This window comes from Arthrobacter sp. RT-1, from assembly GCF_003367205.1.
GTDB lineage: Bacteria > Actinomycetota > Actinomycetes > Actinomycetales > Micrococcaceae > Arthrobacter.
Genome location: NZ_QRGQ01000024.1, coordinates 207803 through 288899 on the forward strand (window position 1 = coordinate 207803; position 81097 = coordinate 288899).

Here is an 81097-nt window from a genome sequence, read left to right on the forward strand (position 1 = left end):
GACCTGCTGGTCGGAGGTGTCTTTCAGGCCCCGGTTGTGCAGGTACCGGTTGGACTGGGCCTGGTAGATCGCGTTCATCGGACCGATGCCCATGGACACGGTGGGGAATTCCCAGAACGCGGGCATCAGCCTCGGGTGCGGGTAGGAGGACAGGGCGTGGCCCTCACGGGATTTTTCCTGCCGGAACCCGTCCAGGTCCTCCTCGGAGAGCCGGCCTTCCATGAACGCCCGGGCGTACATGCCCGGGGACGCGTGGCCCTGGAAGAACACCTGGTCCCCGCCGCCGGGGTGGTCCTTGCCGCGGAAGAAGTGGTTGAAGCCCACCTCGTACAGGGTCGCAGCGCCTGCGTAGGTGGAGATGTGCCCGCCGACGCCGATGTTGGGCCGCTGCGCCCGGTGCACCATGACCGCGGCGTTCCACCGCATGTACGCCCGGTAGCGGCGTTCGTATTCCTCGTTGCCCGGGAACGGTGCTTCCTGGTCCACCGGGATGGTGTTCACGTAATCGGTGGTGGTCACCATCGGCACCCCGACACTCTGCGCGCCGGCGCGCTGCAGCAGGCTCCGCATGATGTATTGGGCACGCTCGGTGCCCTGTTCCCTGATCAGCGCATCCAGGGACTCAACCCACTCGGCAGTCTCTTCCGGATCACGATCAGGCAGCTGGTTAGTCAACCCGCTGAGGATATGGGAGGTATCTTCTCCTGCAGCCACGTCCAACCTCTCTTTGCGCGCATGAATCGGCGCACTCAGGCCAGGCAGGGTGACTGCCCGGCGTACATACGCCGTGTGCGACGTATCGGTTACAACAGCCCGGGCATGTGTGCCGGGCAGGGTCCTAGCGCTCCTATGTCTGCACGAAGTTACAAGGTTGTTGTCCCGCAGGCATAGTTGTCATCAGCCACTCTAGCCCTCCCACCAAGGCGATGCGTAGCTGCACCTTTGGCACCTCTGTTGTATTTCGCCGTCATACTGGTTGTGTGACGAAAAGCCGCTGCAAGGCGGGCTGACCACACCCGATGTGACGCAGAATATGCCGTTCCACGGGGGCGGCAGCTTGAAGCGCAGGCACAAAGGGTGTTGGCTTGGGAGTAATGGAAATCACTATGCGCACCGCATATATGAGGCATTGGAGGAACACGTGAGCGAGGCCGACGCCGCCACTTCGGTAAATGTGGCGGAAAAATTGGGTTTCAAAAACGGGGATCTGATTCAGGAGTTCGGTTACGACGACGATGTCGATTTCGACTTGCGTGACGATATAGAGGACCTCACCGGTTCAGAGCTGCTGGATGAGGACGACCACGAAGTTGCGGACGCCGTGATCTTTTGGTGGCGCGACGGTGACGGCGACCTTGTTGACAGCCTGATGGATTCGCTGACCACCCTCAGCGAAAACGGCGTTGTCTGGGTCCTTACCCCGAAGTCCGGAAGGGATGGCTACGTCTCCCCGGCGGACATCCAGGAGGCCGCCCCCACCGCCGGCCTGCACGTCACCACATCAGCCGGCGTATCCAAGGACTGGAGCGCTGCCCGGCTGGTGAGCAGGAAGAACAAGTGACGGCAGCGCTTGCCGCTGCCTCCGCTGCTGTACCCGCGGTCGGCGGGACAGCTCCTGACTTTGAACTCCCCAACCAGTTTGGCGAGCCGGTCCGGCTGTCGTCATTCCGCGGGCAGAACGTGGTCCTGGTGTTCTACCCGTTTGCGTTCTCGGGGATCTGCACCGGGGAACTCTGCGAAATACGGGACAACCTCGCTGTCTTCGAGAATGCCCATGCCACGGTCCTGGCCATATCGGTGGACAGCAAGTTCAGCCTCCGTGCCTACGCGGCCCAGGAAGGCTACGGTTTCGACCTGCTCTCGGACTTTTGGCCCCACGGCGCCGCAGCCAGCGCGTACGGTGTTTTCGATGCGGACACCGGAATGGCCAGGCGCGGCACGTTCATCATCGACGCCGCCGGACGCATCCGGTACACAGTGGTGAACCCGCGTGGCCAGGCCCGTGACTTTGGCGAGTACCGCGCAGCACTGGCCGGCCTGGACCAGGGCTGACGGGCCATGGACGCGCGGCGGCATGGGGTAGGCCTGACCGGCTTTGCCAGCATGCCGCCGTCGCCTCCCGCCCGGGCTTCTGCCGCTGACCTTGAGATCCTGGTCCGTATCCGGGACATCCTGGCCGGCACCCGTTTCGCGCTGCTGACAGGCGCGGGACTCAGCACCGATTCGGGCATCCCCGATTACCGCGGCCCTGGTTCGCCACCCAGGACGCCCATGACGTACCAGGAGTTCGTCCGGGATGCCGCAAACCGGCAGCGGTACTGGGCGCGAAACCACATCGGCTGGTCGCACCTCCGCCACGCCGATCCAAATCCGGGACATTACGCAGCGGCGGAGCTTGAACGCCGTGGCTACCTCACCGGGCTGATCACCCAGAACGTGGACCGCCTGCATGAGGATGCCGGAAGCGTGAACGTCATCGATCTCCACGGCCGGTTTGACCAGGTGGTCTGCCTGGACTGCGGCAGGACCTACTCGCGCCGGCTCCTCGCGGGAATGCTGGAGGAGCTGAATCCGGAGTTCCTTGAACGGGCGAAAAAAACGGGGCTGGTGGAAATGGCGCCCGATGCTGACGCCACCGTGGAGGACCAGGCCCTGATCAGCAGCTTTGTTGTGGCCGCCTGTCCGGCCTGCGGCGGCACGCTGAAACCCGACTTTGTGTACTTCGGTGAAAACGTGCCAAAGGACCGGGTGGAGAAGTCCTACGCCATGGTCGATGAAGCCGCCGCTTTGGTGGTGGCCGGTTCTTCGCTGACAGTCATGAGCGGACTACGGTTTGTCCGGCACGCCGCGAAGGACGGCAAGCCGGTAGTCATCATCAACAGGGGAGAGACCCGCGGGGACGACAAAGCCACCATCAAACTTGAGGCCGGGGTCTCAGAATCACTCAGTTGGCTTGCAGCCGAACTGCCGCCGCTGTGATGTGCATGGGGGTCCACCCGGCCGGACTTCCCGTCCGATTCGCGTTCGAGGGCCAGGGTCGGGTAGAGTCTATGTTCGTTGGTTGCGGCGGAAACGCCGGATTCAGCGGCTTGGGTCTTTAGCTCAGCTGGTAGAGCGCCACGTTTACACCGTGGATGTCATCGGTTCGATCCCGGTAGGACCCACCAGCAAAACCCCGTAGTTTTCGCCCGTAACGGTGAAAAGTGCGGGGTTTTTTGTGTCTTCCGCCGGCGGCGCCGATTGTCGGACCCCTGCCATAGCTTTCCAGGTATGGAACACGTGATAGTCCGCACTGGCCAAAACGGAATGCCGACGACGGTGGTCAGCCGCGGGAGGGAATGGTCAGTGGGTGCCGAACCTGTCAGATGGTTCGAGCGGATCAACTGGTGGGAGACCCGCCGGAGGATGCCGAAGGGCAACAGCAGGGTGGATGTGGAAGTCCTGCAGGTCCAGGTCAGGCTGGGTAGCAACAAGAGTTCTGCCCTGACCACCATGATCCTTGAGCGCGACGGTCTGGGCGGGGGCTGGCGCCTTCGGGAATCAGTTGCCGACGCGGCGTGATGCGGGCGCCGGGCTGCTGACCCGGCAGTATCCGGGCATTGGAAAACCCTCCACCGCGACTATTGGGGGATGCCGCGGTGGAGGGCCTGGAATGAATATACCGTGAACTCCCGGAAACAAAAAGTAGCCGCGAGTCTGTGACGCGGCCGGGCTACGGACTCTAACGGCGCACGGGGATAAACACGCGCGGCTGCTCCGTCCAGGTATCCGACATCCGGGACATGGTCCTTCGCATGATCCGGTCCGAGGTTTCCCTGGCGGAGGCTGCGTCACCCCTGGCGATGGCTTCGGCCAGGTCCACGTGCCACTGCAAGGCAGCCTCATGCGGATGGTCGGGCATCAGGCCGTGCACGGTGCGGCCGGTCAGCGTCTCGGCCACCTGGCCCATAAGGTTGGCGAACATCTCGTTGCCCGAGCCCGAAAGCAGCAGGGAGTGGAACTGGATGTCCAGCTCCAGGAAGCGCGGCACTTCACCGTTGTGCCCGGCGTCGCGCATTGCATAGGCGACGTCCACCAGCTCCAGCCGCAGCGGGGCGGGCGCATTCTGGGCCGCAAGCTCGGCGGCGGCCGGCTCCACGGCTGCACGCAGCTCGGCGAGGGACCGCAGCTGGGCGCCGCGCGCATCGCTGGCGAGCCGCCACCGGATCACCTGCGGGTCGAAGGGGTTCCAGCGGCTCGCCGGCAGCACACGGATCCCCACCCGCTTGGTGGTTTCCACCAAACCCAGCGACTGCAGTACCCGGACTGCTTCGCGGATTACCGAACGGGAAACCTTAAGTTCGTCCTCAAGATGCTCGGCGAGCATAACGTGGCCAGCAGGCAGCTCACCGGAGATGATGCGGGTGCCAAGGTTCTCAATGGCACGGTGGTGCAGGCTGCTGGTCATGCAGCTAAGCCTAGTGCGATGAGGTCTGCCGGCCGGCCTGGTCCGGCCAGGAGGCGAAACAAAACGTTCGCTGGATGGGCGGCACTTCCCCCGAGGCCCCCGAATATATATGCTTTATTCCGACCCCTGAAAAATGTCACGGTGTTTCCGGCATGGGAAACGCCCCTGCGCATCCGTCGCACAGAAACGAATTGGAGTTTTGATGTCTGCACACATCGGTGTCACCGGCCTCGCGGTGATGGGCGCCAACCTGGCCCGCAACCTGGCGCGGAACGGCTTCACTGTCGCGCTGCACAACAGGTCCGTGGAGAAGACGGACGCGCTGCTTGAGCGGTACGGCTCGGAAGGCGACTTTGTCCGCACCGAAACCCTGCAGGAACTGGTGGACTCATTGGAGAAGCCCCGCCGCGTCCTCATCATGGTCAAGGCCGGCAAGCCGGTTGACTCCGTGATCGAGCAGCTCGAGCCGCTCCTGGAAGCCGGCGACATCATCATCGACGCCGGAAACTCCCACTACGAGGACACCCGCCGGCGCGAAGCGGCGCTGGCCAAGAAGGACCTCCACTTTGTGGGCGTCGGCGTATCCGGCGGCGAGGAGGGCGCCCTGAACGGCCCCTCCATCATGCCCGGCGGTTCCAAGGAGTCCTACAAGGCACTTGGCCCGCTGCTGGAAAAGATTTCCGCCAAGGTGGACGGCGAGCCGTGCTGCGCCTGGGTGGGAACCGACGGCGCAGGACACTTCGTCAAGATGGTCCACAACGGCATCGAGTACGCCGACATGCAGGTCATCGGCGAGGCCTTCGACCTGCTCCGCTCAGGCGCCGGCATCGAACCCGCCGAACAGTCCAAGATCTTCTCCGAGTGGAACAAGGGCGAGCTGTCCTCCTTCCTGATCGAAATCTCCGCAGAGGTCCTGGGCCACGTAGACGGCAAGACCGGCAAGCCGTTTGTCGACGTCGTGGTCGATGCCGCCGGCCAGAAGGGCACCGGACGCTGGACGGTCATCTCGGCCCTGGAACTGGGTTCCCCGGTTTCCGGCATCGCCGAATCCGTCTTCGCTCGTGCCCTGTCCTCGCAGGCCGGGCAGCGCAAGCTGGGCCAGGAACTGCTGCCGGGCAACGAAGCTTCGGTGGAAATCCCGGAGACCTTCGTCGAGGACGTGCGCCAGGCCCTCTACGCCTCCAAGCTCGTCTCCTACGCGCAGGGCCTGGACATGCTGACGTCGGCAGCCAAGGAATACGGCTGGGACCTGAAGCTGGACGAGATCGCATCCCTGTGGCGTGCCGGCTGCATCATCCGCGCCGAGCTCCTCAAGGACATCACCATGGCTTACGCCGCGGACGAGAAGCCGGCCAACCTGCTGTTCGCACCAGCGTTCACCAAGGCCATCGGCGATGCCCTCCCTGCGTGGCGCCGCGTGGTTGCCACCGCCGTGCAGCTTGGCATCCCGGTACCGGTGTTCTCCTCCTCGCTGGCGTACTACGACGGCCTGCGGCGCAAGCGCGTCGCAGCCGCCCTGATCCAGGGCCAGCGCGATCTCTTCGGTGCGCACACGTACGGCCGCGTCGACGCTGAAGGCACGTTCCACACCCTCTGGGGCGAGGACAAGTCTGAAATCGCAGCTGTTGACACGCACTAACAGCCGGTAGAACCCTGCTCCGGCCGGCAGTTCCCCCTTAGGGTGGGAACTGCCGGCCGTTGCTGTTTCCGGCGTCCGGCGCTTTCTTCCAAAGCAGTTTGTTCCAGGGGAGCCCAGCATGGTCGAGCCAGTAGCAATCGTTACCGGGGCATCCGCCGGGATCGGTTTTGAGGCGGCAAGGAAACTGGCCGGCAACGGATTCGCCGTCTACGCCGGTGCCCGGCGGGTGGACCGGATGGACCCGCTGAAGCCGCTCGGGGTCACGGTCCTGCCGCTTGACGTGACGGACGACGCAGCGATGCGCGCCGCCGTCGGACGCGTCCGGGCGGAAAGGGGACGGATCGAGGTGCTGGTTAGCACGGGAAATGGCGGGGGCGCTTGCCTCCACCAACAGGGCCAGGACATCCACCCGGCCTGAGGTCATTGCCGAAGCCGTGCTGCATGCCGCCTGTTCCGGCCGGCCCAGGACCCGCTACCCGGTGGGCAGCCGAGCCAATGCTATCCTGGCGCTGCGCCGGATCCTGCCGGACCGGCTCTACGACGCCGCAGTGAAGGTGGTGCTGAAACGCGTCGCAGCCGCCGGAGGGTCAGAGATGGTATTCAATCTCGTATTCAGCCGGGTCCACGGCGGGCTTGGTCTCCCGCTGGGCATCGCGGTGGCGCCACTTGGCGGGAACGCCGGTGACGATGGATTCAGGCGGGGCGTCCTTGACCACAACGGCGTTGGCGCCCACGGCACTGTCCTCGCCGATGGTGATCGGACCGAGTATCTTGGCCCCGGCCCCGATGGTCACGCGGTCGCCGATGGTGGGGTGGCGTTTGATCCGTGCCAGTGAGCGTCCGCCAAGGGTCACGCCGTGATACATCATGACGTCCTCGCCGATCTCGGCAGTCTCTCCGATGACCACACCCATGCCGTGGTCGATGAAGAAGCGGCGGCCGATCGTGGCACCTGGATGGATCTCGATGCCGGTCACGAACCTGCCCAGCTGGGAGAGCAGCCGCGCCGGGAAGCGCAGGCCGGGATTCTGCCAGAGGCGGTGCGTCAGCCGGTGGATCCAGATGGCATGCAGGCCGGAGTAAGCGAAAAAGTTCTCGAAAGAACCCCGGGCCGCCGGGTCGTGGGACCGGGCGGCCTCGAGGTCTTCCTTTAGTCTTGCGAAAAAGCCCACAAAGTTCTTTCTACAGGAAACGGGGCGACAGGCGGCTTAATCAGCCGCGGATGTCGTCATAGAGCACGGTGGAGATGTAACGCTCACCAAAGTCGCAGACGACGGCGACGATCAGCTTGCCCGCATTCTCGGGGCGCTTTGCCAGCTCCAGTGCGCCCCAGACGATGGCGCCCGAGGAGATGCCGCCCAGGATGCCTTCCTTGACGCCGAGCTCGCGTGCCACCCGCACGGAGTCTTCCAGGGTGGCGTCCAGGACTTCGTCGTACACGTTGGTGTCCAGGATCTCCGGCACGAAGTTGGCGCCGATGCCCTGGATCTTGTGCGGGCCGGGGGCGCCGCCATTGAGGATCGCGGAGTCCTTGGGTTCGATGGCGACGATCTGGACGCCGGGCTTGCGCTCCTTGAGGACCTGTCCGACGCCGGTGACGGTTCCGCCGGTGCCAACGCCGGCGACGAAGATGTCCACCTTGCCGTCGGTGTCAGTCCAGATTTCCTCGGCCGTGGTGTTGCGGTGGATCTCGGGGTTGGCCTCGTTGGCGAACTGCTGCGCCCAGATGGAGTTCTCCGTGTTGGCCACGATCTCCTGGGCCTTCTCCACGGCACCGCGCATGCCCTCGGAGCCCGGCGTCAGGACGATCTCGGCACCGAAAGCGCGCAGCATGACCCGGCGCTCGGTGGACATGGTCTCGGGCATGGTCAGGATGACCTTGTAGCCGCGGGCAGCACCCACCATGGCCAGGGCGATGCCCGTGTTGCCGGAAGTGCCTTCAACGATGGTGCCGCCCGGCTTCAGGGCGCCGGACTTTTCGGCGGCGTCGACGATGGCCACGCCGATGCGGTCCTTGACGCTGTTGGCCGGGTTGTAGAACTCAAGCTTCACGGCAACGGTGGCGTCCAGCCCCTCGCTGAGCCGGTTGAGCTTGACCAGCGGGGTACCGCCGACCAGCTGCGTTACATCGTCATAGATCCGTGCCATGTACATACGCCTATCTCTGAGGGGTGAATACTGAGGTCAGCCTAACGAGGCGGCGTAACCGTGGCTAAGCGTTAAGCCATGCAGAGTAATATTTCCTTGCCTTCGCGAGCTTGGGGTTGATGATCACCTGGCAGTACCCCTGCTCGGGATGCTTGGCGTAGTAGTTCTGGTGGAACTCCTCCGCGACATAAAAGCGCGGCAGCCGGCTGACCTCGGTGACGATTGGATGGGCCCACAGCGCCTGGTTCCGCTCGATGGCTTCCTCGAACAGGATCTTTTCTTCGGTGGTCTCGTAGAACATGGATGAGCGGTACTGGGTGCCCACGTCGTACCCCTGGCGGTTCAGCGTGGTGGGGTCGTGCAGGGCAAAGAACATGTCCAGAATGACGTCCGCCGGAACAATGTCCTCGTCGAAGGTCACCGCCACAACCTCGGCATGCCCGGTGGTGCCGTTGCATACCGAGTAGTAGTCCGGGTTCGGGTCGTGCCCGCCGGTGTAGCCGGACACCACGGAGGTGACGCCCCTGGTCTTCTGGTAGACGGCGTCGAGGCACCAGAAGCAGCCTCCGCCAAGAACAAAAGTTTTCATGACCTCTTCAATGGTTGGCGGCCCCGGATGATTCCCTGGCAGCCGTGGCGCCGCGCAGGTATGCCGGCCGGTACCGGGCTATGGGGTAAAACTAAGACTATGGAACCTGTGGACACCGACGTTACCGGCCCTAAGAATCCCGACGGCGACGCTCCCGCCGGCGAGCCGGCCGCGGCCGGCCCCGCGGATGCTCCCACGCTGGGTGAGCTGCTCCTGGCCGTCGAGGAACTGTGGCCGGAATCCCTGGCGGAAAACTGGGACGAGGTGGGCCTGGTGGCCGGACACCCCTCGGCTCCGGTGACCAAGGTGATGTTCGCGGTGGATCCCACGCTCGAAGTCATCGAGGAAGCCGTGGAATGGGGGGCTGAACTCCTCATCACGCATCACCCGCTGCTGCTCAAGGGTGTTACGTCCGTCGCTGCCACTACCGCGAAGGGCCGCGCCGTGCACCGCCTCATCGAGTCGGGGACGGCTCTCCTCACCGTGCACACCAACGGTGATTCCGCCGTCGGGGGTGTATCCGACGTCCTGGCGGATGCACTGGGGCTGCAGGACGTCGCCCCGCTCACGGTGGCCGCCAACGGACTGCCGGAAGAGGGCATCGGCCGTGTCGGGGACCTCGCCGATGCCATGAGCCTGGGGGATTTTGCCGCCCGGGTCTTCGGAATCCTGCCGTCTGTTGCGGGGGGAGTGCGCGTTTCCGGTGACAAGGACGGCCTGGTCCGGCGCATCGCGGTCTGCGGCGGCGCGGGGGACTCATTGTTTAACGAGGTCCGGGCCAGCAATGCGGACGTTTACGTCACGGCCGATCTCCGCCACCATCCCGCGTCCGAGGCCAGGGAGGCGGCAGTAAACGGCCGGCCCTACCTGGTGGACGTATCCCACTTTGCCAGCGAATGGCTGTGGCTGCCCGCCGCGGCGGCCGCCCTGGGCAACGTCCTCGCCGACCAGGGCCACGACGTCGAAATCCAGGTCAGCGCCACCAACAGCGATCCGTGGGACTTCATACTCACTCCGGGGTAAGCGCTAGAGTCTAGGAAGCGCCGTTCAGGTGCCCGGTTCCGGCCGGCAGGGATCAAGCGGAGGTAACAGTGGCGAAGGCAGCACCGGCGGAACAGTTGAAGTTGCTCGAACTGCAGGGGCTGGATGCCAAACTGAAGTCGCTCGCCAACCGCCGCCGCTCGTTGGAGAACGATCCCCGGATCAAGGACCTGGAGGCCGCGCTTTCGGTTGCCAGCGGTGAGCTGGGGGCAGCCAAAGTTGCAGTCCACGATGCCGAGGCCGAGCTGAAGCGTGCGGAAGCGGATGTGGAACAGGTTGCCTCGCGCATCGAGCGGGATGAGGCGCGGCTCAACAGCGGCACGGGCCTGTCCAAGGACCTCGTTGCCCTCCAGAAGGACATTGCCTCGCTGAACAAGCGCCGCTCGGACCTGGAAGACGTGGAGCTGGAGGTCCTGGAGCGGCTGGACACCCTCCGTGCCCGGCAGGCGGCCCAGCAGCTGATCGTGGACGATATCCAGGGGTCCTTCGGAAACATCCGCGCGGAACTTGATGAGGCCCTGGCCGCGGTGGACGCCGAAGCCGGTGAGGTCCGGGCGAAACGGACGGAGTTTGCGCAGGGGCTGGACGCCGGGCTGCTTGCTGTTTACGAGAAGACGCTGGCCAAGCGCGGCGTAGGTGCGGCGCGGCTGTTCCACGGGACGTCCGAAGCCTCGGGCATGAAGCTCAGCCCCGGCGACCTCGCCGAGATCAAGTCAGCCTCCGCCGACGACGTCGTCTTCTGCCCGGACTCGGGCGCCATCCTGGTCCGCTCGGAGGAGTGGGCCTGACCCAACTGGGTAGCGCTAAGTGTCGTTCTGAGGGTTCAAAACGCCACTTGGCGCGACTTAGTTGGGCAGGATGATGTTCAGGGCGTGCGGCTTACGGGCTGAACCCTCAACCAACTCCGCCTCCCAATTCTCCCGGGCGGCCTTGAGCAGTTGCTCCGGCGTGCCGGGGGCCTTCCCGCGGCGTACCAGCAGGTGCCGTGCCAGCTCACCCCGGGTGTGCTTGGCGAAGTGGCTGACCACCTTGCGCACCCCGCCGGTTTCCGTGAACACATTGACAGCGACGGTCCGGCCCGACGGCGGGGCCCACGCGGCGGCATAGGTGCTGGACCGGCAGTCCACCAGCAGGTGCCCCTCAGCTACTGCGCCAAGGGCCTCTGCCAGGAGCGGCTTCCAGAACGGGGCGAGACGTCCGACGTCGGGCAGTGCCGTTCCCATCGACAGGCGGTAGGCGGGCACGCTGTCGCCAAAGCGGATGGCGCCCCAGAGTGCCGATATCACCAGCACGGATTCCTCCGCCTTCCGGCGCTGGGCAGGGGTGAGGCTCTGGTAGCCCAGCGCGTCATAGAGGACGCCGGAATAGATCCGGTGCGCCGGAGCCGCCGGCTCCGCGTGGAGCCGGGTGTTGCGCTCGACGTCGTCCCGCAGCGACGTGCCCACGCCCAGCAGCGCGAGTGCGTCCTCGTGGGCGCTGACCGTGCCCAGTGATTCCAGGACTTTTGCCCGGTACGGGTTGAGTTCCGGAAAGCCCAAAGAATGCCAGTCGACGGCCGAACCACGGACCGCGGGTGTCTTGCCTTCGGAGGGGGGAAGCAGAATCAGCACCGTCCGATACTACCGGCGCCATGATGGTGGGCCCGCGCCGGTAGACTGGAGACGGATGGGACAGCCAGGCGGCCGCGCGTCACGCAAGTGGCTCGAGGAACGTCCGGGCTCCGCAGGGCAGGGTGGTGGGTAACGCCCACTCGGGGTAACCCGCAGGCAAGTGCCACAGAGAACAGACCGCCTGGGTCGCGCCGGTTTGAAAGCGGCACGAAGCAGGTAAGGGTGAAACGGTGGTGTAAGAGACCACCAGCTTCCCGGGTGACCGGGAAGGCTAGGTAAACCCCACCCGGAGCAAGGCCAGACAGGACACGTTTGAGGGCTGCCCGCCCGAGTGTCCGGGTAGGCCGCTGGAGGGTGCCGGCAACGGTACTCGTAGATGGATGGCCGTCGCTCCCTTTCCGGCAACGGAAGGGGAGGCACAGAACCCGGCGTATCGGCTGTCCCATCCATATAAGACGTTTGACCTTGGAAGCTCTGTTGGGGATCCTGAACCGTGCCCGCAAATAATGATCCGCAACCGCCCTCGGGCACTCCGCCTGTGCTGGCTCCCGGCCGCGGCCGGCAGGCACTGGCCCTGCTGGGCTTCCTGGCCCTGTCGCTCGCCGCCTGGGCCCTTGCCTCGATCCCCATCATCCTGAACTCGAACGGCTGGTTCGCCGGCTCGGTCAAGGCGCCGTGGATGCCGCCGGGATGGATGTTCCGATGCATGTGGATGATGCTTTATGCCGGTGTTGCCGTCGCCGCCTGGCTGGTCTGGCGGAAGGGGGCGCTGCACGGCGGCACCTTGGCCGGCTATGTGGTCCAACTGGTGCTCAACGCAGGGTGGCCGTTGACGTTTTTTGGCCTGTTTCCCATTTTCGGTACGGCTGCGTTGTGGGGGGCCCTGGCGGTGATCAGCGGACTGGCGTTGTCCCTGGTGTTCCTGATCCTGCGGTTCGGCCCGGTCAGCGCACCGGCGGGCCTGCTGGTGCTGCCGTACTTCTCCTGGGTGGTGTTTTCCTCAAGCCTCAATTTCTACTCAGCCCTCCACAACTGACGCACGTGTGAGTGATTTCACGCGGCCCGTGCCTGTTCATGGCAGTCAGCCAACTTAGAATGGATACCGGACGTAGGGGTTCTACCGCCGAAAGTTGCGTTCGCAGCCGGCGGTTTTTCTTTGCACACGATCCACGCGCCTGGGGGCCGAACCCTGCAGGCGTGGGTGCCCCTGGACATCATCAGGTGGCCGACATTCGCGTACGAAGACGTATGCGGCTGAACCGAGGAAGGTATTTCTGTGAGCCAGACGTCAGATTCTTGTCTTGATACGTGGATGGGCCGGGAGGCCCTCGCCGAGGCCATGATTCCGGTGATCGGCCGGCTGTACCGCGAGAACAACGTGGTGACCAGCATCCATGGCCGGAGCCTGATCAACAAGTCCACCATGAACATCCTCAAGGCGCACCGCTTTGCGCGCCGGATGAGCAAGGACGAACTGCTCCTGGAGGAGACCGCCCCGCTGCTGAACACCCTGGCGCAGCTGGAACTGGGGGCCGCCGCGATCGACATCGCCCGGCTGAACCAGAAGTTCAAGGAAGAGGGCGACGGCCTCACACTGGAGGAATTCCTGCGTGCCGAGCTCGCCGACATCGTGGGCAAGCGCGGCGGCGACGACCGCACCAGCACCGATGTGGTGCTGTACGGCTTCGGTCGGATCGGCCGGCTCCTGGCCCGCCTCCTCATCGAAAAGGCCGGTGGCGGCCACGGCCTGCGCCTGCGCGCCATCGTTGTCCGCCGCGGGTCGGACAACGACCTTTCAAAGCGCGCCAGCCTCCTGCGCCGCGACTCAGTCCACGGCTCGTTCGAAGGCACCATCCGCATCGACGAGGAAGCCAACACCATCACCGCCAACGGTGTCCAGGTGCAGGTCATCTACTCGAACGACCCCGCCACCATCGACTACACCGTCTATGGCATCAACAACGCCCTCGTGGTGGACAACACCGGCCGCTGGCGCGACGCCGAAGGCCTGTCCCAGCACCTGCAGAGCAAAGGTGTTGCACGGGTCCTGCTGACCGCTCCGGGCAAGGGCGAGCTGAAGAACATCGTCCACGGCATCAACCACCGCACCATTGAGGACACCGACCAGATCGTGTCCGCGGCGTCCTGCACCACCAACGCCATCACCCCCGTGCTGAAGGCCATCAATGACAAGTTCGGCGTGATCCACGGCCACGTGGAGACCGTCCACTCGTTCACCAACGACCAGAACCTGATCGACAACTTCCACAAGGGCGACCGCCGCGGCCGCTCCGCCGCGCTGAACATGGTGATCACCGAAACCGGTGCCGCCAAGGCCGTGGCCAAGGCGCTGCCCGAGCTGCTCGGCAAGCTCACCGGCAGCTCCATCCGCGTCCCCACCCCGGATGTTTCGCTGGCCATCCTGAACCTGACCCTGGAAAACGGAACCACCAAGGACGAGGTCAACAACTACCTGCGCGAGATGTCGCTGCACTCGGACCTGCGCAAGCAGATCGACTACATCGACTCGCCCGAAGTGGTTTCCACAGACTTCGTCGGTTCCCGCCGTGCCGGCATCGTGGACGGCCTCGCCACGGTGTCCACGGACAAGAACCTGGTCCTCTACGTCTGGTACGACAACGAATTCGGCTACAGCTGCCAGGTTGTCCGCGTTATGGAAGAGATGGCAGGCGTCAACCCGCCGTCGTTCCCCGCGAAGGAAACCGCGGCGGCCCTGGCGGCAATCGCCGTCTAGTCCCGCCCCGGTCCCACATTTCCCGGCTGGTTCTCTGGAATCAGCCGGGAAACGGGACCACACTTGTGCCATGGATAAAGAATCGACGCTCCAGCACGAGACCACCCTTGAGCACGCCCTCGACGTCGCCAAAGCCAACCACAAGGAAGCCATCCGGTTGCTTGAGGGCGCCCGCGCCGGACACGCGGCGGGAGACGTAGGCGAGGACCGCGTCCGCCAGCTTGAAGGACTCCTGGCAATAGCGGAGGAAGACCTCCGAAGAGTGATGCGGGAGCAGTGACTGCCCCCGGCTGAACCCCCACCTCCCCTCCACACTGTGGAAAACAGGGGGCGGCCGTGCAGTTGTCCTAGGCTCTTGTGGTGCGTGATGTTGACCCAGGGGCAGGAGCCCCGTGACCGTGAGCTGGTCCGCCTACCGGCAGGCCCGCCGCCGTTCGCGCCAGGCGTGGATGCTGCTGGCACTTGCCGCCGTTTCCACGGTGGCGGGCCTGTTCTGGTTCTTCACGGCCGGCCAGTTTGCGGTTGCAGAACCGGCCGTGGCCGGTCCCGCCGAGGCGCCCGTCTTCGATCCTGCCTGGATGAAGCCCGTGGTGCCTGTCAACCGGATCCCGGAAGGCCACGCCCTGGACGCGCTGGAGGGCCTCGCCGTTAAGGGACGTGCGGGCAAGGACAACTATGACCGGGAGGCTTTTGGCCAAGCCTGGCTGGACGTTGACCGGAACGGCTGTGATACCCGCAACGACATCCTGCGCCGCGACCTGGCCGACGTTATCTTCGCGAAGGATTCCTCCTGCAGTGTGGCGGCCGGACGTTTCCACGAGCCCTACACGGCCCGGTTTGTCGACTTCCGCCGCGGCTCCGAAAGCAGCCGGGCAGTGCAGATCGACCACGTCGTGGCCCTTGCCGACGCCTGGCAGAAGGGCGCCCAGCGTCTTACTCCCGGCCAGCGCCAAAGCCTCGCCAACGATCCCCTGAACCTGGTCGCGGCCGATGGGCCCGCCAACCAGCAAAAAGGCGCCGGCGACGCCGCCACCTGGCTTCCAAAGAACAAGTCAATCAGGTGCCACTACGTCGCGCGCCAGATTTCCGTCAAGGCCGCCTACAGCCTGTGGGTAACAGAGGCGGAAAAGGATGCCATGAAGCGGGTGCTGGGATCCTGCCGCGGCCAGCAGACCATCACGGCGGACTGACCGGCGCCGGCCGCAGCAGTCAGTGCCCGAAGGGGTCCGGATCCACCCCGGGCATCCAGGTCAGCCCCGGCACGCCCCAGCCGTTCTTCTTGGCCTGCTTCATCGCCTTGCGGGCGTAGCGGTCCATCAGCCGGTTGACGTACAGCTTGCCGTCAAGGTGGTCGAACTCGTGCTGGATGACCCGGGCGAACCAGCCCGTGGCCTCGAACTTCACCGGCTGCCCGAACCCGTCAAAGCCTTCCACCCGCGCCCATTCGGCGCGTTTCAGGGGATACACTTCCCCGGGAAAAGACAGGCATCCCTCTTCTTCTTCGTCCGGATCAGGAACCGCACCGGAGATCTTGGAGAGTGTCAGGACAGGGTTGACCAGCACGCCTGTGGGGGGTGCGTCGTCGTCGTTGGCGTACTTGTACACGAAGATCCTCTTGCCCACCCCGATCTGTGGGGCGGCAAGGCCCACGCCGTTGGCGGCGTCGTTGGTTTCGAACATGTCGGCAATCAGGGTGCGCAGTTCGTCGTCGAACACTTCCACTTCGGAAGCCCGGCGGTGCAGTACGGGTTCCCCCCAGATGGTGATCGGCAGAACGGTCATGTCAGCGGTCCTTCGGCGGTATCTCGTGCGGAAGCAATAGGACAAAACAAAGGAGGCCGCACCGGATATCCGGTGCGGCCTCCTTGCTGGACGGCTGCAATACCATCCTGTGAGGGTGAGCTACGGGGGTTGAACCCGCGACCTCCTGGACCACAACCAGGCGCTCTGCCAACTGAGCTAAGCCCACCATGCGCCCTGCAGATTACCGGCTAACCGGCCCTCTGGAAAGGCAACTCAAATAGCTTACCTGCTCTTCGGGAGTGCTTTGTCCACTTTTAGCCTTTTCAGCAAAAAATCCTGGAAACGTGGCGCAGATTACGTTTCCGCCAGCTCTGCATTTCCGCCCGAAGTGATGCGGCGGGCAATTTTCTGGGCGGTGGCGCTGTCCGGTCCGGGGGACGGCACAAAAACCGCTTCCCGGTAGTAGCGGAGTTCGTCGATGGAGTCCTTGATGTCCCCGAGCGCCCGGTGGCCGCCCTTTTTCGCCGGGGACTGGAAGTAGGCCCGGGCGTACCAGCGGCGGGAGAGCTCCTTGATGGTGCTGACGTCAATGACCCGGTAGTGCAGGTGCTCCACCACGGCAGGCATGTCCCTGGACAGGAAGACCCGGTCCGTGCCCACCGAATTGCCGCCCAGCGGGGCCTTCCGCGGGTCGGGCACCCACTCGGCGATGTACTCCATGACTGCTGCCTCTGCCTCGGCCATGGTTTTGCCGGCGGGAAGTTCCTTCAGGAGGCCCGACTTGGTGTGCATGTCCCGGACGAAATCGTTCATCTGGGCCACGGCGGCATCGTCGGGTTTGATGACCACGTCCACGCCGTCGCCGAGGATGTTCAGTTCGGAGTCCGTGACCAGGGCTGCCACCTCGATCAGGGCGTCGTTCTTGATGTCCAGGCCGGTCATTTCGCAGTCGATCCAGACGATTCGTTCGTTAGATATAGGCACCGGACCAGCCTACCGTTACACCTCCGGGCAACCGGCCGGTGCTAGGATTTCGGGTACGCGGCGGGTCGCCCTGCCGCTGAGGAAACGCGCCCCGGCCGGCTGTGCGGCCCGCCGGGCAGAAGCCGCGCAAACGCAAGAAGATTGGACGATCCTGAGATGACGGCGCCTGTGCCCGCGACGGGGGAGTTGGCGGCCGCCGCCACTGCCGCAGCAGGCGGTGCAGAGGTGGACAATCCCCGCTCGCCGCTGATCGCCGGTTTTGTGGGCTCCGTGTTCATGCTCATCGGCTCGCTGGGGGTGGGCTGGCTTGCCCCCGTCTCGGAACTTCGCCGGATGCCCCTGTTCATTTGGATGCGCGCCGAAGCGGCGGGTGTCGCCCTCTCAATCGTCCTCCTGGCCGTGGGCGGCATGCTCCTGGTCCGGGCCTGGCTGCGGCTGGGTCAAAAAGTGCGGGTCTGGGGGGATCAGGCGCGCAATGCCACCCTGATGGCCGTGGTGGCCTGGGGCCTGCCCATGATGTTCAGCGTCCCGCTCTTCAGCCGCGACGTCTACGCGTACATAGGCCAGGGCCGCCTCATGGTGGAAGGCTTCAACCCCTACGAAAACGGCATCTCGGCCCTGTCCAACTACTTCCAGCTTGGTGCGGACAAGATGTGGACGGAGGCGCCCGTTCCGTACGGCCAGCTGTTCCTGTGGATCGAACAGTTCGTCGTATGGGTTACCAATGTCCAGCCGGAAGCGAGCGTGATGCTGTTCCGGCTGGTGGCGCTGGCAGGTATTGTCCTTTGCGTCATCTACGTCCCCAAGCTGGCTGAACTGCATGGCGTCAACCCGCACCGCGCCCTCTGGCTCACCGTGGCGAACCCGCTCTTCCTGACGAACTTCATCGCCAGTGTCCACAACGACGCGCTGATGATCGGCCTGGCGCTGGCCGGACTGTACTACTCGGCCACCCGGCGCGTGATCCGGGGCGTGGTCCTGGTGACCCTTTCCATTGCCGTCAAACCCATCACCATCGTCTTCCTGCCCTTCATCGGGCTGCTGTGGGCGGGACGTGACGCTGGCTGGGCACGGAAGTTCGTCTTCTGGGCGATGACAGCCGGGCTGAGCCTGGGCATCCTTGCCCTGATGAGCCTGGTCAACGGCTTCGGCTTTGGCTGGATCAACGGCCTGTCCGCCCCGGGAAGCATCTCCATCTGGTATGCGCCCGTGGGCCTGATCGGCATGGTGGTTGCCTCGCTGGCCAATTCGTTCGGCCTGGACGGAGCGGTCCTGGCTGACGTGGTGTTCGATGCCGGCAAGCTGCTGGCCGTGGGCGTGGTCGCGTCGCAGATATTCCGGGGGGACTATGACCGGCTGATGCGGCGCCTGACGCTTGGGTTTGCCGCGGTGGTCCTGCTGGCTCCGATGATCCAGTCCTGGTACGTGGTGTGGCTGATCCCCCTGTTTGCCGTCACCGGCATCCGGAACGACTGGCAGGTCAAGGCACTCTACTTCGTGGTTTCGTTCTTCATGATCTACGCCATTTCCGACCAGCTGGAAGTCTTTCCCTACCTCCAGACCGAGGATCTCGGTTTTGCGCTGGCGATGGCCCGGGTTGCGGCGGCCCTCACCGGCCTGCTGTTCGGCCTGTACCTGGTGTTCTGGGACCCGGGGACCAGGAGCCTGTTCCGGAAGGTGAACGAAAACGTCGTCGAACGTCCCGTCATCTAACCTTCCTTCCCGTTGATCCGCCGCAGCGCCTCCCGGCGGGAGAGCGGGCTGATGGCGGACGCATGGCCGGCAACGAAGGCGGCCACCCACCCAGGGTTGGTCTTGGCGTATTCCCGCAGGGCCCAGCCGATCGCCTTCCGGACGAAAAACTCCGGGTCCGCCAGGTTGGCCTCAACCACGCGTGCCAGGAGTGCGGTGTCGGTGCTGCCCTTCGCCTTCAGTTGCGCGGTAATGGACGCGCGCCTGACCCAGAAGTCGGCATCGGTGCTCCAGCCAAGAAGTACGTCGGTCATCTCGGGGCGGTGGGCCTGCAGCAGGTTGCACAGGCGGCCCGACACCCCATCGGCGAAGTCCCACCAGGCCCCGCTGCGGATAATCTCCTCATACACCGGCAGCATGTACAGGTCCCTGGCCACCAGCCGGCTGCCCGTCAGGTCGATCGCCGCGTACCGTTCCTCCCGGACGGTGGAGGTCCGCCACAGCTCCAGTACCGTGGCACGGAGCTGGTCTCCCGACTCAAACGGCGCCGCGGAAGCGGCCGACGCGGCGATCCGGCGTACTTCAGGTACCCGCACACCCAGCGAGGGCAGGGTGGACTTCATGTAAGCCTGCGCGCCGGCAGCACGGGCGGGGTCCCCCCGTTCCCGCAGCGCTGCCCGGACGGCGTCGAGGACTTGCCGGTTAACCGGGCCGGGATTGCTCATGGGGCAACTCTAAAGGGGCAACGCTCCCGGGCTCCGTGCTACTTCGCGCCTGCTGCCACACGCGCCTGCTGAACGGAAGCGGCGGGGAACGTCCAGCCGGCACGCGCAAGCCAGTCGGCGCAAAGGGCAGGCCACTGCTCCGCCCCTGGCTCTCCGGCCGCCAGGCCCAGGCCGTGGCGGCCCTCCGGGAAAACGTGCAGTTCGGCCGGCACCCCGGCGCCGAGCAGGGCACCGGCATAGCGCAGGCTGTGGCTGACGGGGACGGCGGCGTCGTCCGCGGTGTGCCAGAGGAACGCCGGCGGCGTCTCCGCGGTGACCTGCAGGTCTGCGGACAGGGCAGCCAGGATGTCCGACGACGGCGCCTGGCCCAGGAGGTTGTCCACCGATCCCTGGTGGACGTCCTCAGTGCAGGACACCACGGGGTAGCACAGCACCGAAAGGTCCGGGACGGCTTCAGGGACGTCCAGGCGCGGGCTGCCGGTAACGGCGGCTGTGGAAAGGGTAGCGGCGAGGTGCCCGCCGGCTGAAAATCCCAGCACGCCCACGCGTTCGGGGTCTGTCGCGAGGCCGTGTGCGCCGCTGCGGATGTGCAGCATGGCTTCCTTGGCATCCTCCAGGGGTGCCGGGTGCCGGTCCGGCGCCACACGGTACCTGAGCACGAAGGCGTGGATACCCAGCCCCGCAAGCCACTCGGCTACCGGCTCCGCCTCGTGGCCGGCCTGCCTGGCGTAGCCGCCGCCGGGAAGCACCAGGACCGCGGGCCGGGCGCCGCCGGCGTCGGAATGTGCCGGGACCGCCGTCAGGGTGGCAGCCACGGTCAGGCTGCCACTTCTGTGCTGCGGCGGAGCGTGACCTCGCCGGTGATCTGCTGCGGCAGGCCGGCGTCGTGGTCATCCCCGCCGTCCGCCCCCGGTGCGGTGGCCCGGGTGGCGAGCCGTCCTATCTCCTCCAGCGGCAGGCGGACGGTGGAGAGTGCGGGGCGGAAGTCGCGCAGGGTCTCGATGTCGTCAAAACCGGCAATGGTGGCATCCCGGGGAATCCGCAGCCCCTCGGCGCGCAGCGCGGCGGCGGCACCGATGGCCATCACGTCGTTGACAGCAAAGATGCAGAGCCTGGGGCCGGTGGCTTCATCGGTGTCACGGCCGCCCTTGATCCGGGCCGCCAGCGTGAGGCCCGCCTCGTAGCCACCGGCACGGTTGAAGGAACTGCGCAGGATTTCCGCCGGTGCCCGTCCCGCCTTCGCGAGCCCCTCCTGGAAGCCCCGGATCCGGTCGTCCGAGGTAAAGAGTCCTTCGGGACCCCCGATGACCACGAAGTCGCCGTCCCAGCCGGCGGCCAGTTCGGTTGCCAGGGCACGTGCCAGTTCCTCGTTGGGAACGGCGATGACATGGTAGCCCTCGAGTGCCGAAGCGCCCACCACGGGATGACCGACCACGGCCACCCGCCCTCCGTTGCGGCAGTACCTGTCGAGCTCCGCAGCCAGTTCGGCATTGTCGTCCCGGTCCTCGGTCCGCGACGACCGGGACCCGGCGATCACGATGGAGTCGGCGCGGCGCGCGGCAAAGGCTGCCACGGCTTCCTTCTCTTCTGCCGGCGCGCCGCCGGTAGTGGCGAGCAGGACCATCTTGCGCTGCTCCCTGGCCGCGTCCTGCACTCCGCGGGCGATGGCGGCGAAGTAGGGGTCCGCGATGTCATGGACGATCAGCCCAATGAGGCCGGAACTTGATTTGGCCAGCCCCTGGGCCTGCGCGTTGGGAATGTAACCAAGCGAATCGGCGGCCTGCCGGACACGGTCCGCGATGTCCTTTCCAGGCTTGCGCGCAGAGCCGTTCAGGACACGGGACGCCGTGGCGGGGGATACCCCGGCCAGTCGGGCCACCTCGGTGAGGGTACTTGCAGCCACAGCAACTCCTGGGCGTCGATAAGCCAATAAAGCGGTTACCACATTATGGCAGTTGAAAGTTCCTTTCGGAAAGCGCTTGCCAACTAAGTTCTTGCGGTGCATGATGGATGCAGTGGGAATGCGCTTTCCCAATCCAGCTTGAGTAAAACTGCTCACTCACCGTGGAGGACACATGGGCTTCGAAACAAAGACGATCCGCATCGCCATGAACGGCATCACCGGCCGGATGGGTTACCGCCAGCACCTGCTGCGCTCCATCCTTCCCATCCGCGACGCCGGCGGCTTCACCCTGGAAGACGGCACCAAGGTCCAGGTCGAACCGATCCTGGTGGGCCGCAACGAGGCCAAGATCCGCGAACTCGCCGAAAAGCACAAGGTTGCCGAATGGACCACGGACCTTGAATCCGTGATCAACGACCCCACCGTGGATGTCATCTTCGACGCCTCCATGACCAGCCTCCGCGCTGCCACTCTGAAGAAGGCCATGCTGGCCGGCAAGCACATCTTCACCGAGAAGCCCACGGCTGAAACCCTCGAGGAAGCCATCGAGCTGGCACGCATCGGCAAGGAAGCCGGCGTTACCGCGGGCGTCGTCCACGACAAGCTCTACCTCCCCGGCCTGGTCAAGCTCCGCCGCCTGGTGGACGAAGGCTTCTTCGGCCGCATCCTCTCCATCCGCGGCGAATTCGGCTACTGGGTCTTTGAAGGCGACATCCAGGCCGCCCAGCGCCCGTCCTGGAACTACCGCAAGGAAGACGGCGGCGGAATGACCACGGACATGTTCTGCCACTGGAACTACGTCCTCGAAGGCATTATCGGCAAGGTCAAGAGCGTCAACGCCAAAACCGCCACCCACATCCCCGCCCGCTGGGACGAGGCCGGCAAGGAGTACAAGGCCACGGCAGACGACGCCTCCTACGGCATCTTCGAACTCGAAACCCCCGCCGGCGACGACGTCATCGGCCAGATCAACTCCTCCTGGGCCGTCCGCGTCTACCGCGACGAACTCGTGGAATTCCAGGTGGACGGCACGCACGGCTCCGCCGTCGCCGGCCTGAACAAGTGCGTCGCCCAGCAGCGCGCCCACACCCCCAAGCCGGTCTGGAACCCGGACCTTCCGGTGACCGAATCCTTCCGCGACCAGTGGCAGGAAGTGCCCGCCAACGCAGAACTGGACAACGGCTTCAAGCTGCAGTGGGAAGAATTCCTCCGCGACGTCGTCGCCGGCCGGGAACACCGCTTCGGACTGCTGTCCGCCGCCCGCGGCGTCCAGCTTGCCGAACTGGGCCTGCAGTCCAACGACGAACGCCGCACCATCGACATCCCGGAGATCACCCTCTAATGACCTCGCTCATCCTTCCTTCCCACGACGGCGGCACCCGCGAGTACCGCCTCCAGGGCGCCACCACGTGGGCCCGCCCCACCGCCCCGCTGACTGCCCGGCGCGCTTACGCCGCCGCGCACGTCATCCCCGAAGTCCTGGCCGACAACACCCCCGGGGCCCCGGCCCGGCTCGACTGGGAGGCCACCATGGCCTACCGCCACGAGCTGTGGTCCTACGGGCTCGGCGTGGCCGACGCGATGGACACCGCGCAGCGCGGCATGGGCCTGGACTGGGCAGCCACCCAGCAGCTCATCAAGCGGACCGGCGTGGAAGCTGCCTCGGTGGTGTCCGCCGGGAACGCGGCCACGGCGGGCAAGACCGTCCGTGACCTTGTCTCCTGCGGTGCCGGCACGGACCAGCTGGACATCCTCTCCCTTCCCACTGGCGAAGCCGGCCTGAAGGCGGTCCTTGAGGCCTACCGGGAGCAGATCGCCGTGATCAGCGAAGCCGGACCCAAGGTCATCCTGATGGCATCGCGTGCCCTGGCAAAGGTCGCCAGCGGCCCCGAGGACTACCTGAAGGTGTACTCCACCCTGCTGCAGGAAGTGGACCAGCCGGTCATCCTGCACTGGCTTGGCACCATGTTCGACCCCGCCCTGGCGGGCTACTGGGGCTCGGACGATGTCGCCGCCGCCACCGAAACGTTCCTTGGCCTCATCAGGGACAACGCGGAGAAGGTTGACGGCGTCAAGGTCTCGCTGCTCGATGCCAGCCACGAGGTGGCCCTGCGCGCGGCGCTGCCTGAAGGCGTGCGCCTCTACACCGGCGATGACTTCAACTACCCGGAGCTTATCGACGGCGACGGCAGCCACCACTCTGACGCCCTGCTGGGCATCTTCGCGGCGATCTACCCGGCCGCCTCGGTGGCCCTGCAGAACTACGATGCAGGCAACGCCGTCAAGGCGCGTGAAATCCTCGATTCCACCCGCGAACTGGGCAAGCACATCTTCAGCGCCCCCACGTTCTACTACAAGACCGGCATCGCCTTCATGTCCTGGCTGAACGGCAAGCAGCCCGGCTTCCAGATGGTGGGCGGCCTGCACTCCGGCCGCTCCGTCTGCCACCTCGCCAAGACGTTCGAACTGGCGGACCAGGCCGGCCTGCTCAAGGACCCCGCCCTGGCTGCCTTTCGGATGTCCGACTACCTGCGCATCAACGGAGTGGGAGTATGAGCGACTTCTCCCGGCTGTCCATCAACAGCGCCACCACCAAGAAGTGGACACTTGCCCAGGTTGTCGAGGGCTGCGTCAAGGCGGGCATCCCCGCCATCGGCCCCTGGCGGGACCGCGTGGAGGAAGCCGGACTGGACAAGGCTGCACGGCTGATCAAGGACGCAGGCCTGCGTGTCTCCTCCCTCTGCCGGGGCGGCTTCCTCACGGCAGCTGACGCCGAGGGACAGGCCGCGGCGCTCGCTGACAACCGCGCGGCGATCCTTGAGGCCGTAGCACTGGACACCCGGGAACTTTTCCTGGTGGTAGGCGGGTTGGCGCCGGGCGACAAGGACGTGGTGGCGGCGCGCCGGCGCGTGGCTGACCGCCTTGCGGACCTCGTACCGTTCGCCCGGGAAAACGGCGTCCGGCTGGTGCTGGAACCGCTGCACCCGATGTATGCCGCGGACCGCGCCCTGATCTCGACCCTGGGCCAGGCATTGGACCTCGCAGCACCGTTCGATGCGTCGACAGTGGGCGTCGCCGTCGATACCTTCCACGTCTGGTGGGACCCGGAACTGAAGGCACAGATTGAACGGGCCGGACGGGAAAACCGGATCGCCTCCTACCAGGTCTGCGACTTCAACATGCCCATCGCCGCGGATCCGCTGCTCTCCCGCGGGTACATGGGCGACGGCGTGGTGGACTTCGCCACGATCGGTACCTGGGTCCGGGATGCCGGTTACACCGGTGACATCGAAGTGGAAATTTTCAATCAGGACATCTGGGACACGGACGGCAACACCGTCCTGGCCACAGTGAAGGAGCGTTACGCGGAGTTGGTCCTCCCGTACGCCTGACACGCTCTGGATGTCCTGTCCAGACCGCGGGCTCCTGCTACGTCACGGCAGGAGCCTGCGCCCCACATAAGAACAGACCCGGACCGCTCAGCGGTCCGGGTCTGTTCTTCTTTACGGCCTCACTGCCCGTGCAGGGCAGCCCAGTGCCGGTACCGGGCCAGGACCCCGCCGTCGTCCTTTCCTGCAGGAAGGTCGACGGCGTCCAGCCCCCAGGAGGGGAACTGCCCGGTGAGCGCTGCGGCGGCCTGGCGGGCAGCGCCGTCGGCAACGTATTCGCCCGGCTTCGGGACGGTGACGGCGACGCCGAGGAGCCGGACGGCCGCATCCTGAACCGCGGGAGACTGTGCGCCGCCGCCCACCAGGATGACCCGCCGGGCCACCACCCCCTGGTCCTGGAGTGCCGCCAGGCCGTCCGCCAGCGAGCAGACAACGCCCTCGACGGCGGCCCGGGCCAGGTTGGCGGGCGTGTAGCTGGTGCGGGTGATGCCGTGCAGGGAACCGGTGGCGTCGGGCAGATTGGGGGTCCGCTCGCCGTCAAAGTAGGGCACCAGGGTCAGGCCCCCCGCGCCGGGTCCCGAGGAGAGTGCAAGATCATTGAACTCCCGCAGGTCCACGCCCAGCAGCGCTGCGGTGGCATCAAAAACCCGGGTTGCATTGAGGGTGCATACGAGGGGCAGGTAGTGGCCGGCGGCATCGGCGAAGCCCGCTACCAGCCCTGAGGGATCGGCTGCCGGGATGTCCGACACGGCAAAAACCGTGCCGGACGTGCCCAACGACATCACAACGTCGCCCAGCCCGGCGCCCGCTCCTAATGCGGCGGCCGCGTTGTCGCCGGCGCCTGCGGCAATCAGGCAGCCCTGGGGGGTCCTGCCCGCCGGTTCCAGCGGGCCAAGCACCTTCGGCAGCAACGGCACGTGGCCCAGCGACGCGGACAGGACCTCCGGGAGGTACTGTCCATCCGCGCTTGAGTAGTAGCCCGTGCCCGAAGCGTCCGAGCGGTCCGTGACCAGTGCCTTCAGGCCGGCCGCGCCGCTTCCCGGGCCGAAGCCCATCAGCCGCCAGGTGAGCCAGTCATGGGGGAGGCAGACGGCAGCCACCTTCGCCGCATTCTCCGGCTCATTCTGGGCGAGCCAGTGCAGCTTGGTGATGGTCAGTGACGCTACCGGGACGGTGCCGGTTGCACCGGCCCAGTAGTGTGCACCGGCAGCGGCGTCACCGTCACCGGCCGTCTTGATCAGGTCCGCGGCGGCGCCGGCACTCCGGGTGTCGTTCCAGAGCAGGGCGGGCCGGACGACATTGCCGGTTTCATCCAGGCACACCATGCCGTGCTGCTGGCCCCCGACGGAGACCGCGGCCACATCCTCCAGCCCGCCGGCCTGCCTGATGGCTTCCTGCAGTGCGGTCCACCAGTGGTCGGGGTGGACCTCGCTGCCCTCGGGGTGGGCGGCGCGGCCGTGCCGGACGAGCGCTCCGGTGTCCGCGTCGCGGATCACCACCTTGCAGGACTGGGTGGAGCTGTCGATGCCTGCTACGAGGGCCATGGCTTAGCGGGCGTTGAGGAGGTGTTCGATGGCGAGCTGGTTCAGCCGGACGAACGCGAAGGAACGCTCCGCGGCTTTGTCGGCGTCGAAGTCCTCGAAGGAGGCGGCGTCGGCGACCAGATCGGCGGCGGTCTCACCGGCTGCCAGGGTGGGCTGGCCGAGTTCGAAGACGCCGGAGGCCGCGAGGGCTTCCTGGACCTGGGGGTCGGCACGGAATGCGGTGGCGCGTTCCTTCAGCAGCAGGTACATGGCCATGTTGGCTTTTGCTGATTCCCAGACGCCGTCGTAGCCGTCCGTGCGGGAGGGCTTGTAGTCGAAGTGGCGGGGGCCTTCATAGCGGGGGCCGCCGTTGGGGAAGCCGTTTTCGAGCAGGTCCACCGTGAAGAAGGCGCTGGTGAGGTCGCCGTGGCCGAAGACGAGGTCCTGGTCGTATTTGATGCCGCGCTGGCCGTTGAGGTCGATGTGGAAGAGCTTGCCGGCCCACAGCGCCTGGGCGATGCCGTGCGTGAAGTTCAGGCCGGCCATCTGCTCGTGCCCGGTTTCCGGGTTCAGGCCCACGATGTCGCCGTGTTCGAGCTGGGCAATGAACGCCAGGCCGTGCCCGACGGTAGGCAGGAAGATGTCACCGCGGGGCTCGTTGGGCTTGGGCTCAAGCGCGATCCGCAGGTTGTAGCCCTTGTCCTTGATGTAGGCCGCGGCGGTATCCACGCCCTCGCGCATCCGGTCCAGGGCGGCCGAGAGGTCTTTCGAACCGTCGTATTCGCTGCCCTCGCGTCCGCCCCACATAACGAAGGTTTCAGCCCCGAACTCGGCGGCGAGGTCAATGTTGCGCAGGACCTTGGAGAGGGCAAAGCGGCGGATGGAGCGGTCGTTGGAGGTGAACCCGCCGTCCTTGAACACCGGGTGGCTGAACAGGTTGGTGGTCACCATCGGAACCTTCAGCCCGGTCTCGGCCAGCGCGGTCCGGAAGTTCTTCAGGATCAGCTCACGCTCTGAGACGGTGGCGTCGAAGGGAACCAGGTCGTTGTCGTGGAAGGTAATACCGTAGGCACCGAGTTCGGCCAGGCGGTGGACCGCTTCGACCGGGTCGAGGGCGGCGCGGGTGGCAACACCGAAGGGGTCCGCGCCGGTCCAGCCTACGGTCCACAGGCCGAAGGTGAACTTGTCCGCGGGAGTGGGGGAGAGAGTCATGATGCGTCCTTGCAGTCAGTGCCGCCTTGGTGCGGCTATTAGTTTATTGCCTGAACTATATGCGGGGACGTAGGCTGGGGTCAACAGCCCCGGCCTCCCGCCGGCAAAATTTTTTTCAAGGAGCGTCCTGATGGTGATGCCGGTGCCGGCCGCAGTCCTTACCGAGTCCGCCGTGCCCGGCAGCATGGGTGATGTTCGCCGGAGCAACCTTGCACTCGTTCTGGGAAGGATCGCCCAGGCCTCCGCTGATACCCATCTCACCCGCGCCCAGGTTGCCTCGGCCACGGGCCTGACCAAGGCGTCGGTTTCGAGCCTGGTCCTGGAGCTCCTGGAAGCCGGGCTTGTCCGCGAAATAGGGCTGAACCCGCAGGGGGAGCGCGGGCGGCCGGGTGTGGGTCTGCAGCTAAATCCGGACCGCGCCGTGATGGGCATGGAAATCAATGTCGACTACATCGCGGCCGGAGTCATCGACCTCTCGGGTACCCTGCTGGTGCAGGAAATCCAGGAGCGCGACAACCGGGACAGCGACAGCGGCCCTGTCATGGACGCCCTTGCCCTGCTGGCAGCGACGGTGGCCAGTGCGGCGGGCAAGCGCGGCGTCCGGATCCTCGGGGGCGGGCTGGCTGTGCCCGGGCTCGTGGATGCTGCGACGTCAAAGGTCCTCCTCGCCCCGAACCTCGGCTGGACCGGCGTTGACCTCGATCTCACCCGGCTGCTGCCCGGTACTGCTTTGGGTGTTGCGCTGTTCAACGAAGCCAACGCTGCCGCCTTGGCCGAGCTCCAGCACCGGCAGGCCAATGGTGGCTCCGGTTTCCTCTTCGTGTCCGGCGAGGTTGGTGTTGGTGGCGGACTGGTCATCGGGGCCGAACTGTTCACCGGGCCTGAAGGGCATGCCGGCGAAGTGGGGCATGTGGTGGTGGACCCTGACGGAAGCCTGTGTTCCTGCGGCGGAACCGGATGCCTGGAAACAGTGGCCGGCCAGGATGCCATCTTCACGGCAGCCGGCATCTCAGGCAGCCGGACACGCTCTGAAAACATGTCCGCCCTGGTGGATTCCCTGACGGCGGGGGAGCCCGGTGCCCTGCTCGCCGTCGATCGTGCCGGAAAGTACCTGGGCATGGCTCTAGCCTCAACCGCCAGGGTGACGGACATCGGTTCGGTGGTGCTGGGCGGCCACTTTGCGGTCCTCGACCCCTGGCTGCGGGCGCCGCTCGTGGCGAGCCTTGAAAAGTACGCGCCGGGCAGGATCGCCGCGGAGCAGGTGTCCCTCACTGCTGTGGGGCAAGCCGGAGCGCTGCTTGGCGCGGCGGGCAGCGTGGTCCGCTCGCTCGTCGAGGCGCCATACCTGGTTCAGCCCTAGCGCTGGGAATTTAGGAAAGAAAACACCCCGGTCCGAAGACCGGGGTGCTACCGATGACCCGACTCATCCGTGAAGGATGTCCCGACTCATCACATCGGTGCCCCAGGAGGGAATCGAACCCCCGACCGGCGGATTAGAAGGCCGCTGCTCTATCCCCTGAGCTACTGAGGCGGGTGCATCCGGGCCTGAAGCCCGGCGCCTCAAAAAGTTTACATTGCCCGGCTGCAGGTCGCGTCACAGGTTTCCAAACGCCCGACTTCTCCTCCACAAGCACGCCGGGACCGCGGTTGTGCACATAGGACGTCCGGGCCCTCGTCCCTGGTGATCAGCTGGATGATGCTGGTTTTGCCTGCTAAGGCACCACCATTGAAGACAGGACGTAAAGATGAGCGACACCACCATCACGATCCGGGGATTCGTTGCCACCGAGATCAAAAGCGGCACAACGCCAGGGGGAGTGGCCACCGCCTCTTTCCGGATTGGTTCCACCTCGCGGCGGCGTGACAAGGAAACAGGCGCCTGGATGGACGGCCACACCAACTGGTTCCTGGTCCAGGGCTACCGCCACCTCGCGGGAAGCATGGGCTGCAGCATCAGAAAGGGACAGCCGGTCATCGTGGTTGGCACGCTGAAGATCCGCAGCTGGGAACGGGACGGCCGGGTCTATTACTCACACACCATCGATGCTGACGCCGTGGGCCACGACCTCACCTGGGGTACTGCCAACTTCATCCGATCCTCCACCAAGCCGCTTCTCTCTCTCGTTGACCAGGACGCCCCCCTCGCCGGCGACCACAGTGCCGGTACCGACGGACCGTTCGACGAACCCGGGGACGGCGACGAGGACCTGGGCGGCGGTCCTGCTGCCGCCTACATCGAGGACAGCAACGGCGACCTTGTGCCACTGGATCTGGAAACCGGGGAGCTCGCGGAATCAGGAGTGTAGGAACTGTCATCAATGCCCTCTCAAGTTCCTGGGCGGGCAGGGCTTCGGCACCCCCGGCCGTGCCCTGTCCGCCCAGGCTGCATCACCGGCTACGGGACCCGTGGCAGAATGACAGCATGCGGCACAACCTTGACCACCGGCACAAACATGGAGCCGGTGCCTCACCGGCTGCTCCTCCAGAACCGATCAGGGTCCGCACCATGATGCTTCGCTTCGCCGCGGGTGCAGCCCTCGTCGCCGTCATGGCCGGCTGCACCCCGGGTTCCACCGCTTCGCCCGGACCTGCAGACAGTGGAACCCGGGCAACGGAAACCGCGGCCCCTGCGGCGCAGGACAGCGGTACCCAGGAGAGCGGTACCCAGGGCAATGCCAATGAAGGCGGGGACGCGCTCGCGGACACCTCAGCCGCACCGTCAGCCAACCCGGAAGCGGCGGCCACCGAAACGGTAAGGCAGACCGTGACAAACACCCTGACCCAGCTGGCGGCGGCGGCGCCAAAACCCGCCACCGCCCAGGTCACCGATGCACTCACCGGCGCGGGCTTTGCCCCCGCTGTCCTTCAGGTGTCGCAAAGCCGTACTCCCACCGGCCTTGAAGCCGATGCCATCGAGGCGGCGGTGCTGCAGGGGACCGACTGCGTCATCGGCCAGGTCCGGGAAGGAACAGTCACCGTCACGGTCCTTCCGGTGCTGGCCAGCGGCAAATGCTTCGTAGGGTCCTGAGTCCGCCCTAAATGTGAGTTATGCCCGCCTACCCACTAGATTTGGAACCATGGCGGAATTTATCTACACAATGACCAAGGCCCGTAAGGCCGTTGGCGAAAAACTCATTCTTGATGACGTAAGCATGTCATTCTTCCCCGGTGCCAAGATCGGTGTTGTGGGCCCGAACGGTGCCGGTAAGTCCACCATCCTCAAGATCATGGCCGGACTGGACACCCCCTCAAACGGAGAGGCCCGGCTCAGCCCCGGCTACAGCGTAGGGATCCTGCTGCAGGAACCGCCGCTGAACGAAGAAAAGACCGTCCTGGGCAACGTCCAGGAAGGCGTAGGCGAGATCTACGGCAAAATCCAGCGGTTCAACGAAATTTCCGAGGAAATGGCCAGCCCCGATGCTGACTACGACACCCTCCTCGAGGAAATGGGCAAGCTTCAGGAAGCCATCGATGCTGCCGACGCCTGGGACCTCGACTCCCAGCTGGAACAGGCCATGGACGCGCTCCGCTGCCCGCCCGCTGACGCGGACGTCACCAACCTCTCCGGTGGTGAACGCCGCCGCGTGGCCCTCTGCAAGCTTCTCCTGCAGAAGCCCGACCTGCTCCTCCTTGACGAGCCCACCAACCACCTGGACGCTGAAAGCGTGCTCTGGCTCGAACAGCACCTCTCCAGTTACCCGGGCGCCGTCCTGGCCGTAACCCACGACCGGTACTTCCTCGACCACGTTGCCGAGTGGATTGCCGAGGTGGACCGCGGCCACCTGTACCCCTACGAAGGCAACTACTCCACGTACTTGGAGAAGAAGCGTGCCCGCCTGGAAATCCAGGGCAAGAAGGACGCCAAGCAGGCCAAGCGGCTTGCCGAGGAACTCGAGTGGGTACGTTCCAACGCCAAGGGCCGCCAGACCAAGTCGAAGGCCCGCCTGGCACGCTACGAGGAGATGGCTGCCGAAGCAGACCGGACCCGCAAACTGGACTTCGAAGAAATCCAGATCCCGCCGGGACCCCGCCTGGGCGGCCTGGTGCTGGAAGCGAAGAACCTCCAGAAGGGCTTTGAAGACCGGACCCTGATCGACGGGCTCTCCTTCACCCTGCCCAGGAACGGCATCGTCGGTGTTATCGGCCCCAACGGTGTCGGCAAGACCACGCTGTTTAAGACGATCGTTGGTTTGGAACCGCTGGACGGCGGCGACCTGAAGATCGGCGACTCGGTCAAGATCTCCTACGCGGACCAGAGCCGCGGCGGCATCGACCCCAACAAGACCCTGTGGGAGGTCGTCTCCGACGGGCTCGACTTCATCCAGGTGGGCAACGTCGAAATGCCGTCCCGCGCCTACGTTGCGGCCTTCGGCTTCAAGGGCCCGGACCAGCAGAAGAAGGCCGGCGTGCTCTCCGGCGGTGAGCGCAACCGCCTGAACCTCGCCCTGACGCTCAAGCAGGGCGGAAACCTCCTGCTCCTTGACGAGCCCACCAACGACCTCGACGTCGAGACCCTCAGCAGCCTGGAGAACGCGCTGCTTGAGTTCCCCGGCTGCGCCGTGGTGGTCTCGCACGACCGTTGGTTCCTGGACCGGGTTGCCACGCACATCCTGGCTTATGAAGGGGACGAGGAGAACCCGTCCAAGTGGTACTGGTTCGAGGGCAACTTCGAATCCTATGAGGAGAACAAGGTGGAGCGACTGGGCCCGGATGCGGCCAAGCCGCACCGCGTCACCCACCGCCGCCTGACCCGCGACTAGGGATTTCAGCACCGGCGCCCCGCCGGTCACCGGCGATGGCACAAAGAAGGCCGGCACCCGTTAGGGTGCCGGCCTCCTTCGTGCCCGGTTAGGCCTGCTAGTCCCGCACAGCCTTGCGGATCTGATGCTCCAACACCTTGGACTGGAAGGCGCCCACCACCTTGTTCTTCAGGTCGGTGGGCACGCGGACCATGCCCTCCTGGGCAACGGAGGCAACGTGCTGCCCGGCCCGGTTGAAGATCTTGCCGGTGGCGAGTCCCCGTGCGCCCTGCGCGCTCGGGGACTCCTGCACATAGAGGAGCCATTCGTCCACCCGGGCGGGGCGGTGCCACCACATGGCGTGGTCGAGGCTCGCCACATTCATGCCCGGTGTGATCCAGCTCAGCCCGTGCCGCCGCAAAATGGACTCAAGCAGGGTGTAGTCGCTCGCATACGCCAGGGCGGCCCGGTGCAGGTTGGCGTTGTCCGGCATCGGCCCGAACGTCTTCATCCACACAGCGTTCCGGGCTTCCTTGGTGCCCTTGGCCGAAACGTACAGCGGCGGATCGATGTGCCGGATATCGAAGGGCCGCTCATACGCCCAGTGCCTGGCCACCGGGTGGTCGAACTTCCCCAGCAGGTCAGCGGTGCTGGGCAGGGACTCCGGGTCCGGGATACCGGCGGGCATCGTGGATTCGTGCTCGATGCCTTCGTCCTCCCCCTGGAAGGACGCGATCATGGACAGGATCGGCACGCCGTCCTGATAGGCGTGGACCCTCCGCGCGGAAAAGGACCGGCCGTCACGGAGGCGCTGGACACCAAACGTGATGGGCTTGTTGGCATCGCCGGGCCGCAGGAAGTAGCCGTGCATGGAGTGGACAAAACGCTCGTCGTCCACGGTCCGGATGGAGGCGATGAGTGACTGTGCCAGGACCTGGCCGCCGAATACCCGGTGGTGCGGCTGCTGCTGGGACGGTCCAAGGAAAATGTCCTCGTCCGTCCGGGCTCCTTCCAACTGGCCAAGGTCGAGAAGTTTGATCAGCGATGCGGTGGGGTCACCGCTGGGAGGTGCCAGGAGTCCGGCTTCGGCTTCAGTCATGCTTTGACTCTAGACGGCGCCCCGGTGCCGCTCAACCAGCCGGGGCAGTGTCCAATCAGCGTGCACCCGGTAGTGTTCTTGGTGTGTCTGATCTTCTTACCTCGTCCTTCCGTTTCGCCGACCCCAGGGATCTCGCCGACCTGAAGACGTACGTCACACGGGCAAAAGCGATCGACGACGGCGCCATCCGGCTGCAGGCGGCAGGTTCCGTCCTCGCCGCGTACGTGTGCGTGCTGCGTCCCCGGCTGCTGGGCGAATCCACGCCCACCATCCTGGGCCTGCGCACCATGGCGCTGGCGGCACCTTCGGAAACGGACGTGACAGTCCCGCTGTCGGCCGTCCTGGACCGCCTCGCCCGCGCAGGGGAGGACGACGTCGAATTGCCGGTTCCGCCGGCTACGGTCACCGAGTCCTGGACGGGCGTCAGCGCCCCAAGGGGCGGTTGGGAACTTGTGGGGTCGCTCAGCGACTCCGCCCTGCGGCAGGCAGCAGAGGCCGGCATCGCCGAAGTGGCGGGAATTGTTCCGGACAAGCCCGGGGCACTGATCGTGAACAACGCCCGCGCCGCGGTCTGGGGCAGGGACCTGGACTCCTCGGGACTGCCGACGGGAGCGGCCTTCGCGGCCCTTGCCTTAGGCTTCCTCGCAGACGGCGACCAGAAGCTCTACCGCGCGGGCCGCTGGTTCCGGCTCTCGGGCAGCCGCGGGCACGTGCTGGTGCGCACCGGAAGCGGCCTGCTCTAAGGGCGGAGCTGCCGGGTCAGGAGCCGGACGGGCTGTTCACCATGGACAACGCCGCGCGCTCCATGTAATCCCACAGAGTCCCCTCGTACAGGGGCGGCAGTTCAAGGGCGTCCACGGCCTTGCGCATGTGGAACAGCCAGCGGTCCTTGGCCTCCGGCGACACCTTGAACGGCATGTGCCGCATCCGGAGGCGCGGGTGACCGCGCTCTTCACCGTAGGTGGTGGGTCCGCCCCAGTACTGCTCCAGGAACATCAGGAAACGCCGTTTGGCTGGTCCCAGGTCCTCTTCGGGGTACATCGGGCGCAGCAGCGGATCGGTGGCCACGCCGTCGTAGAAAATGTCGATGAGCTTGACGAACGTTTCGTGGCCGCCCACGGCGTCGTAGAAGTTGTCCGTGTAGCCGGGCTGGCTGAAGGGATCGTTCTGCATCAGCTGGCGTGGCTGCTGCGGCTCTACGGGAATGGTCATCGCTATTCTCCGGCTTTCTGCTCGGTCTTCGTGTTCTCGGCGCCGTGATCCGAGCTCTGGTCCGTGGTGCCGTCTTCCGATTCATGCAATGGCACATAATTGCCCTGCGAACGGTTGCCTACCCTCAGGATCTCACCGTTGCGCAGGTACCAGATGGCACCGTCGTCGGACCGGACCCGCGTGATGCGCAGGCCCATGGATTCAACCACGCCCACCACCTCGCTGGTTTCGATCACGTCGCCGATGCCGAACTGGTCTTCAATGGTAATGAAAATGCCGGCCAGGAAGTCGCGGATCAGCTGCTGGGCGCCGAAGCCGATGGCCACACCGAGGATACCGACGCTGGTGAGGAGCGGCGCGATGTTGATGTCAAGGTTCTGCAGAACGTACATGCCGGTGATGACCACCACCAGCACCCCCACGATGCTGTTCAGCAGCGAACCGATGGTTTCCGCCCGCTGCACCCGGCGTTCATGATCCAAGGCCCGGAAAGCGGGAGCCGCCCACGCGAACGTGGGTTTCTTGAAGAAGTTGCTCCCCGACGCCACCCGCGAGGTGATGCGGGAGATGACGAACGTCGCCGCCAGCCAGACGGCGACCCCGACACCCAGGCTGATCACGATGCCCGTGATGCTGATGCCGTCCGGGTCGGTGGCGGCGGAAGGGAGGACTGACAACATGCTGACCATAGGGAAGAAATGCTCCTTGGGGTTTGTGCCGGCAGAACCGGGACGAGTTGCTTCAGCGCCGGTTATGCCCGGCGCGGAAGCCTCTGTTCTGTCTTAACCCTAGCGCCGTAGCGTGGGGCCATGCGCATCCTTGTCCTCGGCGGAACCGCCTTCTTGTCCGCAGAAATCGCCGGCCAGGCAGTGGCGGCCGGGCACCAGGTCACGTGCCTGGCCCGCGGATCAGCGGGACAGCCGCCCCGCGGTACGGCCTGGATCAGGGCCGACCGTTCATTGGGCGCGAACGCCTACGCCGGTGTGTCGGGGGACTGGGATGCCGTCATCGAGGTTGCCCGCGATCCGGACCCCGCACAGGGTGCCCTGGATGCGCTTGCACAGCGGGCAGGCCACTGGACCTTCGTGTCCAGCTGTTCGGTGTATGCCGACCATTCCGTGCCGGGCGTGGCGGAGGACGCGGCGCTCTTGCCTGCTCTGCCGTCCGGAACGCAGTCCACGGCGGAGAACTACGGGGAATCGAAGGTGGCCATTGAGGAAGCCACCCTCGCGGCAACGGGAGGCAGGGCCCACGTCTGCCGCGCAGGCCTTATTGGCGGTCCCGGGGACGGTTCCGACCGTTACGGCTACTGGCCGGGCCGCTTCGCCCGGGACAGCGGGCCCGCCATCGTTCCGGACATTGACGCGGATCCCACGCAAGTCATTGACGTCCGCGACCTTGCAGCCTGGATCCTGCTCGCCGCGGAACAGGGAACCAGTGGCGTGCTCAACGCGGTGGGGGACCAGGTGCCGTTCGGCCAGTACGTGGGCACGTCCGGCGACATAGCCGGCTATACCGGCTCTGTGGTGGCTGCACCGGAAGACTGGCTGGTGCCTGAAGGAGTGGGGTATTGGGCGGGACCCGATTCCCTGCCCCTCTGGCTCCCGCCGGACCATGGGGGCTTTATGGCGCGCAGCAACCAGGCCGCGCGGGCGGCCGGCCTGGTGCTGCGGCCGTGGCAGGAAACCCTGGAGGACACGCTCCGGGATGAACGTGCCCGCGGGCTGGCCCGGCCCCGCAAGGCGGGACTGGCGCCGCACACAGAGGCCCGGCTGGTCAGCAGACTGGGAGCCTAAGCCACCACCGTTTCCGGTTCATGGTCCACGGGAAAGTTCACGCTGCGGGCAATGAAACACACCTGGTTGGCCTCGTGGTGGAGCCGGCCGGCGAGCTCCACCTGGCCGGCGTCGGCGACTGTGACACGTGGACGCAGCGTCACCCGCTCGAACTGTCCGCTGCCGTCCCGGTTCAGCCGCATCAGGCCGGAGGCCTCGTCCCGGTAAGCGGTCACCACCACGCCATGCTTGACGGCCACGTGCAGGTATGACAGCAGATGGCACTGGGCCAGGGCCGCCAGGAGCAGCTGCTCGGGGTTGTACCGCTCCCGGTCGCCATGGAAGGTGGGGTCAGCCGATCCCTTCAGGACCGGCAACCCGGGAATGACCACGTCATGGTCCCGCGAGTAGCCGCGGTAGGACGACGTCCCGTCACCCAGGTTGCCGGTCCACTCCACGGCCAGGCCGTAGCGGTGCTCAGACAGGCTCATGCGTTCCTCCTCCCATCCCAGCTGCCATCCGCGGCCCGTGCGCGCAGTGCCCGGGCAACGCCGTCGCGGTTTTCCAGCATCATGCGCCGCAGCGCGGCACTCTCCGCCGGCAGGGCCGCCAGGAAGCCGTCCGTACGGTCAACGGTGGCCTGGGTGGTCAGCAGCGCGGGGTAGAGCCCGACGACGATCTGCTGGGCGAGTGCGTGGGTGCGGTTTTCGACGATGCCCGGCACCGCCTCGAAGTACTTCTCCGCGTAGGGTTCCAGCAGCGACCGGTCGAGGACCCGCATGAAGCCGGTCACCGCCGACCCCTGCAGTGCGTTGGACAGTTCGCCCTTGACCACGATCGAGTCCCAGGCCGCGGCCTTCGCCTCGGGGATGGGGATGGCGGCCTTGGCCAGAGCTGCCGCGTTCTGGCCGCTGGAGGTGTTGTCGCGCGCCAGTTCGGCGTCGATCCCGTCCTGTGCCATCCGCCCGCCGGCAACGAGGGAAGCCACCAGCTCCCACCGCAGGTCCTGGTCAACAGCCAGTCCGTCCAGGACCGCCGATCCGTCCAGCAGCCCTGCCACCTTGTCCAGCTGGGCCGCGCTGCCGGCCAGCAGGGCGAAGGACTTCACGAACTGCAGCTGCGCGTCGGAACCGCCGGGAACCTGGGAGGCGAGGTCCCAGAGCCTGTCCGCCGCGGCGGCTGTGGCAGCCTCGCGGTGCTCTTCGGCCACGTAGAAGTTCAGTGTGGTGGCGAGCTGGCGGAGCTGTACCAGGATCACGGAGGAGTCCGTCTCTGCCGCCACGTTGGACAGGATGAGCTCCACGTATTTCCGGGCCGGGGTCTCGCCGTCACGGGCTGCATCCCAGGCGGAATTCCAGACGAGGGTCCGCGGCAGGCTGTCCTGGAAGTCCTTGAGGTGTGCCGTGGCCGTTGCCAGTGACTTCGGGTCCAGCCGGACCTTGGCGAAAGCGAGGTCGTCGTCATTGATCAGGATGAGGTCCGGCTGGGGCAGGCCCACCAGCGCGGGAACGGCGGTGCGTTCGCCGTCGACGTCCAGTTCCTCGCGGTGCACCCGCTCCAGTTTTCCGGCAGCGTTGAGGTTGTAGAAGCCCACGGCGAGCCTGTGCGGGCGGATGGTGGGCCATTCCTCCACCGCGGACTGGACGATGGTGAAGGAGCGCAGCAAACCGTCGGCATCAGCCTCCAGCTCCGGTGCGAGGGTGTTCACCCCCGCAGTTTCAAACCATTGCCGTCCCCAGTCATCCAGGTCCCGCCCGCTGGCCTTCTCCAGTTCCACCATGAGGTCGCCCAGTTCGGTGTTCTGCCAGGAGTGCTTGGCGAAGTACTCACGGACGCCCGCCATGAACTGTTCCGGCCCCACCCACGCCACCAGCTGGCGGAGGACGGATGCCCCCTTGGCATAAGTGATGCCGTCGAAGTTCACCTCAACGTCCTGCAGGTCGTTGATCTCGGCGAAGATCGGGTGGGTGGTGGGCAGCTGGTCCTGGCGGTATGCCCAGGATTTTTCCAGGGAGGCGAAGGTGGTCCACGCGCTGGTGAAGGAGGTGGCTTCCACCGCCGCAAGGTGGGACATGTACTCCGCGAACGATTCATTGAGCCACAGGTCGTTCCACCAGCGCATCGTCACCAGGTCCCCGAACCACATGTGCGCCAGTTCGTGCAGGACGGTGATGGCACGGCGCTCAATCTGCGCGCCGGTAACCTTTCCGCGGAAAATATAGCCCTCCAGGATGGTTACCGCACCGGCGTTTTCCATCGCCCCGGCATTGAACTCCGGAACGAACAGCTGATCGTACTTTTCAAAGGGGTAGGGGCACCCGAACTGCGCCTCGAAGAACCGGAAGCCCTGCCGGGTCAGTTCGAAAATGTTCTCCGCATCCAGGTACTGCATCAGCGATTTCCGTGCGAAGACCCCCAGCGGGATAACCCGCCCGTCTGAACTGGCCACCTCGCTGCGCACTGACTGGTACGGGCCCGCAATCAGCGCCGTGACATAGGAGGACAGCCGCGGCGTGGCAGGGAACGTCCAGGTGGAGCGGGCGCTGCCGTCATCGCCCGGCGCGGCCTGGGCGGGTTCGGGGGTGGGGGAGTTGGAGATGACGTCCCAGTGGGACGGCGCCGTCACGGTGAACGCGAACGTCGCCTTCAGGTCCGGCTGCTCAAAGACGGCGAACATCCGGCGTGCATCGGGAACCTCGAACTGCGTGTACAGGTAGACCTCGTTGTCCACCGGGTCCACGAAGCGGTGCAGCCCCTCGCCGGTATTCATGTAGGGCGCATCGGCAACAACGGTGAGCTCGTTGGTTTCCTGCAGGCCGGGCAGCCGGATGCGCACTCCGTCCGCCACCGTGGCCGGGTCCAGGCTGCGGCCGTTGAGCGTCACGCTGTGCACGGTGCGGGTCACGGCGTCGATGAACGTGGAGGAGCCAGCCTTCGCGCTGAACTTTACGGTGGTGGTGCTCCCGAAAACCTCCCCGCCCCTTGTCAGGTCCAGCTGGACGTCATAGGACTCGACGGTGATCAGTTCGGCGCGTTCGCGGGCCTCAGCGCGCGTCAGGTTCATGCCTGGCAAATGGACCTCCAGAAAGTTGCGGTTGCCGGCTGGGGGTACCCAGCTCCGGCACTGATCATTCTTGCATTGGCTGACCCCTTGGCAAGTTGCCCTGGTCACAGCTGTGCCGGGCGGAGCGGAGGGGCCTCGGTCCCGGCGCCAGGGGTAGCGTTAAGTCATGGGAAAGTATCTGGATTCGGTGGATGCGAAGGCCCTGCGCTTTGCCGTCGGGTTTCCGGTCATGCTGGCCGCCGGTTTCGTTGTGTGCGCGTTTTTGCTGCGGCCGGACCTCCCCGAGCCGCTCGCCATCCGCTGGACGGACGACGGCGGCGCCGCCTTCGCGCCGTTCGGCGCCTTCGTGGGCGGCGGCGCGTTGATGATCCTGGTTTTCGGCTGGCTGGGCCTGTACCAGGCGGTTCCGGTGGGCAGGCCGGTCCTGATGCGCCGCATCATGATGGGCGCCGGGCTTTTCCTGGCACTCTTTATCACCACCGCCCTGGCTGCCGGCCTGGTGGGCCAGGCCGGCGTGGCCGATGCCCGCGAGTCACGGGTTGACCTCACCGTCCTTGCGCTCGGCAGCGGCGCCGCAGTGTCCCTTGGCGTGATCGTGGCCTTTGCCTTCAAGGCCGACCAGCAGTGGTCGCCGGATGACGACCGCGCCCTGCAGTTTGCCATCGCGAAAGAACTTGACCCGGACCTGACCCGGGACAGCATCCGGTTGTGGGTGCATGCCAGGAGCTCGGTCTTCGTGATGATCGCCATCGCCTCCGTGTTCCCCGCCGCCCTGATCGCCATTGTGGTGCCGTGGCTGGGCGTCCTGCTCATAGTCCTGGCCTTCTTTGGGGCGGCCTTCCTGTGTGCCCGCGTCAAGGCGGACCGCGGCGGGCTGAAAGTCCTGCTGGCCGGCGTCGTGCCGGTCATGGACATTCCCGCCGGCTCCATCTCGGCCGCCAGCGCAGCGGATGTCCGGGCTGCCGACTACGGCGGGTGGGGCTACCGGAACCACGGGGGAACCGCCGCCATGCTCGTCAGCAGCGGCCCCGCCGTCGTCGTCAGCAAAACGGACGGACAGCGGCTCGCGGTGAGCGGCGGAAGCCAGGCCTCTGCCGCCCGCCTGGCCGAAGTCCTCACCCGGGTGGCTGCCCGGGCAAGGCGGGGCGGCGGCCCCTCGCCTGCGGCAGGCCTGCCGGAGTCCTAGTATTCTTGTCCGTGTTGTTCTACGGGCCGGCGCCTTCCGTGCCGGCTGCCAGCGCCGCCAACTGAACGGATTCTGCTCGTGACCTCTTCCCCTGCCTTCCCGCGGGTCCACATCGCCACCGACCACGCAGGCATGGAGCTCAGCGCCCACCTCGTGTCCCACCTGACGGCCAAGGGATACGAAGTGGTGGACCACGGACCCAAGGTCTACGACGCCCAGGACGACTACCCGTCCTTCTGCATCAACGCCGCCCTGGCTGTAGTGGCTGACCAGCAGGCCGGTGTCCACGCGCTGGGCATCGTGTTGGGCGGATCAGGCAACGGTGAGCAGATCGCGGCGAACAAGGTCAAGGGCGTCAGGGCAGCCCTCGCCTGGAACCACTCCACCGCTACCCTCGCCCGTGAACACAACGACGCGAACGTGGTGGCCGTGGGCGGCCGGCAGCACACGGTGGAGGAAGCAACGGAACTTATCGAAGCCTTCCTGGCCGAGCCTTTCAGCAACGACGAGCGGCACGTCCGCAGAATTGCCAAGATCGCCGCCTACGAGGCCACCGGCGAGGTTGTCGAGTAGTGCCGGAAGGGCATTCGGTCCGGCGCCTGGCGCGCCAGTTCGGGGACGTTTTCACCGGGGAAAGCCTCGCCGTGACCAGCCCCCAGGGCAGGTTCAGCGGGGGAGCGGCGCTGCTCGACGGCCACACGCTGCTCGCCGCCGAAGCCCACGGGAAGCACCTCTTCCTGCACTTCGACAACGCATTGGTGCTGCACGTCCACTTGGGCCTTTACGGTGCCTGGAGCTTCGGCGGCGACAGCACCTTCACGGGGTCTTCCAGCATTGGTGCGCCCCGCCGGGTAGGCGAGCAGGAAGCCTTCGCCGACGGGGAGGACGACGCCGGTGCCCCCTATGAAGGGCCGCCGGCCCCGGTGGGGGCGGTCCGGGTAAGGCTTGCGTCAGCCCACGGCTGGGCCGACCTGCGCGGTGCAACAACCTGCGAAACCATCACCGCCGCCGAAGCTGACGCAGTGCTCGCCCGGCTGGGCCCTGACCCATTGCGTAACCTTCGGGGCGATGCCGGCAGGTTTGCCGCCAACCTGCAGGCCCGGAAAACGCCCGTGGCCGCGCTGCTGATGGACCAGAAGATCATCGCCGGCGTGGGCAACGTGTACCGCGCCGAGGTCCTCTTCCGCCTGCGCCTGGACCCCTGGCTGCCGGGGGCTGCCGTGCCGGATGCCACTGCCCGGAAACTGTGGCGCGACGTTGTATCCCTCATGAACGACGGCGTGGCCGACGGCCGGATCATCACCACCCCGTCCAAGTACTGGACAGGCAACGGGAAAGCGGGCAATCAGAAAGCGGGCACAGGGAAGCCGGCCGCCGTCGTGAAGACCCATACGTTCCCTGCCCGCGAGGACGCGCACTTCGTCTACAAGCGCAACGGACTGCCGTGCAGGGTCTGCCGCACCACCGTGCTGATCGCCGAGTTGGTTGCCCGAAAGCTGTACTGGTGCCCGTACTGCCAGCAGTCAGCCTGAATATCTTTCCTGAAACACGAAGAAGGCCTGAAACACGAAAACGGCCCCAAACACAAAAAGGCCCCTCGGTGAGGGGCCTTTTTCGTTTGTTCCGCAGAGGGGACGACGGGAATCGAACCCGCGTAATCAGTTTGGAAGACTGAGGCTTTACCATTAAGCTACGTCCCCGAAGGAAGATCCATCTGCAACATTAGCAGCTGGAAACTTCGGGCTGGCTGTTCAAGCCGGATACAACTAAACCTAATCCAGGGGCTACGTGTCAAATGTGCAAAGACGGCGCGTATCACCGTAGACTTGCCTGTGCACTAACGGGGTGTAGCTCAGCTTGGCTAGAGCGCCTGCTTTGGGAGCAGGAAGTCGCAGGTTCAAATCCTGTCACCCCGACTCTGCGGCCCGGACCACTCGGCCTGGACAAAACATTGCGTTTGCAGAAACCCATCCCACAAACCCAGGAGTACTTAGACCGTGAAGAGCGCTGTCGAGAACCTCACCCCCACGCGGGTCAAGCTCAACGTTGAGGTTCCCTTTGAGGAACTGAAGCCCAGCATCGACTCGGCTTACAAGACTGTTGCTTCGCAGATCCAGGTTCCTGGGTTCCGTAAGGGCAAGGTGCCCGCAAAGCTCATCGACCAGCGCGTCGGCCGCGGCTACGTCCTGGAGACGGCCATCAACGACGGCCTCAACGGCTGGTACCAGGCTGCCGTGCAGGAATCCGGCATCCGCCCCCTGAGCCGTCCCGAGGTTGAAATCACCGAGGTTCCGGACCCCTCCGCCACGGACGGCGGCCTGAAGTTCGCCGCCGAGGTTGACGTCCGCCCTGAAATCGAACTGCCGGACTACGCCGGCATCAAGGTTGAGGTTGCAGCCGCACAGTCGTCCGACGAAGACGTGGACAAGGCCCTGGACGAACTGCGGGGCCGCTTCGGCACGCTGAAGTCCGTCGACCGTCCCGCAGCCGACGGTGACTTCCTCACCATCGACATCACCGCCACCATCGACGGCGAGGACGTGGACTCCGCAGCCGGCCTGTCCTACCAGGTTGGCTCCGGCACCATGCTCGAAGGCCTCGACGAAGCCGTGACCGGCCTCAGCACCGACGAGGACGCCATCTTCAACACCACCCTGGTGGGCGGCGACCACGCCGGCGAAGAGGCCCAGGTCAAGGTCGTTGTCAAGGCCGTCAAGGAGCGCGAGCTGCCCGAAGCGAACGACGACTTCGCCCAGCTGGCTTCCGAGTTCGACACCCTCGCCGAACTCCGCGAAGACCTTGCCAAGCAGGCTGCCGACTCAAAGGTTGTCGAGCAGGGCGTCGAGGCCCGCGACAAGGTCCTGGACAAGCTCGTTGAGCTCGTCGAGGTTCCTGTTCCGGACTCGGTGGTCGAAGAGCAGCTCGAAGCCCACTTCAAGGAGGGCAACGGCCACGGTGAGGGCGAGCACGACACCGAGGAGCACCGTGAAGAGGTCCGTGCCAACACCGCCCGCGCCTTCCAGAACGAGATCATCCTCGACGCCATCGCTGAGAAGGAAGAAGTCAACGTCAGCCAGAACGAGCTGATCGACTACATCGTCACCACCGCCAGCCAGTACGGCATGGACCCGAACCAGTTCGCCCAGATCATCGATCAGAGCGGCCAGGTCCCCATGATGGTTTCCGAGGTCCGCCGCCGCAAGGCGCTGGCCGTCGTCCTGGGCCAGGCCACCGTGACCGACACCGAGGGCAACGCTGTTGACCTGAGCGACTTCGTGCGCCCCGGCGGCGAAGAAGAAGCTCCGGCTGCAGAAGCCGAGGCAGCCGACACCGAAGCCATCGACGCCGAAGCCACCGGCACCGCTGCCGAGGACGACAAGGCCGAGGCAAAGGCCTAGTCCCACGACGCATGGAACGGCCCCCGGATCGCGAGATCCGGGGGCCGTTCGCGTTCCGGCAGGGCTTCGGCGCGTCTGGTCCGCCGATCGTGCGCCGTCAGCGAACAGCCCTCGGGGCACGAACAAAATGTCGGTGAAACCGGTTAGTGTCCAAGTAGTGATTTTCAGTGATGTCACCGTCACCAGCGAGAGGTAAGTAAACATGTCACAGCACCCAGAGGCCCCCCGGATGGCGACCGTCGATCCTGCAGCCCAGGACAACTACATTTACAACCGCCTGCTGAAGGAGCGGATCATCTGGCTGGGTTCGGAGGTGCGGGACGACAATGCGAACGCCATCTGCTCTCAGCTGCTCCTCCTGTCCGCCGAGAACCCGGACAAGGACATCTACCTCTACATCAACTCCCCGGGCGGCTCTGTCACGGCCGGCATGGCCATCTACGACACCATGCAGTTCATCCCCAACGACGTCGTCACCGTGGCAACCGGCCTGGCCGCGTCCATGGGACAGTTCCTGCTGTCCTCCGGCACCAAGGGCAAGCGGTACGCCACCCCCAACGCCCGCGTCCTGATGCACCAGCCTTCCGGCGGCATCGGCGGCACCGCCTCGGACATCAAGATCCAGGCAGAACTCATCCTGCACATGAAGAAGGTCATGGCGGAGCTGACCGCCGAGCAGACCGGCCAGACTGTCGATACCATCCTCAAGGACAACGACCGCGACAAGTGGTTCACGGCCACCGAGGCCCTGGAGTACGGCTTCTTTGACAAGATCGCCGCGCACGCAGGTTCCGTGTCCGGCGGCGGCGGCACCGCCAACGGCACCTCCGGCGAGACTGCCTCACAGAACTAACCCGGCATCAAGAACACTCAGATCAGGAGCAATGAAATGAACTACAACTTCGGGTGGTCCGCCGGTAATCTTCCGTCCAGCCGCTACGTCCTGCCGCAGTTCGAGGAGCGCACCCCGTACGGCTTCAAGCGCCAGGACCCCTACACCAAGCTCTTCGAGGACCGCATCATCTTCCTCGGTGTGCAGGTGGATGACGCTTCCGCTGATGACATCATGGCCCAGTTGCTGGTCCTCGAGTCCACCGACCCGGACCGCGACATCACCCTCTACATCAACTCCCCGGGCGGGTCCTTCACCGCCATGACGGCCATTTACGACACCATGCAGTACATCCGGCCGGAAATCCAGACCGTCTGCCTGGGACAGGCCGCAAGCGCCGCAGCCGTCCTCCTCGCCGCCGGAACCCCCGGCAAGCGTCTGGCATTGCCCAACGCCCGTGTCCTGATCCACCAGCCGGCCCTCTCCGGCGGCCAGGGCGGACAGGCCTCCGACCTGGAGATCCAGGCGGCAGAGGTCATGCGCATGCGGTCCTGGCTTGAAGACACCCTGGCCCACCACTCGGGCCGTACGTCGGAGCAGGTCAACAACGATATCGAGCGTGACAAGATCCTCACCGCCGATGAAGCCCAGGCATACGGGCTGATCGACCAGGTCCTCGATTCACGCAAGATCAAACCTCAGGCAATTACGAGGTAGCAGTACGTAAAGCGCCGGTGCGGGCCAGTTCATTTGGCCCCACCGGCCTTTTCCTTCCACCCTTGGGAGCCAATGTGACCTAGAGTGGATGTTGTCACAACCGGCCCTCGCGGTCCGGGATAGATTCCAGCAACGGTGCAAGGCTGCCAGGCAGCAGGATACTAAGGGGTTCACATATGGCTCGGATTGGCGAGAGCACGGATCTGCTGAAGTGCTCTTTCTGTGGAAAGAGCCAGAAGCAGGTGCGCAAGCTCATTGCCGGGCCCGGGGTCTATATCTGCGATGAGTGCATTGAGCTCTGCAACGAAATCATCGAAGAGGAGCTCGCGGAAGTCGCTGACCTGGGGAGCTTCGAACTGCCCAAGCCCCGCGAGATTTTCGATTTCCTGCAGGAATACGTCATCGGCCAGGAACCTGCCAAGCGTTCCCTCGCCGTCGCCGTCTACAACCACTACAAGCGCATCCAGGCCGGCCACGCCCCCAAGTCCGGCAGCCTCGCCGACGGCGGGCACCATGACGACGTCGAAATCGCCAAGTCGAACATCCTGCTGATCGGTCCCACCGGTTGCGGCAAGACCTACCTGGCCCAAACCCTCGCCCGCCGCCTGAATGTACCCTTCGCCGTCGCGGATGCAACGGCACTCACCGAGGCGGGCTACGTTGGCGAGGACGTGGAGAATATCCTCCTCAAGCTCATCCAGGCGGCCGACTACGACGTCAAAAAGGCCGAACAGGGCATCATCTACATCGACGAGATCGACAAGATCTCCCGCAAGAGCGAAAACCCCTCCATCACCCGTGACGTCTCCGGCGAGGGTGTCCAGCAGGCGCTGCTGAAAATACTGGAGGGCACCGTTGCCTCGGTACCGCCGCAGGGCGGCCGGAAGCACCCGCACCAGGAATTCATCCAGATCGACACCACCAACGTCCTGTTCATCGTCGCAGGCGCCTTCGCCGGCCTGGAGGAGATCATCGGATCGCGTTCCGGCCGCAAGGGGATCGGTTTTGGTGCACCGCTCAACGAGGCCAGCAAAAAGGTCGATTCCTATGGCGAAGTGATGCCGGAGGACCTGCTCAAGTTTGGCCTGATTCCCGAATTCATCGGCCGGCTCCCCGTCATTACCACGGTCTCCAACCTGGACCGGGACGCCCTGATCCAGATCCTGTCCACACCCAAGAATGCCTTGGTCAAGCAGTACCAAAAGATGTTCCAGATCGACGGTGTGGAACTGGTCTTCGATGACACGGCACTGGATGCCATCGCCGAGCAGGCCCTGGAGCGGGGCACCGGTGCTCGCGGGCTGCGGGCCATCATGGAGGAAGTGCTTCTTCCCGTGATGTTCGATCTCCCCAGCCGCGAGGACGTGGCGAGTGTGGTCATCACCGAGGACGTCGTCCTGAAGGGCGCCGAGCCCACCATGATCCCGCACGCCGCCAAGCGGCGGAAGTCCGCCTAGCCACTGCACGAATTACCCCCTGCCAGCCGTGGCTGCCACCTGCGCAGCCGCCTCCCCCTGAAGGATCCGCTATGCCTGAATCCGTAAAGAACAAGGCCGACTTCTGGTTTGATCCGCTGTGCCCCTTCGCCTGGATCACTTCGCGCTGGATTGGCGAGGTTGAAGGCGTCCGCGACATCGAAACGCAATGGCACGTCATGAGCCTCGCAGTCCTCAATGAAGGACGCGACCTGGAACCCTCCTACCGGGAATCGATGGATAACGCCTGGGGCATGGTCCGCGTGATCATCGCCGCGCAGCAGGAGCACGGCCAGGAGACGGTCAAAGCCCTGTACGACGCCATGGGAATCCTGATCCACGACGCCGGCGAGAAGGACCGGGGCCTCGTGATTACCAAGGCCCTTGCGGAATGCGGACTTCCCGCCTCTCTGGCTGAGGCTGCAACCAGCGACGTCTATGATGCGCAGCTTCGGGCAAGCCACGAGGAAGGCATTTCCCTGGTGGGCCAGGACGTCGGCACACCGGTGGTGGCCTTCAACGGAACGGCGTTCTTCGGCCCCGTCCTCACCCGGATCCCCCGGGGCGAAGAGGCCGGCAAGCTGTGGGACGCCACCACCGCCCTTGCTGCGTACCCGCACTTCTTCGAGCTCAAGCGCAGCCGCACGGAGCGCCCGGAGTTCAGCTGAACCGGCCCCTCTGTGAACATCGAAGGGCCCCGGGAGAACTACCTGCTTGTAGTTCTCCCGGGGCCCTTGCGCTTGGCCCTGCCCGGGACAACAATGGTTCTTACCCACTTCGAAAGAAGCGGGACGCAGGAACCAAAGATTCAGTGATATATATTTGACGCAGCCATCGGCAAAGCCGGATATAAGCTACCAGTGACGAGGTAGGAAGACCTGAAGATCCGAGGATCCTGCCAGACCATTAAAGACGTCACCAAATGGCCGAAAAGTCGAAGCCCCACCAACGGCAAAACGCTGATGGGGCTTCCCCTTTGCCCTCAAACGGGCGGGCTCGGCCGGAAGTTATGCCTTGGCAGGCTCATCCGAAGCCGCGAGGGCCACGTTGCTGACGGACAGTTCGCCCTCGGCCGCCACCAGGGTGATCTCTCGGGCGTTGGAGGCAGCCTTAAGGTCTGAAAGGCCGGCCCGGAGCTGCGCGGTCAGCGCCTCCGGAGCCGTGATGGTGGCCGACAGCACCTCCGTGCGCTGTTTGACCTTTGCCTCGGACTTCGCCTTCCGGACACCGCTGAGTGCAACGCCCACCGTGGCAAGCATGGTGGTGTCTCCGCCCGGAATCTCCAGTCCTGCAGGCCATTCGGCACGGTGGACAGAGCCGTTCCGCCACCAGCTCCATACCTCTTCGGTGGCGAAGGGCAGGAACGGCGCGAACAGGCGCAGCAGGGTGTCAAGGGTGGTGGCCAGGGCTGCGAGCACTGAGGCCTGCTCGGCTTCGCCGGCGGCACCGTAAGCGCGGTCCTTGATGAGCTCCACATAGTCGTCCGTGAACTGCCAGAAGAAGGTCTCGGTGATCTGCAGTGCACGGGCGTAATCGTAGTTCTCGAACGCCTTGGTAGACTGCGCCACAACCTCGGCCAGCTGGGCCAGGACCGCCCGGTCCAGCGGGTTGCTGAGCACCGACAGGTCACCGGACAGCACCGATGCCTCCGTGGCACCCAGGTTCAGCACGAACTTGGACGCGTTCAGGAGCTTGATGGCCAGGCGCCGGCCGATCTTCATCTGGGCAATTTCGTAGGCCGTATCAGCACCGAGCTTCGCTGATGTGGCCCAGTACCGGACGGCGTCGGAACCGAACTCGTCCAGCACGTCGGTGGGGACCACCACATTGCCCTTGGACTTGGACATCTTTTTGCGGTCCGGGTCCAGGATCCATCCTGAGATGGCCGCATGCTTCCACGGGGCGGTGTTCTGCAGCGCATCGGCCCGGACCACGGAAGAGAACAGCCAGGTACGGATAATGTCGTGGCCCTGGGGGCGCAGGTCGAACGGGAACACCTTGGCGAACAGGTCCTCGTCCCGGCTCCAGCCGCCCACAATCTGCGGGGTCAGGGAAGAGGTTGCCCAGGTGTCGAAAATGTCCGCGTCGCCGGTGAAGCCGCCGGGAACGTCGCGCTGGGACTCGTCGTATCCCGGCGCTGCCTCAGCCAGCGGGTCCACCGGCAGCTGCTCGTCGGAGGGCACGATGGGTGCGTCGTAGTCCGGGTTGCCGTCGGCGTCGAGCGGATACCAGACGGGGATGGGCACGCCGAAGAAGCGCTGGCGCGAGACAAGCCAGTCGCCGTTAAGGCCGGCAATCCAGTTCTCGTACCGTGAGCGCATGAAAGCGGGGTGGAAATTGATGTCATGGCCGCGGGAAATCAGGCGTTCCCGGCGGTCCTCGTCCCGGCCCCCGTTGCGGATGTACCACTGGCGTGAGGTCACAACTTCCAGGGGCTTGTCACCCTTTTCGTAGAAGTTCACCGGGTGCATGATCTTTTTGGGTTCGCCGTCGAGCAGATCGGCAGCTTCCAGGAGCTTCACCACGGCTTCCTTGGCGCTGAAGACGGTCTTGCCCGCAATCGCGGCGAAGCCCTCGCGGCCGATGTCAGTGGTGATCCAGTCCGGGGTCTCGGTGACGATGCGGCCGTCACGGCCCACGATCGCCCGGGTGGGCAGCTGAAGTTCGCGCCACCAGGTGACGTCCGTGAGGTCACCGAAGGTACACACCATGGCGATGCCGGAGCCCTTGTCCGCCTTCGCCAGAGGGTGGGCCTTAACCTCCACCTCGACGCCGAAGACCGGGGAGGTGACCTTTTTGCCGAACAGCGGCTGGTACCGCTCGTCGTCGGGGTTTGCCACCAGGGCGGCGCACGCCGCCAGGAGCTCGGGCCGGGTGGTTTCGATGAAGATCTTTTCGCCGTCTTCGGTAAAGAACGGGTAGCGGTAGTACGCTCCGGCAACCTCACGGTCCTCAAGCTCGGCCTGCGCAACCGCGGTACGGAACGTTACATCCCAGAGCGTGGGTGCTTCGGCCATGTAGGCGTCACCGCTGGCCAGGTTGGCCAGGAAGGCGCGCTGGGAGACTTCGCGGGAGGCGTCGTCGATGGTGCGGTAGGTCAGTTCCCAGTCGACCGAGAGGCCCAGCTGCTGGAAGAGGCTCTCGAAGACCTTCTCGTCCTCAACGGCGAGTTCCTCGCAGAGTTCAATGAAGTTCCGGCGCGAGACGACGTCGAAGTCGCGCTGGTTCTTGGCGGGCTGCGCCGGCGGCCGGTAGTCGGCGTTGTACGGAATGGCGGGGTCGCAGCGCACGCCGTAGTAGTTCTGCACCCGGCGTTCGGTGGGCAGGCCGTTGTCGTCCCAGCCCATGGGGTAGAAGACGTTCTTGCCCGTCATGCGCTGGTAGCGCGCCAGGACGTCCGTCTGGGTGAAGGAAAACATGTGCCCCACGTGCAGTGAGCCCGAGGCGGTGGGCGGGGGAGTGTCGATCGAATAGACCTGCTCCCGGGTGGTGTCCGGGTTGAACTTGTAGGTCCCTTCGGTCAGCCAGCGCTGCGTCAGGGCAGCCTCAAGGCCTTCGAGGGCCGGCTTGTCCGGAACGTTGATGGGGGCGGTGGTGGGCGTGTCTGTACCCTGTTTGTCTTCAGCCATTCGGCAATTCTTTCATGTTCTGTTCAATCCCACAGAACGCAGCAGGGAGTAGCGAGCCATAGCGGGGCCGACCGGGCGCAGGTCCTGCTGGACTGCCTTCCAGCCCGTCCCTCCAGATAACGCTGTTTAACAGCCGCCGCGGCCTGTCCGGGCGGGCGCGGTTAGGGTGGTGCCATGACTGATGACGTGCAGAACAAGGCAGCTTTGGTGACGGGTGCAAGCAGCGGCATTGGGGAAGCGACCGTCCGCGCCCTGCGGGCCGCCGGATGGACCGTGTTTGCCGTTGCCCGCCGGGCGGAGCGCCTGGCGGCGCTGGCGGCTGAGACGGGCGCGGTGGCGATCCCTGCCGATATTTCCGAGGACGACGACGTGTCCCGGCTCCTCTCCCAGGTCACCGAAGCCGGCGGCGTCGACACCCTGATCAATATCGCAGGCGGCGCCAGGGGCGCCGACACCATCGGCGGGGCCAGCACGGACGACTGGGAATGGATGTACCGCGTCAACGTCCTGGGGACCATGAAACTGACCCGGGCATTCCTGCCCATGCTGCGGGCCACCGGTGAAGGCACGGTGCTTAATCTGACATCGACGGCGGCGCTGGCGGCCTACGAAGGCGGCGGCGGCTACAACGCGGCGAAGTTCGCCCAGCACGCCATGACGGGAGCGCTGCGGCTGGAGGAAGCCGAACACAACGTCCGCGTGATCGAGGTTGCCCCCGGCCTCGTCTACACGGAGGAATTCGCTCTCAACCGGCTCGGAGACCGGCAGGCCGCGGACAAGGTCTACCAGGGAGTGGAGAAGCCGCTCACGGCCGACGACGTCGCCGACGTGGTGCGCTACGCCGTCACCGCCCCGCACCACGTCAACCTGGACCAGATTGTCATCCGGCCTGTGGCGCAGGCAGCCAACCACAAGCTGATCAGGAAAAGCTGACGCCCTGGAGATACGGGGAATGGCACTGGAGGCCGCGGCAATAGTAGACTCGAAAGACAGCTATGACCCGGCAATCACCGGTGAGCTTCCGGAAGAACACGCGAAACTGCCAGCACGGCGGCCAGCGCCAGTAGAACCGGACGGGTAAGCCCGTCACAGCAGTCAATGAGAGGCCGGAGCTGGGCCCGTTCCCCAGGGAGCGTGCAGCGCCGGTAAGTGAGGTGGTACCGCGGTGAGCGTGCAGTTTCCGGACAGCACGGCAGCCGTCCTCGCATCCTGAACGGAACTGCCCGGCACCTGCCGGCAGTTCGCCACGCTCAACCCAGGATGTCGAGAATGACGTATTACCCCAAGGCCTCAGCCTCCACCAACGGCACCTCTTCCATCGGCCGTGCAGGCGTTTCCGCCTCCGTGAAGTTCCCGGAGATCGAAGAGCGCATCCTGAAGTACTGGGACCAGGATGGCACATTCCAGGCCAGCATCGACCAGCGCAGCGCCGACGCCCCCGGCGGTGAACCCGGCAGCAACGAGTTCGTGTTCTACGACGGCCCGCCGTTCGCCAACGGCCTGCCCCACTACGGCCACCTGCTCACTGGATACGCCAAGGACCTGGTGGGCCGCTACCAGACCCAGCGCGGCAAGCGTGTAGAGCGCCGCTTTGGCTGGGACACCCATGGGCTTCCCGCTGAGCTGGAAGCCATGAAGCAGCTGGGCATGACGGACAAAACCCAGATCGAAGCCATGGGCATCGACAAGTTCAACGACGCCTGCCGGGCCTCCGTGATGAAGTACGCCGACGAATGGCGCAATTACGTCACCCGCCAGGCCCGCTGGGTGGACTTCGACAACGACTACAAGACCCTCAACGTGGAGTACATGGAGTCCGTCCTCTGGGCCTTCAAGCAGCTGCACGAAAAGGGCCTGACCTATAACGGCTACCGCGTGCTGCCCTACTGCTGGAAGGACGAGACGCCGCTGTCCAACCACGAACTGCGCATGGACGACGACGTCTACAAGAACCGCCAGGACCAGACCGTCACCGTCACGTTCCCCATCACGGCGGGGGAGTCGGAGCTCTCACGGCAGCTGGCCGGCGTCCAGGCCCTCGCCTGGACCACCACCCCCTGGACGCTGCCCACCAACGCCGCGCTCGCCGTCGGGCCTTCCATCACCTATGCCGTCCTCCCGGCAGGCCCCAACGGCATTAAGGCGGCCTCGGCCGATGCCCCCGTCGCCGGCAGCTTCCTGCTGGCGGCTGAGCTGGTGGGCGCCTACGCCAAGGACCTGGGCTACGACAACGTCGAGGATGCCCAGGCCGCCGTGGTCTCCACGCACACCGGCGCGGAGCTGGAGGGCCTGGCCTACCAGCCGCTGTGGCAGGACTTCGCCGACAACGAAAAGTACGGCATGGAGAACGCCTGGCGGATCCTGGTGGCCGACTATGTCACCACCACGGACGGCACCGGCATCGTCCACCAGGCTCCCGCCTACGGTGAGGATGACCAGACGGTCTGTGAAGAGGCCGGCATCCCGGTGATCCTGTCCGTCGACGAGGGCGCCAAGTTCCTGCCCCTGTTCAAGCATGGCGACCTGCACGACATCGTGGGGCTGCAGGTTTTCGAAGCCAACAAGCCCATCACCCAGGTGCTCCGCGCCCAGGGCCGCCTGGTCCGGCAGGCAAGCTACGAGCACAGCTACCCGCACTGCTGGCGCTGCCGCAACCCCCTGATCTACCGCGCGGTGTCCTCCTGGTACGTGGAAGTCACCAAGTTCAAGGACCGGATGTCCGAGCTGAACCAGGAGATCAACTGGATCCCCGGCAACGTCAAGGACGGCCAGTTCGGCAAATGGCTGGAAAACGCCCGCGACTGGTCCATCAGCCGCAACCGCTACTGGGGCAGCCCCATCCCGGTATGGCAGTCCAGCGACCCCGAGTACCCGCGCACCGACGTGTACGGCTCCCTGGCCGAGATCGAGGCGGACTTTGGCCGGCTGCCCCTGAACAACGACGGCCAGGTGGACCTGCACCGCCCGTTCATCGACGAACTCACGCGCCCCAACCCGGACGACCCCCGCACCCCGGAAGAGGGCCAGTCCGTCATGCGCCGCGTGGAGGACGTGCTGGACGTCTGGTTCGACTCCGGCTCCATGCCGTACGGCCAGGTTCACTACCCGTTCCAAAACGAGGCCTGGTTCGACACCCACAATCCGGCCGACTTCATTGTCGAATACATCGGCCAGACCCGCGGCTGGTTCTACATGCTGCACATCCTGTCGACGGCACTGTTCGACCGGCCGGCGTTCCGCAACGTCATCAGCCACGGCATCGTGCTGGGCTCCGACGGGCAAAAAATGTCCAAGAGCCTGCGCAACTACCCCGACGTGTCCGAGGTGCTGGACCGCGACGGTTCCGACGCCATGCGCTGGTTCCTGATGTCCAGCCCCATCCTGCGCGGCGGCAACCTGGTGGTCACCGAACAGGGCATCCGCGACGGCGTCAGGCAAGTCATCCTGCCGCTGTGGAACGTGTACAGCTTCTTCACGCTCTACACCAACGCGGCCAACGGCGGCGCCGGCTACGACGCCACCCTGCGCTACGACGGGTACAGCGACACCCTGGACCAGTACCTGCTGGCCAACACGGGCGACCTGGTCCGGAACATGACCGCGCAACTGGACACCTATGACATCTCCGGGGCCTGTGATGAACTGCGCAGCTACCTGGACATGCTCACCAACTGGTACGTCCGCCGCAGCCGCCAGCGCTTCTTCGACGAAGACCGGGATGCCTTCGACGCGCTGTACACGGCCCTCGAGACGGTCTCCCGGGCCGCGGCTTCGCTGCTGCCCCTGGTGTCCGAGGAAATCTGGCGCGGGCTCACCGGCGGCCGGTCCGTACACCTGGCCGACTGGCCCGACGCCGGGTTGTTCCCTGCGAACCCGGACCTGGTCCAGGCCATGGACCGGGTCCAGCAGATCTGCTCCACCGGTTCGTCACTCCGCAAGGCTGCCAACCTGCGTGTCCGCCTGCCGCTGCAGGAACTCACGGTGGTGGCACCCGGTGCCGACGCGCTGGAAGGCTTCGCCGCCGTCGTCGCGGACGAGCTCAACCTCCGTTCCGTGCGGCTGCTCGACGCAGCCACCGCCGCTCCGGAGGAGTTCGGCATCCAGCAGAAGCTGGTGGTCAACGCGCGGGCAGCGGGCCCGCGCCTGGGCAAGAACGTCCAGGCCGCCATCAAGGGCTCCAAGTCCGGCGACTGGTCAGTGGACGACGACGGCGTGGTCACCGCGGGCGGGCTCCAGCTGGAACCCCAGGAGTACACGCTGGAAACCGTTGTGGCCGAATCCGAGGGCGGGTCGGCGTCTGTCGCCGTGCTCCCCGGCGGTGGCTTCGTGGTCCTCAACACCGAGGTGACCCCGGAGCTTGAGGCTGAAGGACTGGCACGCGACATGGTCCGCGCCATCCAGCAGGCACGCAAGGATGCCGGGCTTAACGTCAGCGACCGGATCAGGACGTCCGTCACCGCCCGGCAAAATGTTGTGGACGCACTGCTGGCGAACGCCGAACTGGTCAAGGGCGAGACCCTGACCGTGGACCTGGCAGCCGAACCGGCAGACGTCGAAGAACCGGCCGTCGCCGTCGAAAAAGTGGAGGCCTAGGACATGACCGACGAATTTTCCGTGGAAAGCGTCTATGCGGAGCTTCTGGGGCGGGCGCCCGAAAACAAGATGGAGCCCCGGCTCGCGCCGCTGTTCCGGGCCATGGATGTGCTCGGCGAACCCAACAAGGCGTTCCCGATCATCCACGTGACCGGCACGAACGGCAAGACCTCCACCTCCCGCATGATCGAGTCCGTCCTGCGGGCCCACGGGCTCAGCACGGGCCGCTACACCAGCCCGCACCTGTCCAAGGTCACGGAACGGATCAGCATCGACGGGCATCCCGTCTCAGATGAAACGTTCGTCCGGATCTGGGACGAGATCCGCCCCTACCTGCAGATTGTCGATTCCGAGCTGGAAGCGGACGGGCAGCCCCGGCTGACGTACTTCGAGTGCCTCACCATCCTGGGCTTCGCCATCTTCGCGGACCAGCCCGTCAACGTGGCCATCATCGAGGTGGGGCTGGGCGGCATCACGGATGCCACCAACGTGGGTGACGGCCAGGTTTCAGTCATCACGCCGATCTCGCTGGACCACACCGACCTGCTGGGCGACACCACCGGGGACATTGCCCTGGAAAAGGCGGGCATCATCAAGCCCGGCGGGTACCTCATTAGCGCGGCCCAGCCCCTGGACGCCGCCCAGGTCCTCCTGGAGAAGGCAAAGGACGTGGGGGTGCCGTTCCGCTTCGAGGGCGTGGAGTTTGGCGTGGAGTCCCGCACCGTGGCGGTGGGCGGCCAGGTGGTAACCATCCAAGGCATCGCCGGGCGCTATCCGGAACTGCTGGTGCCGCTGCACGGCGAGCACCAGGCGCAGAACGCCGCCGTTGCGGTGGCCGCCCTGGAAGCCTTCTTCGGCGGCGAAAAGGAACTGGACTTCGAGGTGCTGCAGGAAGGCTTCGCCGCCGTCACCTCGCCCGGCAGGCTTGAGGTGGTACGGACCGCGCCCACCATCATCGTTGATGCCGCCCATAACCCGGACGGGATCAAGGCCTCAGCCGCTGCGCTGCAGGAGGCGTTTACGTTCACGCGGCTCGTCCCGGTGGTGGGTGTGCTGAAGGAAAAGGACGCCGAGGAAATCCTCCGCCAGCTCAAGGAATCGCTGGGCGGCATGGCCGAGGAGTACTGCTTCACGCAGTCGAACTCCCCGCGGGCTGTCCCCGCCGCGGAACTGGCCGAGCTTGCGGTGGACCTGGGATTCGGCGAGGACAACGTCCACATCGCCGAAAAGCTCGACGACGCCCTGGAGTGGGCCGTGGAACGGGCCGAAGCCAACGACGACCTTTCCGGCGGCGTGCTGGTGACCGGCTCTATCACCCTTGTGGCCGAAGCCCGCATCCTGCTCGGAAAGACGGAGGCGTAGGGGATGGCCAAACTGACCAAAGCCCAGCGCGAATGGCGGCCGGGCATGCCCAGGAAGCGCCGCTCCACCAAGGTGATGTTCGCCTCCACGGTCCTGCTGCTGGAAGCCTTCGTGATGTTCTTCGCCACCCTGGCGGTGTTTGGGCTGCGCCGCGGCGAGTTTCCGCCGGCGCTCATCCTGGGCGTGGGCATCGCCCTGAGCGTGCTGATGATCGTCGCCTGCGCGTTCCTCACCAAAGCCTGGGGCGTGGGACTGGGATGGATCCTGCAGATCGTCCTGATCCTGACGGGCATTTTCGAGCCCGCCATGTTCCTGGTGGGGGCCCTGTTCGCCTTGGCCTGGTGGTATGGGATCCGGACCGGCATCAGGCTGGACCGTGAAGCGGCCCAGCGCGCCCGTGAGCAGGCCGAATGGGAAGCCACACACCCGGACCAGGCTGCCGGGCCCGGGCAACCGCAGACCCCCTGACGCGGGGACTCCGCGCAGCGCAGTCCCCGTAGACTTATCCCGAAACCCCACCAACGCATTGGAGCAGTTGTGACCACTGAGCGCACCCTCGTCCTGATCAAGCCCGACGGCGTCGCCCGTAACCTCACCGGATCCATCCTGGCCCGGATCGAAGCCAAGGGGTACACCCTTGCTGAGCTGAAGAAGGTGGACGCCACCCGCGACCTGCTGGAACAGCACTACGAGGAGCACGTGGGCAAGCCCTTTTATGAGCCCCTGGTGGAGTTCATGCTGAGCGGGCCTGTTGTTGCAGCCATCTTCGAAGGCCACCGCGTCATCGAAGGCTTCCGTTCGCTGGCCGGCACCACCGATCCGACAACCGCCGCACCGGGCACCATCCGCGGCGACTTTGGCCGCGACTGGGGCCTGAAGGTCCAGCAGAACCTGGTGCACGGCTCCGACTCCACGGATTCCGCTGAGCGTGAGATCAAGATCTGGTTCCAGGGCTGACCCCACCGAGATGACAGATAAGGCCGATGTTCTTCGTGAACATCGGCCTTATCTGTCATTTCGCGGGCTGGTGCGGACCTAGAACCCTGAGGTACCCGCGAACACCTGGATGAACGCGAAGAAGATGGTGGCGATGACGGCCACGTAAAGAAGCGCGGTAATGATCCAGCCGGAGTCAGCCAGGACGCGGGCAGCACCGGACGGGACGGGAATGACACCCGCGGTGATGTTCCGGATGGTCACCCAGACGAAGAGCGGAATCATGGCCGCCCAGACGATCATGCAGAACGGGCACAGGATGTGGATGTCGTAGAGGGCCTGGGACCACAGCCACACCACGAAGGCAAAGCCCAGCGTGACGCCTGTCTGCAGTCCCACCCAGAACCAGCGGGCAAAAGTGGCCCCGGACAGCAGGGCCATGCCCACGGTGATAATGACGGCGAACGCCACGATGCCAATGAACATGTTGGGGAAACCGAACAGCGAGCTCTGCCAGGTTTTCATGACATCCCCGCAGGAGACCCAGGGATTAACGTCGCACACGGTGGTGTGGTTGGGGTCCTGCAGCACGGCGAGTTTTTCCAGGACCAGGGTCCCGGAGGCGAGCCAGCCGACGACGCCGGTGATCACCAGCAGCCAGCCGAAGGGGCGGTTGCGGGCCATGGTGGGGACGGACGCGGGAGTGCTGTCCGTGGCGAGGGTCCGGTCGGCGGCGTGGGTGTCGCTGGCGGGGGAGATGCTGGGCATTGGTGTGGCGTCCTTTTCGTCCGGTGCTCCTAGCCCGATTGTAACGCCGGAGGCTGGAAGCCATCCCCAGGCAAAAAGGAGAACGGGCCCCGCCTCCGCCGTGATTTAGTCCGGGTATGAGAGAATAAACGTGGCTGGAAGCCGATCCACATTCGGACTCCGGTCCGGTGGCTTGTTCTCAAGACCGCCAATGACGAGCAGGGCAGGCTTCGGAGTGCTTCCGATGCACACTCCCGCGACTCCATTGGGCGGCACCTGGTTGTAGCAATGCAGAACAACGGGTTTCAGGACATCCCACCGGCTCCCACGGGCTGCCGCACCCCACCGCCGGTGCGAACCTGGGAGTATCCACTTGACTTCTGTCAACGCCTGCGGGTTTTGACAATATGTGCCCCAATGGGTGCCGGATGTGGCGGTACGTCAGGGGCAGGAGCGCTGCTGCATATGGAAAATGAACAAGAATTGGCCGTTAACGATGATGCCGCGGCGGCCGAGGAGTCCGCTGTTGCACCCAAGAAGGCTGTCAGGACGCGCCGGAAGGCCGCGCCGAAGGTCGAGGACGTCGTAGACGGGCCGGTGGGCGACGGCCCCGCAGAAAACGCCACGGCGGAGAACGTTGAAGCTGCCGCCGCAGAAACCAAGGCGCCGGCCCGGCGTACCCGGGCCCGCAAGAAAGTGGAAGCTGACGAACCGCTTCCCGCCTTCGCCGACGAAGCAACGGGCACCGGGGCTCCCGCCGGAGTTACGGCCTCAGCCGAAGAGGGTACCCCGTCCGCAACTGCCCCCGAAGCGGAAGCCGAAACCAAACCGGTCCGCCGCCGCCGTGTCGCCACCCGCAAAACCTCCGCGCCCGCGGTGGAAACTGAAGTGCCGGCTGAAGCTGCAGCCACCGAAGCGGTTTCCGCCGGGCAGGAAGCCCCGGCCGCAGCCGGCGACGAGGCGGAAACCCCTGACACCGCCGCAGCAGTGGACGCGCCTGCCGGGGCGACCCCGGCAGCGGAGACCCCGGTGGAAGCAGCCGTAACGCCGGAAGCGGCTCAGACGCCGTCGGCCGCAACGCCTGAAGCCGCCGCTCCCCAAGCCCAAACCGAGGAAGAAAGCAACGCAGCCGCCACCGGCGCTGCTCCCAGCCCCTTCGGCTCGCTCTTCCTGGAACCTGCTTCCCCCACGTCCGTGCTGTTCCAGGCCCCGGACCTCAGCACGGTGGTGCGCCCCGCCGCCCCCGCCGCGGCAGCCACCGAAGAGCCGGAAGAGGACGACGCCGAAGAAGGCGACGCAGAGGATTCCGCGGGCCGCCGCAGGCGCCGCAGCCGTGGCCGCCGGAACCGCGGCCGCCTTGATGACCGCGATGCAGAGGCAGGCGCTGAGGGCGACGACGAAACGGCCGAGGATGCCGACGAAGAGCAGGCCGGGCAGCGGGAAGAGGGAGTCACGTCGCGCCGCCGCCGTCGCCGCCGCCGTGGCGACCAGGACCTCGAACTGACCGGCGGCGGGGATGACGACCCGCCCAACACCGTGACCCGCGTCCGCGCGCCCCGCGTTGCCACCGAACCGGCCGTCAGCAACCGGGTCACCAGCGTCAAGGGTTCCACCAGGCTGGAGGCGAAGAAGCAGCGCCGCCGCGAGTCCCGCGATACCGGCCGCCGCCGCACCGTGATCACCGAGGCCGAGTTCCTGGCTCGCCGCGAATCCGTTGACCGGCAAATGATTGTCCGGCAGCGCGACGACAGAATCCAGATTGCGGTCCTTGAGGACGGCGTCCTGGCGGAACACTTCGTGTCCAAGACGCAGCAGGATTCGCTCATCGGCAACGTCTACCTCGGCAAGGTCCAGAATGTCCTGCCCTCCATGGAGGCTGCCTTTGTTGACATCGGACGCGGCCGCAACGCCGTCCTGTACGCCGGCGAGGTGAACTGGGAGGCCGTCAACCTCGAAGGCAAGCAGCGCCGCATCGAAAACGCCCTCAAGTCCGGCGACACCGTCCTGGTCCAGGTCACCAAGGACCCGGTGGGCCACAAGGGTGCACGCCTGACCAGCCAGATCTCGCTGCCCGGCCGCTACCTCGTGTACGTGCCCGGCGGCTCCATGACCGGCATCTCCCGCAAGCTGCCCGACGTCGAACGCAACCGCCTCAAGCGCATCCTCAAGGACCGCCTTCCGGAGCATGCGGGCGTCATTGTCCGCACCGCCGCCGAGGGAGCGTCCGAGGAAGAGCTGACGCACGACATCAACCGGCTGCGCGCCCAGTGGGAAGGCATCGAAAGCCAGTCCACCTCCACCAAGGTCCTGGCACCGGAACTGCTCTATGGCGAACCGGACCTCACCATCAAGGTGGTCCGTGACGTCTTCAACGAGGACTTCTCCAAGCTGATTGTTTCCGGCGAGGAAGCCTGGGACACCATCGAGGCCTACGTCACCTACGTGGCCCCGGACCTGGTGGGCCGCCTCGAGAAGTGGACCAAGGACCAGGACATCTTTGCTGCCTGGCGGATCGACGAGCAGATCCACAAGGCCCTGGAACGCAAGGTGTTCCTGCCCTCCGGCGGGTCGCTGGTCATCGACCGTACCGAAGCCATGACCGTGGTGGACGTCAACACCGGCAAGTTCACCGGCAGCGGCGGCAACCTCGAAGAAACCGTCACGAAGAACAACCTTGAAGCGGCCGAGGAAGTTGTACGGCAGCTCCGGCTGCGCGACATCGGCGGCATCATCGTCATCGACTTCATCGACATGGTGCTGGAGTCCAACCGGGACCTGGTGCTGCGCCGGCTGGTGGAGTGCCTGGGCCGTGACCGTACCAAGCACCAGGTTGCCGAGGTCACCTCGCTGGGCCTGGTCCAGATGACGCGCAAGCGCATGGGTACCGGGCTCCTGGAGGTCTTCGGTGAGCAGTGTGAGGCGTGCGCCGGGCGCGGCGTGGTCACCCACGACGATCCCGTGGAGCACCGCCGCGCCAACATCGTTGCCGCCGAGCACCACGTGCAGCGTGCCGACAGCCGGCCTGAAGCCCGTGCTGAAGGACACCGCAACGAAGGCCAGCGGACCGACAGCACCCAGCCCGGTGTCCGTCCCGACCGCAAGCGGCGGCGCGGACGCGGCGGCCAGCAGCCTGACGTTGCCCCGGCGGCCGCGGCCGTACACGTGCACACGGTCCATCCGGACCCGTCAGACGCCGAACGCCACGCCAAGGCGGAAGCAACCCGGCTGGCCCTCGCCAACATCGCTGCAGCAGCCCACGCGGCCCACCTGCACGACGATGAGGTTGCGGCTGCCCGCCAGGCACAGCCGGCCCAGCAGGCAGCGCCAGTCGAGGCGGACAAGCACGACGCCGATGCCTCCTCCCGTCCCGCCGCTGTCCTGACGTTCGGCGGCGAGAAGGTTGCCCTGCCCTTCGTCGAGCACGCGGAAGAACAGCAGCCGCAGCCTGCCCTCACCCTGGACCGGCTCGCTGAAGCCTTTGCGCACCTCGGTGAGCCCGCTCCGGCTGCCGAGGCTCCGGCAGAACAGCCGGAAGCTGCGGTTTCGGCACCGGCAGCTTCGGCACCGGCAGCTCCGGCACCGGCAGTTTCGGAACCGGCCAAGTCCGGGCAGCCGTCCGCCGCCGCAACCGTTGAAAAGGACTGGTCGGACCACACCCTGGAGCAGTCACGGCAGCGGAGGCCACGGCGCAACCGCAGCGCCAGCCGTGCCCAGGGGGCTGCCAACGAGACGTCCGTCCAGCACCACGAGAGCGTCCCGGCAGCCAGTGCAGGCCACTCGCATGCCGCGAAGGCGCCGGAACCGGCTGCCGCCTCCGGTGCGGACACTGCAGGCGCCAAGCAGGCCGAGGCTCCGATCATCCTCGGTGTGGGAGTTCCTGCTTCCGAGCTCTGACCGCAGGCAGCACAACAAAAACCCGGATGCCCGGAACCGCCCTCACGGCCGGTTCCGGGCGTCCGGCGTTAACAGTGTTTCGGCCCGGATCAGGTGCCAACAGCAGCGGCACGTCACCTTCGGTGCGGCGGCGGCAAAACGGCTAGGCTGGGGAACCGACACGGGGTGCCGCGCGAAGGGCCGGCTGAGATCCACACCCGTTGAACCTGTCCGGCTAGTACCGGCGAAGGGATGTCTCTTGTCTTCGACTCTTGCACTGCCCGCGGAAGCTCTCCAGTCCACTCCTGTCCTGCCGGATTCCGGCCGGGACCTGCCCCGTGTCCTGTCCATTGCGGGTTCGGACCCCTCCGGTGGAGCAGGCATCCAGGCGGACCTCAAAAGTATTGCCGCGCACGGCGGGTACGGCATGGCCGCCATCACAGCCCTCACCGCACAGAACACCCGCGGCGTGGAAGCTGTCCACGTCCCGCCGGCTTCCTTCCTGGCCAGCCAGCTGGACGCCATCAGTGACGACATCACCATCGACGCCGTGAAAATCGGCATGCTGGGGGACGCCGCCGTCATCGGGGCGGTCCGGGTATGGCTCGAAAAGGTGCGCCCCGCCGTCGTGGTCCTCGACCCGGTGATGGTCGCCACCAGTGGCGACCGGCTGCTGCAGGAATCAGCCGAGGCCGCGCTCCGCGACCTGCTGCCGCTCGCCCATCTCCTCACGCCCAACCTGGCCGAGCTCGCCATGCTGGTGGGCGAAAGCCTGCAGGATTCCTGGGAAGGCGCGCTCGATCAGGGGAAGCGCCTGGCGGCAGCCACCGGGACCACCGTGCTGGTGAAGGGAGGCCACCTGGCCGGGGCCGAATGCCCGGACGCGCTGGTCAACATGAACGGATTGCTGGGAGCAGAAGTCATCCAGGTGCCGGGGGAGCGGGTGGCCACCCCCAACAGTCACGGCACCGGCTGTTCGCTCTCCTCCGCAATGGCGACTGTGCAGGCGCGGCTGGGGGACTGGGAGGCATCGCTGCGGGAAGTGAAGCCCTGGCTGGCAGGCGCGTTGGAAGCCTCCGGCCGCCTGGACGTGGGAACAGGGAACGGGCCGGTCCACCATTTCCACCACCTGCGCCCCGTCCCGCCCGCCGGAGGATTCGCGGCGCGGCTGCGGGCCGAAGCCGACGAGGACCTCAAAGCGATCTACGGGCTGGACTTCATCCGTGGACTGGCCTCCGGAAGCCTCCCCGAAAAGGAGTTTGCCTACTACCTGGCCCAGGACGCCATCTACCTCAACGGCTACTCCCGGGTCCTGGCACGGGCAAGCGCCCTGGCACCCACCGAAATGGAGCAGGTGTTCTGGGCTGCCTCCGCGCGGCAGTGCCTGGAAGTGGAGTCGGAGCTGCACAGGTCCTGGCTGAGCACCCGCCCTGTCCAGGCTGAACTGGGTCCGGTCACCAAGTCCTACGTGGACCACCTGACCGCTGCATCGGCGTCGGGCAGCTATGCAGTGCTCGCGGCCGCCGTCCTTCCCTGCTTCTGGCTGTACGCGGAGGTGGGCAAAACACTCCATGCCCGGTTTGTCGCCGCGGGCGAACCGGCAGCGCACCCCTATGCTGACTGGCTCCGCACCTACGCCGACGATGAATTCGCCGAAGCAACCCGCACGGCCATCGCCATCGTGGACGGGGCCGGGCGGAACGCCTCGGATGCCGAGCGGGCGGCGATGGTCACCGCCTTCCGGCAGTCCTGCCGCCTGGAAGTGGACTTCTTCGACGCGCCGCGCCTCCACTCCTGACCGGCGGGCGGGCGCCCTGCCGGTAGGATGGTTGGGCGCGGTCCCGCCGCCGGGTTGGCCTGTGGTTCCTATCACAGCCAACGCGCCGGAACCAGCCTCATTTGCGGCCGAAGACGAAATTAGCGTAGTCTAGTTCTTCGGTGCTTACGCCAACACTTGGGTTATGACCCCTTCGGGGATAGCTCACGGATTCCCCCGGGGAATCCACGGCGTTGAGGCACAGCGGAAACCCAGCCAATTCAGAGCCGGGCACCGCACGCAAATTTAGTAATAAACGTCGAGAGAAGTGAGTTCCCAAGTGGTGTACGCGATTGTCCGCGCAGGCGGCCGCCAAGAGAAGGTTTCCGTTGGAGACTTCGTTACCCTGAACCGCGTCGCCGGTGGAGCTGGCAGCACCATTGAGCTGCCCGCGCTGCTCCTGGTAGACGGTGACAAGGTCACCTCCGCCGCTGCTGACCTGGCCAAGGTGACCGTCACGGCTGAAATCCTCCAGGACCTCCGCGGTCCTAAGATTGTCATCCAGAAGTTCAAGAACAAGACCGGTTACAAGAAGCGCCAGGGTCACCGTCAGGAACTGACCAAGGTCAAGATCACTGGCATTCAGTAACCACCGGTTACTGTTCAGGTTTTTCAGCAGATTCCCCAGAATTTAGAGGCAGGCATTTCAGATGGCACATAAAAAGGGCGCGAGCTCCACTCGCAACGGTCGTGACTCCAACGCTCAGTACCTCGGCGTCAAGCGCTTCGGCGGCCAGGTAGTTTCCGCAGGCGAGATCATCGTCCGCCAGCGTGGCACCCACTTCCACCCGGGCGCCGGCGTTGGCCGTGGCGGCGACGACACCCTGTTCGCACTGACCCCGGGAGCCGTTGAATTCGGTACCCGCCGCGGTCGTCGCGTCGTCAACATCGTTGCTGCTGCAGCTGCAGAGTAACAACAGATTCCAAAGCGGTGGAGCGGGCCTGATGGCCCGCTCCACTGTTCTTTTAACCGCATTACAATCGATTTGGCGCCTTGGGGCGTCTCGAAAAACAGCACTGAGGAGATCCACGTGGCCAGCTTTGTAGACCGGGTAGTACTGCACGTATCCGGCGGTAGCGGCGGCCACGGGTGCGTCTCCGTCCACCGCGAGAAGTTCAAGCCCCTGGGCGGTCCCGACGGCGGCAACGGCGGCAATGGCGGCGACGTCATCCTGCGCGTGGACCACCAGACCACCACCCTTCTTGACTACCACCACGCCCCCCACCGGCACGCCACCAACGGCGGCCCCGGTATGGGTGACTGGCGCGGCGGGAAGAACGGTGAGACCCTCATCCTGCCCGTGCCCGACGGCACCGTGGTCAAGTCCAAGGACGGAACGGTCCTGGCGGACCTCGTCGGCGAAGGCGCCGAATACGTCGCCGCTGCCGGCGGGATCGGCGGACTCGGCAACGCTGCCCTGTCCTCCCAGAAGCGCCGCGCCCCCGGCTTCGCCCTGCTGGGCATCGAAGGCGAATCCAGCGACATTGTCCTGGAACTGAAGTCCATTGCCGACATCGCCCTGGTGGGCTTCCCGTCCGCCGGCAAGTCAAGCCTCATCGCCGCGATGTCGGCTGCCCGGCCCAAGATCGCGGACTACCCGTTCACCACGCTCATTCCCAACCTGGGCGTTGTCCAGGCGGGCGATGTCCGCTTCACCATCGCCGACGTCCCCGGACTGATCGAGGGTGCCAGCGAGGGCAAGGGCCTGGGCCACCACTTCCTGCGCCACGTGGAGCGCTGCGCCGCGCTGGTCCACGTCCTGGACTGCGGAACCCTGGAATCGGACCGCGACCCGCTTTCGGACCTGGCCATCATTGAGGCCGAGCTGGAAAAGTACGCCGTGGATATGAGCTACGCCGGCCAGGACGGCGAAGTGGTCCCCCTGAACCACCGCCCCCGCCTGGTGGCGCTGAACAAAGTGGACCTGCCTGACGGCAAGGACATGGCAGACTTCGTCCGCCCGGAACTGGAATCCCGCGGCTACCGCGTCTTCGAAGTGTCCGCCACCAGCCACGAAGGCCTGCGCCAGCTGGGCTTCGCCATGGCCGAGATCGTCCAGGCGGCCCGTGACGCCGTGGCGGCCGCACCGCCCAAGGTGCAGCCGGCCGTCCTGCGGCCGCGCGCCGTCAACGAGTCCGGGTTCCGTATCCGCCGTGAGGAGAAGGGCCTCGAGCCGCTGTTCCGCGTCCTCGGCGAAAAGCCCGTGCGCTGGGTCAAGCAGACCGACTTCACCAATGAGGAAGCCATCGGCTACCTGGCCGACCGGCTGGCCAAGCTCGGCGTGGAGACCGAGCTGTTCAAGCAGGGCGCAAAGCCCGGCGACACCGTGGTGATCGGCGAGGACGACGGCGTCGTCTTCGACTGGGAGCCCACCATGATGGCCGGCGCCGAACTGCTGGCGTCACCCCGCGGCACCGATGTCCGTTTCGCCGATATCGGCGACCGGCCCACCCGCAGCCAGAAGCGCGAAGAGCAGCAGGAGCGCCGGGACGCCAAGGCGGCAGCCCGCGCCGAGCTCGAGGCAGAGCGGAAGGCCGGCATCTGGACCGAGTCCGTCAGCGGACGGCGTGTGGCCAAGCCCCTGAAGGAGAGCGGACTGGAAGCGGACGATGACCTCTAGGGCCGTCGTCACGGATCCCACGGTGCGGTCTGTAGACCGGAGCCTGCTGGCCAACGCGCGCCGGATCGTGGTGAAGGTGGGCTCTTCCTCACTGACCAGCATCAAGGGCGGCATCTCGGAGGAATCCCTGACCGCCCTGGCGGACGCCCTGGCAGCCAAGCGCAACAGCGGAACGGAGATCATCCTCGTCTCCTCCGGCGCCATCGCCGCGGGCCTGGCACCTTTGGGCCTGGCCAAGCGGCCCCGCGACCTGGCCACCCAGCAGGCGGCGGCCAGTGTGGGGCAGGGCCTGCTGATGGCGCGCTACACCCACGCGTTCGGCGCCCACGGCGTGACGGTCAGCCAGGTGCTGCTCACGGCCGAGGACCTGATGCGGCGCAGCCAGCACACCAACGCCTTCCGTGCCCTGGACCGGCTGCTGAACCTCGGCGTTGTCCCCGTCGTGAACGAAAACGATACGGTGGCCACGCACGAGATCCGTTTCGGCGACAATGACCGGCTCGCGGCCCTGGTGGCCCACCTGGTGCGGGCCGATGCGCTGGTGCTGCTGTCCGACGTCGACTCCCTCTACGACGGTCCGCCTTCCCAGGGCGCGAAACGGATCCCCCTGGTTGAGGGCGCCCACGACCTCGAGGGCGTGTCCATCGGAAAAACCGGCAAGGCGGGCGTCGGCACCGGCGGAATGCTCACCAAGGTCGAAGCCGCCACCATGGCCGCCGGCTCGGGCATCCATGCCGTCGTCACCTCCACGCCCAATGCGGCAGCTGCACTCAACGGCGAGGACGTGGGCACCTGGTTCGCCGTCAACGGGGCCCGGAAGCCCGTCCGCCTCCTCTGGCTGGCACATGTCGCCTCGGTCCAGGGCCGTCTGGTCCTCGACGATGGTGCGGTTAAGGCCGTGCGGCACCACCGGACGTCCTTGCTGCCGGCAGGCATCTCCGCCGTGCACGGCGACTTCGAGGCGGGCGACGCCGTCGAGATCGTCAGTGCCGATGGAACCGTGGTTGCCCGCGGCCTCGTGAACTACTCCTCGGAGGAGCTGCCCCGCATGCTGGGCCGGTCCACCCGGGACCTTGGCGAGGAACTCGGCAGCGGCTATGACCGTGAAGTTGTTCATGTTGATGACCTGGTGCTGGTCTGAGCTCCACCCTCGCCTAAACTTGAAACATGACTGAGGCCCTGATCCACACAACTGCTCACACCTCCGGAGACACTGCTGCCGCGTCCGAGGCGCAGCAGCCAGCCCCCGCAGCAGTGCCGGTATCAGCTGACGTCCCGCTGTCCGATGCCGACGTCGAAGCGGTAGTCCACGCCATCGCCGACCGTTCCCGCCAGGCTGCCCGCCGGATCGCCATGGCCAACCGGTCCTGGAAGGACCGCGCCCTGCGCGCCGTGGGAGATGCCCTGCAGGAGAACACGCAGGCCATCCTTGCTGCCAACGCCAAGGACGTAGCTGCCGGAAAAGCCAACGGAACGTCCGCCGCCATGCTGGACAGGCTCACGCTCACGGAGGCCCGCATCGCCGGGCTGGTGGCTGCGCTGGAAAACCTTGCTAACCTGCCCGACCCCGTGGGCAACGTGGTCCGCGGCCAGACCCTCCCCAATGGCCTGCGTCTGCGCCAGGTCAACGTTCCCATGGGCGTGGTGGCCGCCATCTACGAAGCGCGCCCCAACGTCACGGTGGACATCGCCGGGCTGGCACTCAAGAGCGGCAATGCCGTGATCCTGCGCGGCGGCAGCGCGGCTCAGGCCACCAACGAAGTACTTGTCCGGGTGTTGCGCGAAGCGCTGGAGTCCGTGGGACTGCCTGCCGACGCCGTGCAGACCGTGGACCAGTATGGCAGGGCTGGCGCGAACGTGCTCATGCGCGCCCGCGGCAGGGTTGATGTGCTGATTCCCCGCGGCGGCCGCGACCTCATCCAGACAGTGGTCACCAATTCCGCCGTGCCCGTCATCGAGACGGGGGAGGGCAACGTCCATATCTTCATCGACGAATCGGCGAATGAGGAGATGGCCGTTGAGATCCTGCTCAACGCCAAGACCCAGCGGCCCAGTGTCTGCAACACGGTGGAGACCCTTCTGGTCCACTCCGGATCCACTGTCCTGCCGGCCGTTGCCGCAGCCCTGAGCAAGGCCGGCGTCCGGCTGCACGCCGATGACCGCATCCGCGCCGCCCTGCCCGCAGCCATTGAGGCGGAACCGGCCACCGACGAGGACTGGGGCACCGAGTACATGAACCTCGACCTGGCCGTGGCCATGGTGGACAGCCTGGATGAAGCGGTTCAGCACATCCGCACCTGGTCCACCGGCCACACCGAGGCCATCCTCACCAACGACCTCTCCAATGCCGAACGGTTCATCGCGGAAGTGGATTCCGCGGCTGTCATCGTCAATGCATCGACCCGTTTTACCGACGGCGGCGAACTGGGCCTGGGTGCCGAGGTGGGCATTTCCACTCAGAAGCTGCACGCCCGCGGCCCCATGGGGCTGACCGAACTCACCACCACCAAGTGGATCGTGCAGGGCGAGGGCCAGGTCCGCGGGTAGCAACGCGGTAACATAGACCGAACGCCAGAAAGCAGCGGGAACTTCCGCTGCCATAAACCTTTGAACCCTAGGGGAGAAAATGCTGTTCCAGCAGATCGCCACGACCATCGCCGAAGGCGAAGAACACGAACTCGCGCCGCTGTGGGCTGAGCCGTGGGTCTTCGGCATCGTCATTTTCGCCATCCTGCTGGTGCTGATGTTCGTCACCCTGTCCTACTCCAACCTGGGCAACCGCCACGCTGCCACTGAGGAGCACGCGGACCCGCATCGCCAGCACCCCAACAAGCACGATCACGGGCAGGGCCACTAACATTTCCCGCGTTCTGCACCACAGTGGTGCCAACGGCAGGCTTCGGCTGGGCGTGATGGGTGGGACGTTTGATCCCATCCATCACGGCCACCTGGTCGCAGCCAGTGAAGTGGCTGCCGAGTTTGATTTGGACGAAGTGGTTTTCGTCCCCACCGGCCAGCCGTGGCAGAAGTCCCACAAACAGGTCAGCGAGCCCGAGCACCGGTACCTCATGACCGTCATCGCCACCGCCTCCAATCCGCGGTTCACCGTGAGCCGGGTGGACATCGAACGGCCCGGCCCCACATACACCATTGACACGTTGCGTGACCTGCGGGCGCAGCGCCCGGACGCCGACCTGTTCTTTATCACGGGGGCTGACGCGCTGGCGCAGATCCTGTCGTGGAAGGACATCGATGAACTGTGGTCGCTGGCCCATTTCGTGGGTGTGACGCGGCCCGGCCATGTCCTGGACGGCATGGGACGGGACGATGTCAGCCTCCTCGAGGTTCCGGCCATGGCGATCTCGTCAACGGATTGCCGGACCCGCGTTGCAGCGAACAACCCCGTCTGGTACCTGGTGCCGGACGGCGTGGTCCAGTACATCGCCAAGTACGGTCTCTACGCCCATGCGCCGGCGAGCGGGAATGAGTTTACTTCCGAAGCACGTGAACCAGCCAGTACTGAATGAGTTCTCAATGAGTCAGGAACAGCCCCCCATCCGCAGCCGCCGGGAACTCCGGAAGGCCAGGGATGCCCAGCAGGCGTCCGTGTCCACGGGCACGGACCAGCTTCCCCCTGCCCATAAACCGGAGGCCCCACAACCGCAGGCCCCACAACCGCAGGCGGGCGCACCGCAGCCGGCCGCGAAGCAGCCTGCCACCCCGGGCGCGGCAGGCCAACCGGCCGCCGGGCAGCCGGGCCGCGGCTCCAGTCCCTCCCCGGAGCAGACCCACACCCAGCGGTCGTCACAGATCCGCGCGCGGGACCGTGCAGCACTGCGCACCATCAAGGAGCTGGAAGAAAAAGAAGGCCAGCTCGCCACCGGCGGTGCCCCTACCCGGCGCCAGCTCAGGCTTCAGCAGCTCAAGGAACAGGCGCTGACCGCGGCCAACCCCATCGTGCCGCCCGCAGGCGGTCCCTCAGTCCAGGCTGGTTCATCGGCGCAGGCCGGTACGGCACAAAACGGTCCGGCTGCCGGACCCTTGGCCACCGGATCCTCGCAGTCCACTCCCGCGGCAGCGGAAAAGAAGCCGGCCGCGAAAACTGCCGGTCCCACCGCCAAGAGCACCGCCGCTACAGCCAATGCCACATCCGGGTCCCGTTCCGGGGTCCCCGACGGGATGACTGTTGAACAGGCATTGCAGGCGCGGGCACTCATCGCCGAGCAGGCAAAGAACCAAATCGCCAAGATGGAGCACATCGCTTCCCTGGATCCGGAAGCGGTCGATCCGGACATCCTGGCGGAACAGATTGCCTTGGCCGAACGTGCCGCCGTCATGAACCGCAGGGCCCTGGCCAAGCAGAAGCTGGCCGAACAGGCAGGAACACTTGCGGCACCCGGCAGGGAACCCGGAACCAAGGACCGGCCCGCGCCTTCGACGGCCAACAACCTGGCCATGGTGACCCCGTTGGAGTTTGTGCAGGTGCCGGGCGTCGACCGCCCGGTCATGAAACCGCCGGCAACCTCCCATGTCCCCGTCACCACACGGCCGGGTTCAAAGGTCCAGCCCGATACAAAAGCCCAGCCGGGAATTAAGGCCCAGCCGGGAGGTGCCGGCAAGCGGCGCCCCGCCAGCCGCCCGAACGCTGCCGCGGCAGACGCCGCATCGGGCCGTTCGCAGGTTATCGCCCGGGCGGAAGCTGCTGCCAGGGCAGCCACCCGCCCCAAACCGGTGGTCTTTCCCGAGAACCCGTCAGAGGGCCTGGTGGAGGATCTGCCCAGGGTTCCGGCCAGCTCGGCCTACGGACTCGATCCTTTGGATGCGGCCACCGCCGGGCTTGCCCGGGCCAAGCGGAACCGGATCCTGCAGCTCTGCATCCTGCTGTTCGGCCTCGTGGCGCTCATCTCAGGCATTTTCCTGATCATCAGCGGCATGTCCAGCTGACCGGTCAGCACCAATACTTTTTAAACCAACAAGGAGTCCCGTGACTGCATCAGATTCATCCATCACCATAGCCCGCACTGCCGCCAAGGCCGCCGCGGACAAGATCGCCCAGGACATCGTTGCCTTGGACGTCAGTGAGCGCCTGGCGCTGGCCGACGTCTTCCTCATCGCATCCGCGCCAAGCGAACGCCAGGTCAATGCAATTGTGGACGGCATTGAGGAGGAGCTGGCCAAGCAGGACCTGCGTCCGGTGCGCCGCGAAGGCCGCTCCGGTGGCCGCTGGGTCCTGCTGGACTACTCGGACCTGGTCATCCACGTCCAGCATGAAGAAGACCGCGTGTTTTACGCCCTGGAACGCCTCTGGAAGGACTGCCCCGTGGTGGACCTCCAGCTGGGTGACGACGCCTCGGCCAAGGCCACGGCCGCCTCCGAGACCGAGTAGATCCGCGGAAACACACCGAATATTCCCGATTTGGAATTTTCGGAATTGCTGTTCTAAGATATTTGAGTTGCTTCGGGGAAGCCCGGAAGAAAGCTCTTGGGAGCAGCAATAATTCGGGGCTGTGGCGCAGCTGGTAGCGCACCTGCATGGCATGCAGGGGGTCAGGGGTTCGAGTCCCCTCAGCTCCACCGGATAATCCGCCGGAATCATTTGATTCCGGCGGATTTTTTGTTTGCCCCGCTGGCTCCGGTGTAACCCCCGCTGGCGCCGCTGGGAGCCAGCCCGCCGGAGGCGTACGCTTCAAATATCCGCCAAAAGGCTGCACATTCCCCCGATTGGCGCATCGGGCAAAAGTGCATTAAGCTGATCAGGTTGCTCCGGGGGAATCGTCCGGAACAGCGAAAGTTCGGGGCTGTGGCGCAGCTGGTAGCGCACCTGCATGGCATGCAGGGGGTCAGGGGTTCGAGTCCCCTCAGCTCCACCGGACTTCTCCGTCAGGAGAACAGAAGAGGAACCATCCACCAGGATGGTTCCTCTTCTGTTTAAGCCAGCGGGGCTCCCGTCAGAGCCAGGCGGTACGGCGCAGAGGAGGCTCTTCCCCGCCCGGGCGCTGGACCAGAACCTGGTTGACACCCGTCAGGCCGTTTTCGAAACCGATGGCACTGGATGCCATGTACAGCCGCCACACACGTGCACGGCCCAGCCCGGACAGCCTGGCGGCCTGCTCCCAGCTGTCCTCCAGCCGTTTGACCCAAGCACGCAGGGTCAGCGCATAGTGCCGCCTCAGCGCCTGCACGTCAAGGATCTCGAAGCCGGCCCCCTCCAGCGCCATGACCATCTCGCCCAGGCTGATCATCTCGCCGTCCGGAAAGACATACCGGGGGATGAACGAATCCGGGTCAGGGCTGGTGGGCCCGGCATTCCAGGAGATGGCATGGTTAAGCAGGCGGCCGCCCGGGCGGAGCAGCGCGAACAAGGCCGAAGCGTACCCCGGGGTCTGCTCCCGCCCCACATGCTCGGACATCCCGATGGAACTGATGGCATCGAAGGGCCCATCCGTGACGTCCCGGTAATCCTGCACCCGGATGTCCACCTTTTCGGTGAGCCCCGCTTCGGCTGCCCGCTTGCGTGCAAGGTTCGCCTGCTCGGAGGAGAGCGTCACACCCACCACCGTGGCCCCGTACTTTCCTGCCGCGTGGAGGGCGAAGCTGCCCCAGCCGCAGCCCACGTCCAGCACACGCATTCCCGGCTTAAGCCCGAGCTTGCGGCAAACCAGGTCCAGCTTCGCTTCCTGCGCGGCATCGAGCCCCTCCACCAACCTGGCGCCCGAACCCGCGCCCTGCCCTTCGTCGGCGTCTTCGGGCCACACCGCGCAGGAGTAAACCATCGACGGCCCCAGGACAAGGCCATAAAAGTCATTGCCGACGTCGTAATGGTGCGAGATCGCAGCCGAGTCCCGGCGGCGCGAGTGCAGCCTCCCCTTCCTGGCGATCCGCGACTCCTCCGGCGGCGGCGCGGGATTGGGTCCCACGGCTCCCAGCCGAATGGCGGTGCGAACCAAGGTCCAGAGCTCAGCCGCTGTGGGGGGACGGAAGGGACCCGGCTCCGCGAATTTGCCGGCGGAGCTCAAGGCAGAAAACGCCTCGAAGATATCGCCGGGCGCATCAATTTCGCCGGCAACATACGCCCTGCTCAGTCCCAGTTGGCCCGGAGACCACATGATCCGCCGCAGCGCGCGGCGGGAGCGGAATTCCAGGACCGGCGCTTCCTGCGGGCCGGCTTCCGAGCCGTCCCAGGCACGCAGGCGAAGCGGTATCTGTTCGGTTCCCAGGACAATCCCCAGGGCTGTGGCTAGCCGGGCGGCTGCGCCGCGGTCTGTGGTCATGGTGGTGCCTTTCTTCCGCTGAGGCCGCCCGCGGGGAGGGCCTGCTTCCGATGCCCTCCCGGGCCGGTTCCATGGGCCTACCCTAAAGCCGGCGCGCCGCGCTGTCAGGGAGCGCCCTGTAAATTTTTGCCAAAGGTTCCGTCCAGGTCCCCGTGCCTTGTCCGGCAGGTACACCCGTATGGGGCGCGGCTATCATGGGGGAGTGACCGCCGCCCAAACCGATGTTGCCGTCATTGGTGCGGGCCAGGCAGGCCTGTCAGCCGCCTACCATCTGCAGCGCCGCGGCGTCAGCTATGTAATGTTCGACGCCGAAGAAGGACCGGGGGGTGCGTGGCGGCACCGCTGGAAGAGCCTGCGCATGGCCACTGTGAACGGCATCAGTGATCTTCCCGGAATTGCGAAGCCCGCCGTCGATCCCAGGGAGCCCAGTTCGGAGTTCCTCACCCGCTATTTCCGGGAGTACGAGGAGGAACTGGGCCTGTCCGTCCAGCGCCCGGTCAAAGTGCGGGCGGTGAGCCGGGAAGACGATGATCCGGCCGGCAGGCTGCGGCTCGACACATCACGCGGGGATTGGACAGCCAGGGCAGTCATCAACGCCACCGGGACCTGGACGCGGCCGTTCTGGCCCATTTACCCGGGCCAGTCCACCTTCCGGGGCAGGCAACTGCACGTGGCCGACTACGTTGCAGCCGAAGAGTTCACCGGCAAGCACGTCATCGTGGTGGGCGGTGGGATCTCCGCTGTCGGGCTGCTGGACGAAATCTCCCAGGTCACCTCCACCAGTTGGTTCACCCGCCGGGAACCTGTGTGGCGCGACGCGGAGTTCGACTCCCGCGCAGGCCACGATGCGGTGGCACTCGTGGAAGAGCGGGTGCGCAAGGGACTGCCGCCGCAGAGCGTGGTGTCGGTAACAGGGCTGATCTGGACGCCGGCACTCCGCACGGCGGCGGCACGAGGTGCTCTGGACCGGCAGCCCATGTTCACCGTCATTGAGCCGGACGGCGTCCGGCTCCCGGACGGGAGCCTCCTGAAGGCGGATGTCATCCTGTGGGCCACAGGTTTCCGGGCCGAGCTGGAACATCTTGCCCCGCTTCACCTGCGGGGGCCCGGAGGCGGCATCGTGATGGACGGAACGCAGGTGGCAGCCGAACCGCGCGTGCACCTGGTAGGTTACGGCCCGTCGTCGTCCACCATCGGAGCCAACCGGGCCGGCCGGGCGGCCGTTGCCGCAATCCTGAAACTGCCCGGACTGGCTCCCGCCGTGGAAACGGTAACGTGGGGCTGACCCGCCGCGGGAACGCGCCAGGCAGCGCGGGAGCATTCGGGACAGAAGAAAGCGGCAGGCATTACGTGGCACTAGACAGGCTTGAGGACGTCTTTGGGATCCTTCGGCGGCGGCCAGACGTGGAGGCGCCCAACCTCCAGGCGTGGGATGCCACCGACCGGCTGCTGCTGGAAACGGCGGCGGACCATGTGGAGGAGGGCAGCACCGTAGCTGTCATTGGCGACCGCTACGGCGCCCTGACCCTGGGCGCGCTGGCTGTGCTCAACCCCGCCGGCGTCCTCGTGCACCAGGACCTGATCACCGGCGAACGGGCCCTTCGCCTCAACGCGGAAGAACTGCGGGTTGCCGGCACGGGGATCGCGCCCGCGGCAGGGAACAGCACGACTGAGCCGGCCGGCTTCCGGCACGTGCCGCTCGGTCCAGAACTTTTGGCAGGTGCCCAGACTGTGCTCCTGCAGCTGCCCAAGACCCTGGCCGAGCTGGAGCAGATTGCGGGGGCCGTCGCCCGGTATGCGCCCGCTGGCGTGGTGCTGCTGGCGGGCGGCCGGGTGAAACACATGTCCCTGGGCATGAATGCCGTCCTGGAACGGTACTTCCATACCGTCCAGCCCCAGCTCGCCCGGCAGAAGTCCCGCGTTATCCTGGCCACGGGCCCCAAGGCGACACCCGCGCCGGACCGGTTTCCCGTCGTCGAACACCTCGCTGAGCTGGACCTGAACGTGGCGGCCCACGGAGCGGTCTTCGCCGGCCCGAAGCTGGACATCGGCACCAGGTTTTTGCTGACGTTCCTGCCGTCGATGAACCCCGCCCGCCACGCCATCGACCTGGGCTGCGGCACCGGAATCCTCGCAGCGATGTATGCCAGGCACTATCCGGAATCGCGGGTGACGGCCACGGACCAGTCGGCTGCGGCAGTGGCCTCCGCGCTGGCAACGGCCCGCGCCAACGGACTGGAAAGTCGGATCGGCGGCTTCCAGGATGACGCGCTGAGCACCATGGAGGCAGGCAGTGCGGATCTCGTGCTGCTCAATCCGCCCTTCCACGTGGGTGCGGGCGTGCATGCGGGCGCGGGGCTGAAAATGATCGAAGCCGCAGGCCGGGTGTTGACGCCGGGCGGGGAATTGTGGACGGTCTATAACCGCCACCTTCCCTACCTGCCGGCACTGGAGCGGCACGTGGGCCCCACCGCCATCAAGGGCCAAAACCCCAAGTTCACGGTGACCCGGAGCGTCCGGCGCAGTGTTCGGTAAAGGTATCCACAAGGTATGCCACGCCACGGTCCAGCCTATGGGTCTGTGCCTACGCTTAACGTACGATTCAAGCAGCACCACAACCACGTGGCCGAAGATCTTTAGGGGACACTGTGACTGAGATCCGCCAATCCTCACCGAGGCGCGGAACCAACCTGCCCAGGATGGGGGACTTCAACCTCACAGTCATCCTCGACGCCATTCGCAGGTCCTCGGGTGGCCTGAGCCGTGTGGAACTCGCACAGATCGTGGGCCTGTCGCCCCAGACTATCTCGAACATATCCCGCCGCCTCCTCGACCAGAACCTCATCGTCGAAGCCGGGAAGGAAGGCAGCGGCCCCGGAAAACCACGCACCATTCTGCGCCTGAACCCCGGCGGCATGTACGCCGTGGGCGTCCACCTCGACCCCGCCGTGAGCACCTTCGTGGTCCTGGACCTCGTGGGAGCGGTGGTCCGGCATTCCCGGATCAAGACTCCCGGCGGCAACGATCCTTCCGTCATCATCAGCACCATCGCCGCCGGGATCTCACAGATCGTCGCGGACTCGGACGTGGACCGGGACAGGATTGCTGGCGTGGGTGTTGCAGCCCCGGGCCCCATCGACCTGGACAACGGCACGGTGGTGGATCCGCCGCTGCTTCCGGGCTGGGACCGCGTGGAACTGCGCAACGCGCTGTCCGAGGCAACGGGCTATTCGGTGCTGATGGACAAGGACGTCACCAGCGCCGCCGTCGCTGAAACCTGGGCCGGCGGCCCCAGCGGCGCCGGCAGCTTCGTGTTTATGTACATGGGGACCGGCATCGGCTGCGGCATTGTCCTCAATGACGAGGTGGTGCGCGGAACGTCCGGAAACGCGGGCGAAATCGGACATATTGTGGTGGACCCTGACGGACCCCTGTGCGACTGCGGGCAGCGGGGCTGCGTGAAATCCTCCTGCATTCCCAAGGTGCTGGTGGCCGAAGCGGAGGCGGCAGGCATCCTGGACGGCTCGCGTTCGGGCAACAGCGGCGCCGAGATCCAGCAAAGCTTCGCCAGGCTGTGCGAACTGGCGGACGGCGGAGACGAACGTGCTGCCGCCATCATTGACAAGTCCGCCGTGCTGGTTGCCCGGGCGGTATCGGTGGTCACTAATACGCTCGACGTCGAGCGGGTGGTTTTCGGCGGGCCGTTCTGGAGCGGCATGGCAGAGCGTTTCCTCGAGAAGGTGCCTCCGCTGCTGGATGCCAACAGTGCGGCGCGGTTGATCCACCCCATCCAGGTTGTTGGCACGGGTGTAGGGGAGGACGTGGGCGCCATTGGTGCGGCGTCGCTGGTCCTGGAGCACACGCTTGCGCCCCGCGCCCAGCGGCTCCTGCTGGAGAGCTGACAGGACGCATTTCGCGGGCGCCTTGCTTGCGGCACCCCGCCCATCTAGCATGTGCATATTGCCGCGGCTGGGGCCCGCTGACAAAGGGGTCCGCAGCTTTAGACCGAATGGAGCACCATGCGTCGCCGGGCCCTGAAGACAATGTCCCTGATCGCCTCCGCGCTGGTTGCCCTGGCGGCCTGCACTCCGGGCAGTCCGGCCGCCGAAGAGTCCAGGACGTTGAAGGTGGTCTACCAGAAGACGGATTCCTTCACGGCCCTGGACACCATGTTCCAGTCCGCCAAGCAGGAGTTCGAAGCGGCGAACCAAGGGGTCACCGTCGAGCTGCAGCCCATCCAGGGGAACGACGACGACTACGGCACCAAACTGGCCCTCGCCCTGCGCTCGCCGTCCACCGCGCCGGACGTGTTCTACGAGGACACCTTCAAGGTCCGCTCCGACGTCGACGCCGGCTACCTGTTGAAGCTGGACAGCCACCTTGACGGCTGGGCGGATTGGGACACGTTCAACGACGCCGCCAAGGCCGCAGGAAAGGCGGACGACGGCAGCACCTACGCAGTGCCGCTGGGCACCGACACGCGGGCCATCTGGTACAACAAAAAAGTCCTGGCAGCCGCCGGCATCAGCGACCCCTGGCAGCCGCGCAGCTGGCAGGACATCCTGGATGCCGCCCGGAAGATCAAAGCCAACGACCCCTCCGTGATCCCGTTCAACATGTACGCCGGCAAGGGCACCGGCGAGGGGACCGTTATGCAGGGCTTCTACGAACTGCTCTACGGCACCGGCTCCAGCCTCTACGACGAGGAATCGAAGAAATGGGTGGTGGGCTCGGCCGGCTTCACAGACTCCCTGGCCTTCCTCAAAACCCTGTACGACGAGAAACTCGCAGTGTCGCCGGCTGAGGCCCTGGACGCCAACGTCTGGAAAAAGGTGTTCGGCGAGTGGTTCCCCAACGGGAAGCTGGGCGCCACCGTGGAAGGCTCCTACGCGCCGTCGTTCTGGCAAGAGGGCGGAAGCTACGAATGGCCCGGGTACGAACAGGACATGGGCGTGGCCCCGTTCCCCACCCGGGACGGCCAGGCGCCCGGCGCCGTCAGCATGTCCGGCGGCTGGACCCTGGCAGTGGGTGCCGGAACCAAAGAACCTGACCTGGCGTTCAAATTCCTCACCACTGCGCTCAACGAGAAGAACTCCCTCGCGTTCACCGTGGAAAGCTCGCAGATCGCTGTCCGGTCGGATGTCGCGGCGGATTCCGGCTACCAGGATGCCAACCCGTTCGTGAAGGACGTCTCTGACCTTGTTTCCGTAACCCGCTACCGTCCGGCAACGTCCGACTATCCCCGGATCTCGGCGGCTGTCCAGGAGGCAACCGAAGCCGTGATTACCGGCAGCAGGACCCCGGAGCAGGCGGCGGCGGACTACGACGCAGCGGTAACGGACATTGTGGGCGGCGACAAGACCGTCCGGAAGTAGCCTGTGCCCGTTAGCCACCGGACACGGCAGTGGCTCCGCTACCTGCCGGTCCTCCCTGCCATCCTGCTCCTGCTGGTGTTCCTCGCCGGACCCGTGCTCTGGGCCTTCCAGGCTTCGCTCACCAATGCCGGGCTGACCGGCCGCAGCGCCAGGAATCCCGAGTGGGTGGGGCTGGAAAATTATCAGCGGCTGCTGGCGGACCCCGCCTTTCCGCTCTCGCTGGCGCTCACGGTCCTGTTCGTGGGAGGTTCAGCGGTGCTGGGCCAGAACCTGCTGGGCCTGGCCATCGCCGTGCTGATGCGGCGGGCCCGCCCGGCAGTATCCTCCCTGGTTGGGACCGCCGTGGTGGCCGCCTGGGTCCTTCCGGAAATTGTGGCCGCCTTCGCCGCCTACGCCTACTTCAGCAGGGACGGAACCCTGAACCAGCTGCTGGGCGGACTGGGCCTTGCCCAGGCGGACTGGCTGTACGCGTATCCGATGGTGGCCATCATGCTGGCCAACGTGTGGCGCGGCACCGCCTTTTCCATGCTGGTGTACCGGGCGGCCCTGAACGACGTTCCCGCTGAGGTGACCGAAGCCGCCCAGATGGACGGTGCCAGGGGCTGGCAGCGGCTGGTTTTCATCACGCTTCCCATGATCCGGGGCAGCATCGCCACCAATCTCATGCTCATCACGCTGCAGACGCTTGCCGTGTTCACGCTGATCTGGGTGATGACGGCCGGCGGACCCGCCAATGCCAGCACCACCTTGCCCGTTCTCGCCTACCAGGAAGCGTTCAAATTCGGCGACATCGGCTACGGCACCGCGGTGGCCTCCGTCCTCATCATCATCGGCGGCGTGTTTGGGGCAGCCTATATCCGTCTGCTCCGGGAGCCCCGGCCATGACCGCCCCTGCCAGAACACGGCAGCCTGCCCCTGCCCCGGTGCTCAGGGCCCGCCTCCGCCGCGGCTCCGCCCCGGCCGACCTGGCCCTGCTGCTGGTGGGCGCCTGCTTCCTGCTGCCGCTGCTGTGGCTTGTCCTGGGTTCCCTGGACCCGGAGGCCGGCCACGAAACCAAAGTGCCGCGGCAGCCCGGGCTGGACAACTTCGCAGCCGTCCTGACCCCGCAGCTGCTGCTTCAGCCGTTGTGGAACAGCATGGTGCTGTCTGCAGGAACCGGAGCGGTGACGCTGGTGGCCGCCGTGCTGGCTGCCTATCCGCTGTCCCGCTACCGGTCGCGGTTCAACGCACCGTTCCTGTACGCCGTCCTCTTCGGGACGTGCCTTCCCATCACCGCCATCATGGTGCCCGTCTACGGCCTGTTCGTGCAGTTGGAACTGCTGGATTCGATGCCGGCAACCATTTTCTTCATGGCCACCACCACCCTTCCCATGGCGATCTGGATGACGAAGAACTTCATGGACGGCGTTCCGTTGTCCCTGGAGGAAGCTGCCTGGGTGGACGGAGCGTCGCGGATGACAGCCTTGCGGACCATTGTTTTGCCGCTCATGCGCCAAGGCCTGGGTGTGGTGTTCATCTTCGTCTTCATCCAGGCCTGGGGGAACTTCTTCGTGCCGTTCGTGCTGCTCCTGTCAGAGGCACGGCAGCCGGCAGCCGTATCCATCTACAGCTTCTTCGGACAGCATGGTGCAGTGGCCTACGGCCAGCTGGCCGCGTTCTCCATCCTTTATTCATCGCCGGTGCTGGCCCTGTACGTCATTGTGGCCAGGGGCGCCGGCGGCTCCTTCGCGCTGTCCGGAGCGGTGAGGGGCTAGTCGATGTCCTCGACCACCACGCCGAAGGGAATGCTGTCGTCGAGGTGTGCCTGGTGGCCGGTGGAGCCGGGGTTGTAAACAACCCGGACTCCGTGAAGCCGGTCTGCCGCGGACTGCTGCAGGACAGGCTTGACGGTGCTGATGAACATCTCGCTTTTGTCGGCGAGAAACTCCTTGTAGCTGGCTGGAAGCTCACTCATGGCAAAAGGATAGACCTGCATTC

Annotated in this window: 73 protein-coding genes, 7 tRNA genes, 1 other RNA gene, 1 pseudogene and 1 riboswitch; of the genes and pseudogenes, 57 read left to right on the forward strand and 25 right to left on the reverse strand. The window is 65.8% G+C overall.

Going from position 1 to position 81097, the window contains the following annotated elements; all coding sequences use genetic code 11:
* Positions 1 to 714: pseudogene (locus DXK94_RS16635) on the reverse strand (pyruvate dehydrogenase (acetyl-transferring), homodimeric type); the annotation flags it as partial.
* Positions 715 to 1141: 427 nt separating this feature from the next.
* Here DXK94_RS16635 and DXK94_RS16640 point away from each other — a divergent pair.
* From DXK94_RS16640 to DXK94_RS16660, 5 genes are all read left to right on the forward strand, one after another.
* Positions 1142 to 1561, forward strand: a complete 420-nt coding sequence (locus DXK94_RS16640) for a DUF3052 domain-containing protein (RefSeq protein ID WP_079596430.1) — start codon at positions 1142 to 1144, stop codon at positions 1559 to 1561.
* On the forward strand, positions 1558 to 2052 hold the full coding sequence (locus DXK94_RS16645) for a peroxiredoxin (protein ID WP_115525786.1): 495 nt from the start codon (positions 1558 to 1560) through the stop codon (positions 2050 to 2052). The genes DXK94_RS16640 and DXK94_RS16645 overlap by 4 nt, the downstream gene beginning before the upstream one ends.
* A 6-nt stretch (positions 2053 to 2058) precedes the next feature.
* Entirely contained in the window at positions 2059 to 2979 is a 921-nt protein-coding gene (locus tag DXK94_RS16650) for an NAD-dependent protein deacetylase (RefSeq protein WP_115525787.1), read from the forward strand.
* A gap of 112 nt (positions 2980 to 3091) precedes the next feature.
* Positions 3092 to 3167: transfer RNA gene (locus tag DXK94_RS16655), tRNA-Val, on the forward strand.
* Positions 3168 to 3270: 103 nt separating this feature from the next.
* A complete protein-coding gene (locus DXK94_RS16660; protein WP_115525788.1) occupies positions 3271 to 3561 on the forward strand; it encodes a hypothetical protein in 291 nt (96 codons plus the stop codon).
* 160 nt (positions 3562 to 3721) lie between these two features.
* Here the strand turns inward: DXK94_RS16660 and DXK94_RS16670 are convergent, their stop codons facing one another.
* Entirely contained in the window at positions 3722 to 4447 is a 726-nt protein-coding gene (locus DXK94_RS16670; RefSeq protein WP_079596374.1) for a FadR/GntR family transcriptional regulator, read from the reverse strand.
* A gap of 202 nt (positions 4448 to 4649) precedes the next feature.
* Between DXK94_RS16670 and gndA the strand changes: the two genes are divergently transcribed.
* Both gndA and DXK94_RS16680 read left to right on the forward strand, forming a co-directional pair.
* Positions 4650 to 6086 (forward strand): NADP-dependent phosphogluconate dehydrogenase, encoded by a 1437-nt coding sequence (gene gndA, locus DXK94_RS16675; protein WP_115525790.1) that lies wholly within the window; start codon positions 4650 to 4652, stop codon positions 6084 to 6086.
* A gap of 118 nt (positions 6087 to 6204) precedes the next feature.
* Positions 6205 to 6504 carry an SDR family NAD(P)-dependent oxidoreductase gene (locus DXK94_RS16680; protein ID WP_115525791.1) on the forward strand — a complete coding sequence of 100 codons (300 nt, stop codon included), beginning with the start codon at positions 6205 to 6207 and terminating at the stop codon, positions 6502 to 6504.
* Between the two features lie 169 nt (positions 6505 to 6673).
* On the opposite strand, the gene epsC is transcribed toward DXK94_RS16680, so the two are convergent.
* The 3 genes from epsC to msrA form a co-directional block, all read right to left on the reverse strand.
* The gene (epsC, locus tag DXK94_RS16685; RefSeq protein WP_079596372.1) at positions 6674 to 7258 is read right to left on the reverse strand and encodes a serine O-acetyltransferase EpsC; all 585 of its coding nucleotides are present in this window, start codon (positions 7256 to 7258) and stop codon (positions 6674 to 6676) included.
* Between the two features lie 40 nt (positions 7259 to 7298).
* Positions 7299 to 8234 (reverse strand): cysteine synthase A, encoded by a 936-nt coding sequence (gene cysK / locus DXK94_RS16690; RefSeq protein ID WP_079596428.1) that lies wholly within the window; start codon positions 8232 to 8234, stop codon positions 7299 to 7301.
* 64 nt (positions 8235 to 8298) lie between these two features.
* The gene (gene msrA / locus DXK94_RS16695) at positions 8299 to 8823 is read right to left on the reverse strand and encodes a peptide-methionine (S)-S-oxide reductase MsrA (RefSeq protein WP_079596371.1); all 525 of its coding nucleotides are present in this window, start codon (positions 8821 to 8823) and stop codon (positions 8299 to 8301) included.
* Positions 8824 to 8922: 99 nt separating this feature from the next.
* Here msrA and DXK94_RS16700 point away from each other — a divergent pair, with 99 nt between their 5' ends.
* On the forward strand, positions 8923 to 9846 hold the full coding sequence (locus DXK94_RS16700) for a Nif3-like dinuclear metal center hexameric protein (RefSeq protein WP_181884858.1): 924 nt from the start codon (positions 8923 to 8925) through the stop codon (positions 9844 to 9846).
* Positions 9847 to 9914: 68 nt separating this feature from the next.
* On the forward strand, positions 9915 to 10652 hold the full coding sequence (locus tag DXK94_RS16705; protein WP_079596369.1) for a zinc ribbon domain-containing protein: 738 nt from the start codon (positions 9915 to 9917) through the stop codon (positions 10650 to 10652).
* A gap of 57 nt (positions 10653 to 10709) precedes the next feature.
* Here the strand turns inward: DXK94_RS16705 and DXK94_RS16710 are convergent, their stop codons facing one another.
* Positions 10710 to 11474 (reverse strand): YaaA family protein, encoded by a 765-nt coding sequence (locus DXK94_RS16710; RefSeq protein WP_115525793.1) that lies wholly within the window; start codon positions 11472 to 11474, stop codon positions 10710 to 10712.
* 56 nt (positions 11475 to 11530) lie between these two features.
* Between DXK94_RS16710 and rnpB the strand changes: the two genes are divergently transcribed.
* From rnpB to DXK94_RS16735, 5 genes are all read left to right on the forward strand, one after another.
* Positions 11531 to 11923, forward strand: an RNA gene (gene rnpB, locus DXK94_RS16715) — RNase P RNA component class A.
* Between the two features lie 44 nt (positions 11924 to 11967).
* Entirely contained in the window at positions 11968 to 12510 is a 543-nt protein-coding gene (locus tag DXK94_RS16720) for a TspO/MBR family protein (protein WP_115525794.1), read from the forward strand.
* A gap of 240 nt (positions 12511 to 12750) precedes the next feature.
* Positions 12751 to 14229 (forward strand): glyceraldehyde-3-phosphate dehydrogenase, encoded by a 1479-nt coding sequence (locus DXK94_RS16725; RefSeq protein ID WP_079596365.1) that lies wholly within the window; start codon positions 12751 to 12753, stop codon positions 14227 to 14229.
* A gap of 70 nt (positions 14230 to 14299) precedes the next feature.
* Positions 14300 to 14509, forward strand: a complete 210-nt coding sequence (locus DXK94_RS16730; protein WP_115525795.1) for a hypothetical protein — start codon at positions 14300 to 14302, stop codon at positions 14507 to 14509.
* Positions 14510 to 14621: 112 nt separating this feature from the next.
* Entirely contained in the window at positions 14622 to 15419 is a 798-nt protein-coding gene (locus DXK94_RS16735) for an HNH endonuclease family protein (RefSeq protein ID WP_115525796.1), read from the forward strand.
* 19 nt (positions 15420 to 15438) lie between these two features.
* Here DXK94_RS16735 and def read toward each other — a convergent pair whose 3' ends face one another.
* The 3 genes from def to orn form a co-directional block, all read right to left on the reverse strand.
* Positions 15439 to 16011 carry a peptide deformylase gene (gene def, locus DXK94_RS16740; RefSeq protein WP_115525797.1) on the reverse strand — a complete coding sequence of 191 codons (573 nt, stop codon included), beginning with the start codon at positions 16009 to 16011 and terminating at the stop codon, positions 15439 to 15441.
* 114 nt (positions 16012 to 16125) lie between these two features.
* Positions 16126 to 16198, reverse strand: a tRNA-His gene (locus DXK94_RS16745).
* A gap of 128 nt (positions 16199 to 16326) precedes the next feature.
* Positions 16327 to 16956 carry an oligoribonuclease gene (gene orn, locus DXK94_RS16750; RefSeq protein ID WP_079596361.1) on the reverse strand — a complete coding sequence of 210 codons (630 nt, stop codon included), beginning with the start codon at positions 16954 to 16956 and terminating at the stop codon, positions 16327 to 16329.
* Between the two features lie 156 nt (positions 16957 to 17112).
* On the opposite strand from orn, the gene mptB reads away from it, so the two are divergent.
* Positions 17113 to 18669: a polyprenol phosphomannose-dependent alpha 1,6 mannosyltransferase MptB gene (gene mptB, locus DXK94_RS16755; protein WP_181884859.1), complete on the forward strand. Its 1557-nt coding sequence runs from the start codon at positions 17113 to 17115 to the stop codon at positions 18667 to 18669.
* On the opposite strand, the gene DXK94_RS16760 is transcribed toward mptB, so the two are convergent.
* Genes DXK94_RS16760 through DXK94_RS16770 form a run of 3 tightly spaced genes read right to left on the reverse strand, consistent with a single transcriptional unit; the run spans position 18666 to position 21276 of the window.
* On the reverse strand, positions 18666 to 19373 hold the full coding sequence (locus tag DXK94_RS16760) for a DNA alkylation repair protein (protein WP_115525798.1): 708 nt from the start codon (positions 19371 to 19373) through the stop codon (positions 18666 to 18668). The genes mptB and DXK94_RS16760 overlap by 4 nt on opposite strands.
* Positions 19374 to 19411: 38 nt before the next feature.
* Entirely contained in the window at positions 19412 to 20194 is a 783-nt protein-coding gene (locus tag DXK94_RS16765; protein WP_115525799.1) for an alpha/beta hydrolase, read from the reverse strand.
* The gene (locus DXK94_RS16770) at positions 20191 to 21276 is read right to left on the reverse strand and encodes a LacI family DNA-binding transcriptional regulator (protein WP_115525800.1); all 1086 of its coding nucleotides are present in this window, start codon (positions 21274 to 21276) and stop codon (positions 20191 to 20193) included. The genes DXK94_RS16765 and DXK94_RS16770 overlap by 4 nt, the downstream gene beginning before the upstream one ends.
* Positions 21277 to 21448: 172 nt before the next feature.
* Between DXK94_RS16770 and DXK94_RS16775 the strand changes: the two genes are divergently transcribed.
* From DXK94_RS16775 to DXK94_RS16785, 3 genes are read left to right on the forward strand one after another with little or no spacing between them, the layout of a single operon-like run.
* Positions 21449 to 22618: a Gfo/Idh/MocA family protein gene (locus tag DXK94_RS16775; protein ID WP_079596357.1), complete on the forward strand. Its 1170-nt coding sequence runs from the start codon at positions 21449 to 21451 to the stop codon at positions 22616 to 22618.
* Positions 22618 to 23832 carry a dihydrodipicolinate synthase family protein gene (locus DXK94_RS16780; protein WP_115525801.1) on the forward strand — a complete coding sequence of 405 codons (1215 nt, stop codon included), beginning with the start codon at positions 22618 to 22620 and terminating at the stop codon, positions 23830 to 23832. The genes DXK94_RS16775 and DXK94_RS16780 overlap by 1 nt, the downstream gene beginning before the upstream one ends.
* Positions 23829 to 24668: a sugar phosphate isomerase/epimerase gene (locus DXK94_RS16785; protein ID WP_115525802.1), complete on the forward strand. Its 840-nt coding sequence runs from the start codon at positions 23829 to 23831 to the stop codon at positions 24666 to 24668. Before DXK94_RS16780 ends, DXK94_RS16785 begins: the two co-directional genes overlap by 4 nt.
* A 119-nt stretch (positions 24669 to 24787) precedes the next feature.
* Here DXK94_RS16785 and xylB read toward each other — a convergent pair whose 3' ends face one another.
* Positions 24788 to 26209, reverse strand: a complete 1422-nt coding sequence (gene xylB, locus DXK94_RS16790; protein WP_115525803.1) for a xylulokinase — start codon at positions 26207 to 26209, stop codon at positions 24788 to 24790.
* A 3-nt stretch (positions 26210 to 26212) separates the two neighbouring features.
* Positions 26213 to 27400, reverse strand: a complete 1188-nt coding sequence (xylA, locus tag DXK94_RS16795) for a xylose isomerase (RefSeq protein ID WP_079596353.1) — start codon at positions 27398 to 27400, stop codon at positions 26213 to 26215.
* Positions 27401 to 27530: 130 nt separating this feature from the next.
* Here xylA and DXK94_RS16800 point away from each other — a divergent pair, with 130 nt between their 5' ends.
* A complete protein-coding gene (locus tag DXK94_RS16800) occupies positions 27531 to 28760 on the forward strand; it encodes an ROK family protein (RefSeq protein ID WP_258868581.1) in 1230 nt (409 codons plus the stop codon).
* Positions 28761 to 28858: 98 nt separating this feature from the next.
* On the opposite strand, the gene DXK94_RS16805 is transcribed toward DXK94_RS16800, so the two are convergent.
* Positions 28859 to 28931, reverse strand: a tRNA-Arg gene (locus DXK94_RS16805).
* Between the two features lie 214 nt (positions 28932 to 29145).
* Here DXK94_RS16805 and DXK94_RS16810 point away from each other — a divergent pair.
* The 3 genes from DXK94_RS16810 to ettA all read left to right on the forward strand — a co-directional run bounded on the left by DXK94_RS16810 (position 29146) and on the right by ettA (position 32160).
* Entirely contained in the window at positions 29146 to 29706 is a 561-nt protein-coding gene (locus tag DXK94_RS16810; protein ID WP_115525804.1) for a single-stranded DNA-binding protein, read from the forward strand.
* Between the two features lie 116 nt (positions 29707 to 29822).
* Positions 29823 to 30428: a DUF6993 domain-containing protein gene (locus DXK94_RS16815; protein ID WP_115525805.1), complete on the forward strand. Its 606-nt coding sequence runs from the start codon at positions 29823 to 29825 to the stop codon at positions 30426 to 30428.
* 49 nt (positions 30429 to 30477) lie between these two features.
* Positions 30478 to 32160: an energy-dependent translational throttle protein EttA gene (ettA, locus tag DXK94_RS16820; protein ID WP_079596350.1), complete on the forward strand. Its 1683-nt coding sequence runs from the start codon at positions 30478 to 30480 to the stop codon at positions 32158 to 32160.
* Between the two features lie 97 nt (positions 32161 to 32257).
* On the opposite strand, the gene DXK94_RS16825 is transcribed toward ettA, so the two are convergent.
* The gene (locus DXK94_RS16825; protein WP_115525806.1) at positions 32258 to 33238 is read right to left on the reverse strand and encodes an acyl-CoA thioesterase II; all 981 of its coding nucleotides are present in this window, start codon (positions 33236 to 33238) and stop codon (positions 32258 to 32260) included.
* A gap of 83 nt (positions 33239 to 33321) precedes the next feature.
* Here DXK94_RS16825 and DXK94_RS16830 point away from each other — a divergent pair, with 83 nt between their 5' ends.
* Positions 33322 to 33981 carry a hypothetical protein gene (locus tag DXK94_RS16830; RefSeq protein ID WP_115525807.1) on the forward strand — a complete coding sequence of 220 codons (660 nt, stop codon included), beginning with the start codon at positions 33322 to 33324 and terminating at the stop codon, positions 33979 to 33981.
* Positions 33982 to 33997: 16 nt separating this feature from the next.
* Here the strand turns inward: DXK94_RS16830 and DXK94_RS16835 are convergent, their stop codons facing one another.
* A complete protein-coding gene (locus tag DXK94_RS16835; protein WP_115525808.1) occupies positions 33998 to 34450 on the reverse strand; it encodes a globin in 453 nt (150 codons plus the stop codon).
* A gap of 2 nt (positions 34451 to 34452) precedes the next feature.
* Entirely contained in the window at positions 34453 to 35139 is a 687-nt protein-coding gene (locus tag DXK94_RS16840) for a mechanosensitive ion channel family protein (protein WP_115525809.1), read from the reverse strand.
* Between the two features lie 120 nt (positions 35140 to 35259).
* Between DXK94_RS16840 and DXK94_RS16845 the strand changes: the two genes are divergently transcribed.
* Positions 35260 to 36246 (forward strand): epimerase, encoded by a 987-nt coding sequence (locus DXK94_RS16845; RefSeq protein ID WP_115525810.1) that lies wholly within the window; start codon positions 35260 to 35262, stop codon positions 36244 to 36246.
* On the opposite strand, the gene DXK94_RS16850 is transcribed toward DXK94_RS16845, so the two are convergent.
* Positions 36243 to 36716: an OsmC family protein gene (locus DXK94_RS16850; RefSeq protein WP_115525811.1), complete on the reverse strand. Its 474-nt coding sequence runs from the start codon at positions 36714 to 36716 to the stop codon at positions 36243 to 36245. The genes DXK94_RS16845 and DXK94_RS16850 overlap by 4 nt on opposite strands.
* Positions 36713 to 39289 carry an aminopeptidase N gene (gene pepN / locus DXK94_RS16855; protein WP_115525812.1) on the reverse strand — a complete coding sequence of 859 codons (2577 nt, stop codon included), beginning with the start codon at positions 39287 to 39289 and terminating at the stop codon, positions 36713 to 36715. Before pepN ends, DXK94_RS16850 begins: the two co-directional genes overlap by 4 nt.
* Before the next feature lie 166 nt (positions 39290 to 39455).
* On the opposite strand from pepN, the gene DXK94_RS16860 reads away from it, so the two are divergent.
* The 3 genes from DXK94_RS16860 to DXK94_RS16870 all read left to right on the forward strand — a co-directional run bounded on the left by DXK94_RS16860 (position 39456) and on the right by DXK94_RS16870 (position 42007).
* Entirely contained in the window at positions 39456 to 40475 is a 1020-nt protein-coding gene (locus tag DXK94_RS16860) for a hypothetical protein (RefSeq protein WP_115525813.1), read from the forward strand.
* Between the two features lie 78 nt (positions 40476 to 40553).
* Positions 40554 to 41048 carry a ribose-5-phosphate isomerase gene (locus tag DXK94_RS16865; protein ID WP_115525814.1) on the forward strand — a complete coding sequence of 165 codons (495 nt, stop codon included), beginning with the start codon at positions 40554 to 40556 and terminating at the stop codon, positions 41046 to 41048.
* On the forward strand, positions 41048 to 42007 hold the full coding sequence (locus tag DXK94_RS16870) for an Fpg/Nei family DNA glycosylase (protein ID WP_115525815.1): 960 nt from the start codon (positions 41048 to 41050) through the stop codon (positions 42005 to 42007). The genes DXK94_RS16865 and DXK94_RS16870 overlap by 1 nt, the downstream gene beginning before the upstream one ends.
* Before the next feature lie 97 nt (positions 42008 to 42104).
* Here DXK94_RS16870 and DXK94_RS16875 read toward each other — a convergent pair.
* Positions 42105 to 42175 (reverse strand) — tRNA-Gly (locus DXK94_RS16875).
* Between the two features lie 141 nt (positions 42176 to 42316).
* Here DXK94_RS16875 and DXK94_RS16880 point away from each other — a divergent pair.
* The 6 genes from DXK94_RS16880 (at position 42317) to DXK94_RS16905 (ending at position 47565) form a co-directional block, all read left to right on the forward strand.
* Positions 42317 to 42391: transfer RNA gene (locus tag DXK94_RS16880), tRNA-Pro, on the forward strand.
* An 81-nt stretch (positions 42392 to 42472) separates the two neighbouring features.
* A complete protein-coding gene (tig, locus tag DXK94_RS16885; RefSeq protein ID WP_115525816.1) occupies positions 42473 to 43873 on the forward strand; it encodes a trigger factor in 1401 nt (466 codons plus the stop codon).
* 229 nt (positions 43874 to 44102) lie between these two features.
* Positions 44103 to 44726, forward strand: a complete 624-nt coding sequence (locus DXK94_RS16890; protein ID WP_079596338.1) for an ATP-dependent Clp protease proteolytic subunit — start codon at positions 44103 to 44105, stop codon at positions 44724 to 44726.
* A gap of 36 nt (positions 44727 to 44762) precedes the next feature.
* Positions 44763 to 45422 carry an ATP-dependent Clp protease proteolytic subunit gene (locus DXK94_RS16895; RefSeq protein ID WP_079596337.1) on the forward strand — a complete coding sequence of 220 codons (660 nt, stop codon included), beginning with the start codon at positions 44763 to 44765 and terminating at the stop codon, positions 45420 to 45422.
* A gap of 176 nt (positions 45423 to 45598) precedes the next feature.
* Positions 45599 to 46879: an ATP-dependent Clp protease ATP-binding subunit ClpX gene (gene clpX / locus DXK94_RS16900; RefSeq protein ID WP_079596336.1), complete on the forward strand. Its 1281-nt coding sequence runs from the start codon at positions 45599 to 45601 to the stop codon at positions 46877 to 46879.
* Between the two features lie 71 nt (positions 46880 to 46950).
* Complete coding sequence (locus DXK94_RS16905) at positions 46951 to 47565, forward strand: DsbA family protein (RefSeq protein ID WP_115525817.1); 615 nt, start codon at positions 46951 to 46953, stop codon at positions 47563 to 47565.
* Between the two features lie 339 nt (positions 47566 to 47904).
* Here DXK94_RS16905 and valS read toward each other — a convergent pair whose 3' ends face one another.
* On the reverse strand, positions 47905 to 50526 hold the full coding sequence (gene valS / locus DXK94_RS16910; protein WP_115525818.1) for a valine--tRNA ligase: 2622 nt from the start codon (positions 50524 to 50526) through the stop codon (positions 47905 to 47907).
* 174 nt (positions 50527 to 50700) lie between these two features.
* On the opposite strand from valS, the gene DXK94_RS16915 reads away from it, so the two are divergent.
* From DXK94_RS16915 to ndk, 5 genes are all read left to right on the forward strand, one after another.
* Entirely contained in the window at positions 50701 to 51459 is a 759-nt protein-coding gene (locus DXK94_RS16915) for an SDR family oxidoreductase (RefSeq protein ID WP_115525819.1), read from the forward strand.
* A 336-nt stretch (positions 51460 to 51795) separates the two neighbouring features.
* Positions 51796 to 55119 (forward strand): isoleucine--tRNA ligase, encoded by a 3324-nt coding sequence (ileS, locus tag DXK94_RS16920; protein WP_115525820.1) that lies wholly within the window; start codon positions 51796 to 51798, stop codon positions 55117 to 55119.
* Positions 55120 to 55122: 3 nt separating this feature from the next.
* The gene (locus DXK94_RS16925) at positions 55123 to 56481 is read left to right on the forward strand and encodes a folylpolyglutamate synthase/dihydrofolate synthase family protein (RefSeq protein ID WP_079596331.1); all 1359 of its coding nucleotides are present in this window, start codon (positions 55123 to 55125) and stop codon (positions 56479 to 56481) included.
* Positions 56482 to 56484: 3 nt separating this feature from the next.
* A complete protein-coding gene (locus tag DXK94_RS16930) occupies positions 56485 to 56949 on the forward strand; it encodes a DUF4233 domain-containing protein (RefSeq protein ID WP_115525821.1) in 465 nt (154 codons plus the stop codon).
* 69 nt (positions 56950 to 57018) lie between these two features.
* A complete protein-coding gene (gene ndk, locus DXK94_RS16935; RefSeq protein ID WP_079596329.1) occupies positions 57019 to 57438 on the forward strand; it encodes a nucleoside-diphosphate kinase in 420 nt (139 codons plus the stop codon).
* A gap of 78 nt (positions 57439 to 57516) precedes the next feature.
* Here ndk and DXK94_RS16940 read toward each other — a convergent pair whose 3' ends face one another.
* Positions 57517 to 58185 (reverse strand): vitamin K epoxide reductase family protein, encoded by a 669-nt coding sequence (locus tag DXK94_RS16940; RefSeq protein ID WP_115525822.1) that lies wholly within the window; start codon positions 58183 to 58185, stop codon positions 57517 to 57519.
* A 444-nt stretch (positions 58186 to 58629) separates the two neighbouring features.
* Between DXK94_RS16940 and DXK94_RS16945 the strand changes: the two genes are divergently transcribed.
* From DXK94_RS16945 to DXK94_RS17005, 13 genes are all read left to right on the forward strand, one after another.
* Complete coding sequence (locus DXK94_RS16945; protein ID WP_115525823.1) at positions 58630 to 62058, forward strand: Rne/Rng family ribonuclease; 3429 nt, start codon at positions 58630 to 58632, stop codon at positions 62056 to 62058.
* A gap of 151 nt (positions 62059 to 62209) precedes the next feature.
* A riboswitch (TPP riboswitch) is annotated at positions 62210 to 62307 on the forward strand.
* The gene (gene thiD, locus DXK94_RS16950) at positions 62297 to 63835 is read left to right on the forward strand and encodes a bifunctional hydroxymethylpyrimidine kinase/phosphomethylpyrimidine kinase (protein WP_395929727.1); all 1539 of its coding nucleotides are present in this window, start codon (positions 62297 to 62299) and stop codon (positions 63833 to 63835) included. (Overlaps the previous riboswitch by 11 nt.)
* A 298-nt stretch (positions 63836 to 64133) precedes the next feature.
* A complete protein-coding gene (gene rplU / locus DXK94_RS16955; RefSeq protein WP_079596325.1) occupies positions 64134 to 64442 on the forward strand; it encodes a 50S ribosomal protein L21 in 309 nt (102 codons plus the stop codon).
* Between the two features lie 61 nt (positions 64443 to 64503).
* Positions 64504 to 64767 carry a 50S ribosomal protein L27 gene (gene rpmA, locus DXK94_RS16960; protein ID WP_009372867.1) on the forward strand — a complete coding sequence of 88 codons (264 nt, stop codon included), beginning with the start codon at positions 64504 to 64506 and terminating at the stop codon, positions 64765 to 64767.
* 117 nt (positions 64768 to 64884) lie between these two features.
* Positions 64885 to 66474, forward strand: a complete 1590-nt coding sequence (gene obgE / locus DXK94_RS16965; RefSeq protein ID WP_115525824.1) for a GTPase ObgE — start codon at positions 64885 to 64887, stop codon at positions 66472 to 66474.
* The gene (gene proB, locus DXK94_RS16970) at positions 66464 to 67615 is read left to right on the forward strand and encodes a glutamate 5-kinase (RefSeq protein WP_115525825.1); all 1152 of its coding nucleotides are present in this window, start codon (positions 66464 to 66466) and stop codon (positions 67613 to 67615) included. Before obgE ends, proB begins: the two co-directional genes overlap by 11 nt.
* Before the next feature lie 26 nt (positions 67616 to 67641).
* On the forward strand, positions 67642 to 69021 hold the full coding sequence (locus DXK94_RS16975; RefSeq protein ID WP_115525826.1) for a glutamate-5-semialdehyde dehydrogenase: 1380 nt from the start codon (positions 67642 to 67644) through the stop codon (positions 69019 to 69021).
* Positions 69022 to 69100: 79 nt separating this feature from the next.
* The gene (locus DXK94_RS16980) at positions 69101 to 69331 is read left to right on the forward strand and encodes a hypothetical protein (protein WP_079596321.1); all 231 of its coding nucleotides are present in this window, start codon (positions 69101 to 69103) and stop codon (positions 69329 to 69331) included.
* Positions 69332 to 69344: 13 nt separating this feature from the next.
* Positions 69345 to 70001: a nicotinate-nucleotide adenylyltransferase gene (gene nadD / locus DXK94_RS16985; protein ID WP_395929751.1), complete on the forward strand. Its 657-nt coding sequence runs from the start codon at positions 69345 to 69347 to the stop codon at positions 69999 to 70001.
* 7 nt (positions 70002 to 70008) lie between these two features.
* The gene (locus DXK94_RS16990; RefSeq protein WP_115525828.1) at positions 70009 to 71418 is read left to right on the forward strand and encodes a hypothetical protein; all 1410 of its coding nucleotides are present in this window, start codon (positions 70009 to 70011) and stop codon (positions 71416 to 71418) included.
* A 40-nt stretch (positions 71419 to 71458) separates the two neighbouring features.
* Positions 71459 to 71860 (forward strand): ribosome silencing factor, encoded by a 402-nt coding sequence (rsfS, locus tag DXK94_RS16995; protein ID WP_079596318.1) that lies wholly within the window; start codon positions 71459 to 71461, stop codon positions 71858 to 71860.
* 115 nt (positions 71861 to 71975) lie between these two features.
* A tRNA-Ala gene (locus DXK94_RS17000) sits at positions 71976 to 72048 on the forward strand.
* 220 nt (positions 72049 to 72268) lie between these two features.
* A tRNA-Ala gene (locus tag DXK94_RS17005) sits at positions 72269 to 72341 on the forward strand.
* Positions 72342 to 72422: 81 nt separating this feature from the next.
* On the opposite strand, the gene DXK94_RS17010 is transcribed toward DXK94_RS17005, so the two are convergent.
* Positions 72423 to 73745: a class I SAM-dependent methyltransferase gene (locus DXK94_RS17010; RefSeq protein ID WP_115525829.1), complete on the reverse strand. Its 1323-nt coding sequence runs from the start codon at positions 73743 to 73745 to the stop codon at positions 72423 to 72425.
* Positions 73746 to 73923: 178 nt separating this feature from the next.
* Here DXK94_RS17010 and DXK94_RS17015 point away from each other — a divergent pair, with 178 nt between their 5' ends.
* The 6 genes from DXK94_RS17015 (at position 73924) to DXK94_RS17040 (ending at position 80874) form a co-directional block, all read left to right on the forward strand.
* Positions 73924 to 75030, forward strand: a complete 1107-nt coding sequence (locus tag DXK94_RS17015; protein WP_115525830.1) for an FAD-dependent oxidoreductase — start codon at positions 73924 to 73926, stop codon at positions 75028 to 75030.
* Positions 75031 to 75095: 65 nt separating this feature from the next.
* A complete protein-coding gene (locus tag DXK94_RS17020; protein ID WP_115525854.1) occupies positions 75096 to 76280 on the forward strand; it encodes a class I SAM-dependent methyltransferase in 1185 nt (394 codons plus the stop codon).
* 164 nt (positions 76281 to 76444) lie between these two features.
* Positions 76445 to 77647: an ROK family transcriptional regulator gene (locus tag DXK94_RS17025; protein WP_079596314.1), complete on the forward strand. Its 1203-nt coding sequence runs from the start codon at positions 76445 to 76447 to the stop codon at positions 77645 to 77647.
* A 117-nt stretch (positions 77648 to 77764) separates the two neighbouring features.
* Positions 77765 to 79120, forward strand: coding sequence for an extracellular solute-binding protein (locus DXK94_RS17030; protein ID WP_115525831.1), 1356 nt, complete (start codon positions 77765 to 77767; stop codon positions 79118 to 79120).
* A gap of 3 nt (positions 79121 to 79123) precedes the next feature.
* On the forward strand, positions 79124 to 80005 hold the full coding sequence (locus DXK94_RS17035) for a carbohydrate ABC transporter permease (protein WP_115525832.1): 882 nt from the start codon (positions 79124 to 79126) through the stop codon (positions 80003 to 80005).
* Positions 80002 to 80874, forward strand: a complete 873-nt coding sequence (locus DXK94_RS17040) for a carbohydrate ABC transporter permease (protein WP_115525833.1) — start codon at positions 80002 to 80004, stop codon at positions 80872 to 80874. The genes DXK94_RS17035 and DXK94_RS17040 overlap by 4 nt, the downstream gene beginning before the upstream one ends.
* On the opposite strand, the gene DXK94_RS17045 is transcribed toward DXK94_RS17040, so the two are convergent.
* On the reverse strand, positions 80871 to 81095 hold the full coding sequence (locus DXK94_RS17045; RefSeq protein WP_181884860.1) for a hypothetical protein: 225 nt from the start codon (positions 81093 to 81095) through the stop codon (positions 80871 to 80873). The genes DXK94_RS17040 and DXK94_RS17045 overlap by 4 nt on opposite strands.
* Positions 81096 to 81097: the final 2 nt, after the last annotated feature.

Excerpts from the sequence above, each read along its gene's own strand:
- DXK94_RS16975 (WP_115525826.1), top strand. The coding sequence starts at position 67,642 with ATGACTGAGGCCCTGATCCACACAACTGCTCACACCTCCGGAGACACT.
- DXK94_RS16890 (WP_079596338.1), top strand. The coding sequence starts at position 44,103 with ATGGCGACCGTCGATCCTGCAGCCCAGGACAACTACATTTACAACCGC.
- DXK94_RS16915 (WP_115525819.1), top strand. The coding sequence starts at position 50,701 with ATGACTGATGACGTGCAGAACAAGGCAGCTTTGGTGACGGGTGCAAGC.
- DXK94_RS16845 (WP_115525810.1), top strand. The coding sequence starts at position 35,260 with ATGCGCATCCTTGTCCTCGGCGGAACCGCCTTCTTGTCCGCAGAAATC.
- valS (WP_115525818.1), bottom strand. The coding sequence starts at position 50,526 with ATGGCTGAAGACAAACAGGGTACAGACACGCCCACCACCGCCCCCATC.
- clpX (WP_079596336.1), top strand. The coding sequence starts at position 45,599 with ATGGCTCGGATTGGCGAGAGCACGGATCTGCTGAAGTGCTCTTTCTGT.
- cysK (WP_079596428.1), bottom strand. The coding sequence starts at position 8,234 with ATGGCACGGATCTATGACGATGTAACGCAGCTGGTCGGCGGTACCCCG.
- DXK94_RS16825 (WP_115525806.1), bottom strand. The coding sequence starts at position 33,238 with ATGACTGAAGCCGAAGCCGGACTCCTGGCACCTCCCAGCGGTGACCCC.
- DXK94_RS16835 (WP_115525808.1), bottom strand. The coding sequence starts at position 34,450 with ATGACCATTCCCGTAGAGCCGCAGCAGCCACGCCAGCTGATGCAGAAC.
- pepN (WP_115525812.1), bottom strand. The coding sequence starts at position 39,289 with ATGAACCTGACGCGCGCTGAGGCCCGCGAACGCGCCGAACTGATCACC.
- DXK94_RS16700 (WP_181884858.1), top strand. The coding sequence starts at position 8,923 with ATGGAACCTGTGGACACCGACGTTACCGGCCCTAAGAATCCCGACGGC.
- gndA (WP_115525790.1), top strand. The coding sequence starts at position 4,650 with ATGTCTGCACACATCGGTGTCACCGGCCTCGCGGTGATGGGCGCCAAC.
- DXK94_RS16850 (WP_115525811.1), bottom strand. The coding sequence starts at position 36,716 with ATGAGCCTGTCTGAGCACCGCTACGGCCTGGCCGTGGAGTGGACCGGC.
- DXK94_RS16840 (WP_115525809.1), bottom strand. The coding sequence starts at position 35,139 with ATGGTCAGCATGTTGTCAGTCCTCCCTTCCGCCGCCACCGACCCGGAC.
- DXK94_RS16810 (WP_115525804.1), top strand. The coding sequence starts at position 29,146 with ATGAGCGACACCACCATCACGATCCGGGGATTCGTTGCCACCGAGATC.
- DXK94_RS17040 (WP_115525833.1), top strand. The coding sequence starts at position 80,002 with ATGACCGCCCCTGCCAGAACACGGCAGCCTGCCCCTGCCCCGGTGCTC.
- DXK94_RS16730 (WP_115525795.1), top strand. The coding sequence starts at position 14,300 with ATGGATAAAGAATCGACGCTCCAGCACGAGACCACCCTTGAGCACGCC.
- DXK94_RS17025 (WP_079596314.1), top strand. The coding sequence starts at position 76,445 with ATGGGGGACTTCAACCTCACAGTCATCCTCGACGCCATTCGCAGGTCC.
- def (WP_115525797.1), bottom strand. The coding sequence starts at position 16,011 with ATGACCGTTCTGCCGATCACCATCTGGGGGGAACCCGTACTGCACCGC.
- DXK94_RS16800 (WP_258868581.1), top strand. The coding sequence starts at position 27,531 with ATGGTGATGCCGGTGCCGGCCGCAGTCCTTACCGAGTCCGCCGTGCCC.
- ileS (WP_115525820.1), top strand. The coding sequence starts at position 51,796 with ATGACGTATTACCCCAAGGCCTCAGCCTCCACCAACGGCACCTCTTCC.
- DXK94_RS16680 (WP_115525791.1), top strand. The coding sequence starts at position 6,205 with ATGGTCGAGCCAGTAGCAATCGTTACCGGGGCATCCGCCGGGATCGGT.
- DXK94_RS16780 (WP_115525801.1), top strand. The coding sequence starts at position 22,618 with ATGACCTCGCTCATCCTTCCTTCCCACGACGGCGGCACCCGCGAGTAC.
- DXK94_RS16785 (WP_115525802.1), top strand. The coding sequence starts at position 23,829 with ATGAGCGACTTCTCCCGGCTGTCCATCAACAGCGCCACCACCAAGAAG.
- mptB (WP_181884859.1), top strand. The coding sequence starts at position 17,113 with ATGACGGCGCCTGTGCCCGCGACGGGGGAGTTGGCGGCCGCCGCCACT.
- DXK94_RS16930 (WP_115525821.1), top strand. The coding sequence starts at position 56,485 with ATGGCCAAACTGACCAAAGCCCAGCGCGAATGGCGGCCGGGCATGCCC.
- DXK94_RS16925 (WP_079596331.1), top strand. The coding sequence starts at position 55,123 with ATGACCGACGAATTTTCCGTGGAAAGCGTCTATGCGGAGCTTCTGGGG.
- DXK94_RS16860 (WP_115525813.1), top strand. The coding sequence starts at position 39,456 with ATGGGAAAGTATCTGGATTCGGTGGATGCGAAGGCCCTGCGCTTTGCC.
- DXK94_RS16660 (WP_115525788.1), top strand. The coding sequence starts at position 3,271 with ATGGAACACGTGATAGTCCGCACTGGCCAAAACGGAATGCCGACGACG.
- DXK94_RS16905 (WP_115525817.1), top strand. The coding sequence starts at position 46,951 with ATGCCTGAATCCGTAAAGAACAAGGCCGACTTCTGGTTTGATCCGCTG.
- DXK94_RS17015 (WP_115525830.1), top strand. The coding sequence starts at position 73,924 with ATGGGGCGCGGCTATCATGGGGGAGTGACCGCCGCCCAAACCGATGTT.
- msrA (WP_079596371.1), bottom strand. The coding sequence starts at position 8,823 with ATGAAAACTTTTGTTCTTGGCGGAGGCTGCTTCTGGTGCCTCGACGCC.
- DXK94_RS17030 (WP_115525831.1), top strand. The coding sequence starts at position 77,765 with ATGCGTCGCCGGGCCCTGAAGACAATGTCCCTGATCGCCTCCGCGCTG.
- DXK94_RS16650 (WP_115525787.1), top strand. The coding sequence starts at position 2,059 with ATGGACGCGCGGCGGCATGGGGTAGGCCTGACCGGCTTTGCCAGCATG.
- DXK94_RS17010 (WP_115525829.1), bottom strand. The coding sequence starts at position 73,745 with ATGACCACAGACCGCGGCGCAGCCGCCCGGCTAGCCACAGCCCTGGGG.
- ettA (WP_079596350.1), top strand. The coding sequence starts at position 30,478 with ATGGCGGAATTTATCTACACAATGACCAAGGCCCGTAAGGCCGTTGGC.
- DXK94_RS16670 (WP_079596374.1), bottom strand. The coding sequence starts at position 4,447 with ATGACCAGCAGCCTGCACCACCGTGCCATTGAGAACCTTGGCACCCGC.
- DXK94_RS17045 (WP_181884860.1), bottom strand. The coding sequence starts at position 81,095 with ATGCAGGTCTATCCTTTTGCCATGAGTGAGCTTCCAGCCAGCTACAAG.
- DXK94_RS16760 (WP_115525798.1), bottom strand. The coding sequence starts at position 19,373 with ATGAGCAATCCCGGCCCGGTTAACCGGCAAGTCCTCGACGCCGTCCGG.
- xylA (WP_079596353.1), bottom strand. The coding sequence starts at position 27,400 with ATGACTCTCTCCCCCACTCCCGCGGACAAGTTCACCTTCGGCCTGTGG.
- DXK94_RS16775 (WP_079596357.1), top strand. The coding sequence starts at position 21,449 with ATGGGCTTCGAAACAAAGACGATCCGCATCGCCATGAACGGCATCACC.
- DXK94_RS16980 (WP_079596321.1), top strand. The coding sequence starts at position 69,101 with ATGCTGTTCCAGCAGATCGCCACGACCATCGCCGAAGGCGAAGAACAC.
- DXK94_RS16990 (WP_115525828.1), top strand. The coding sequence starts at position 70,009 with ATGAGTCAGGAACAGCCCCCCATCCGCAGCCGCCGGGAACTCCGGAAG.
- rpmA (WP_009372867.1), top strand. The coding sequence starts at position 64,504 with ATGGCACATAAAAAGGGCGCGAGCTCCACTCGCAACGGTCGTGACTCC.
- DXK94_RS16895 (WP_079596337.1), top strand. The coding sequence starts at position 44,763 with ATGAACTACAACTTCGGGTGGTCCGCCGGTAATCTTCCGTCCAGCCGC.
- DXK94_RS16945 (WP_115525823.1), top strand. The coding sequence starts at position 58,630 with ATGGAAAATGAACAAGAATTGGCCGTTAACGATGATGCCGCGGCGGCC.
- DXK94_RS16815 (WP_115525805.1), top strand. The coding sequence starts at position 29,823 with ATGCGGCACAACCTTGACCACCGGCACAAACATGGAGCCGGTGCCTCA.
- proB (WP_115525825.1), top strand. The coding sequence starts at position 66,464 with ATGACCTCTAGGGCCGTCGTCACGGATCCCACGGTGCGGTCTGTAGAC.
- xylB (WP_115525803.1), bottom strand. The coding sequence starts at position 26,209 with ATGGCCCTCGTAGCAGGCATCGACAGCTCCACCCAGTCCTGCAAGGTG.
- DXK94_RS16940 (WP_115525822.1), bottom strand. The coding sequence starts at position 58,185 with ATGCCCAGCATCTCCCCCGCCAGCGACACCCACGCCGCCGACCGGACC.